The sequence below is a fragment of the Arthrobacter sp. BPSS-3 genome (assembly GCF_044628475.1).
GTDB lineage: Bacteria > Actinomycetota > Actinomycetes > Actinomycetales > Micrococcaceae > Arthrobacter.
This window is the reverse complement of sequence record NZ_JBIMMV010000002.1, coordinates 344683-455752: the sequence shown is the minus strand read 5'-3', so window position 1 is coordinate 455752 and position 111070 is coordinate 344683. Positions and strand designations below refer to the sequence as shown.

Annotated in this window: 116 protein-coding genes and 1 riboswitch (2 of these 117 running past the window's edge); of the genes, 49 read left to right on the top strand and 67 right to left on the bottom strand. The window is 69.4% G+C overall.

Features of this window, described 5'->3' with window-relative positions; genetic code table 11:
- From ACFVY3_RS05170 to ACFVY3_RS05095, 16 genes are all read right to left on the bottom strand, one after another.
- A protein-coding gene (locus ACFVY3_RS05170; RefSeq protein ID WP_400158974.1) for an aspartate carbamoyltransferase catalytic subunit crosses the window boundary here: on the bottom strand, window positions 1-389 show its 5' portion. It extends 610 nt beyond the left edge of the window; 389 of the gene's 999 nt are visible here — the first part of the coding sequence; it begins with the start codon at window positions 387-389; its stop codon lies beyond the left edge, outside the window.
- On the bottom strand, window positions 386-997 hold the full coding sequence (gene pyrR / locus ACFVY3_RS05165; RefSeq protein WP_364135507.1) for a bifunctional pyr operon transcriptional regulator/uracil phosphoribosyltransferase PyrR: 612 nt from the start codon (window positions 995-997) through the stop codon (window positions 386-388). The genes ACFVY3_RS05170 and pyrR overlap by 4 nt, the downstream gene beginning before the upstream one ends.
- A gap of 234 nt (window positions 998-1231) precedes the next feature.
- Window positions 1232-1642, bottom strand: a complete 411-nt coding sequence (gene nusB / locus ACFVY3_RS05160; protein ID WP_290257744.1) for a transcription antitermination factor NusB — start codon at window positions 1640-1642, stop codon at window positions 1232-1234.
- On the bottom strand, window positions 1642-2205 hold the full coding sequence (efp, locus tag ACFVY3_RS05155) for an elongation factor P (protein WP_400158973.1): 564 nt from the start codon (window positions 2203-2205) through the stop codon (window positions 1642-1644). Before efp ends, nusB begins: the two co-directional genes overlap by 1 nt.
- A gap of 147 nt (window positions 2206-2352) precedes the next feature.
- A complete protein-coding gene (locus tag ACFVY3_RS05150) occupies window positions 2353-2871 on the bottom strand; it encodes a tetratricopeptide repeat protein (RefSeq protein ID WP_290257743.1) in 519 nt (172 codons plus the stop codon).
- On the bottom strand, window positions 2871-3962 hold the full coding sequence (gene aroB / locus ACFVY3_RS05145; protein WP_400158972.1) for a 3-dehydroquinate synthase: 1092 nt from the start codon (window positions 3960-3962) through the stop codon (window positions 2871-2873). The genes ACFVY3_RS05150 and aroB overlap by 1 nt, the downstream gene beginning before the upstream one ends.
- Window positions 3959-4555, bottom strand: a complete 597-nt coding sequence (locus tag ACFVY3_RS05140) for a shikimate kinase (protein WP_400158971.1) — start codon at window positions 4553-4555, stop codon at window positions 3959-3961. The genes aroB and ACFVY3_RS05140 overlap by 4 nt, the downstream gene beginning before the upstream one ends.
- On the bottom strand, window positions 4555-5754 hold the full coding sequence (aroC, locus tag ACFVY3_RS05135) for a chorismate synthase (RefSeq protein WP_400158970.1): 1200 nt from the start codon (window positions 5752-5754) through the stop codon (window positions 4555-4557). The genes ACFVY3_RS05140 and aroC overlap by 1 nt, the downstream gene beginning before the upstream one ends.
- Window positions 5755-5780: 26 nt before the next feature.
- A complete protein-coding gene (locus tag ACFVY3_RS05130) occupies window positions 5781-6641 on the bottom strand; it encodes a shikimate dehydrogenase family protein (protein ID WP_400158969.1) in 861 nt (286 codons plus the stop codon).
- On the bottom strand, window positions 6638-8398 hold the full coding sequence (gene mltG / locus ACFVY3_RS05125) for an endolytic transglycosylase MltG (protein ID WP_400158968.1): 1761 nt from the start codon (window positions 8396-8398) through the stop codon (window positions 6638-6640). The genes ACFVY3_RS05130 and mltG overlap by 4 nt, the downstream gene beginning before the upstream one ends.
- Window positions 8379-8993 (bottom strand): Holliday junction resolvase RuvX, encoded by a 615-nt coding sequence (gene ruvX / locus ACFVY3_RS05120; RefSeq protein ID WP_400158967.1) that lies wholly within the window; start codon window positions 8991-8993, stop codon window positions 8379-8381. The genes mltG and ruvX overlap by 20 nt, the downstream gene beginning before the upstream one ends.
- Before the next feature lie 9 nt (window positions 8994-9002).
- Entirely contained in the window at window positions 9003-11681 is a 2679-nt protein-coding gene (gene alaS, locus ACFVY3_RS05115; RefSeq protein WP_400158966.1) for an alanine--tRNA ligase, read from the bottom strand.
- 87 nt (window positions 11682-11768) lie between these two features.
- Window positions 11769-12014 (bottom strand): DUF6167 family protein, encoded by a 246-nt coding sequence (locus tag ACFVY3_RS05110; RefSeq protein WP_400158965.1) that lies wholly within the window; start codon window positions 12012-12014, stop codon window positions 11769-11771.
- A 30-nt stretch (window positions 12015-12044) separates the two neighbouring features.
- Window positions 12045-12419: a DUF948 domain-containing protein gene (locus ACFVY3_RS05105; RefSeq protein WP_290257735.1), complete on the bottom strand. Its 375-nt coding sequence runs from the start codon at window positions 12417-12419 to the stop codon at window positions 12045-12047.
- A gap of 142 nt (window positions 12420-12561) precedes the next feature.
- On the bottom strand, window positions 12562-13188 hold the full coding sequence (gene rpsD, locus ACFVY3_RS05100; protein WP_290257734.1) for a 30S ribosomal protein S4: 627 nt from the start codon (window positions 13186-13188) through the stop codon (window positions 12562-12564).
- Between the two features lie 188 nt (window positions 13189-13376).
- Window positions 13377-14843, bottom strand: coding sequence for a replication-associated recombination protein A (locus tag ACFVY3_RS05095; protein WP_400158964.1), 1467 nt, complete (start codon window positions 14841-14843; stop codon window positions 13377-13379).
- A 92-nt stretch (window positions 14844-14935) separates the two neighbouring features.
- Between ACFVY3_RS05095 and ACFVY3_RS05090 the strand changes: the two genes are divergently transcribed.
- Entirely contained in the window at window positions 14936-15583 is a 648-nt protein-coding gene (locus tag ACFVY3_RS05090) for an acVLRF1 family peptidyl-tRNA hydrolase (RefSeq protein WP_400158963.1), read from the top strand.
- Between the two features lie 20 nt (window positions 15584-15603).
- On the opposite strand, the gene ACFVY3_RS05085 is transcribed toward ACFVY3_RS05090, so the two are convergent.
- From ACFVY3_RS05085 to aspS, 3 genes are all read right to left on the bottom strand, one after another.
- Window positions 15604-17193: a DUF222 domain-containing protein gene (locus tag ACFVY3_RS05085; RefSeq protein ID WP_400158962.1), complete on the bottom strand. Its 1590-nt coding sequence runs from the start codon at window positions 17191-17193 to the stop codon at window positions 15604-15606.
- 151 nt (window positions 17194-17344) lie between these two features.
- On the bottom strand, window positions 17345-18160 hold the full coding sequence (locus tag ACFVY3_RS05080) for a GNAT family N-acetyltransferase (RefSeq protein ID WP_400158961.1): 816 nt from the start codon (window positions 18158-18160) through the stop codon (window positions 17345-17347).
- A 104-nt stretch (window positions 18161-18264) separates the two neighbouring features.
- Window positions 18265-20061 (bottom strand): aspartate--tRNA ligase, encoded by a 1797-nt coding sequence (gene aspS, locus ACFVY3_RS05075; protein ID WP_400158960.1) that lies wholly within the window; start codon window positions 20059-20061, stop codon window positions 18265-18267.
- 96 nt (window positions 20062-20157) lie between these two features.
- On the opposite strand from aspS, the gene ACFVY3_RS05070 reads away from it, so the two are divergent.
- Window positions 20158-21441, top strand: coding sequence for an APC family permease (locus tag ACFVY3_RS05070; RefSeq protein ID WP_400158959.1), 1284 nt, complete (start codon window positions 20158-20160; stop codon window positions 21439-21441).
- 26 nt (window positions 21442-21467) lie between these two features.
- Here ACFVY3_RS05070 and hisS read toward each other — a convergent pair whose 3' ends face one another.
- Entirely contained in the window at window positions 21468-22820 is a 1353-nt protein-coding gene (hisS, locus tag ACFVY3_RS05065) for a histidine--tRNA ligase (RefSeq protein WP_364135471.1), read from the bottom strand.
- A gap of 150 nt (window positions 22821-22970) precedes the next feature.
- On the opposite strand from hisS, the gene ACFVY3_RS05060 reads away from it, so the two are divergent.
- The 3 genes from ACFVY3_RS05060 (at window position 22971) to ACFVY3_RS05050 (ending at window position 26037) form a co-directional block, all read left to right on the top strand.
- Window positions 22971-23771: a peptidylprolyl isomerase gene (locus ACFVY3_RS05060; protein WP_400158958.1), complete on the top strand. Its 801-nt coding sequence runs from the start codon at window positions 22971-22973 to the stop codon at window positions 23769-23771.
- Window positions 23772-23831: 60 nt separating this feature from the next.
- Window positions 23832-25319 carry a DUF349 domain-containing protein gene (locus ACFVY3_RS05055; protein WP_400158957.1) on the top strand — a complete coding sequence of 496 codons (1488 nt, stop codon included), beginning with the start codon at window positions 23832-23834 and terminating at the stop codon, window positions 25317-25319.
- A gap of 109 nt (window positions 25320-25428) precedes the next feature.
- A complete protein-coding gene (locus ACFVY3_RS05050; RefSeq protein ID WP_400158956.1) occupies window positions 25429-26037 on the top strand; it encodes a type IV toxin-antitoxin system AbiEi family antitoxin in 609 nt (202 codons plus the stop codon).
- Window positions 26038-26059: 22 nt separating this feature from the next.
- Here ACFVY3_RS05050 and ACFVY3_RS05045 read toward each other — a convergent pair whose 3' ends face one another.
- The 9 genes from ACFVY3_RS05045 to pdxT form a co-directional block, all read right to left on the bottom strand.
- Entirely contained in the window at window positions 26060-28453 is a 2394-nt protein-coding gene (locus ACFVY3_RS05045) for a RelA/SpoT family protein (RefSeq protein ID WP_377970353.1), read from the bottom strand.
- A 142-nt stretch (window positions 28454-28595) separates the two neighbouring features.
- The gene (gene secF, locus ACFVY3_RS05040) at window positions 28596-29603 is read right to left on the bottom strand and encodes a protein translocase subunit SecF (protein WP_400158955.1); all 1008 of its coding nucleotides are present in this window, start codon (window positions 29601-29603) and stop codon (window positions 28596-28598) included.
- On the bottom strand, window positions 29604-31379 hold the full coding sequence (gene secD / locus ACFVY3_RS05035; protein WP_290257723.1) for a protein translocase subunit SecD: 1776 nt from the start codon (window positions 31377-31379) through the stop codon (window positions 29604-29606).
- A gap of 106 nt (window positions 31380-31485) precedes the next feature.
- Complete coding sequence (gene yajC / locus ACFVY3_RS05030) at window positions 31486-31914, bottom strand: preprotein translocase subunit YajC (protein ID WP_290257722.1); 429 nt, start codon at window positions 31912-31914, stop codon at window positions 31486-31488.
- Window positions 31915-32125: 211 nt separating this feature from the next.
- Window positions 32126-33202: a Holliday junction branch migration DNA helicase RuvB gene (gene ruvB, locus ACFVY3_RS05025; RefSeq protein WP_290257721.1), complete on the bottom strand. Its 1077-nt coding sequence runs from the start codon at window positions 33200-33202 to the stop codon at window positions 32126-32128.
- Window positions 33195-33839 (bottom strand): Holliday junction branch migration protein RuvA, encoded by a 645-nt coding sequence (gene ruvA / locus ACFVY3_RS05020; protein WP_290257720.1) that lies wholly within the window; start codon window positions 33837-33839, stop codon window positions 33195-33197. The genes ruvB and ruvA overlap by 8 nt, the downstream gene beginning before the upstream one ends.
- A gap of 67 nt (window positions 33840-33906) precedes the next feature.
- Window positions 33907-34515 (bottom strand): crossover junction endodeoxyribonuclease RuvC, encoded by a 609-nt coding sequence (gene ruvC, locus ACFVY3_RS05015; protein WP_400158954.1) that lies wholly within the window; start codon window positions 34513-34515, stop codon window positions 33907-33909.
- Window positions 34512-35267, bottom strand: a complete 756-nt coding sequence (locus ACFVY3_RS05010; RefSeq protein WP_290257718.1) for a YebC/PmpR family DNA-binding transcriptional regulator — start codon at window positions 35265-35267, stop codon at window positions 34512-34514. Before ACFVY3_RS05010 ends, ruvC begins: the two co-directional genes overlap by 4 nt.
- Before the next feature lie 3 nt (window positions 35268-35270).
- The gene (gene pdxT, locus ACFVY3_RS05005; RefSeq protein WP_290257717.1) at window positions 35271-35972 is read right to left on the bottom strand and encodes a pyridoxal 5'-phosphate synthase glutaminase subunit PdxT; all 702 of its coding nucleotides are present in this window, start codon (window positions 35970-35972) and stop codon (window positions 35271-35273) included.
- A 92-nt stretch (window positions 35973-36064) separates the two neighbouring features.
- Here pdxT and ACFVY3_RS05000 point away from each other — a divergent pair, with 92 nt between their 5' ends.
- The 3 genes from ACFVY3_RS05000 to ACFVY3_RS04990 all read left to right on the top strand — a co-directional run bounded on the left by ACFVY3_RS05000 (window position 36065) and on the right by ACFVY3_RS04990 (window position 38648).
- Window positions 36065-37369, top strand: a complete 1305-nt coding sequence (locus ACFVY3_RS05000; protein WP_400158953.1) for a MurT ligase domain-containing protein — start codon at window positions 36065-36067, stop codon at window positions 37367-37369.
- An 83-nt stretch (window positions 37370-37452) separates the two neighbouring features.
- On the top strand, window positions 37453-38160 hold the full coding sequence (locus ACFVY3_RS04995) for a type 1 glutamine amidotransferase (RefSeq protein ID WP_400159061.1): 708 nt from the start codon (window positions 37453-37455) through the stop codon (window positions 38158-38160).
- A 20-nt stretch (window positions 38161-38180) separates the two neighbouring features.
- Entirely contained in the window at window positions 38181-38648 is a 468-nt protein-coding gene (locus ACFVY3_RS04990) for a GNAT family N-acetyltransferase (protein WP_400158952.1), read from the top strand.
- 8 nt (window positions 38649-38656) lie between these two features.
- Here the strand turns inward: ACFVY3_RS04990 and ACFVY3_RS04985 are convergent, their stop codons facing one another.
- The 3 genes from ACFVY3_RS04985 to ACFVY3_RS04975 are packed head-to-tail and all read right to left on the bottom strand — an operon-like array spanning window position 38657 to window position 41333.
- Entirely contained in the window at window positions 38657-39154 is a 498-nt protein-coding gene (locus ACFVY3_RS04985; RefSeq protein WP_400158951.1) for an AAA family ATPase, read from the bottom strand.
- On the bottom strand, window positions 39151-40053 hold the full coding sequence (locus ACFVY3_RS04980; RefSeq protein ID WP_400158950.1) for an alpha/beta fold hydrolase: 903 nt from the start codon (window positions 40051-40053) through the stop codon (window positions 39151-39153). Before ACFVY3_RS04980 ends, ACFVY3_RS04985 begins: the two co-directional genes overlap by 4 nt.
- A gap of 2 nt (window positions 40054-40055) precedes the next feature.
- Window positions 40056-41333: a CapA family protein gene (locus tag ACFVY3_RS04975; RefSeq protein ID WP_400158949.1), complete on the bottom strand. Its 1278-nt coding sequence runs from the start codon at window positions 41331-41333 to the stop codon at window positions 40056-40058.
- An 81-nt stretch (window positions 41334-41414) separates the two neighbouring features.
- Here ACFVY3_RS04975 and ACFVY3_RS04970 point away from each other — a divergent pair, with 81 nt between their 5' ends.
- Entirely contained in the window at window positions 41415-43427 is a 2013-nt protein-coding gene (locus tag ACFVY3_RS04970) for a M3 family metallopeptidase (protein WP_400158948.1), read from the top strand.
- Window positions 43428-43634: 207 nt separating this feature from the next.
- Here ACFVY3_RS04970 and pdxS read toward each other — a convergent pair whose 3' ends face one another.
- The 6 genes from pdxS to ACFVY3_RS04940 form a co-directional block, all read right to left on the bottom strand.
- Window positions 43635-44561, bottom strand: coding sequence for a pyridoxal 5'-phosphate synthase lyase subunit PdxS (pdxS, locus tag ACFVY3_RS04965; protein ID WP_290257711.1), 927 nt, complete (start codon window positions 44559-44561; stop codon window positions 43635-43637).
- Between the two features lie 215 nt (window positions 44562-44776).
- A complete protein-coding gene (pgsA, locus tag ACFVY3_RS04960; protein ID WP_400158947.1) occupies window positions 44777-45415 on the bottom strand; it encodes a phosphatidylinositol phosphate synthase in 639 nt (212 codons plus the stop codon).
- Window positions 45405-46025: an HIT family protein gene (locus ACFVY3_RS04955; protein WP_400158946.1), complete on the bottom strand. Its 621-nt coding sequence runs from the start codon at window positions 46023-46025 to the stop codon at window positions 45405-45407. The genes pgsA and ACFVY3_RS04955 overlap by 11 nt, the downstream gene beginning before the upstream one ends.
- A 14-nt stretch (window positions 46026-46039) precedes the next feature.
- Window positions 46040-48046, bottom strand: coding sequence for a threonine--tRNA ligase (gene thrS / locus ACFVY3_RS04950; protein ID WP_400158945.1), 2007 nt, complete (start codon window positions 48044-48046; stop codon window positions 46040-46042).
- A 140-nt stretch (window positions 48047-48186) separates the two neighbouring features.
- On the bottom strand, window positions 48187-51738 hold the full coding sequence (locus tag ACFVY3_RS04945; RefSeq protein ID WP_400158944.1) for a DNA polymerase III subunit alpha: 3552 nt from the start codon (window positions 51736-51738) through the stop codon (window positions 48187-48189).
- Window positions 51735-52064: a DUF6504 family protein gene (locus ACFVY3_RS04940; protein WP_364135418.1), complete on the bottom strand. Its 330-nt coding sequence runs from the start codon at window positions 52062-52064 to the stop codon at window positions 51735-51737. The genes ACFVY3_RS04945 and ACFVY3_RS04940 overlap by 4 nt, the downstream gene beginning before the upstream one ends.
- Window positions 52065-52275: 211 nt before the next feature.
- On the opposite strand from ACFVY3_RS04940, the gene ACFVY3_RS04935 reads away from it, so the two are divergent.
- Complete coding sequence (locus tag ACFVY3_RS04935; RefSeq protein ID WP_377970331.1) at window positions 52276-52662, top strand: hypothetical protein; 387 nt, start codon at window positions 52276-52278, stop codon at window positions 52660-52662.
- Here the strand turns inward: ACFVY3_RS04935 and ACFVY3_RS04930 are convergent, their stop codons facing one another.
- Window positions 52663-52989: a chorismate mutase gene (locus ACFVY3_RS04930; protein WP_377970329.1), complete on the bottom strand. Its 327-nt coding sequence runs from the start codon at window positions 52987-52989 to the stop codon at window positions 52663-52665.
- Between the two features lie 14 nt (window positions 52990-53003).
- Here ACFVY3_RS04930 and ACFVY3_RS04925 point away from each other — a divergent pair, with 14 nt between their 5' ends.
- Entirely contained in the window at window positions 53004-53426 is a 423-nt protein-coding gene (locus tag ACFVY3_RS04925; RefSeq protein WP_400158943.1) for a VOC family protein, read from the top strand.
- 7 nt (window positions 53427-53433) lie between these two features.
- Here ACFVY3_RS04925 and ACFVY3_RS04920 read toward each other — a convergent pair whose 3' ends face one another.
- The gene (locus ACFVY3_RS04920) at window positions 53434-54192 is read right to left on the bottom strand and encodes an SOS response-associated peptidase (protein WP_377970326.1); all 759 of its coding nucleotides are present in this window, start codon (window positions 54190-54192) and stop codon (window positions 53434-53436) included.
- 166 nt (window positions 54193-54358) lie between these two features.
- On the opposite strand from ACFVY3_RS04920, the gene ACFVY3_RS04915 reads away from it, so the two are divergent.
- The 4 genes from ACFVY3_RS04915 (at window position 54359) to ACFVY3_RS04900 (ending at window position 57051) form a co-directional block, all read left to right on the top strand.
- Window positions 54359-54616: a mycoredoxin gene (locus tag ACFVY3_RS04915; RefSeq protein ID WP_290257701.1), complete on the top strand. Its 258-nt coding sequence runs from the start codon at window positions 54359-54361 to the stop codon at window positions 54614-54616.
- Window positions 54617-54736: 120 nt separating this feature from the next.
- Complete coding sequence (locus ACFVY3_RS04910; RefSeq protein WP_400158942.1) at window positions 54737-55822, top strand: S-(hydroxymethyl)mycothiol dehydrogenase; 1086 nt, start codon at window positions 54737-54739, stop codon at window positions 55820-55822.
- Window positions 55819-56463, top strand: coding sequence for an MBL fold metallo-hydrolase (locus ACFVY3_RS04905; protein ID WP_400158941.1), 645 nt, complete (start codon window positions 55819-55821; stop codon window positions 56461-56463). The genes ACFVY3_RS04910 and ACFVY3_RS04905 overlap by 4 nt, the downstream gene beginning before the upstream one ends.
- Window positions 56464-56547: 84 nt before the next feature.
- Window positions 56548-57051 (top strand): DinB family protein, encoded by a 504-nt coding sequence (locus tag ACFVY3_RS04900; RefSeq protein WP_400158940.1) that lies wholly within the window; start codon window positions 56548-56550, stop codon window positions 57049-57051.
- 28 nt (window positions 57052-57079) lie between these two features.
- On the opposite strand, the gene ACFVY3_RS04895 is transcribed toward ACFVY3_RS04900, so the two are convergent.
- A complete protein-coding gene (locus tag ACFVY3_RS04895; RefSeq protein WP_400158939.1) occupies window positions 57080-57826 on the bottom strand; it encodes a biotin/lipoate A/B protein ligase family protein in 747 nt (248 codons plus the stop codon).
- 16 nt (window positions 57827-57842) lie between these two features.
- On the opposite strand from ACFVY3_RS04895, the gene ACFVY3_RS04890 reads away from it, so the two are divergent.
- Window positions 57843-58226, top strand: coding sequence for a DUF2177 family protein (locus ACFVY3_RS04890; RefSeq protein ID WP_290257696.1), 384 nt, complete (start codon window positions 57843-57845; stop codon window positions 58224-58226).
- Here ACFVY3_RS04890 and ACFVY3_RS04885 read toward each other — a convergent pair.
- Window positions 58223-59026: a thioesterase family protein gene (locus tag ACFVY3_RS04885; RefSeq protein WP_290257695.1), complete on the bottom strand. Its 804-nt coding sequence runs from the start codon at window positions 59024-59026 to the stop codon at window positions 58223-58225. The two genes, ACFVY3_RS04890 and ACFVY3_RS04885, sit on opposite strands and share 4 nt — an antisense overlap.
- 125 nt (window positions 59027-59151) lie before the next feature.
- On the opposite strand from ACFVY3_RS04885, the gene ACFVY3_RS04880 reads away from it, so the two are divergent.
- The gene (locus tag ACFVY3_RS04880) at window positions 59152-59832 is read left to right on the top strand and encodes an endonuclease/exonuclease/phosphatase family protein (RefSeq protein ID WP_290257888.1); all 681 of its coding nucleotides are present in this window, start codon (window positions 59152-59154) and stop codon (window positions 59830-59832) included.
- Window positions 59833-59889: 57 nt separating this feature from the next.
- Here the strand turns inward: ACFVY3_RS04880 and ACFVY3_RS04875 are convergent, their stop codons facing one another.
- Window positions 59890-60414 carry a hemerythrin domain-containing protein gene (locus ACFVY3_RS04875; RefSeq protein WP_400158938.1) on the bottom strand — a complete coding sequence of 175 codons (525 nt, stop codon included), beginning with the start codon at window positions 60412-60414 and terminating at the stop codon, window positions 59890-59892.
- Window positions 60415-60845: 431 nt separating this feature from the next.
- Between ACFVY3_RS04875 and ACFVY3_RS04870 the strand changes: the two genes are divergently transcribed.
- Both ACFVY3_RS04870 and ACFVY3_RS04865 read left to right on the top strand, forming a co-directional pair.
- The gene (locus tag ACFVY3_RS04870; protein WP_400158937.1) at window positions 60846-62114 is read left to right on the top strand and encodes an alkaline phosphatase family protein; all 1269 of its coding nucleotides are present in this window, start codon (window positions 60846-60848) and stop codon (window positions 62112-62114) included.
- Window positions 62111-63325, top strand: coding sequence for an alkaline phosphatase family protein (locus ACFVY3_RS04865; RefSeq protein WP_400158936.1), 1215 nt, complete (start codon window positions 62111-62113; stop codon window positions 63323-63325). The genes ACFVY3_RS04870 and ACFVY3_RS04865 overlap by 4 nt, the downstream gene beginning before the upstream one ends.
- A gap of 56 nt (window positions 63326-63381) precedes the next feature.
- Here ACFVY3_RS04865 and ACFVY3_RS04860 read toward each other — a convergent pair whose 3' ends face one another.
- Window positions 63382-64056 carry a DUF1345 domain-containing protein gene (locus ACFVY3_RS04860; RefSeq protein WP_400158935.1) on the bottom strand — a complete coding sequence of 225 codons (675 nt, stop codon included), beginning with the start codon at window positions 64054-64056 and terminating at the stop codon, window positions 63382-63384.
- 145 nt (window positions 64057-64201) lie between these two features.
- Here ACFVY3_RS04860 and ACFVY3_RS04855 point away from each other — a divergent pair, with 145 nt between their 5' ends.
- The 5 genes from ACFVY3_RS04855 (at window position 64202) to ACFVY3_RS04835 (ending at window position 68965) form a co-directional block, all read left to right on the top strand.
- Window positions 64202-65602, top strand: a complete 1401-nt coding sequence (locus ACFVY3_RS04855; RefSeq protein WP_400158934.1) for a glutamate decarboxylase — start codon at window positions 64202-64204, stop codon at window positions 65600-65602.
- 86 nt (window positions 65603-65688) lie between these two features.
- Window positions 65689-66468 (top strand): phosphatase PAP2 family protein, encoded by a 780-nt coding sequence (locus ACFVY3_RS04850; RefSeq protein WP_400158933.1) that lies wholly within the window; start codon window positions 65689-65691, stop codon window positions 66466-66468.
- Window positions 66469-66480: 12 nt separating this feature from the next.
- Window positions 66481-67263 carry a DedA family protein gene (locus tag ACFVY3_RS04845; protein ID WP_400158932.1) on the top strand — a complete coding sequence of 261 codons (783 nt, stop codon included), beginning with the start codon at window positions 66481-66483 and terminating at the stop codon, window positions 67261-67263.
- Between the two features lie 4 nt (window positions 67264-67267).
- Window positions 67268-67930 carry a response regulator transcription factor gene (locus ACFVY3_RS04840; protein WP_400158931.1) on the top strand — a complete coding sequence of 221 codons (663 nt, stop codon included), beginning with the start codon at window positions 67268-67270 and terminating at the stop codon, window positions 67928-67930.
- Between the two features lie 36 nt (window positions 67931-67966).
- The gene (locus ACFVY3_RS04835) at window positions 67967-68965 is read left to right on the top strand and encodes a sensor histidine kinase (protein WP_400158930.1); all 999 of its coding nucleotides are present in this window, start codon (window positions 67967-67969) and stop codon (window positions 68963-68965) included.
- 57 nt (window positions 68966-69022) lie between these two features.
- On the opposite strand, the gene ACFVY3_RS04830 is transcribed toward ACFVY3_RS04835, so the two are convergent.
- On the bottom strand, window positions 69023-69421 hold the full coding sequence (locus ACFVY3_RS04830) for a hypothetical protein (protein ID WP_400158929.1): 399 nt from the start codon (window positions 69419-69421) through the stop codon (window positions 69023-69025).
- A 191-nt stretch (window positions 69422-69612) separates the two neighbouring features.
- Here ACFVY3_RS04830 and ACFVY3_RS04825 point away from each other — a divergent pair, with 191 nt between their 5' ends.
- The gene (locus ACFVY3_RS04825) at window positions 69613-70764 is read left to right on the top strand and encodes a cation:proton antiporter (RefSeq protein WP_400158928.1); all 1152 of its coding nucleotides are present in this window, start codon (window positions 69613-69615) and stop codon (window positions 70762-70764) included.
- A 13-nt stretch (window positions 70765-70777) separates the two neighbouring features.
- Here ACFVY3_RS04825 and ACFVY3_RS04820 read toward each other — a convergent pair whose 3' ends face one another.
- On the bottom strand, window positions 70778-72499 hold the full coding sequence (locus tag ACFVY3_RS04820; protein ID WP_400158927.1) for a DUF5671 domain-containing protein: 1722 nt from the start codon (window positions 72497-72499) through the stop codon (window positions 70778-70780).
- Window positions 72496-72951: a hypothetical protein gene (locus ACFVY3_RS04815; protein WP_364135349.1), complete on the bottom strand. Its 456-nt coding sequence runs from the start codon at window positions 72949-72951 to the stop codon at window positions 72496-72498. The genes ACFVY3_RS04820 and ACFVY3_RS04815 overlap by 4 nt, the downstream gene beginning before the upstream one ends.
- 112 nt (window positions 72952-73063) lie before the next feature.
- Here ACFVY3_RS04815 and ACFVY3_RS04810 point away from each other — a divergent pair, with 112 nt between their 5' ends.
- From ACFVY3_RS04810 to ACFVY3_RS04800, 3 genes are all read left to right on the top strand, one after another.
- Complete coding sequence (locus tag ACFVY3_RS04810) at window positions 73064-74620, top strand: DUF5129 domain-containing protein (protein ID WP_400158926.1); 1557 nt, start codon at window positions 73064-73066, stop codon at window positions 74618-74620.
- 84 nt (window positions 74621-74704) lie between these two features.
- Window positions 74705-75082, top strand: a complete 378-nt coding sequence (locus ACFVY3_RS04805; protein WP_290257681.1) for a cupin domain-containing protein — start codon at window positions 74705-74707, stop codon at window positions 75080-75082.
- A 9-nt stretch (window positions 75083-75091) separates the two neighbouring features.
- A complete protein-coding gene (locus ACFVY3_RS04800) occupies window positions 75092-75718 on the top strand; it encodes a dihydrofolate reductase family protein (RefSeq protein ID WP_400158925.1) in 627 nt (208 codons plus the stop codon).
- 54 nt (window positions 75719-75772) lie between these two features.
- Here the strand turns inward: ACFVY3_RS04800 and ACFVY3_RS04795 are convergent, their stop codons facing one another.
- On the bottom strand, window positions 75773-76534 hold the full coding sequence (locus ACFVY3_RS04795; RefSeq protein WP_290257679.1) for an NlpC/P60 family protein: 762 nt from the start codon (window positions 76532-76534) through the stop codon (window positions 75773-75775).
- Between the two features lie 2 nt (window positions 76535-76536).
- Window positions 76537-76731: riboswitch (cyclic di-AMP (ydaO/yuaA leader) on the bottom strand.
- A gap of 133 nt (window positions 76732-76864) precedes the next feature.
- Here ACFVY3_RS04795 and ACFVY3_RS04790 point away from each other — a divergent pair.
- Window positions 76865-77116, top strand: a complete 252-nt coding sequence (locus ACFVY3_RS04790; protein WP_290257678.1) for a hypothetical protein — start codon at window positions 76865-76867, stop codon at window positions 77114-77116.
- Window positions 77117-77144: 28 nt separating this feature from the next.
- On the opposite strand, the gene ACFVY3_RS04785 is transcribed toward ACFVY3_RS04790, so the two are convergent.
- From ACFVY3_RS04785 to arsB, 5 genes are read right to left on the bottom strand one after another with little or no spacing between them, the layout of a single operon-like run.
- Window positions 77145-77795: a DNA alkylation repair protein gene (locus ACFVY3_RS04785; RefSeq protein WP_290257677.1), complete on the bottom strand. Its 651-nt coding sequence runs from the start codon at window positions 77793-77795 to the stop codon at window positions 77145-77147.
- A 40-nt stretch (window positions 77796-77835) separates the two neighbouring features.
- On the bottom strand, window positions 77836-78351 hold the full coding sequence (locus ACFVY3_RS04780) for a GNAT family N-acetyltransferase (protein WP_290257676.1): 516 nt from the start codon (window positions 78349-78351) through the stop codon (window positions 77836-77838).
- Complete coding sequence (locus ACFVY3_RS04775) at window positions 78348-79742, bottom strand: FAD-dependent oxidoreductase (protein WP_400158924.1); 1395 nt, start codon at window positions 79740-79742, stop codon at window positions 78348-78350. The genes ACFVY3_RS04780 and ACFVY3_RS04775 overlap by 4 nt, the downstream gene beginning before the upstream one ends.
- 2 nt (window positions 79743-79744) lie before the next feature.
- The gene (locus ACFVY3_RS04770; RefSeq protein WP_290257674.1) at window positions 79745-80161 is read right to left on the bottom strand and encodes an arsenate reductase ArsC; all 417 of its coding nucleotides are present in this window, start codon (window positions 80159-80161) and stop codon (window positions 79745-79747) included.
- Window positions 80162-80184: 23 nt separating this feature from the next.
- Window positions 80185-81282 (bottom strand): ACR3 family arsenite efflux transporter, encoded by a 1098-nt coding sequence (gene arsB, locus ACFVY3_RS04765; protein ID WP_400158923.1) that lies wholly within the window; start codon window positions 81280-81282, stop codon window positions 80185-80187.
- Between the two features lie 105 nt (window positions 81283-81387).
- Here arsB and ACFVY3_RS04760 point away from each other — a divergent pair, with 105 nt between their 5' ends.
- The 3 genes from ACFVY3_RS04760 to ACFVY3_RS04750 all read left to right on the top strand — a co-directional run bounded on the left by ACFVY3_RS04760 (window position 81388) and on the right by ACFVY3_RS04750 (window position 84325).
- On the top strand, window positions 81388-81738 hold the full coding sequence (locus ACFVY3_RS04760) for a metalloregulator ArsR/SmtB family transcription factor (RefSeq protein ID WP_364135325.1): 351 nt from the start codon (window positions 81388-81390) through the stop codon (window positions 81736-81738).
- A gap of 302 nt (window positions 81739-82040) precedes the next feature.
- Window positions 82041-83240, top strand: a complete 1200-nt coding sequence (locus ACFVY3_RS04755) for an MFS transporter (RefSeq protein WP_400158922.1) — start codon at window positions 82041-82043, stop codon at window positions 83238-83240.
- 50 nt (window positions 83241-83290) lie between these two features.
- Complete coding sequence (locus ACFVY3_RS04750; RefSeq protein ID WP_400158921.1) at window positions 83291-84325, top strand: Gfo/Idh/MocA family protein; 1035 nt, start codon at window positions 83291-83293, stop codon at window positions 84323-84325.
- Window positions 84326-84390: 65 nt separating this feature from the next.
- Here ACFVY3_RS04750 and ACFVY3_RS04745 read toward each other — a convergent pair whose 3' ends face one another.
- The 6 genes from ACFVY3_RS04745 to ACFVY3_RS04720 form a co-directional block, all read right to left on the bottom strand.
- Window positions 84391-85299, bottom strand: a complete 909-nt coding sequence (locus ACFVY3_RS04745) for an anti-sigma factor (RefSeq protein ID WP_400158920.1) — start codon at window positions 85297-85299, stop codon at window positions 84391-84393.
- Window positions 85286-85855: an RNA polymerase sigma factor gene (locus ACFVY3_RS04740; RefSeq protein WP_400158919.1), complete on the bottom strand. Its 570-nt coding sequence runs from the start codon at window positions 85853-85855 to the stop codon at window positions 85286-85288. Before ACFVY3_RS04740 ends, ACFVY3_RS04745 begins: the two co-directional genes overlap by 14 nt.
- Before the next feature lie 128 nt (window positions 85856-85983).
- Window positions 85984-86685: a DUF4397 domain-containing protein gene (locus ACFVY3_RS04735; protein ID WP_400158918.1), complete on the bottom strand. Its 702-nt coding sequence runs from the start codon at window positions 86683-86685 to the stop codon at window positions 85984-85986.
- A gap of 186 nt (window positions 86686-86871) precedes the next feature.
- Window positions 86872-87093, bottom strand: a complete 222-nt coding sequence (locus tag ACFVY3_RS04730; RefSeq protein WP_290257666.1) for a hypothetical protein — start codon at window positions 87091-87093, stop codon at window positions 86872-86874.
- 51 nt (window positions 87094-87144) lie between these two features.
- Window positions 87145-87552: a large conductance mechanosensitive channel protein MscL gene (gene mscL / locus ACFVY3_RS04725; RefSeq protein WP_400158917.1), complete on the bottom strand. Its 408-nt coding sequence runs from the start codon at window positions 87550-87552 to the stop codon at window positions 87145-87147.
- An 81-nt stretch (window positions 87553-87633) separates the two neighbouring features.
- On the bottom strand, window positions 87634-88053 hold the full coding sequence (locus tag ACFVY3_RS04720) for a hypothetical protein (protein ID WP_400158916.1): 420 nt from the start codon (window positions 88051-88053) through the stop codon (window positions 87634-87636).
- A gap of 272 nt (window positions 88054-88325) precedes the next feature.
- Between ACFVY3_RS04720 and ACFVY3_RS04715 the strand changes: the two genes are divergently transcribed.
- Window positions 88326-88724, top strand: a complete 399-nt coding sequence (locus ACFVY3_RS04715; protein WP_400158915.1) for a universal stress protein — start codon at window positions 88326-88328, stop codon at window positions 88722-88724.
- A gap of 9 nt (window positions 88725-88733) precedes the next feature.
- Window positions 88734-89150, top strand: coding sequence for a VOC family protein (locus ACFVY3_RS04710; RefSeq protein ID WP_400158914.1), 417 nt, complete (start codon window positions 88734-88736; stop codon window positions 89148-89150).
- A 33-nt stretch (window positions 89151-89183) separates the two neighbouring features.
- Here ACFVY3_RS04710 and ACFVY3_RS04705 read toward each other — a convergent pair whose 3' ends face one another.
- Together ACFVY3_RS04705 and ACFVY3_RS04700 are read right to left on the bottom strand one after the other, a co-directional pair.
- Window positions 89184-90038 (bottom strand): 3-hydroxyacyl-CoA dehydrogenase, encoded by an 855-nt coding sequence (locus tag ACFVY3_RS04705; RefSeq protein WP_400158913.1) that lies wholly within the window; start codon window positions 90036-90038, stop codon window positions 89184-89186.
- A gap of 23 nt (window positions 90039-90061) precedes the next feature.
- Window positions 90062-90691, bottom strand: a complete 630-nt coding sequence (locus tag ACFVY3_RS04700; RefSeq protein WP_400158912.1) for a TetR/AcrR family transcriptional regulator — start codon at window positions 90689-90691, stop codon at window positions 90062-90064.
- Between the two features lie 69 nt (window positions 90692-90760).
- Between ACFVY3_RS04700 and ACFVY3_RS04695 the strand changes: the two genes are divergently transcribed.
- Complete coding sequence (locus ACFVY3_RS04695; protein WP_400158911.1) at window positions 90761-93199, top strand: alpha/beta fold hydrolase; 2439 nt, start codon at window positions 90761-90763, stop codon at window positions 93197-93199.
- On the opposite strand, the gene ACFVY3_RS04690 is transcribed toward ACFVY3_RS04695, so the two are convergent.
- Window positions 93196-93993, bottom strand: a complete 798-nt coding sequence (locus tag ACFVY3_RS04690) for a dioxygenase (RefSeq protein WP_400158910.1) — start codon at window positions 93991-93993, stop codon at window positions 93196-93198. The two genes, ACFVY3_RS04695 and ACFVY3_RS04690, sit on opposite strands and share 4 nt — an antisense overlap.
- An 88-nt stretch (window positions 93994-94081) precedes the next feature.
- Between ACFVY3_RS04690 and ACFVY3_RS04685 the strand changes: the two genes are divergently transcribed.
- The gene (locus ACFVY3_RS04685) at window positions 94082-95137 is read left to right on the top strand and encodes a DNA polymerase IV (RefSeq protein WP_400159060.1); all 1056 of its coding nucleotides are present in this window, start codon (window positions 94082-94084) and stop codon (window positions 95135-95137) included.
- A gap of 130 nt (window positions 95138-95267) precedes the next feature.
- A complete protein-coding gene (locus ACFVY3_RS04680) occupies window positions 95268-96026 on the top strand; it encodes a polysaccharide deacetylase family protein (protein WP_290257657.1) in 759 nt (252 codons plus the stop codon).
- Here the strand turns inward: ACFVY3_RS04680 and ACFVY3_RS04675 are convergent.
- Window positions 96023-96571 carry an AAA family ATPase gene (locus tag ACFVY3_RS04675; RefSeq protein WP_400158909.1) on the bottom strand — a complete coding sequence of 183 codons (549 nt, stop codon included), beginning with the start codon at window positions 96569-96571 and terminating at the stop codon, window positions 96023-96025. The two genes, ACFVY3_RS04680 and ACFVY3_RS04675, sit on opposite strands and share 4 nt — an antisense overlap.
- Window positions 96572-96574: 3 nt before the next feature.
- Window positions 96575-97123, bottom strand: a complete 549-nt coding sequence (locus ACFVY3_RS04670) for an AAA family ATPase (RefSeq protein ID WP_400158908.1) — start codon at window positions 97121-97123, stop codon at window positions 96575-96577.
- An 81-nt stretch (window positions 97124-97204) separates the two neighbouring features.
- Here ACFVY3_RS04670 and ACFVY3_RS04665 point away from each other — a divergent pair, with 81 nt between their 5' ends.
- Both ACFVY3_RS04665 and ACFVY3_RS04660 read left to right on the top strand, forming a co-directional pair.
- Window positions 97205-97909, top strand: a complete 705-nt coding sequence (locus ACFVY3_RS04665) for a class I SAM-dependent methyltransferase (RefSeq protein WP_400158907.1) — start codon at window positions 97205-97207, stop codon at window positions 97907-97909.
- A gap of 207 nt (window positions 97910-98116) precedes the next feature.
- Entirely contained in the window at window positions 98117-98779 is a 663-nt protein-coding gene (locus ACFVY3_RS04660) for a ScbR family autoregulator-binding transcription factor (protein WP_400158906.1), read from the top strand.
- Window positions 98780-98982: 203 nt separating this feature from the next.
- Here ACFVY3_RS04660 and ACFVY3_RS04655 read toward each other — a convergent pair whose 3' ends face one another.
- Window positions 98983-99201 (bottom strand): three-helix bundle dimerization domain-containing protein, encoded by a 219-nt coding sequence (locus tag ACFVY3_RS04655; RefSeq protein WP_364135274.1) that lies wholly within the window; start codon window positions 99199-99201, stop codon window positions 98983-98985.
- Window positions 99202-99340: 139 nt separating this feature from the next.
- Here ACFVY3_RS04655 and ACFVY3_RS04650 point away from each other — a divergent pair, with 139 nt between their 5' ends.
- From ACFVY3_RS04650 to ACFVY3_RS04605, 10 genes are all read left to right on the top strand, one after another.
- Window positions 99341-99961: a GNAT family N-acetyltransferase gene (locus ACFVY3_RS04650; RefSeq protein ID WP_400158905.1), complete on the top strand. Its 621-nt coding sequence runs from the start codon at window positions 99341-99343 to the stop codon at window positions 99959-99961.
- 108 nt (window positions 99962-100069) lie between these two features.
- On the top strand, window positions 100070-100459 hold the full coding sequence (locus tag ACFVY3_RS04645) for an STAS/SEC14 domain-containing protein (protein ID WP_377970247.1): 390 nt from the start codon (window positions 100070-100072) through the stop codon (window positions 100457-100459).
- Window positions 100456-101994: a putative bifunctional diguanylate cyclase/phosphodiesterase gene (locus ACFVY3_RS04640; RefSeq protein WP_400158904.1), complete on the top strand. Its 1539-nt coding sequence runs from the start codon at window positions 100456-100458 to the stop codon at window positions 101992-101994. Before ACFVY3_RS04645 ends, ACFVY3_RS04640 begins: the two co-directional genes overlap by 4 nt.
- Window positions 101995-102003: 9 nt before the next feature.
- Window positions 102004-102792, top strand: coding sequence for a class I SAM-dependent methyltransferase (locus tag ACFVY3_RS04635; protein WP_400158903.1), 789 nt, complete (start codon window positions 102004-102006; stop codon window positions 102790-102792).
- Window positions 102793-102797: 5 nt separating this feature from the next.
- Window positions 102798-103466: an alpha/beta hydrolase gene (locus tag ACFVY3_RS04630; RefSeq protein ID WP_400158902.1), complete on the top strand. Its 669-nt coding sequence runs from the start codon at window positions 102798-102800 to the stop codon at window positions 103464-103466.
- A 90-nt stretch (window positions 103467-103556) separates the two neighbouring features.
- A complete protein-coding gene (locus tag ACFVY3_RS04625; RefSeq protein ID WP_364135256.1) occupies window positions 103557-104531 on the top strand; it encodes an aldo/keto reductase in 975 nt (324 codons plus the stop codon).
- A gap of 156 nt (window positions 104532-104687) precedes the next feature.
- Entirely contained in the window at window positions 104688-105932 is a 1245-nt protein-coding gene (rlmN, locus tag ACFVY3_RS04620) for a 23S rRNA (adenine(2503)-C(2))-methyltransferase RlmN (protein ID WP_377970239.1), read from the top strand.
- A gap of 29 nt (window positions 105933-105961) precedes the next feature.
- On the top strand, window positions 105962-107026 hold the full coding sequence (locus tag ACFVY3_RS04615; protein WP_400158901.1) for a spore photoproduct lyase family protein: 1065 nt from the start codon (window positions 105962-105964) through the stop codon (window positions 107024-107026).
- A 125-nt stretch (window positions 107027-107151) separates the two neighbouring features.
- Window positions 107152-108642 carry a DUF222 domain-containing protein gene (locus tag ACFVY3_RS04610; RefSeq protein WP_400158900.1) on the top strand — a complete coding sequence of 497 codons (1491 nt, stop codon included), beginning with the start codon at window positions 107152-107154 and terminating at the stop codon, window positions 108640-108642.
- Between the two features lie 89 nt (window positions 108643-108731).
- Window positions 108732-109244 carry a hypothetical protein gene (locus ACFVY3_RS04605; RefSeq protein ID WP_400158899.1) on the top strand — a complete coding sequence of 171 codons (513 nt, stop codon included), beginning with the start codon at window positions 108732-108734 and terminating at the stop codon, window positions 109242-109244.
- Window positions 109245-109341: 97 nt separating this feature from the next.
- On the opposite strand, the gene nrdF is transcribed toward ACFVY3_RS04605, so the two are convergent.
- Together nrdF and nrdE are read right to left on the bottom strand one after the other, a co-directional pair.
- Window positions 109342-110316: a class 1b ribonucleoside-diphosphate reductase subunit beta gene (gene nrdF, locus ACFVY3_RS04600; protein ID WP_290257638.1), complete on the bottom strand. Its 975-nt coding sequence runs from the start codon at window positions 110314-110316 to the stop codon at window positions 109342-109344.
- A 92-nt stretch (window positions 110317-110408) separates the two neighbouring features.
- Window positions 110409-111070, bottom strand: the end of a protein-coding gene (nrdE, locus tag ACFVY3_RS04595; protein ID WP_400159059.1) for a class 1b ribonucleoside-diphosphate reductase subunit alpha. The gene runs 1459 nt beyond the window's last position; the window shows 662 of its 2121 coding nt (coding positions 1460-2121); its start codon lies beyond the right edge, outside the window — the gene reads right to left on this strand; it ends in the stop codon at window positions 110409-110411.

Below are 111070 nucleotides of genomic sequence, written 5' to 3'. Positions count from 1 at the left end.
CCGTCGCCGGCGTTGACGACGCCGGCGTCGATCCAGTCCGTGGCGGCGAGCCGGTGCGGGGCGCCGGAGGCCCAGTGCCGGATGACGACGGCGTCCGCGCCCATCGCGGCGAGGGTCTGGGCGGTGTCCTTGAGGGATTCGCCCTTGGAAACGGAGGAGCCCTTGGCGGCGAAGTTGATCACGTCCGCAGAGAGCCGCTTGGCGGCGGCCTCGAAGGAGATGCGGGTGCGGGTCGAGTCCTCGAAGAAGAGGTTGACCACGGTGCGGCCGCGGAGGGCGGGAAGTTTCTTGACCTCGCGGTCGCCGACGGCGGACATTTCCTCTGCGGTGTCGAGGATGCGGATTGCGTCGGCGCGGCTGAGGTCACCGGTGGAGAGCAGGTGCCTCATGCGGTGGCCTCGACGGCTGCCTCGATGACGACCTCGTTGACGGGCCGGCCGTCCGCGCTGTCGGTTTCCTCGAGCCGGACCCGGACCTTCTCGGCGGAGGAGGTCGGCAGGTTCTTGCCGACGTGGTCGGCGCGGATCGGCAGTTCGCGGTGGCCCCGGTCGATCAGGACGGCCAGGCGGACGATCCGGGGCCGACCCAGGTCCACGAGGGCGTCGAGGGCGGCGCGGATAGTGCGGCCGGAGTAGAGGACGTCGTCGATGAGGACCACGACCTTGTTGTCGATGCCGGTGCGCGGGAGTTGCGTGGGGTACGGGGGCCGCGTGGGCTGGTGCGAGAGGTCGTCACGGAACATGGTGACGTCGAGTTGGCCGACGATGGCGGCGGGATCCACGGAGGGATCGGCGGCGGCGATTTTCGCGGCGAGCCGGACGGCCAGCGGGTAGCCGCGGCGCGGGATGCCCAGCAGGACCAGGTCCTGGGAGCCCTTGTTGGACTCGAGAATTTCGTGGGCTATACGAGTGAGGGCCCGGTCGATGTCGGCCTGGCTGAGCACGACGCGGCTCAGCTGAACCGTCGCCGGTACCGGTGATTCCGGAACAGAAGTCATCGCTCGTCTCCCCTTTCCCCGCCTCACGGGACGGAATTAAAAAAGGAACATTTGCTCTTTCAAATTACCACACGGGCCACGGCGCTTCGGGCCTCCGGGACGCGGTGTGCATCACACGGGCGAGAACAGCCGCAGTGACGCAAAAGGGCCGGTGCCCGCCGTGATGGCGGGCACCGGCCCGGAGTTTTTCGCCGCAGAGTCCCCCGTCATGGGGGCGCTTCGGTGCCGGCCGGATCAGGCCAGCAGCGACGGCTTCAGCTGCTGCAGCCGGCCCAGCAGGCCGTTGATGAAGGACGGGGACTCGTCCGTCGAGAGCGTCTTGGCCAGCGCCACCGCCTCGCTCACCGCGACGCCGTCGGGGACGTCGTCGTTGTAGAGCAGTTCCCAAGTGCCCACGCGCAGGATGATGCGGTCCACGGACGGCATCCGTTCCAGCGACCAGCCCTGCGAGTAGGTTTCCAGGAACTCGTCGATGGCGGCCTGGTGTGAGACCACACCCTCGACGATCTCCAGGGTGTAGGGGTTGATGACCTGATCCGTCTGTTCACGACGGGAGCGCAGCACATCGAATGCGGAGACGGAACGCTGTTCCGCCTCGAAAAGAACATCCAGGGCCCTGCTGCGGGCCTTACCGCGGGCGCTCACTAGTCGCTGACCCGGCCAAGGTAGCTGCCGTCGCGGGTGTCGACCTTAACTTTGGTGTTGTTCTCGACGAACAGCGGCACCTGGATCTCGTAGCCGGTTTCCAGGGTGGCGGGCTTGGTGCCGGCGGAGGAGCGGTCGCCCTGCAGGCCCGGCTCGGTGTAGGTGATTTCCAGCACGACGCTCGGCGGCAGTTCGATGTAGAGCGGGTTGCCCTCGTGGATGGCGATGTTGACCATCTGGTTCTCAAGCATGAAGTTGGTGGCGTCGCCGACGGTGGCGGCCGGCACGGTCAGCTGGTCGAAGTCCGAGGTGTCCATGAAGACGAAGTCGGCGCCGTCCTGGTACAGGTACTGGTAGTCGCGGCGGTCCACGGTGGCGGTCTCGATCTTGAGGCCGGCGTTGAAGGTCTTGTCGACAACCTTGCCGGACATGACGTTACGCATCTTGGTGCGGACGAAGGCGCCGCCCTTGCCGGGCTTGACGTGCTGGAATTCGATGATGTTCCAGAGCTGGCCTTCCAGCTTCAGCACGGTTCCGTTCTTGATGTCGTTGGTCGTTGCCACAGTATCCTCAGGTTTCGTCAATGGCCGGTCTAAGCCGCCAGCCGTGTATGCCATGCGGGCGCGCCCAATGGGCGGCTCCGCGCGTGTTTTTCAAAAATCCAAGATCCATTCTACCGGCTTTACGGATGCAGTGCCGGACGGGGTCCCTCAGGAGGCCAGGTCCAGCACGTCCCGGGCGCGCTGCAGGGCCACGGTTGAGGAGTAGATCAGGGCCGCGTCGGCGGCGCCGGCCACCCGGAGGTCCAGGGCCTTGGCGAAGGACTCGACGGCGGCGGCGGTGTTGCCGGCGGCGAAGTAGGAGCGGCCCAGGTGCTGCCGGACGGAGGCCTCCTCTGGGGTGCCCTGCGCCTCGGCCAGCAGCTGCCGGTAGAGTTCGACGGCGCGGTCGGAGCGGTGCGAGACGCGCAGCACCTCCGCCTCGAACATCCGGAGCCGGAAGGAATCGGGGTCCTTGTACCGGGCCTCGGCGAGCAGCTCGGCCGCCTCCCCGGGGTGGCCCTCGACGAGCCGGACGAAGATCAGGTCGGTGGGGTCCTGCGACGCGGCGAGGGCGTCGGCGCAGGCCTCCTCGTTGACCAGTTCCGGCATGAGCGTGCGCGGGTTGATCCGGATGCCGGGGAACCCGGCGTCCGGCCACTCGCTGGTGCCGCCGTTGTCGCTGATCATCAGGAGGCAATCTCCTGGTAGGCGGCGAAAAGCAGCGAGGTGTCCGGGACATCGAGGATCCCCGGGCGTCCGACGCCGTCGAGCACCACGAAGCGCAGCAGGTCGCCGCGGGACTTCTTGTCCCGGCGCATCCCGTCGAGCAGCGCCTGCCAGCGGTCGCGTCGGTAGGTGGTGGGCAGGCCGAGGCTTTCCAGGATGGCCCGGTGCCGGTCGAAGTCGGCGTCGCTGAGCCGGCCCACGCTGCGGGCCAGTTCCGCGGCGAACATCATGCCCACGGACACGGCGGCGCCGTGCCGCCAGGAGTAGCGCTCGGCGAGTTCGATCGCGTGGCCCAGGGTGTGGCCGTAGTTCAGGATTTCGCGCTGTCCGGTTTCCTTGAGGTCCTCGGAGACCACGCGGGCCTTGACCGTGATGGCGCGTTCGATCAGTTCCCGCAGGACCTCCGAGCGCGGATCGGTGGCGGCCTCGGGGTCCTTCTCGATCAGGTCGAGGATGGCCGGGTCGGCGATGAACCCGCACTTGATCACCTCGGCGAGACCGGAGATGATCTCGTTCTTCGGCAGCGTGTCCAGGGTGTCCAGGTCGGCCAGGACGCCGGCGGGCGGGTGGAACGCGCCCACCAGGTTCTTGCCCTCGGCGGTGTTGATCCCGGTCTTGCCGCCGACGGCGGCGTCCACCATGCCGAGCAGGCTGGTGGGCATGTGAACCACCTTGATGCCGCGCAGCCACGTGGCGGCGACGAAGCCCGCGAGGTCGGTCACCGCTCCCCCGCCGACGGCGACAATCGCGTCCGAGCGGGTGAAGTCGTTCTGGCCGAGCACCTGCCAGCAGAAGGAGGCGACCTCGATGTGCTTGCCTTCTTCGGCGTCGGGGATTTCCGCGGTCAGGGCGGTGAAGCCGGCGGTGCCGAGTTCCTCGCGGACGGCGTCGCCGGTGAGCCGCAGGGCGCGCGGGTGGATGACCAGGACGCGCTTGACCCGCTCCCCCAGCAGCGCCGGGAGGCCGGCGAGCAGGCCGCGGCCGACGACGACGTCGTAGTTCTCCGACGCCGACTGGCCGGTGACGGGGATGGTGGTTGATTCGTTGCTCACAGTTCCACTTTCTTTGTTGCCGCCGGGGCCGCCGCGGCGGTGCCGGCGGGGCGCCGGAGCGCATCTTCAAGTCGGTGTGCCAAGTCCGCGACGCTGCCGTGACGGACGTCGAGGACGATGTCGGCGAGTCGTTCATAGACCGGTTGGCGGGTGGCGAAGAGGGCCCGCCACCGATCCATGGCGTCCCCTGCCAACAGCGGCCGGCCGGAGTTCCGGGCGATCCGGTCCGCCACGGTGCCGGCGTCGCATTCGAGATAGACCACGGTGCAGCCGGCGAGCAGCTGCTGGGTGCCCGAGTCCAGCACGGCGCCGCCGCCGAGGGAAATGACGGTCGGCAATTCGGCGGCGTCTTCCACGGCGCGGGACACGGCCCGGGCCTCCATCTCGCGGAAGGCGCACTCGCCGCGGCTGGCGAAGATGTCCGCGATGGCGCCGTGCTGGCTGACCACCTCGGCGTCGGTGTCGATGAACCGGGCGCCAAGGTGCTGGGCCAGCTGCTGGCCGATCGCGGACTTGCCGACGGCCATCGGCCCGATCAGGACGATCGGGGCCCGGCTGCCGGCCTGCCGGCGCGGCGTTTCACTGGCAGGCACTAGTGGCCGATCGAGTCCAGGGACGCCGGGATGTTGTCCAGGTAGCCCTTGAGGTTGCGGGCGGTCTCGGCAACCGAGTCACCGCCGAACTTTTCGGCCACGGCCTCGGCCAGGACCAGTGCCACCATGGCCTCGGCGACGACGCCGGCGGCCGGGACCGCACAGACGTCGGAGCGCTGGTGGTGGGCCTTGGCGGCCTCGCCCGTGGCGACGTCGACGGTCTTGAGCGCCCGGGGCACGGTGGCGATCGGCTTCATGGCGGCGCGCACGCGCAGCACGTCGCCGATGCTCATGCCGCCCTCGATCCCGCCGGCGCGGTTGGACGTGCGGATGATCCGGCCATCGGAGTCCTTGACGATCTCGTCGTGGGCGGCCGAGCCGCGCCGGGAGGCCGTGAGGAAGCCGTCGCCGACCTCGACGCCCTTGATCGCCTGGATGCCCATCAGTGCGGCGGCGAGGCGGGAGTCCAGCCGGCGGTCCCAGTGGACGTAGCTGCCCAGTCCCGGCGGTAGGCCGTAGGCAAGGACCTCGACGACGCCGCCGAGGGTTTCGCCCTCCTTGTGGGCGGAGTCGACCTCGGCGACCATGGCGTCGGAGGTTTCGCGGTCGAAGCAGCGCAGCGGGTCCGAGTCGAGGGCCAGCACGTCCGAGGGCACCGGAAGGGGCTTGCCCTCCGGGACGGAGACGGTGGCGATGGAGACGGTGTGGGAGACCAGTTCGATGCCGAGCTGGGAGAGGTAGGCGGCGGCCACCGAGCCGAGGGCCACGCGGGTGGCGGTCTCGCGGGCGCTGGCGCGCTCCAGGACGGGGCGGGCCTCGTCGAAGCCGTACTTCTGCATGCCGGTGAAGTCGGCGTGGCCGGGACGGGGCCGGGTCAGCGGGGCGTTGCGGGCCTGGTCCGCGAGGGTCTCCGGGTCCACCGGGTCCGCGGACATGATCTGTTCCCACTTGGGCCATTCGGTGTTGCCCACCTGGATGGCGATGGGGCCGCCCTGGGTCAGGCCGTGGCGGACACCGCCGAGGATGCTGACCTCGTCCTGTTCGAACTTCATCCGCGCGCCACGGCCGTAGCCGAGCCGGCGCCGGGCGAGGGCCTCGACGATCCGGGGACTGCTGAGTTCGACGCCGGCGGGGACGCCTTCAATAATTCCGACCAGTGCCGGGCCATGGGATTCACCGGCGGTCAACCAACGCAACATAGCTTCCATCCTGCCATGTGCGGCACTTAGAACACCCGTCGAGGTGCCCCTACTGCGTCACACATCACATCTATGACTTCGGCGGGCATCGTCCCGTCGACGGCTGCGAAAAGCCGGACCTGTTCGATCGCCTGGTAGAGCAGCATTTCCAGGCCGGGGACCACGGTTCCGCCACCCGCGGTCCACGCCACGGCGATCCGGCTGGGCCACGGGTCGTACGCGGCATCGAGCAGGATGCCAGGCGTCGCGGCGCCGGCGGCGGCGAGGTCCGCTCCGGTTCCGTCCGCGGCGCGCGGCGGCAGGGTGGAGACGACGACGTCGTAGCCGGGGAGTTCACGGGCGGCCGCCGTCAGGGGCCGGAACTGCAGGTCGATGCCGACGCCGGCGGCGGCGGCGCGCACGTCGGCGGCCCGGACCGCGTCGCGGACGAAAACCGTGGCGGAGGCGGTGCCGAGGTCACGGAGGGCGGCGACGGCGGCCGCGGCGGTCCCGCCCCCGCCCAGCACGGCGGCGGACGGCGCATCAGGGGCGCCGGCGTAGCGGAGGGCGTTGACAATTCCGGCGACGTCCGTGTTGTACCCGACGAGGCGGGGACCTGCGGGCCCGGGCTCGAACGCCACGGTGTTGACCACACCGAGGGCCTCCCCCACGCCGCGGACCTCGTCCACGGCCGCGGCCATGGCGGCCTTCAGCGGCATCGTCACCGAGAGCCCCCGCCAACTGTCCTCTGCGCGGACCGTCGAGAGGAACCCGGGCAGGGCGTCGACGGTGACATCGATCGCCTCGTAGCCGATGTCCACGCCGAGCGCCGCGTAGGCGGCCCGGTGCAGGCCCGGGGACTTCGAATGCCCGATGGGGTGGCCGAGGACGGCCGCCCGTCCGGTCACACGCAACGGTTCGGGTTGGCGCTGCACCAGGCGTTGTACTTGGCCACATTGACGTTGTGCTCCGCCAGCGTCTTGGCGAACAGGGTCTCCTTGGTGTCCAGGTTGACCGTCACCCAGTAGAGGTAGTCGTTCGTCTTCGGCTTGGCGGCGGCGTCGATGGCGGTCTTGCCCGGCGAGCCGATCGGACCGGCGGGCAGGCCCTGGTTGGCGTAGGTGTTGTACGGGTTGGACTTGTCCGCCTTCTGCGCCTCATCGATGTGGAAGCTGCGGATGCCCAGGCCGTAGGTGACGGTGGCGTCGGACTGGATCAGGCCGCCGGTCTCCGTGTTGTTCGGCTTGAGGCGGTTGTAGATGGCGCCGGCGACGTCACCGTACTCGGCCTGGCCGCCCTCGGCCTGGACGATGCTGGCGACGGTCAGGACGTCGTACTGCTTGGCCGGGTCGGTGATGCCCTGGGCCTTCAGCTCGTCCAGGGTGCTGCCCACCAGTTTCGTCAGGACGTCCTTGGCGGAGGTGCCCAGCGGGAAGCGGTATTCGCCGGGGAACAGGAAGCCTTCAAGATTCTTGGCCTTCGCGGGAACGCCGAACTGTGCCGGGGAGTCGCTGAGCGCCTTGAGCTCGGGGACCGGCACGCCGGTGCCTTCGGAGATGGCCTGCAGGGATTCGTTGATGCGCATGCCGGCGCTGAGGGCAAAGTACATGACCTTGCCGCTGCCCTTGTTCAGCAGGATGTTGACGGCATCGGTGTTGTTCATTTCCTTGCGCATGCTGAAGGTGCCCGGGGTGAGGGCCCCGCCGGCAGCCACGAAGGCCTTGACAAAGTTGTCCGGGTTGGCGATGACCTGCTTGGCCTGCAGGTCCGCGGCCACGGACTTGGGGCCTGCGCCGGCGGGCACGGTGATGGTGACCTCGCCGGTGCCGGGGCCCGGATAGTCCGCCACGGTGTTGCCGCCGAGCAGCGGCTTGATGAACTGGGCGCCGACGACGATTGCGACGACGAAGACGGCGAGGGTCAGGACCAGGGCCAGGAAGCGGCGGCGGCGCCGGACCTTCTTGGACGGGCCCTTGGCGACGGGGATGCCCGCGGCGCCGATCAGGTCGCGGCCGTGCTCCTCTTCGTCGTGGTGGTCTTCGAGGGGGTGTTCGGCGTAGGCCGCGTCCTCGTGGTGATCGTCGTAGTAGGCGCCGCTCTCGGCGGCGTGGCCGTACTGCAGGGCGTCGGCGCGGCGGAGGGTTTCCTCGCGGGAGAGGCCGCCGGCGTATTCGTGGACGGGCTCGTGGGCCGCGTCTTCGTGCAGCTCGTGGGCCGGCTCGACATGGACGGCCTCTGCGAAGGCGGGAGCCGCGTAGCCGGCGTCGTGGTGCGCCTCTTCGGCGGGCACGGGCTCGACATGGACGGCCTGCTGGGCCGGTTCGTGCACGGGCACCTGGTCGGTGTGCGCGTCGTGGACCGGCGCTTCGTGGACCGACTCCTCCTGCACGGGCTCTGCGTGGACCGGTTCCTCCTGCACGGGCTCGGCGTACGCGGGTTCCTGGTGCACGGGTTCCTGGACCGGTTCGTGCACGGACTCCTGGCGGGACGGCGCTTCGGGGGCGCCCTGCTCCTCCTGGCCCGTGACATAGGCCTGCGGCGGGACGACTTCGTGGTTCTGGGTGGCCAGGAACTTCTCCTGGGCCCGGATTTCCTTGCGCGTCAGCGGGCGGTCTGCGCCGCCAGTGGCAAAACCAGAGGACTCGTCATTGTTGACCGGGCTCACTGTAGCCTTCCATTTCGGGCAGAATGCGTTGTGCAGAATGCGCGTTTAAGTCCGGGGCGGCCTGAGCGCCGCCACCGGTCGGCCCCGGCTGCGGGTCCGCGCTGACGCGGCGACCCACTTCCGTCCCCCTGGCCTTTTGCATATCGATTGCGTGTTGCAGTATCCCTGCGGCCGCAACCTGATCAACCACTTTACGATGGTCGCGGCTGCTCATGCCAGCTTGGTGCAGGTCCCGGTGCGCTGAAACGGTGCTCAGTCGCTCGTCAACCAGCCAGACGGGAATGTCGGCGTCGGCCGCCCGCAGGGTACTGACCAGTAGCTTTGCATAGTCGGAAGCCATTGTCGCGGAGGCGTGCTCTTCCCCCTTCATGGTGCGCGGCAGGCCGACAAAAATTTCGACGACCTCCCGCTCCAGCGCCTCCCGGACCAGGATCTTGACATCCGAGGCCTTCTTGGAGTCGCGCTTGAGCGTCCGGAGCGGGGTGGCGAGGATGCCGTCAGGGTCGCACACTGCCACCCCCACGCGCACGGTGCCGACGTCTACCCCGAGCTTCACGCCCCGGAGGTAGCCGCCGGGCACCATAGCGTCAACCATCCGCGGCCTTTAGCGCTTGGTAATGGCGTCGACGACGGCGGTCAGCGCAGCGCCGACCTTGCTGGCGTCGGTACCGCCGCCCTGGGCGACGTCGTCCTTGCCACCGCCGCCTCCGCCGAGGATGCCGGCGGCCACGCGGACCAGGGCACCGGCTTTGACGCCGGCCTCGCGGGCGGCCTCGTTGGTGGCCACCAGAATCACGGGGCGGTCGTTGCTGACCCCGGCCACCGCGACGGCCGCGGCGTCGGAGCCGAGCCGGGTGCGCAAGTCCAGTGCCAGGCCGCGCAGGTCGTCCGCGCCGCCGATCTGGCCGGCGTCGTGGGCGATGACCTTGACGCCCGAGGCATCCTTGGCGGTACCCACCAGCTGCGCGGCGGCGGCGGTGAGCTGTTCCTTGCGGAGACGCTCGAGTTCCTTCTCGGTGGCCTTGAGCTTGGCGAGGGTGCCGGCGATGCGCTCGGTGAGCAGGCCTGAGGGCACCTTGAGCATGTCGGTGAGCTCGGTGACCAGGGCGCGTTCGGCGGCCAAGTGCCGGAAGGCGTCCATGCCAACGAAGGCCTCGACGCGGCGGTTGCCCGAGCCGACGGACTGCTCACCCAGCAGCGACAGGCTGCCGATGAGTGAGGTGTTGGACACGTGCGTGCCGCCGCAGAGCTCGCGGGACCAGGCGCCGTCGATCTCTACGACCCGGACCTCGTTGCCGTAGTTCTCGCCGAAGAGCGCCATGGCGCCGAGGGCCTTCGCCTCGGCCAGGCCCATGATCTTGGTCTCGACCTGGTAGTTGTTGCGGATCGCGATGTTCGCGACCTCCTCGATCTCCGAGCGGGTGGCCGTGCTCAGGCCCTCGCCCCAGGAGAAGTCGAAGCGGAGGTAACCGGCCTTGTTGAAGGAGCCGCGCTGCAGCGCCTCCGGCCCGAGGATCTGGTGCAGGGCGGCGTGCACGATGTGCGTGCCCGTGTGTGCCTGCTCGGCTGCGTGCCGGCGTTCGCGGTCGACGGCGGCGAGGACGCGGGCGTCGGCGCCGATTTCACCCTCGCGGACGATCGCCTTGTGGACGCTGAGGCCCTTGATGGGGCGTTGCACGTCCAGGACCTCGACGACGAAGCCGTCGCCGGTGATCAGGCCGGTGTCGGCGGCCTGGCCGCCGGCCTCGGCGTAGAACGGGGTCTCGGCCAGGACGAGTTCGATCTCCTCGCCGGTGGCGGCGTGGCCCACCTTGCGGCCGTTGGCGAGGATGCCGCGGACCGTGGACTCGCCGGCGAGCTCGGTGTAGCCGGTGAAGACGGTCTCACCCGCGGTCAGGAGCTCCTGGAAGGCGCTCATGTCCGCGTGGGCGCCCTTCTTGCCCTTGGCGTCGGCCTGGGCGCGCTGGCGCTGTTCCAGCATGAGCTTGCGGAACTCGGGCTCGTCGACCTTGAGGCCGGCCTCCTCGGCCATTTCCAGGGTCAGGTCGATCGGGAAGCCGTAGGTGTCGTGCAGGGTGAAGGCGTCGGCGCCGGAGAGCGGGCGGCCGGCGGACTTGGATTCCTTGACCGCGTCCTCCAGCCGGGCGGTGCCGGAGGCGATGGTGCGCAGGAACGCCTTCTCCTCGGCGTAGGCGATCCGGCTGATCCGGTCGAAGTCGGTCTCCACGATCGGGTAGACGCCCTTCATGGCGTCGCGGGAGGCCGGGAGCAGCTCCGGCAGGCAGGCCTTCTCGACGCCCAGCAGGCGCATGGAGCGGACGGCGCGGCGGATCAGGCGGCGCAGCACGTAACCGCGGCCCTCGTTGGAGGGGGTGACGCCGTCGGCGATCAGCATCAGTGCCGAGCGGATGTGGTCGGCGACGACGCGCATGCGGACGTCGTCGGTGTGGTGCGGGTCCTCGGGGGTCTCGGCGGAGGTGTAGGCCTTGCCGGAGAGCTCTGCGGCCTTGTCGATGACGGGACGGACCTGGTCCGTCTCGTACATGTTCTCGACGCCCTGCAGGATCATCGCGAGGCGCTCCATGCCGAGGCCGGTGTCGATGTTCTTCTTGGGCAGTTCGCCGGTGATGTCGAAGTCCACCTTGGAGCGGACGTTGTCGATCTGGTACTGCATGAAGACGAGGTTCCAGATCTCGATGTACCGGGTCTCGTCGGCCAGCGGGCCGCCCTCGATGCCGTAGGCGGGGCCGCGGTCGTAGTAGATCTCGGAGCAGGGGCCGGCGGGGCCGGGCTGGCCGGTGGACCAGTAGTTGTCCGACTTGCCCATCCGCTGGATTCGCTCGGCCGGGACGCCGGTGTTCTTCAGCCAGAGTTCCTTGGCCTCGTCGTCCTCTTCGTAGACGGTGACCCAAAGGCGCTCCGGCGGCAGGCCGTAGCCGCCGTCGTCGACGCCGGTGGTCAGCAGCTCCCAGGCGAACTTGATGGCGTCTTCCTTGAAGTAGTCGCCGAAGGAGAAGTTGCCGCACATCTGGAAGAAGGTGCCGTGGCGGGCGGTCTTGCCCACCTCTTCGATGTCGCCGGTGCGGATGCACTTCTGGATGCTGGTGGCACGCGAGTAGGGCGGCTCCTCACGGGCGGTGAGGTACGGGATGAACGGGACCATGCCGGCCACCGTGAACAGCAGGGAGGGGTCGCTGGAGACCAGGGAGGCGGAGGGCACGGCGGTGTGTCCCTTGCTGACAAAAAAATCGATCCAGCGCTTGGTGATCTCCTGCGACTTCATAACCTGGTTACTAACCCTTCAATAATTCTTTACAACGTAGGTGGCGACGCACCGGTGGCATCGGGTGGTTCGGGGGTGGCGGGCGGCCTAGCGGCGCAGCGCGTCCCGGGCGGGGGCGGCGACGTCGTCTACTCCCAGCGCTGAACGCAGTTCGCTCTCGCGGTCGCGCATGCCGGTGCGGACGGCGTCGGCGAAGTCGTAGACGCTGTCGGCCAGGCGGCCCACGGCGCGGTTCATGCCTTCGGGGCCCAGCGCGGTCTGCGCCTGGGTGATTTTACGGAAGGCGATGACGCCGACGGCGACGCCGATGCCCATCCAGAGAATCCTGTTCATGTCAGCTTCTTTCAGCGGGAGCGGGCCGGGTCAGCGGCTGCGGCGGCCGGAGGAGGGCTTCTTGCGCGCGGAGAACGCCGAACGCACGCCGTAGCTGAAGGCGGCGACCTTGATCAGCGGCGAACCCACGGTGGCCGCGACCAGGGAGGACAGGGCGGAGAGGTTCGCGGAGGCGTCGGAGACGTTGGCTGCGATCCCGTCCACCTTCTTCAGCTGCTGGTTGGTGGTGGAGACGGTGGCGGTGACTTCATCCATGAGCGGGGTGGCGCCGTCGCTGAGCGAGCGGATGGTGCTGCGCACCTCGTCGAATACTCCCCCGAGCTTCAGGATCGGCACGGCGAGCAGCAGGACCAGGAGTGCAAACACCCCGGCCGCGATCAGGCCGGCAATATCGCCACCAGTCATAGACGTTCATCTCCTTGAAACTCCGTGGATTACTGCGGGGCCGCTCCGCCATAATGTGTGGCCGCGGACTCCCTCAAGTACCTTACCTACAAAGAAGCCCGCGGCGCTTGCCACGGGCTTCTTTGTAGGTCTCGCGTTGGATCTAGCGTGCGTAGAATTCCACGACGAGCTGCTCTTCGCAGGTCACGGGGATTTCGGAGCGCTTCGGGCGGCGAACCAGGCGTGCCTGCAGGGACTCGAGCTTGACGTCCAGGTAGGCGGGAACCATCGGCAGGACATCGCGGTGCGCGCCTGCTGCTGCCACCTGGAACGGAGGCATGGTTTCGCTGCGGCTGTGGACGTGGACCAGCTGGCCCTCGCCGACGCGGAACGACGGGCGGTCAACGCGGACGCCGTCAACCATGATGTGGCGGTGCACAACCATCTGGCGGGCCTGGGCGATCGTGCGGGCGAAGCCGGCACGCAGCACGAGGGCGTCGAGACGCATTTCGAGCAGTTCGATCAGGTTTTCACCGGTCAGGCCCTTGGTGCGGCGTGCTTCTTCGAAGGCACGGGTCATCTGGGCTTCACGGATGCCGTACTGGGCGCGCAGACGCTGCTTTTCACGCAGACGAACGGCGTAGTCGGAGTCCTGCTTCTTGCGGGCACGGCCATGCTCACCGGGGCCGTACGGGCGGCGCTCCATGTACTTGGCGGCCTTGGGGGTCAGAGCAATGCCGAGTGCGCGCGAGAGGCGTGCGGTACGGCGAGCACGAGTGTTGTTAGCCACTTGTGTCCTTCCAATATCTGCGGTGTGTCAGTGTTACTGGCCTCCACGATGGAGAGCATCGGCCAACCGCTGCCTTTTGCTACTGGGCGCAGAGCCAACCCGCGGAGCATCGTGACAGCCGAAACTGCCGCGAGTTCAGAGGATTATGCGTCCGTGCCTTGCCAGACAACGTTCAAGACTATCACGGCTTAGCCGCCGCGGATGATTTTCCTCAGCCGTTCCAGCCGCGTGGAGATGTCCCGTTCGGCGCCGTTGGCGGTGGGCTGGTAGTAGTTGCGGCCCACCAGGTCATCCGGCGGGTACTGCTGGGTGGCGACAGCGTGCGGGGCGTCGTGGGCGTACTTGTACCCCTTGCCGTGGCCCAGCTGCTTGGAGCCCGGGTAGTGCGCGTCGCGCAGGTGCGCGGGGATGCCGTTGCCCATCCCGGCCCGCACATCGGCGATCGCCTGGTTGATGCCGAGGTAGGCGGCGTTGGACTTGGGCGCGGTGGCCAGGTGCACCACGGCCTCGGCCAGGATGATCCGCCCTTCCGGCATGCCGATCAGCTGCACCGCCTGGGCGGCGGCGACGGCGGTCTGCAGGGCGGTGGGGTCGGCCATGCCAACGTCCTCCGCGGCGGAGATCACGATGCGGCGGGCCACGAAACGGGGGTCCTCGCCGGCCTCCAGCATCCGGGCCAGGTAGTGCAGGGATGCGTCCACGTCGGAGCCACGGATGGATTTGATGAAGGCGCTGGCTACGTCGTAGTGCTGGTCCCCGGCGCGGTCGTAGCGGACCGAGGCGACGTCCAGGGCGCGTTCGGTGTGCTTGAGCTCGATACTGACGGGCGTGCCGTCGGCCGGGGCACCGTCGACGTCGTCCGCGTCGCCGAACGCGACGCCGGCGGCCGCCTCCAGCGCGGTCAGGGCACGGCGTGCGTCGCCGCCGGAGAGCCGGACGAGGTGCGCCAGGGCCTCCCCCTCCAGGGACGCCGAGCCGCCCAGGCCGCGGGGGTCCTCGACGGCGCGCAGCAGCAGGCCCTCGATGTCCGCGTCGGTGAGGGGCTTGAGGGTCAGCAGCAGGGAGCGCGAGAGCAACGGCGAAACCACCGAGAAGGACGGGTTCTCCGTGGTAGCAGCCACCAGGACCACCCAGCGGTTCTCGACGCCGGGCAGCAGCGCGTCCTGCTGTGCTTTGTTGAAGCGGTGGATCTCGTCCAGGAACAGCACCGTGGTGGTCTTGTAGAGGTCCCGGGCGGTCAGCGCCTCGTCCATCACGCGGCGGACGTCCTTGACCCCCGCGGTGATGGCGGAGAGCTCAACGAATTTGCGCCCCGGGCCCTTGGCGATCACGTGGGCCAGGGTGGTCTTGCCCGTGCCGGGAGGGCCCCAGAGGATCAGCGAGCTGGGGCCGGCCGGTCCGGTGGCGTTGCTGCCGGCCGCGAGCTGCCGCAGCGGGGAGCCGTGGCCCAGGAGGTGCTGCTGGCCGACGACGTCGTCCAGGGTCCGGGGACGCATGCGGACGGCCAGCGGACTGCGCGGGGCGGCTCGGCCGGAGCCGTGGGACGAGTGGCCGCGCGCGGAGCCGCCGTCGCCGGACTCATCGCCGAAGTCGTCGGCGTCGGGGTCGTTGTTCGCGGACGCCTTGTCCTGCCCTGCACCAAAGAGATCATCCACATAGATAGGCTACTTCTAGTTCCGGACGGTCCCCGCACGGCCGCCGGCCGGCCTTACGCACCCCGCCCGCCCGTTTCCAAGGGAGATCCGCCATGCCCAGCCCCGAGTCCCGCGTGGCCCGTGTCCCCGGGGAACGGCTGGCCGGCTGGGTGGAGCGCTTCGCGGCCAGTCACGGAAGCGTCCAGGAATCCGACACCGACGACGGATTGCTGCTGCGCGCCGCCGACGGTGCCGAGGCGCTCCTGCAGGCACCTTGGCCGGCGGACGGGCGCCCGGGCCGCGGCGACGACGCGCTGACCCGGCTGGCGAGTCTGACAACGCAGCCCCGGCAGCTGGGCCTGGTGCTGGTGCGCCGCGGCGGTTATTCGGTGGCCGTCGTTGCGGAGGGAAGAGTTCTGGCCTCGAAGACCGGCACCCGGCACGTGCAGTCGCGCACGGCCGCCGGCGGCTGGTCGCAGCAGCGCTTCGCCCGGCGCCGGTCCAACCAGGCCGACGCCCTGGTGGAGGCGGTCGCGGCGCACGCGGCCCGGATCTTCGCCGAGCACCGCATCGAGTACCTGGTTCCCGGCGGCGACCGGACCCTGGCGGACCTGGTCCTCGCCGAGCCGGTTTTGAAGCGCTACGCGCCGCTGGCCCGGCTGGCCTTGCTGGACGTCCCGGATCCGCGGGCGGCCGTGCTGAAGAAGGCCGCCGCCGACGCGTGTGCCGTGCGGATCCAGGTCACCGACCCGCCGTCGTAGGCGGGCAGTCGGAGCGGGGGCTATGTCGTTCCGCAGAAGACGCTCAGGGAATCCAACCAAGGGGCATCGTCCGGTTCACCAGGCGGCCACTTGTCCCATTCCGGAAAAGGATCTTCCGGCAACCCGGGCAGCAGAATTACACCGTGTTGTGGCCAGGGTTCCGGCGGAACGCTCGCCCCGGCCTCCCAACCTGCCGCCTGGGAGTTGAGCCACTCCACAGCCACGGGGGCCGGTGGCCACTGGGGTGGTTCCCAGTCCTGGTGTTCGCTGGCGTACGTCCGGCCGGCGGGCGATGTCCACCCCGGCGGGTGGTTCGTCCCGGCGGCAGTCGGTGCCCAGGCGGTGGTGTGCTTCAAGCGATGGTGTTTGCGACAGGGCTGACCCAGGTTTCTGACGCCGGTGCCGCCGCCGTCGGCCCAGGCCAGGAGGTGGTCGGCGTCGTTGTCCAGGGAAGCGTTGCTGCAGCCCGGAAATGGACACTTCCCGTCGCGGAGTCTGAGCCACTGACGCATTGCCTTCGGAACGCGGTAGCTGGTCCGCCCGATCTCCAACGGGGCACCGTCGCGCGGATCGGTCAAGACCCGGCGAAACGAGTCGGCACCGTCGACTATCAGCCGGCGGGCCATCGACGGCGGGATCGGCCCGTGTCCATCGAGAACAGCCGGTTCCTCGGTGACACCGAGGAGGGCCATCACCGGGACGGTGACCAGGACCTGCGCCAGCGGCACCGGAACCTCCCCAGCCGCCGCGGCGCCGATTGCTCCATCCTCGGCAGTTCCGGGGCCGGTACCGCTGCTGAGCAGCCAGGTCGCTGCGATGTCAGCCCGGAGCTGCCCCAACGTCCGTTGCTCGTCCGGCGCCTGGAGGGTGCGGGCGGCAGCGGTGGTCCGCTCCCAGATGCCCGAAGCGGTGTCGGCGGGAAGGTAAGCCGACAGCCAGGCCATGCCGTCCCGGTCCGGGCAATATTCAACCCGCCGGTTCTCGACGCCTTTGGCATGGCGGGTTTCGATGCTGACCGGGTGGTGGCGTTCGCGCCAGCTGCGTGCCTTGGCCCGGAACCGTCCCGGGACGAGTTCTCCGGCTGGACAACCGCGCGCGGGATTGGGTGCATTCGGGTCCAGGAAGTGGGCTTCCAGCTCCGCCGCACCGGCCTGGCTAAGGTTCGCGGTTTCGTCGACCATGATTCGGGCGTGCTGCCAGGAAATAGACCCGGCCTCTAAGGCCCCCAGGGTCAGTGGCAGCGCCGCTGTCAGGGCCCGGGCCTCAGAGATCAGGGCACCGGCGGCTCGCTCGCTGACGGTCAGGACGCAGGCGATCTCGGCAACAGTAGACATCTCTTGGGCCGTGCATTCCTGAGGTGACCGCGCCGGCGGCGCCAGAGCCTCGGCCGCCCGAGTGTAGTCCGCGATCAGCCGCGCCTTCAGCGCCGCCATCCGGGCTTCCCATCGGGCGGATTCGGCCAGGGCGTGCAGACAGTCGTCGGCCAATTTCCGCAGCGGGTCTGCGGAATCGACGCCGCCATCCAAACCCGCCGCCAGCGCGTCGGCGGACCCGGTGAGGGCCGTCAGGGCCTCCCGGGTTTCCTCCACAAACGCTGCTGCGCCTTCCATAACCTCACAATAGGTCGAGGCACTGACATTTAACGGCGGACCGGGACGACTGTTCGTTGGGTGCGAAAGACCGGCGACTGGAGATGAATGCGAGGGCACGGAGTCAGGGCCAAATAACCCCCTGCAGACTGACCGTGGTCAGCGGTTAGTCTCAGCAGCCGGTCGGGGCGCGGCGGGGGCGGTCCTGCCGGTAAAGGTAGCTGCCGGCCAGGGAGAAGCCTGCCCGGGCGTAGAGTTCCCGAGCGGCAGTGTTGGCCGCCGTCACCAGCAGCCAGCACTCCCGTCGGCCCCGGGCCTCCGCCTCGCGCAGGAGGGTCCGCAGCACCCGCCCGGCATAGCCGCTGCGCCGGGCATCCGGCCTGGTGGCCATCCCGTAGATCCCGGCCGCAGTGGCCGCGCCGAAATCGCCGTCGTCGGCAGGCAGCGCCAGTCGTCCGACGGCCGCGGGCTCCCCGTGCTCGTCCCGCACCAGCGCGTACAGCGACGGGCAGCCCTCCAGGATCGCCCGGGCCACCGGCAGGCTCTCCACCCCACCCCGGCCGTCGACGCTCCACCAGAGCCGCAGCCATTCCTCCGAGGCGTGGTCCAGCACCTCCACCTCAGACGCCGAAGCAGCCTCCGCGACTCCGTCGGCCGCACTGACACTATGCTCGCGGGTCAGGATCAGCGTCTCGGACTGCCGGGTGAAGCCCTCGGCGTCCAGGACGGCGTTCAGCGGCGCATACCCTGGTCCCTCAAACACCTGGAAGATCAACGGCAGGCGGCGCTCACGGTACCAGCGCCGCGCCTCGGCCAGGCTCCGGCGCAGCGCCTCCGGGTCCTCCCCCGGCTCACGGGGCCAGACGGAATTGGCCCGCTGGGTCACGCCGGAGGCGGCGCGCAACACCCAGCCGCCGGCCTCGTCCCGTTCGGTGGCCGGCCACGCGGCGTCCATCAGCCGCTCCAGCTGCGGCACAAGCTCCGGCATTCACGGTCTCCTCCCGGCGGCATCGCTGCCAGCCCTCAGTCCACTGAAAAAGCAGCAGCGGCTCCCCGGTGTCCCGGGAAACCGCTGCTGCAAGCACCTAAAAGCTACTTGGCGCCGTCGCTCTTCGGGGCCTCGGCCTTCTTGGCCTCGGGCTTGAAGTCGACCCCGGCCTCCTTGCGCTGCTGCGCCGTGATCGGCGCCGGCGCGGCGGTCAGCGGGTCGTAGCCGTTGCCGGTCTTCGGGAAGGCGATAACGTCGCGGATGGACTCCACGCCGGAGAGCAGAGCCACCACACGGTCCCAGCCGAACGCGATGCCGCCGTGCGGGGGCGCGCCGAACTTGAAGCCCTCGAGCAGGAAGCCGAACTTCTCCTGCGCGTCCTCGTGCGAGAGGCCCATGACCTTGAAGACGCGCTCCTGCACGTCGCCCTGGTGGATACGGATGGAGCCGCCGCCGATTTCGTTGCCGTTGCAGACAATGTCGTAGGCGTAGGCCAGCGCCGTCTCCGGGTCGGTGTCGAAGGTGTCCATGAATTCGGGCTTGGGCGAGGTGAACGCGTGGTGCACGGCGGTCCACTGGCCGCCGCCGACGGCGACGTCACCGGAGGCGACGGCGGCCGCGGCCGGCTCGAACATGGGGGCGTCGACCACCCAGCAGAAGGCCCAGTCGGCCGAGTTGATCAGGCCGGTGCGGTGGCCGATCTCCACGCGGGCCGCGCCGAGCAGGGCCCGGGACGGGGTCTTCTCGCCGGCGGCGAAGAAGATGCAGTCGCCCGGCTTGGCGCCGACGGCGTCGGCCAGGCCGGCGCGCTCGGTCTCGTTGAGGTTCTTGGCCACGGGGCCGGCCAGCTCGCCGTCTTCCTTGAAGAGGACGTAGGCCAGTCCCTTAGCGCCGCGCTGCTTGGCCCATTCCTGCCAGCCGTCCAGGGTGCGGCGCGGCTGGGAGGCCCCGCCGGGCATGACGACGGCGCCGACGTAGGGGGCCTTGAAGACGCCGAAGCTGGTGTCCTTGAAGAACTCGGTCAGTTCGGTGAGCTCCTGGCCGAAGCGCAGGTCCGGCTTGTCCGAGCCGTAGCGGGCCATCGCGTCGTTGTAAGTAATGCGCTGGATGGGCGTCGGGATCTCGACGTCGATCAGCTTCCAGAGCGCCTTTACGATGCCCTCGCCGAGGCTGATGATGTCTTCCTGCTCGACGAAGCTGGCCTCGATGTCCAGCTGGGTGAACTCCGGCTGGCGGTCCGCGCGGAAGTCCTCGTCACGGTAGCAGCGGGCGATCTGGTAGTACTTCTCGAAGCCACCGACCTGCAGCAGCTGCTTGAACAGCTGCGGCGACTGCGGCAGCGCGTACCAGGAGCCGGGCGCCAGGCGGGCGGGGACGACGAAGTCGCGGGCGCCTTCCGGCGTCGAACGGGTCAGCGTCGGAGTTTCGATCTCGACGAAGCCTTCACCGTGCAGCAGTTCGCGGGCCACCCGGTTCGCCTCGGAGCGCAGGCGCAGGTTCCGGGCGGGGCCAGGGCGGCGGAGGTCCAGGTAGCGGTGCTTCAGGCGGGCTTCCTCGCCGACCTCGACGTGCTCGTCGATCTGGAACGGCAGCGGCTCGGAGGTGTTCAGGACGGTGACCGTCTCGGCGATGACCTCGATCTCGCCGGTGGCCAGCGCCGGGTTCTCGTTGCCCTCGGGACGCTTCGAAACGGTGCCCGTGACCTGCAGGACGTACTCGTTGCGCAAGCCGTGGAAGACCTCTTCCTCACGGACGACGACCTGGGCGACGCCGGACGCGTCGCGCAGGTCCACGAATGCGACACCACCGTGGTCACGACGCCGGCCGACCCAGCCGGCGAGGGTTACGGTTTGTCCAATGTGCTCGGAGCGAAGGGATCCGAGGTCGTGTGTGCGCAGCACAGCTCGCCTTTCAGAAGGAAAACAGGGTGGTATTAAATGGGACCGCTACGGGAACGGTCCCGTCCGAGTTTACCCGTTGGAGAGGCCACCCCCGCCATGGCGCAAGCAATCCCCGGACCCGCCCCGCTGCAGCGCCGGCTGGGCGTGGTCGATTCGACGGCGATCGGGCTGGGGTCGATGCTCGGCGCCGGCGTCTTCGTCGTCTTCTCCCCGGCCGCGGCCCTGGCCGGTCCCTGGCTGCTCGTGGCGGTGGCGGTGGCCGGTGTGGTGGCCTACTGCAACGCGGTGGCCTCTGCCCAGCTGGCGGCCCGGTACCCGTCCAGCGGCGGCACCTATGTGTACGGCCGGCAGCGGCTGGGTGAATGGCCGGGCTTCTTGGCCGGCTGGGGGTTCGTGACCGGGAAGACGGCGTCCTGCGCGGCGATGGCCATGACCTTCGGCCACTACGTGGCGCCGGGACTCGCGACGCCGCTGGCGGTGGCCGCCGTCGTCGTCCTGACCGGCGTGAACCTGCTGGGCATCACCCGCACCGCCCTGGTGACCAAGATCCTGCTGGCCGTGGTGCTGGCCACCCTGGCGCTGGTTGCCGTCGCGGCGGCCGCGGGGCCGCACGCCGGCGGCTTCGCGGGCATCGACGCCGGCCGGGACTTCGGGGACGCCTCGGCCTGGGGCGTGCTGCCCGCGGCGGGGCTGATCTTCTTCGCGTTCGCCGGGTACGCCCGGATCGCGACCCTGGGCGAGGAGGTCAAGGATCCCGCCACGACCATTCCGCGCGCCATCCTCGGCGCTCTGGGCGGGGCGTTCGTGATCTACCTCGGCCTCGCCGCGCTGCTGCAGTGGCAGCTTCCGGCCGGGCAGCTGGCCCGCTCGACGGCGCCGCTGCTGGACGCCGTCGCCGTCTCGCCGCTGCACGGCTTCGCGCCGGTGGTGCAGTTCGGCTCCGCCGCGGCGTGCCTGGGCGCGCTGCTTGCCCTGATCACCGGCGTCGGCCGGACCACCCTGGCGATGGCGCGCGAGCGGGACCTGCCGCCGGTGCTGGCGCGCGTGGGCGGCGGCCACGCGGTGCCGTTCGTCGCCGAACTCACGGTCGCGGCGGTGGTGATCGTGCTGCTGCTGACCTCGAACGTGCTGACCGTCGTCGGGTTCTCCAGCTTCGGCGTGCTGGTCTACTACGCGGTGACCAACGCGGCCGCCTTCACGCTTCCCGAGCGGGCGTGGCACGCGCCGCGCTGGCTGAACGTGCTGGGCTTCGCCGGGTGCCTGGTGCTGGCGGCCACCCTTCCGGTGGCGTCCGTGTCCGTCATGGCGGCCCTGCTGGCCGCCGGCGTCGTGGTCCGGCTGCTGGTGCTGCCCCGGCGGCGACGCGGCGCCGGGGCCTAGGCCCCGGCGGCCCTCAGCGTAAGGACCTAGGCGCGGCTGACCGTCACGTGCAGGTCCTCGTCCGCGGGGGTCCACGTGGCGGGGTCGGCGTCGACCTGCTCGCCGCTGCGGATGTCTTTGACCTGGTGCTTGCCGTCCTCGTCGGTGAACCAGACGAACGGGATGCCACGGCGGTCCGCGAACTTGATCTGCTTACCGAATTTCTCGGCCTTCGCGGCGACCTCCGTGGCGATACCGCGGGTGCGCAGCTGGGCGGCGACGTCCTGCGCGGCGCCCCAGCTCTCGTCCGTGTTCAGGGCCACCAGCACGGCGGTGGGCACGGAGCGGGAGGCCTTCGCGAGGTCCTGGCTGAGGATCCGCGAGACCAGGCGGGTGACGCCGATGGAGAGGCCGACGCCGGGGAAGGTCCGGTTGCCCTTGCTGGCGAGGGCGTCGTAGCGGCCGCCGGAGCAGATGGATCCGAGCTGTTCGTGGCCCACCAGGACGGTCTCGACGACCGTGCCGGTGTAGTAGTCCAGGCCGCGGGCGATGCTGAGGTCCGCCACCACCTTGCCGGGCGCGCGCTGTACCGCGGCGGAGATGACCTGTTCGAGTTCGCTCAGGCCCTCCTCGAGGAGGTCATTGCTGACGCCGAGGGCGCGGACCTGCTCGACGAACCCGGTGTCCGGGGTGCGGATCGAGGCCAGGGCAAGGGCGGCGCGGGCCTGCTCGTCGGTGGCGCCGAGTTCCGTCTTCAGCAGTTCGGCGACCTTGTCCGGTCCGATCTTCTCCAGCTTGTCGATGCTGCGCAGCACGCCGGCGGTGTCCGTCAGGCCAATGCCGGTGTAGAAGCCCTCGGCCAGCTTGCGGTTGTTAATCCGGAGCAGGAAGTCGGGGATCGGCAGCGCACTGAGGGCTTCGGCGATGACCAGCGCGATTTCGACGTCGTAGCGGAACGGCAGGGTTCCGTCACCGACGATGTCGATGTCCGCCTGGGTGAACTCGCGGGCCCGGCCTTCCTGCGGACGCTCACCCCGCCAGACCTTCTGGATCTGGTAGCGGCGGAACGGGAAGGCGAGGTAACCGGCGTTCTCCACCACGTAGCGGGCAAAGGGGACGGTCAGGTCGAAGTGCAGGGCCAGCGCGTTGGGATCGGTCTTCGCCGTCGCCGCGGAGGCCGGATCGGCGTCGTCGTCCTGCAGCCGGCTGAGCCCGTAGACCTCCTTGTCGATCTCACCCTTGCGCAGGAGTTGTCCCACGGTTTCCACGGCGCGCGTCTCGATCGAGGAGAAGCCGTGCAGCTCGAAGGTCTTCCGGAGTGTGTCCAGGACATGGAGTTCCACCAACCGCTCCTCGGGAAGCCACTCGGGGAATCCGGACAGGGAGGCGGTGCGTGCCATGGTGGAATTTTCTCCTCTGGTGACGACGGCGGATCCGGCTGCCGCGGCGTCGCCCGCGGACCGGCCAGTCGTGCATAAACTGTGTGCGGCAGTCAGTTTATGCTTTTTCCCGCACGTATCCGTACTTGCGGCCCGACCCCAGGAGGACTTTTGGCGGCGAGTTCACGCAGTGCCCGCGAGGCAAAGCGGCGCGTCCATCAGATGGAGGCCAAGCGCGAGCTGCGCCAGCACCAGGACAAGCGCCGGAAGCGTGACAACATCATCGCCGGCGCCGCCGGTGGCGCCGCGCTGGTGCTGGCCCTGGTCCTGCAGCTGACCGTCTTCGCCAGCAACCCCACCGAGGACGAGTTCAAGGCCGCCGAGGCCGGCCTGAGCACCCCGTCGGCGACGCCGACCCCGGCCGCCAGCAACGGCGAGAACATCCCCAAGCCGGAGACCGCCGCCGGGAAGACCTTCACCGGTGAGCTCAAGCTGAACCGCGGCACCCTGGGCGTGGAACTGGACGGGACCAAGGCCCCGCAGGCCGCCGCCGTGTTCAAGTCCCTGGCGGACCAGAACTTCTACGCCGGCGTCAGCTGCCACCGCCTGACCACGGCCGATTCCTTCGGCGTGCTGCAGTGCGGGTCCAAGACCGGCGACGGCGCCAGCGATCCCGCCTACACGTGGGGCCCCCTGGAGAACACCCCCGCGGACAACAAGTACCCGGCCGGAACCATCGCGGTGGCCCGCACCAGTAACAACGCCTACGGCAACGGGACACAGTTCTTCATCGTCTACAAGGACACCGTGATTCCGGCCGACTCGGCCGGCGGCTACACCGTGGTGGGCAAGGTGACCTCGGGCCTGGATGTGGTCTCCGGGATCGCGGCGGCCGGCATCAAGCCGGGCACCAGCGCCACGGACGGCGCGCCGGTGGAATCAGTCACGATAGACTCGTTCTCTCTGAAGTAACCAGCCGTGCCCCCGGAGCATCGGTCCCGGTATTTCCCTCCAAGCGAAAGACTTCTAGCGGTGACAGACAGTCAGAAATCCGACGAAACAGTGGCAGCAGCTGCCAGCGAGACCGAATCCGGCGCGCCGGTGACGGAACAGGCCCCCGCGGCGGAGGCCGCCTCGGCTCCGGCTCCGGCGGCCGCCCCCCGGCCGGCCCCGCGCCCTGCTCCCTCCCCCGCCGCCTTCGCGGCACGGCCCAAGGCAGCGCCGTCGCCGGCCGCTCCCGCCGTCGCAGCAGCTGCCCCGAGTACCTCGGCCGCCGAGGCCGCCCGATGGGGCCGGGTGGAGGGTGACGGCCACGTCTTCCTCACCATCGATGGCGCCGAGCACCCGGTGGGCCAGTACCCCGGCGTGAGCGACGACGAGGCGCTGGCGTACTTCGCCCGCAAGTACGACGACGTCGTGGCCCAGATCGTCCTGCTGGAACAGCGCGTCGCGTCCAAGGCCCCCGCCGCGGACATGCAGAAGACCGTTACCCACCTGCGCGAGCAGCTGGCCGAGCGGAACATGGTGGGCGACCTGCGCGCCGCCGAGGGCCGCCTGGACACCCTCTCCGGCCAGATCACCGAACTGGAGAAGTCCGAAAAGGCCGAACACGACGCCGTCCGCGCCGCCGAGCTCGCTGCCCGTGAGGCGATCGTCGCCGAGGCCGAGCAGATCTCCGCGCAGGATCCGTCCCAGGTGCAGTGGAAGACCTCCAGCGCCCGGATGAACGAGCTGTTCGAGAACTGGAAGACCGCCCAGAAGAGCGGCGTCCGGCTCGGCCGCAGCAACGAGGACGCCCTGTGGAAGCGGTTCCGCGCCGCGCGCACGGTTTTCGACCGGCACCGCCGCGCCTACTTCTCCCAGCTGGACAGCAACAACTCCGCCGCCAAGGCCGCGAAGGAGAAGCTGATCGTCGAGGCCGAGGCGCTCTCCTCCTCCACCGACTGGGGCTACGCCGCCGGCGAATACCGCCGCCTGATGGACCAGTGGAAGGCCGCCCCGCGCGCCAGCCGCAAGGACGACGACGCGCTCTGGGCCCGCTTCCGCGCCGCCCAGGATGTGTTCTTCACGAACCGCCAGGCCGCCAACGAGGAAATCGACCAGGAATACGGCGCGAACCTCGTGGTGAAGGAGGCGCTCCTGGCCGAGGCAAACGAGCTGCTGCCGATCACTGACCTCGCCGCCGCGAAGAAGGCGCTGCAGTCCATCCGTGACCGCTGGGAGGAAGCCGGCAAGGTTCCCCGCGCCGACATGGGCCGCATCGAGGCCGGTCTCCGCAAGGTCGAGGACGCCGTCCGGCACGCCGAGGACGAGAACTGGAAGCGCTCCAACCCGGAGACGAAGGCCCGCACCAACAGCGCGCTCTCGCAGCTGGAATCGGCCATCGCCGGTCTGAAAGAGGACCTCGCCAAGGCCGAAAAGGCCGGGGACGAGCGGAAGATCAAGGACGCCCGGGAGGCCCTCGAGGCCCGCCAGGCGTGGCTGGAACAGCTGGAGCGCTCCGCGAGCGAACTCTCCTAACACCCCGGGCCCCACGGCCCGAACAGGTGTTGTCCGGGCCCCGGCCCCGTTATCCACATGACGGGACCGGGGCCTGTTCCATGCCCGGGGACCGCGGCACGATGGCTCAATGACCCTCCCGCCGGTCCCCTCCCTCCCCTCGGGGCTCGACCCGCCCGTGCTGTACTCGCCGGGGCCGCTCTTCTCGTGGGCGGAACTGCAGGCCATGGCAGCCGACGGCGTGCTGGCGCGGATCTCCCAGCGCGGCTTCCTGCAGCCCGGGGCCCCGGCCACGCCGCAGCTGCGCGCACGGGCCGCGGCGGCGCTGATTCCGGCCGCCATCCGGCAGCGGGTGGTGGCCGGCCGGATGACGGCGGCCTGGATCTATGGCTGCGCCCGGGAGCCGGACCGGCTGGCGTTGCTGGTGGACGCGAACCGGCGGATCTCCAGCCTCCGAGGCGCCCGGGGCTGCAGCTTCCACGAGACGCGGCTCGGGACCATGGACGTGGTGAGCCTGGGCGGGCTGATGGTCTCCAGCCCGCTGCGCACCGCCGTCGACATCGCCCTGCACGTCCGGCCCGAGCACGCAGTGCCGGCGCTCACCGCGCTGCTGGCCGCGCCGGAACTGCCCGTACGCCTGAACCTGCTGGTGCGGGCGGTCGAGGCCGTACCCCGGCTGCCGTACAAGAACTCGGCCCTCGCGGTGCTGGAGAGGGTGCGGGAGTGCGGCGGTGGATAGCTGCCGGGGCTAACTTCCGAGGCTAGCTGCGGCGGCGGTTGCCGGTGGTCCGGTAGACGTCGAAGACCCCGTCGATCCTGCGAACAGCGCTGAGCACGTGGCTCAGGTACTTCGGATCGCCCATCTCGAAGGCGAACTTGGAGATCGCCACCCGGTCGGTGGAGGTGTGGACGCTGGCGGCGAGGATGTTCACATGGTTCTCGGAGAGCACCCGGGTGACGTCGGAGAGCAGCGACTTGCGGTCCAGTGCCTCGACCTGGATCTCCACGAGGAACACGCTCGACTGGGTGGGTGCCCACTCGACCTCGACGATCCGGTCCGGCTGGTCCATCAGCCCGGAGACGTTGGTGCAGTCGGTGCGGTGGACCGAGACGCCGGAGCCGCGGGTGACGAAGCCCAGGATCGGGTCCGGCGGCACAGGGGTGCAGCAGCGGGCCAGCTTGACCCAGACGTCGTCCACGCCGCGGACCACGACGCCGGAGTCGGAGTACCGGGTCTTGGAGACCTGGGCCGGGATGGAAACCTCGGTGAGGTCGTCCTCGGGGGTGTCGTTGCCGCCCAGGCTCTCGACCAGACGCTCCATCACGGACTGGGCGGAGGTGTGACCGTCGCCCACCCCGGCGTAGAGGCCGGAGATGTCCGTGTATTTGAAGTCCTCGGCGATTGCGGCGAGGGCGTCGTGGGTCATCAGGCGCTGCAGCGGCAGGTTCTGCTTGCGCATCGCCTTGGTGAGCAGGTCCTTGCCGCGGTCGATTGCCTCTTCGCGGCGTTCCTTGCTGAACCACTGGCGGATCTTGTTCCGGGCCCGGGCGCTCTTGACGAAGTGCTGCCAGTCCTGGCTGGGGCCGGCGCCCTCCGCCTTGGAAGTGAAGATTTCCACCCAATCGCCGTGGTTGAGTTCGCTGTTGAGCGGGACGAGTTTGCCGTTGACGCGGGCGCCGATGGTCCGGTGGCCCACCTCGGTGTGCACGGCGTAGGCGAAGTCCACCGGGGTGGATCCGGCCGGCAGGGCCATGACCTCGCCCTTGGGGGTGAAGACGAAGACCTCGCGGGCGTTGATCTCGAAGCGCAAGGAGTCCAGGAACTCGCCCGGGTCAGAGGTTTCCTGCTGCCAGTCCACCAGGGAACGCAGCCAGCCCATGTCGCCGTCGCGCGGGCTTCCGGGGCCGGCGGCGGTGCGGTTGGGCTGGTCCTTGTACTTCCAGTGGGCGGCGACGCCGTACTCGGCGCGGCGGTGCATCTCGTGGGTGCGGATCTGAATTTCCACCGGCTTGCCGCCGGGACCGATCACCGTGGTGTGCAGTGACTGGTACATGTTGAACTTCGGCATCGCGATGTAGTCCTTGAACCGGCCGGGCAGCGGGTTCCAGCGGGAGTGCATCGCGCCGAGGGCGGCGTAGCAGTCGCGGACCGAGTCGACCAGGACGCGGACGCCCATGAGGTCGTTGATGTCGTCGAAGTCCTTGTCGCGGACGATCATCTTCTGGTAGATCGAGTAGTAGTGCTTGGGCCGGCCGGTGATGGTGGCCTTGATCTTGGCCGCGCGCAGGTCCTCGGTGATCTGGTTGCGGATGACCGCCAGGTTCTTCTCGCGTTCGGGGGTGCGCTCCCCCACCATGCGGACGATCTCTTCGTACACCTTCGGGTAGAGCGCGGCGAAGGAGAGGTCCTCGAGTTCCCACTTGATGGTGTTCATGCCGAGGCGGTGGGCCAGCGGCGCGAAGATTTCCAGCGTCTCGCGGGCTTTCTTGGCCGAGGATTCGGCGGAGACGAACCGCCAGGTGCGGGCGTTGTGCAGCCGGTCCGCGAGCTTGATCATGAGGACGCGGATGTCCTTGGCCATGGCCACGACCATCTTGCGGACGGTCTCGGACTGTGCGGCCTCGCCGAAGCTGACCTTGTCCAGCTTGGTGACGCCGTCCACCAGCATGGCCACCTCGGGCCCGAACTCCCCCTTGAGGTCATCCAGCGTGTAGGAGGTGTCCTCCACCGTGTCATGCAGCAGGGCAGCGGCGAGGGTGGTGCCGTTCATGCCGAGTTCGGCCAGGATGGTCGCCACCGCCACGGGGTGGGTGATGTACGGGTCCCCGCTCTTGCGCTTCTGGCCGCGGTGGCAGCGTTCGGCCACCACGAAGGCGCGCTGGATCAGTTCGAAGTCGTCCTTGGGGTTGTTGGCGCGGACGGTGCGCAGCAACGGCTCCAGGATCGGCGAGTAGGCGGGGGTGCCGCGGCCGGTGAGGCGGGCCAGGCGTGAGCGGGTGCGTTCGCGCCGGCCGGGGAAAGTGGGGCGGGTGCCGGTGTTGTCGACGGGCACGGCCGCGTCGGGGCGTCCGGGAGCGGCCACGCCAGTCTGTGAACCCTGGCCGTGGGCCTCTTCCGCCGGTACTGCAGGCGCCGACGTCGAACGTTCTTCCAAGAAAGCAACCTCTTCCAACCCGTTAATTACTCAAGTGTATTCCCGCGGCAAGACAGTTCGATAACCGGCGCGAACGGCCGACGGGCCGGAGAGCGTCCTGGACGTTCTCCGGCCCGTCGGGCGGTGCTGCTGTGGTGGCCTGTCAGGCGGTCGCGGCGGCGGTCTTGGCGGCGTTGTCCGCCCGGCGCTGCTGCACCCGCTTGGCCTGCTTGACCAGCTCCGGCTCACCCTGGCGCAGCCACGCGTACAGCGGGGCGGCGACGAAGATGGTGGCGGCGGTGCCGATCAGGATGCCCACGAAGAGGGCGAGCGACAGGTCGCGCAGGGTGCCGGCGCCGAGGAGCCCGGCACCGATGAAGAGGATCGCGCCGACCGGCAGGATCGCCACCATCATGGTGTTGATGGAGCGGACCAGGGTCTGGTTGACGGCCAGGTTGACCTCTTCGGCGAAGGTCCGCCGGGTGGAGGCCTGCAGGTCCGCGGTGTTCTCTCGGATCTTGTCGAAGACCACCACGGTGTCGTACAGCGAGTAGCTGAGGACCGTGAGGAAGCCGATGATCGCGGACGGGGTGACCTCGAAGTCGCTGAGCGAGTACACGCCGGCGGTGATGAACATCGTGGCCGTCATGCCGGCCAGGGCCGAGAGGGACATCTTCCAGGTCCGGAAGTACAGCGCCATCAGCACCGCGGCGAGGCCGACGAAGACGGCCAGGCCGAGCAGGGCCTGCTGGGTCACGTCCGCACCCCAGGTGGGGCCGACGAAGGTCGAGGTCACCTCGTTGTCCGTCACGCCGTAGGCCTTGGTCAGGCCGTCCTTGATCTTCAGCGTCTCGTCGTCGGTGAGCTTGTCGGTCTGGATCCGCATGGTGTTGCCGGCGACGTTGGCCACCCGCGGCAGGCTGCCGGAGACGACGTCCTGGACCGCCTTCTCTCCGAGGCCCGGGTCGCGGTCCTTGACGTTGGAAACGGTGAACTCGGAACCGCCGCGGAACTCGATGCCGAGGTTGAAGCCGCCCTTGACCACCGGGAGGAGGATCGAGAGCGCGACGGCGGCCGCCGCGATCAGGAACCAGATCTTCTTGGACCCGACGAAGTCGTAGGACCGCTTGCCGGTGTAGAGCTCGTTACCGAATGTAGCGAAGCTGGCCATTTACTTGCCCTCCTTGGACGAGTTCTTGCCGGAACCGGCGAGCTGGCTTTGGCCGGCCTGCTCCTGCCGTTCCGCGAGACGCCGTTCTGCGATCGTCATGCGCCGTTCGGCTTCGGCCGCGGCCTTGGTGTTCTTGGCGCGCACGACGGCGACCGGCTTGTCCTCGGGGGTCCGGATCCGGCCGGCGCCGCGGTACAGCGGCACCGCGCCGAGGCGCTTGGGGTCCAGGCCTGAGAAGGTGTGGCCCTCGCCGAAGAACTTGGTCCGGGCCAGCAGCTGCAGCGTCGGGTGGGTGAACATGAAGACGACGATCAGGTCGGCGATCGCGGTCAGGCCCAGGGTGAAGGCGAAGCCGCGGACGTTGCCGACGGCGACGAAGTACAGCACCAGGGCGGCCAGCAGGTTCACGGCCTTGGAGGCCAGGACGGTCCGCTTGGCGCGCTTCCAGCCGTTCTCCACGGCCGAGACCAGGCCGCGGCCCTCGCGCAGTTCGTCGCGGATGCGTTCGAAGTAGACGATGAAGGAGTCGGCGGTCTGGCCAATGGCCACGATGATGCCGGCCACGCCGGCCAGGGACAGGCGGTAGTTCTCCGTCCAGCCCAGGATCGCGATAGCGAGGTACGTCAGGGCACCGGCGACGACGAGCGAGGCAACGGTGACAAAGCCGAGGGCCCGGTACTGGAACAGCGAGTACACGACCACCAGCAGCAACCCGATGAGGCCGGCGAGCATGCCCATGCGCAGCTGCTCCCCGCCGAGGGTGGCGGAGATCTGTTGCTCGCTCTGGATGTCGAAGCTGATCGGCAGGGCGCCGAAGCGGAGCTGGTCGGACAGGGCCTTGGCGGACTGTTCGGTGAAACCGCCGGTGATCTGCGGACGACCGTCGGTGATGACGGCCTGCGACCGCGGGGCGGAGATGACCTGGTCGTCCAGGACGATCGCGAACTGGGACTTCGGGTCCGAACCGGTGGCGCCGCCGGCGGCGACGTAGAACTGGTTCAGCCGCTCGGTGACGGTCTTGAACTTGGCGGTGCCTTGGTCGTTGAACTGGATGTCGACGGCCCACTCGTTGGTGACGGCGCCCTGGGCGCCGCGCTGGAGCTGGAAGGAGGAGGTCTTGATGTCCGAGCCCTTCACCTCCACCGGGCCGAGGATGTACTTGACCGCGGGCTTGCCGTCCGCGGCGGGCTCGCAGGTGACCAGCGGCTTGGCCGGGTCGGAGCGTTCCTGCTTGTCCTGGGACGGGTTGTCGCAGTCGAGCGCCTCGAACTTCTTGTAGACGTCGGCGGTGACCCAGTTCTCGTCGCTGCTGTTCGCGGGAGCGGCGGTGGGCTTGGGCAGCTTGTCCTCGGGAGTGCGCTGGGCTTCGGGCACGGCCGCGCCGGCGCCGGCCTGGATGACCGGGCGGAAGTTCATGTCCGCGGAGGCCTGGATCAGGGCGCGGGTCTCCTTGGAGGGGGTACCCGGGAGGCTGACGACGACGTTGCGTCCGGACTGGGTGGAGATTTCGGCCTCGGCGACGCCGGAGCCGTCCACGCGCTGGCGGATGATCGCCACGGCCTGGTTGAGCTGGTCTTCGTTGATGCCCGTGTTGCCCTCGACCTTGGGCGCCAGGATCATCTGGGTTCCGCCTTCGAGGTCCAGGGCGAGCTTGGGAGCCCAGCTGGCCTGTCCGGCCATGGTGCCGCCGGCCAGGACTGCGGTCAGGGCGACGAGGATAACGCCAAGCCAGACCAGCACCCTGCGGGCTGAGTTTTTAGGGCCAGTTCGTGCCATTGTCGATCTTTCTATTGTTTACGGAAGAACCGCCGGCGCAGACCTCTCAGGCCCGCACCGGCGGATGCCCGCGCACCGTGGTTCCGCGGGTAGCTCAGGAGGCAGACTAGCTGTCTTTCCTGTTCTCATCGTTCAGGCGGCGCAGGGTTTCCTCCGGCGTTTCGGCGCGCGGGGCCTCAGCGGCGGGGGCTGCACCGGTGACGCCGGCGTCGTGGGTGTCGGCGTTGCCGAGGGTGAGCGAGGAGGCGTCGTCGGGGACCACGGTAGGCTCCTCGGCGGCGGCGACCGGCTCGACGATCTTGGTCACGGCCTGGCGGTGAACCGTGGCGGTGTTGCCCGGGGAGAGTTCCAGGACAACCTTGTTCTCGGCGTCGTCGATGGAGACGATGCGGCCGAACAGGCCGAAGCTGGTCATCACGTCAACGCCGGGTCCGAACTTCGACTGGAGCTCTGCCTGCTGCTGCTGCGTCTTCTTGTTGCGGCGGAACATCATGAAGACGAACACGCCGAGCATGACGAACAGGAGAATTGTCATTGGATCCAAGGGGAAAGTTCCGTTCTGTACTTGCAAGCTGGTTTCACAGCACCGTCAGCTTCGTCCCTGGCCACGCGGCGCACGGCCCGGCAGCAAACCCATGCCGGCCAGCGGCGGCTGGCGGGAGCCGCCCTGCGGAAACGAAGGCCCGAACGTGCCGAGCGTCATACCAGTCTAAAGGGAAAACGGCCCGGGCGAGTGCTATTGCCGGTTACGGATGGGTTGCGGCCGGTTCCCCGCCGGCGCCGTCTTCCTCGAAGAGGTCCAGGGGTTCCTGTCCGAAGACCCCGGCGGGAACCGCGAAGCCCAGATGGGTCCAGGCGGGGGCGAGGGCTATGCGTCCGCGCGGGGTGCGGCCCAGCAGGCCCTCCCGGACCAGATAGGGCTCGGCGACGGTTTCGACGGTCTCGGTTTCCTCGCCGACGGCAATCGCCAGCGTGGACAGGCCCACGGGGCCGCCGCCGAACTTGGTGATCAGCGCTTCCAGGACGGCGCGGTCCAGCCGGTCAAGGCCCCGCTTGTCCACCTCGTACATGTCCAGGGCGGCCGAGGCGCTGCGGGCATCGATCTGCTCCACGCCGTGCACCAGCGCCCAGTCGCGGACCCGGCGCAGCAGCCGGTTGGCGATGCGGGGCGTGCCGCGGGAGCGTCCGGCGATCTCGCTGAATCCGGCCGAGTTGACCTTCAGGTCCAGCAGCCCGGCGGAGCGGCGGAGCACCAGTTCCAGTTCCTCGACGGCGTAGAACTCGAGGTGGCCGGTGAAGCCGAAGCGGTCACGCAGCGGACCGGGCAGCAGGCCGGCGCGGGTGGTGGCACCGACCAGGGTAAACGGCGGCAGTTCCAGCGGAATGGCGGTGGCCCCGGCTCCCTTGCCGACGACGATGTCGACGCGGAAGTCCTCCATGGCCATGTACAGCATCTCCTCGGCGGGCCGGGACATGCGGTGGATCTCATCCAGGAACAGCACCTCGCCCTCGGAGAGCGAGGACAGGATGGCCGCGAGGTCGCCGGCGTGCTGGATAGCGGGGCCGCTGCTGATCCGGAGCGGGGCGTTCATTTCCGCGGCGATGATCATGGACAGGGTGGTCTTGCCCAGGCCGGGAGGGCCGGAGAGCAGCACATGGTCGGCGCTGCGGCCGCGGATCCGGGAGGCCTCAAGGACCAGGGACAGCTGCTTGCGGACCCGGTGCTGGCCGACGAAGTCGTGCAGGTTCTTGGGCCGGAGCGCCGCCTCGATGGCGCGCTCCTCGGGTTCCTCTCCCCCGGCGACGAGGGACGGCTCAGCCACGAGTGCCTACCCGGTTCCCGGCACGGGCGCCATCCTGGCCGAGCCAGCGCAAGGTGGCGCGGAGGATCTCAGCGACGTTGCCGCGCTCGGCCAGTTCCGGGGAGTCGGCCAGGGATTTGTCGATGCTGCTGGTGGCGTCCTTCTCGGACCAGCCGAGGCTGGTCATGGCCGCGACCACCTGCGGCTTCCACACGGCCTCGACCGAGCGGACCGGGGCGGCGGCGTCGGTAGTGCCGTGCGGGACCAGCTTGCCGGCGAGTTCGAGCACGATGCGGCCGGCGACCTTGGGGCCGATGCCGGGGACCTTGGTGAACGCCTTGCCGTCGCCGGAGTGGGCGGCGACACGGATGGCCTCGGGGTCGTGGACGGCGAGGACCGCCAGCGCCAGCCGGGGCCCGACGCCGCTGACGCTGAGCAGGATGTCGAAGACCTCGCGCTCGTCGTCGCTGGCGAAGCCGAAGAGGGTGAGCGAGTCTTCGCGGACGATGAGCGAGGTGAAGACCTTGCCCTCTTCGCCGACGTGGAGCTTGCTGAGGGTCTGCGGAGTGGCGTAGACGCTCATGCCGGCACCGTTGAGGTCGATCACCGCCGAGGAGAGGCCGACGTGCGCAACGGTTCCGCGGAGAAAACTGATCAAGGCCTGGCTCCTGAGTTATCCGAACATATCTACGAATACCGTACCAAGCGGGCGGGGGTTTGGCCCGTTACTTGGCGGCACGGCGCGCTTTGAGCTCCGCGTCCGCCCAGGCGCGCTGCGCCGGGGTGAGCGCCGAGCGGGACGCGGCGGCCGCCGTCGGGATCCGTGCACTGGCGGCGCCGGCCGCGGCGACTCCCCCGCCGGAGCGCCAGGCGTGCGTGATGGCCAGGGCCAGGGCGTCGGCGGCGTCGGCCGGTCGCGGCGGGGCGTCCAGGCGCAGGATCTTGGTGACCAGCTTGGTCACGGCGTCCTTGTTGGAGGTCCCGCTGCCGGTCACGGCCGCCTTGACCTCCGAGGGGGTGTGCAGGGCGACGGGGATGCCTCGCCGGGCCGCGGCGGCGATGACGACGCCGGAGGCCTGGGCCACGCCCATCACGGTGCTGACGTTGAGCTGCGAGAAAACCCGCTCCACGGCCAGGACCTGCGGCTCGTATTTATCCAGCCACTCGTCGATGGCGGTGGCGATCACCAGCAGCCGCTGGTCCAGGCTTTCCTCCGGCGAGGTGCCGACGACGCCGAAGTCCACCATGGTGGCGCGGCGGTTACGTTCGACGTCCACGACGCCGATCCCGCAGCGGGTGAGGCCGGGGTCGACGCCGAGGACGCGAAGGGTCACTCGGCTTCCAGGGCGGCCTGTACTTCGTCGCTGAGGTCGGCGTTGCTGTACACGTTCTGGACGTCGTCGAGGTCCTCGAGGGCGTCGACGAGCTTCATGAACTTCTTGGCCGCCTCGAGGTCCAGCGGGACCTGCATGGAGGGCACGAACTCGGCCTCGTCGGTGTCGTATTCGATCCCGGCTTCCTTGAGCGCGTCGCGGATGGCCTGCAGGTCGGTCGGCTCGGAGTGGATCTCGAAGCTCTCGCCGTTGTCCTTGACCTCCTCGGCGCCGGCGTCGAGGACGGCCATCAGCACGTCGTCCTCGGTCAGGCCGTTCTTGGGCAAAGACACGACGCCCTTGCGGGTGAAGAGGTAGCTGACGGACCCGGGGTCCGCGATGGTGCCGCCGTTGCGGGAGATGGCCAGGCGGACCTCGGAGGCGGCACGGTTCTTGTTGTCCGTGAGGCACTCGATCAGCAGGGCCGAACCCTGCGGGCCGCGGCATTCGTACATGATCTCGGTGTAGTCCACGACCTCGCCGGTGAGGCCGGCGCCGCGCTTGATGGCGCGATCGATGTTGTCGTTGGGGACCGAGGTCTTCTTGGCCTTGGTGACGGCCAGTTCCAGGCCGGGGTTGCCGGCGAGGTCCGGTCCGCCCATCCGGGCGGCAACTTCGATGTTCTTGATCAGCTTGGCGAACGACTTGGCCCGTCGGCTATCGATGATGGCCTTTTTGTGCTTGGTCGTCGCCCATTTGGAGTGGCCTGACATGCTTTACGCTTCTCCTCTGATCATTCGAATAAACAGTTCATGCACGCGCTTTTCCCCTGTCACTTCCGGGTGGAAGGAGGTGGCCAGCAGCTTGCCGGAACGCACTGCAACAATTCTAGCGGCCCCGTCCAGCACGCCAGAGGCTCCGGCGCCGGTGGGTTCCACCCGGGCGAGGACCTCGACGCCGGGTCCCACCCGTTCCACCCACGGGCCGCGGATGAACACGGCGTGCACGGGTGCGACGCCGGTGTCTCCGGCACTGAACTCCAGTCCCTTGAACTCCAGGTCCGTTTCAAAGGATTCCCGCTGCCGGCCGAAGGCGTTCCGCCGGACGGTCATGTCCAGGCCGCCGAAGGTCTGCTGCGGGTTCCCGGCGAGGTCGGTGGCCGGGTCGGTGAGGTCGTCGGCCAGCAGGATCATGCCGGCGCAGGAGCCGTAGACCGGCAGGCCGTCGCGGATCCGTCCGACGAGGGGTTCGCGGAGTTCGAAGGCCCGGGAGAGCTTGTCGATGGTGGTCGATTCGCCGCCGGGAATGATGAGTCCGTCCAGGCCGTCGAGTTCGCCGGGCCGGCGGACGCCGACGCCGGTGGCTCCGGCGGCTTCCACCGCACGCAGGTGCTCGCGGAAGTCGCCCTGGAGCGCCAGGACGCCGATGCGCAGGCCCGAGCCCACGCTGGAGCCGGGCGGGAAGAGTGGGGAGGTCATCCTGCCAGCATAGTGCGGCCGTCCGCCGCGGGCCGCACCGGGCGGGGCCTCCGGGCCGGGTTCTATGCCCCGGCTGGGATATATTACAAGGCATGCTCTACTTCAGCGTCCCGCTCGGCAAGTTCGTCCGCCGGGTCTCCCGGCTCAGGGGTGGAGGCTCCGCCCTTCCCGGCCTGGTGGTCGAGAAAATCGACCCCGGCTTCATGCAGAGGACGCTGGCCACGCTGCCGCTCGGCGTCGCCGTCGTCAGCGGAACTAACGGCAAGACCACCACCACCAAGATGGTCGTGGAACTCCTCGAGAGCCAGGGCCTGAAGGTCTTCACCAACCGCACGGGCAGCAACTTCACCCGCGGCGTTGCCGCCGCGCTGCTTGGTGAGGTGGACTGGCGCGGCAGGCTCGACGCCGACATCGCGGTGCTGGAGCTCGACGAAGCCCACGCGGTGCACTTCGTCAACAAGGTCCCGCCGCGCTACTGCCTGCTGCTGAACGTCCTCCGGGACCAGCTGGACCGGTTCGGCGAGATCGACAAGACCGCGGACCTGTTGCAGCACATTGCCTCGAAGACCACCGGGACCGTCGTGTTGAACCGCGAGGATCCGCGGGTGGCCCGGATCGCCGCCACCCTCGCCACCCCGGCCGTGGGCGGTCCGGAGGTCCGCTACTTCGGGCTGGACGACTCGCTGCTGAGCACCTTCCCCAATGACGACGACATGCGCTCCGCCCCGGGCAGCCCGGTTCCGGACGCCCCCGCGAAGCCGAATGCCGACGTCGTCCTCCGCCGCGTGGGCCCGGCCGACGCCGATTTCGACTACGACGGCGCCACCGTTTCGACGCCGATGAAGCTGCGCGGCGTCTACAACATCTTCAATGCCGCCGCGGCCCTGACCCTGGCCCGCGCCATCTCCGCCGTCCGCGGTACCGCCACGGACCATGCCGGCCTGCTCGCGGCCCTGGGCAACGTCGCGCCGGCGTTCGGCCGCGGCGAGAGCCTGGTGGTGGACGGCCTGCCGCTGGACCTGGTGTTGGTCAAGAACCCGAGCGGTTTCCGGCTGGGGCTCAAGTCCTTCCCGGCCGCGGGCTACGCAACCATGATCGCGATCAACGACAACTACGCCGACGGCCGGGACATGTCCTGGCTCTGGGACGTCGAGTTCGATACCCTCCGCGAGGGCGGCGTGGACCAGCTGACCGGTTCCCGTGCGTACGACATGGCCCTGCGCCTGCAATACGACGACGTCGCCATCGGCGCGGTCGACACGGAGATCGCTCCGGCCCTGGCCGCGTTCATCCGCGGCGCCAAGGACCGGCCGAAGCGGATCTTCTGCACCTATACAGCCATGCTGGCCATCCGCCGCGAGCTGTCCAAAATCACCACAGTGGAGGTGGTCTCGTGACCCCGGAAACCGGTCCGCAGCACGAACTCTCCCACGGCCACGAGCTTCCCCCGGAGGAACCCGCCGCTCCCAGCAAGGGCACCATCCGGGTGCTGCAGCTCTACCCGCGGGACATGAACATTTACGGCGACTGGGGCAACGCCCTGGTCCTGGCGCAGCGGCTGCGCTGGCACGGCTACACGCCCGAACTGCTCGAATACAACGTGGGCGACGACTTCCCCGCGAACGTGGACCTGATCGTCGGTGGCGGCGGCCAGGACAGCGGCCAGCTGGTGATCCAGGACGACCTGCTGTCCCGGGAAACGGTGTTGCGCGAACTCGCCGAGGACGGCACGCCCATGCTGGTCATCTGCGGCCTCTACCAGTTGTTCGGGAAGTTCTTCCGGACCCGGACCGGCTCGGTCATCCCCGGGATCGGCATCCTGGATGTCGAGACGAACGGCACGGACGAGCGGTTGATCGGCAACGTCAGCGTCTCCACCCCCGAGTTCGGGACCGTCCTGGGCTACGAGAACCACAGCGGCCAGACCACCCTGGGTCCCGGCGTCGAACCCCTGGGCACCACCGCCAAGGGCACCGGCAACAACAGCGGCGACGGCCATGAGGGCGCCCGGTACCGGAACATCGTGGCGAGCTACCTCCACGGATCGTTGCTGCCGAAGAACCCGGCGCTGGCCGACTTCCTGATCAAGACCGCGGTGGAACGTAAGTACGGCAGCTTCACGCCGGGCACCCCGGATGACCGGTACGCCGTCCTGGCCCGCGAGCACGCCGCCCGCCGGCCGCGCTAGGGATCGCCCCGGAACCGGCCATGATCAGCTACGCCCCTGACGCGCCGGACCGCGCGGACGTGCGGATCCTGCTCGAGGAACACCTGGCGGACATGTTCGCGACCTCGCCGGCCGAGAGCGTCCACGCGCTCGACGTCAGCGCCCTCGCCGGACCCGCGATCAGCTTCTGGACCGCCCGCGAAGACGGCATCCTCCTTGGCTGCGGCGCCCTCAAGGACCTCGGCGCGGGCGGTGCGGAGATCAAGTCGATGCGGACCGCCCGGGACGCCCGCGGGCGCGGCGTCGCCGGCGGCCTGCTGGGGCGGCTCCTCGCCGAGGCGCGGGAGCGTGGCTTCAACCGGGTCAGCCTGGAAACCGGTTCCCAGGACTACTTCGCGGCGGCACGCAGACTCTACCTGCGGCACGGCTTCGCGGTCTGCCCGCCGTTCGCCGACTACACCGCCGACCCGAACAGCGTGTTCATGACCCTGGAGCTGTCGGAGGGCTAGGCGGGGCCTTACCTTCCCGGGACCCGGTGAATCCGCATCCCCTCGGTTTCCGAGGGCTCCTCGAAAATCCCGGCGAGGTGCCGGACGCCGTCGTCCGTCAAGGCATGCGAGCCCGGTTCTGCTGCCAGCGTCCGACGCCGGGTTTGCTCGATGGCGGTGTCCAGCGGCGTTGCGACGTGGTGCAGCTCGACGCCGAAACCGGCCGACACTGCTTTGCCCCTCCAGAGTGCCCGCCTGGCCCGGCTCCACTGGTTCCAGTCAAGAACCACATCGGTCCCCGCACGCAACACCTGCAGTGCCGTCTCCCAGATCAGGCCCTTGCACGTCTCGGCCCGGCTGCCATAGTCCTCCGAGGCGTAATGCAGGCCTGGATAGAGGCGCAGCATCCATTCGTCCAGGCTGAACCGCACGGCCGGCAGGGATGCTTCAAGCTCTCGGGCCAGGGTTGTCTTACCGGCGCCGTTGAGGCCGCAGAGCAGGTGCACCGTCGGCGGGATGGAGGTCACGCTCCTTCGCCGCGGAGTAGCCGTGCGAATTCGACCGGGCGGCTGGCGGGCCACCAGTGGCCGCCGTCTACCCGGACGACCGTGAGGTCATCGACCCAGCCGTCGAGGTCCTCGGCCAGGTGGGGCGAGAGGTAGGCGTCGCGCAGGGGCACCACCACCTGCACGGGGATGTGCACCCGCCGGGATGCCCCCTGCGGCCGGCCCGTGCGGGCGCCGCGGCCAAAGAGGTTGCTCCGGTAGAGGGCCAGCCCGCGGACTGGGTTGTCCCCCAGTGGCCGGTTCGCGGCCTGCTCGAAGCGGCGGGTGAGCACCAGCCGCCATGCCGCCTCGGGCAGGACGGGCAGCTGGAACGCCAGCAAATACCAGCTGCGGAGCAGCTGCCCGCCGAGCTTTCCCCACTCACGCGGACGCCGGATCCGGGCGTTGATCCAGCGGGAGAAGTGGCCCATGTCGGGCCCGGAGATGCTGGTGTAGCGGCTAATCGCCCCGGTGGCGCGCGGATCCCTGACCACTGCCCAGCCCTGGATGGAGCCCCAGTCGTGGCCCACCAGGTGGACGTTCCCGACGCCGACGGCGGAGAGGACCGCGAAGGCGTCGTCCACCAGCGCGGCCAGCGAGTAGTCGGCCGTCCCGCCGTCCGCCGCGACGCGGGACTCCCCCGCGTTGCGGGTGTCGTAGGCGATCATGTGGTGCGTCCCGGCAAGCTCGGCGATCACGGGCAGGAACACCTGGTGGTCATCGGGATAGCCGTGGATCAGCAACAGGCTCGGCACGCCCGGCCCCGGCTCCCGGCCGTACTCAAAGACAGCCAGTCGCGCGGCGCCCTGCCGGACCTCCCGCCGTCCTCCCTGCGGCGTTCCCCGCTCTGCCGGAGCGAATCCGGCCCCTTCGTCGGTCATGGCTACTTCTCCTTGGTGATCAGCAGTTCGTGGGCGCCGGCCGTCGCCGCTCCCATCGATTCGACCACGGTCTTGGTGCGCTGACGGGTGGCAGCGTCCGCGGCGGGACCGGCGCAGGGGCCCTGCGGTGTGTCGGCGGCCACCGAGCACCAGCGGTACGGGCCTCGGACGATCACCGACGGCGCCCAGCCCAGATCCGAAGCCGTCCACTTACCGGCCGCGTCCTGGCTGAACTGCGCCCGCACCAGCAGGCCCTCATTGTTCACGACGTACGTTGGCGAGAGTTCCGTGATGCCGTTGCCGAGCCCGTAGACGATCCAGCTGCCCTTGTACTGTTCGATGGGCAGCACCGAATGGGTGTGGTGGCCGTAGATCATGGTGAACTGGCCGCTATCCACCAGCGCATGCGCGGCCTCGCGCTGTTCTGCGTTCGGGACGCTGGCGTACTCCTCGCCGGCGTGCATCACGCCCAGCACGATGTCGGCACCCTGGGCGCGGGCCTTCTTCGCCTTGGCGATCATGGCGGCCGGATCGAGCATGTCCACCTGCCAGGCGAAGTCGGGAGTCTGTCCGTTGAGGCCGTAGGCCCCCTCGATGACGGCGATCTTGGCGGCGGCGGTCTGCAGGATGAGCACGCCCTGCGAGTCCGCCTCGGTGCGGTAGGACCCGGTGTGCTGGAGGCCGGCCGCGTCGAGGGCGTCCAGGGTGCGGACCAGGCCGGCGGTGCCCCGGTCGATGGTGTGGTTGCTGGCCGTGGTGCAGGCCTGGTAGCCGACCTGCTGGGCGGCGGTGATGATCTGCGGCGGGACGTTGAAGGACGGGTAGGCGGAGAAGGGGCCGGTGGGGCCGGCCACCGGGGTTTCCTGGTGGCAGATGGCCAGGTCCGCCTTCGCGATGTAGCGGCGCTGGCCCTCCAGCAGCGGGCCGAAGTCCAGGCCCTTGGCCCCGGCGGCCAGGGCGTCGGCGCGGGCCTGGTCCCAGAGCTGGGCGTGGACCAGCATGTCGCCGGTGACCAGCACGGATGTGCAGCGGACGGCGGCGCAGTCGGGGCCCTTCCCGGGTGTCGGGGTGGGAGTCGGCGTCGGGCTGGGCGACGACGACGGCGTGCCCTGCGACTGCCCCGATGCCTGCCCCGTCGCCGTGGCGCCGGCATTCGCGGTCCCTGCGGCGTCCCCGTCCGGGCGGGCCAGCACCCCGCAGGAGCTCAGCGTAGCAGCGATGGCAATCGAGAGCAGGCCGGCCGCAACGCGGGCCGGGCGCGAAAGATGTGGAGTCCCCATGGCCACATCGTACGGGCCGGACCGTCCCAACACGCGCCGCAGACCATTGAGAACCGCCACGAAACATGAAAGTGTCGTTTCATGACTAACCCCCTCCTGAGCCCCAGTACCCTGCCGTACGGACTGCCACCTTTCGCGGAAATCGATGCCGGCCACTACGCCGACGCCGTCGAGGCCGGCCTGGCCGAACACCTCGCGGAGATTCAGGCGATCGTCGACACACCGGAGCCCGCCAGCTTTGAGAACACCGCCGTCGCGATGGAGCGCTCCGGCGCTCTGTTGCAGCGTGCGGCGGCGTCCTTCTTCACGCTGGTGTCCGCGGACGCCACGGACGAGATCCGGGAGCTGGAGACCCGCCTCTCCCCCGCCTTCTCCGCCCACGAGGACGCCATCTACCTCAACCGCGGCCTCTACGAAAGGTTCGCCGCAATTCCCACGGACGGGCTCGACGCCGAATCCGCCCGTCTGGTCGAGGAGTATCTGAAGGCGTTCCGCCAGTCCGGGATCCAGCTCGACGCCGCCGGCCAGGACCGGCTCCGGGCCATCAACGCCGAGCTCTCCACCCTGGGCACCGAATTCGGCCAGCGGGTCAAGGAAGGCATGAAGTCCGCGTCGCTGCTGCTGGACGACGCCACGGACCTGGCCGGGCTGCCGGCCGACGACGTCGCCAGCGCCGCCGAGGCCGCCCGCACCGCCGGGGCCGAAGGCAAGTACCTGCTGACCCTGATCCAGCCCAGCAACCAGCCGGCCATGGCCGCGCTGGAGAACCGCGAGGTCCGCCGCCGGCTCTACGAGGCCTCGATCGGCCGCGGCAGCAACGGCGGGACCCTGGACGTGCGGGACCTGGTCAAGGACATGGTCCGGCTGCGCGCAGAGAAAGCCACCCTGCTGGGCTTCGCCAACTTCGCCGAGCTCAGCGTGGACCAGCAGACCGCCCCCGACTTCGCCGCGGTGCAGGCGATGCTGGGCCGGTTGGCCCCGGCTGCCGTGCGGAACGCCGACGCCGAGGCCGAGGCCCTCGCCGAGGTCGCCGGCCATCCGCTGGAGGCGTGGGACTGGGCGTACTACTCCGCCCGGGTCAAGCGCGAACGCTACTCCGTGGACGAGCAGGCCCTGCGCCCCTACTTTGAGCTGGACCGGGTCCTGAAGGACGGGGTCTTCTTCGCGGCCAACGCCCTCTACGGCATCACGTTCCACGAGCGGACCGACCTGGCCGGCTACCACCCCGATGTCCGGGTCTGGGAGGTCAAGGACGCCGACGGCACGGGCCTGGGCCTCTTCCTCGGCGACTACTACACCCGCGAATCGAAGCGCGGCGGCGCCTGGATGAACTCCCTGGTGGAGCAGTCGGACCTGCTGGGGACCCGTCCCGTGGTGATCAACAACCTGAACATCTCCAAGCCGCCGGCCGGGGAACCCACGCTCCTGACCCTGGACGAACTGCGGACCACCTTCCACGAGTTCGGCCACGCCCTGCACGGGCTCTTCTCCGCCGTGACCTACCCGCGGTTCTCCGGAACCTCGGTGCCGCGCGACTTCGTCGAGTACCCGTCCCAGGTCAACGAGATGTGGATCATGTGGCCGGAGGTGCTGGCCAACTACGCCCGGCACCACGTCTCGGGCGAGCCGCTGCCGCAGGAAACCGTGGACAAGCTTAATGAAGCCGCCCTCTGGGGCGAGGGCTTCGGCACCACCGAGTACCTTGGCGCCGCGCTGCTGGACCTCGCCTGGCACGTCCTGGAGGAGTCCGAGGTCCCCGATGACGTCCTGGAATTCGAGGCGAAGGCCTTGGCCGCCGCCGGCGTCGCGCACAGCCTGATCCCGCCCCGCTACCGGACCGGGTACTTCCAGCACATCTTCGCCGGCGGCTGGTACGCCGCGGGCTACTACTCCTACATCTGGAGCGAGGTGCTCGACGCCGAGACCGTCGAGTGGTTCAAGGAGAACGGCGGCCTGTCCCGGGCCAACGGCGACTTCTTCCGCACCGAACTGCTCTCCCGCGGCAACAGCCGCGACCCGCTGGAGTCCTTCCGGGCCTTCCGCGGCCGGGAAGCCCGGCTGGAACCGCTGCTCAAGCGCCGCGGCCTGGATTAGTTCCCTTAGAACCCATACGACGCCGGCCCGCCACCTTGGAGAGGTGGCGGGCCGGACTCGTTCAATCAAAAGCGCAAGGCGACGGGCGGTGTGACCGGCAGAGTGCGTAAAAGGGGCCCCGCGCCCCGACCAGCAGCTAAGCTGCCAACGAAGCGCGGGGAATAGCACTCAGAGGATCAGCGCCGTCCGGCGCCGGCGGAGCTGTTGTTACCAGCCGCGCTCGGCGAGGCGGTGCGGCTGCGGGATCTCGTCGACGTTGATGCCAACCATGGCCTCGCCCAGGCCGCGGGAGGCCTTGGCGATGACGTCCGGGTCGTCGAAGAAGGTGGTGGCCTTCACGACGGCGGCGGCGCGCTGGGCCGGGTTGCCGGACTTGAAGATTCCGGAGCCGACGAAGACGCCGTCGGCGCCGAGCTGCATCATCATGGCGGCGTCGGCCGGGGTGGCAATGCCGCCGGCGGTGAAGAGGACCACGGGGAGCTTGCCGGCAGCGGCAACTTCCTTGACCAGTTCGTACGGGGCCTGCAGTTCCTTGGCCGCGACGTACAGCTCGTCCTCGGGCAGGGCGGCGAGCTTGGCGATCTCGGAGCGGATCTTGCGCATGTGCCCGGTGGCGTTGGAGACGTCGCCGGTGCCGGCTTCGCCCTTGGAGCGGATCATGGCCGCGCCCTCGTTGATGCGGCGCAGGGCCTCACCGAGGTTGGTGGCGCCACAGACGAAGGGAACCTTGAAGTTCCACTTGTCGATGTGGTTGACATAGTCGGCCGGGGTGAGGACCTCGGACTCGTCGATGTAGTCGACGCCGAGGGACTGCAGGACCTGGGCCTCGACGAAGTGGCCGATGCGGGCCTTCGCCATGACGGGGATGGAGACCGCGTCGATGATCTGGTCGATCATGTCCGGGTCGGACATGCGGGACACGCCGCCCTGGGCGCGGATGTCAGCGGGAACGCGTTCCAGCGCCATCACGGCCACGGCACCGGCGTCTTCGGCAATGCGGGCCTGCTCGACGTTGACGACGTCCATGATGACGCCGCCCTTGAGCATCTCCGCCATGCCGCGCTTGACGCGGCTGCTGCCCGTGACGTTCTGGGCGGACGCGCCGGCTTCGCTGCTTACATCAGGTGTAGACACAAAAACCCCTATGGGTAGATAGATGACCTCGCCCGGCGCGGACGGCACACGGGTACCGTGTGCGTTCACCCCGGATTACCGGAAACCATTGGCCGGTAAGGGTAATACTAGTCCCCCGCTGCGGGCCGGTTGAACTCGGGTTACGCCCCGGAACCGGGCGGGGACAGCGTCGGGGACAGGGTACGCCGGGCTGTGGCCGGTGGGTGCAGCCCGGCTCAGGCGGCGTGGTCGCTGGTGGTGCCGCGGGCTTCCTCCAGCGACTGCCGGCGGACGGCGCCGACCCGCTGGATGATCGTCACGAAACTGGCCAGCGCGAGCAGGCAGAGGGTGACGAGCAGGACCACCGGCGGCAGGCCGATGCCGGTGAGGCCGGTGACCACCAGCACGGAGACGAGCCGTTCGGCACGCTCTGCGATGCCGACGTTGGCGTGGAATCCCAGCGCCTCGGCCTTGGCCCGGGCGTAGGAGACCACCATGCCGAGGACCAGGCAGAGCAGGGCGGCAACGGCGATGGCCGGGTTGGCCCCGCCGGTGAAGAACCAGACGGCGACGCCGGCGAACAGGGCGCCGTCGGCCACCCGGTCCAGCGTGGAGTCCAGGAAGTTGCCCCAGCGGCCGCCGCGTTCCTGCAGCCGTGCCATGATCCCGTCGATGACGTCGGAGAAGATGAATGCGGTGATGAAGATGGTTCCCCACCAGAGCTGGCCCAGCGGGTAGAAGACGAGGGCGCCGACGACGACGCCGGCGGTGCCGACGATCGTCACGGCGTCCGGGGAGACGCCCATCCGGAGCAGCCAGCGGGCCAGCGGGGTGAACAGCGCGGTGAAGAACCCGCGGGCGTGCTTATTCAGCATCCGGTGTTCCCGCCGCCGGTTCCGTGGCCGCGGACGCGGGCCACGCTTCCGAAACCTGCCGGCGGACCTCGCCGAGGGTCTGGGTCATCGCCTTGGTCTGGGCGATGATCGGAAAGAAGTTCCCGTCCCCGCCCCAGCGCGGCACCACATGCTGGTGAAGGTGGCCCGCGACGCCGGCGCCGCCGGTGACGCCCTGGTTCATGCCCAGGTTGAAGCCGGTGGGGTTGGAGACTTTCCGCAGCACGCGCATGGCGGTCTGCGTCAGGTCGGCAAACTCGGCGGTCTCCTCGACCGTCAGATCCGTGTAGTCCGGGATGTGCCGGTACGGGCACACCAGCAGGTGCCCGGGGTTGTATGGGTACAGGTTCAGCACCACGTAGCAGGTCCGGCCGCGGTAGACGATCAGCGATTCCTCGTCCTGGCGTTCCGGTGCCACGCAGAACGGGCAGTCGTCCTGGTTCTTGAACTGGTGCTGGCCGCCCTTGATGTACGCCATGCGGTGCGGAGTCCACAGGCGCTGGAACGAGTCCGGCACGCCGGCCAGGCCAAAGTCATCGGTCACGCCGTCGTCGCCCGGGTAGCCCTGGCCGGCGCCTGTGGATTCCTGCACTTGCTGCTCCCCCGCTAGCTGGTCCGCTCGCGGACGGCGTCCACGATCCGACGGACGGCCTCGGCCACCGGCACGCCGTTGTCCTGGCTGCCGTCCCGGAACCGGAAGGACACGGCCCCGGCCTCGGCGTCGTCGCCGCCGGCGATCAGCACGAACGGGATCTTGTCCTTGCTGGCGGTGCGGATCTTCTTCGGGAACCGGTCCGAGGAGATGTCCACCTCGGCGCGGATGCCCGCGGCCTTGAGCTGGTCGACGACGTCGAACATGTAGTCGTTGAACGCCTCCGCCACCGGGATGCCGACCACCTGGACGGGGGCGAGCCAGGCCGGGAACGCGCCGGCGTAGTGCTCGGTGAGGACGCCCATGAACCGTTCGATCGAGCCGAACAGTGCGCGGTGGATCATGACCGGGCGCTGGCGGGTGCCGTCGGAGGCCTGGAATTCCAGTTCGAAGCGCTCCGGCAGGTTGAAGTCCAGCTGGATGGTGGACATCTGCCAGGTCCGGCCGATGGCGTCACGGGCCTGGACGGAGATCTTCGGGCCGTAGAACGCCGCTCCGCCCGGATCCGGGACCAGTTCGAGGCCGGATTCGGTCGCCACTTCCTCGAGGGTGCGGGTGGCTTCCTCCCAGACCTCGTCGGCGCCGACGAACTTCTCCGGGTCCTTGGTGGAGAGCTCCAGGTAGAAGTCCTGCAGGCCGTAGTCCTTGAGCAGGCCCAGCACGAAGTTCAGGGTCTTGGTCAGTTCGTCCTTCATCTGCTCACGGGTGCAGTAGATGTGGGCGTCGTCCTGGGTCATGCCCCGGACTCGGGTCAGGCCGTGCACCACGCCGGACTTCTCGTAGCGGTAGACCGAGCCGAATTCGAAGAGCCGCAGCGGCAGTTCACGGTAGGAGCGGCCGCGCGAGCGGAAGATCAGGTTGTGCATGGGGCAGTTCATCGGCTTCAGGTAGTAGTCCTGGCCGGGCTTGCGGACGGTGCCGTCCTCGTTCAGTTCCGCGTCGATGTGCATCGGGGGGAACATTCCGTCCCGGTACCAGTCCAGGTGCCCGGAGACCTCGTAGAGGTGGCCCTTGGTGATGTGCGGGGTGTAGACGAACTCGTAGCCGGCGTCGACGTGCCGCTGCCGGGAGTAGTCCTCCATGGCCTTGCGGATGATGCCGCCCTTGGGGTGGAACACAGGCAGGCCGGAGCCCAGCTCGTCCGGGAAGGAGAACAGGTCCAGTTCGGCGCCGAGCTTCCGGTGGTCGCGGCGTTCGGCCTCGGCGATGCGCTCCTGGTAGGCCTTGAGGGCTTCCTTGGTGGGCCAGGCGGTGCCGTAGATGCGCTGGAGCTGCTTGTTCTTCTCGCTGCCGCGCCAGTAGGCCGCGGAGGAGCGGGTCAGGGCGAAGGCGTTGGAGATCAGCTTGGTGTTGGGCAGGTGCGGGCCGCGGCACAGGTCGCACCAGACAGTGGTGCCTTCCTTGCGCTCGACGTTGTCGTAAATGCTCAGTTCGCCGCCGCCGACCTCGACGCTGGAGCCGTCCTCGTCGCTGCCGGCGCCCTTAAGGCCGATCAGTTCGAGCTTGTACGGCTCGTCCTTCATCGCCTCGCGTGCCTCGTCCTCGGTCACCACGCGGCGGACGAACTTCTGGTTCTGGTTGACGATCTTCAGCATCATCTTCTCGAGCTGGCGCAGGTCCTCCGGGGTGAAGGGTTCCTCGACGTCGAAATCGAAGTAGAAGCCGTCGGTGATGTACGGTCCGATGCCCAGCTTGGCGTCGGGGCGCAGCTGCTGCACGGCCTGGGCCATGACGTGGGCGGTGGAGTGGCGCAGCACGTTCAGGCCGTCCGGGGATTCGATGGTGACGCCTTCGACGTCGGCGCCGGCCGGCAGGGGCTGGTCCAGGTCCTTCAGTTCGCCGTTGACACGGGCCACGACGACGTCGCGGCGCTCGAAGAAGAGTTCCGCGCCGGTGGTCCCGGTAGTCACCTGGGTCTCTTCGCCATCGACGAGAAGGGTGATCTGCTGGGCATCTGACACGGGTGTCTCCTATTCACGGTTTTAAGGCTTCGTAGCTTGTGGCGTACGGGGACCACAGCCAGCCTCGTCCATGCTATCGGTATTTCCGGACGCCCAACCAACGCCTGCCACCCCGCCCATCGCCGCTTCCGGACCCGCACTCAACCGCTGAACCCCGTGATCGCGAGGGTCCGCCGGATGCCGTCCAGCGCGCCCGGCGCCATGTCCAGCGGCGGGCCCTCGGGCGCGTCGCCGCCGGTACTGGCGCCTCCGCCCCTGCCCGCGCCGGTACCCATGCCGGTGCCGGCGGCCGGGAAGGGCAGGGTGTCGGTGCGGCTGAGGTCCCAGGCCATGGAGGCGCTGATGCTGATGCCGCGGGGCCCGGTGCGGCGGGTGGTGCCGCGGATCAGCAGCAGCCGGGTGCTGAAGAGCAGCGGCCCGGCCTGCTCCTGGGCCTCGTGGAAGAACACTGAGTCCACGCAACCGGTCCCGTCGTCGATGCTAATGAAGACCACCCGCCGGCCGCCGCGCATCGGCGGGGTCTGGGTGGCCACCCGCACCCCGGCCACCAGCACCTCGGTGCCGTTGCGCAGCTTCAGGAGCTGGTCTGCCGTGGTGACGCCCAGCCGGTCCAGCAGCGGCCGGTGGCTGTCCACCAGGTGGGCGCTGACGTCCACGGCCATCAGGTCCAGCTCAGCCCGGACGGTGTCCACCAGCGTGGGGGCGGGCCGGCCGCCCTTGAGGTTGGTCAGTTCCACGTCGCCCAGCGGCAGGGCCAGCTGGCCCTCGATCACCTCGGCGCCCTTGCGCTGCGTCCTGGTCTGCAGCTGCTGCAGGTGGTGGACCAGGTCCGCCCGGTTGGTGTTGCCGCCGACGGCCCGGTGCAGGGAGTCGAAGGCGCCCAGCTGTGCGAGGCGCTGGATGCTGGGTTTGCTGATCCGGGTCCGGGCGCGCAGGTCCGCGAAGGAGTCGTAGGGCTGGCCGGCGACGATGCGTTTGAGTTCGGCGCCGGAGAGACCGAAGATCCCCTTCAGGCTCAGTCGGATGCCCAGCTTCCCCCGGTCCGGGCCGTCCACGACCGGTTCCACCCGGTATTCGGCCTTGCTGCGGTTGATGTCCAGGGGCAGGATGGGGATGCCCATGCGGCGGGCCTCGGCCACTAGGAGCCGCTTGGGGTACATGCCGGGGTCGTGTTCCCAGATCCCGGCCAGGAATGCCTCCGGGTGGTGGGTTTTCAGCCACGCCGACTGATAGGTGGGCACGGCGAAGGCGGCGCCGTGGGCCTTGCAGAACCCGAAGCTGCCGAAGGCCTTCAGGGTTCCCCAGACTTTGTCAACGACCGCCGGGGAATAATCCCGCCGTTTGGCCTCCCGGCGGAAGAATTCCTCCACCTGGTTCTCCAGCACCTCGTTGCCGAGGGCGCGCCGGAACTCATCGGCGCGGGCCAGGCCGCAGCCGGTCATCACGTCGAAGGTCTTCAGGATCTGTTCGTGGAAGACGGTGACGCCGTGGGTTTCCTGCAGCACCGGTTTGAGGTCCGGGTGCGGGAAAACCTCCGGGGCGAAGCCGTGCCGGTGTTCCAGGAAGGGCCGTACCATGTCCGACTTCATCGGCCCGGGCCGAAAGAGGGAGATGTCGATGATGAGGTCGTTGAACTCCCGGGGGGCCAGCTTTCCGATCAGTTCGCGCTGGCCCGGGGATTCGATCTGGAAGCAGCCCAGGGTGTGGGTGCTGCGGATCAGGTCGAAGGTGGGCTCGTCGTCCAGCGGGACGGCGTTCAGGTCGATGGTGCCGTCATCGGCAATGTAGTCCGGCCCGCTGCCGTCCGGCCCGGGCTGATGGTTTCCGGCGGCCACCACGTCCGCCTTCGAGGGGTGCAGCCGGATAACCTCCCGGACGGCGAAGGCCATGGCGGACTGCATCCGGACGCCCAGGACGTCGAGTTTGAGCATGCCCATGGGGTCCATGTCGTGCTTGTCGAACTGGCTCATCGGCAGGCCCAGGCCGCTGGGCTGGACCGGGGTGCGGTCCAGCAGCGTGGCATCGCCCAGGATGACCCCGCACGGGTGCATGGAGATGTGCCGGGGCAGCCGGTCCAGCCGTTCGGTCAGGTCCACCAGCAGGTCCAGCTGTTGGTTGCCGGTGAAGTCCCGCTGCTCCACCCGCCCGGCGAACTCCTTCAGCTCCGGCTTCTCCACCAGCGCCTCGCGGAAGTTCCGTGCGGAGAACCGCCACAGCTGTTTTGCGATCTCGTCGATGTCGCCGCCCTCCATGCCGAGGGCCAGTCCGGCGTCGCGCACGGCACCCCGGGCGCGGTACCCGTTCTGCATGCTCATCAGGGTCACCCGTTCGGCACCGAACCGGTCGAAGATCTTCCGGTAGACGTTGTGCCGTTCGGCGCTCTCGACGTCGATGTCGATGTCCGGCAGGGTGGCCCGGTCCCGTGAGAGGAAGCGTTCGAAGATCAGGTCGTGCTGCAGCGGGTTCACCTGGCTGACGCCGATCAGGTAGTTGACCAGGCTGGAGGCCCCGGAGCCCCGGGCCGCGGCGCGCACCCCCATGTCCGTGATCATCCGGGACACCTCGGCCACGGTCAGGAAGTAGGAGGCGAACCCGAGGCTGTCGATGATCCGCAGCTCATGCTCCAGCCTGGCCCGCAGCTTCACGGCACTGCTGCCGCTGATGCCGGGAAAGCGGCGGGTGATGCCGGCCTCGCAGCGGGCCGCCAGTTCGGCCAGCGGGTCCCCCTCGATCCCGATCACGGCCGCTTCCGGGACCACCGGCTGCTTCCAGCCCATGTCCGCGGCCGGGTCTATCCGGCAGCGGTCCGCGAGCGCCTCGGTATGCGCCAGCAGGCTCTTGAGGTCGGCCGCGCCGAATCCCGCGGCGTGAATGATTTCCTTGCCCAGCTCCAGCATCTGCGCGGAGCTTTTGAGCCAGGCCTGTCCGTTGGGTTGCAGCAGCGGCTCGCCGGCCAGTTCGGGTAGCGACTTCAGGGTACGGGCGGAGTCCAGCACGTCCGCCGTGGCCGCCCCGTCCTCGGCGACATAGCGCACGGCGTTGCTGAGCACGGCGGGAACGCCGTGTTCGGCGGCCAGCTTGAGCATCCGCACGGCGTGCGCCGTGCTGAGGTGCTCCCCCGGGGCGCTCAGCTGGGAGACCACCTCGGCGGTGACGGTTCCCGCCGGCATGGCGTCGAGCCATTGCTTGAACAGGGTGCGCGGCCGCAGGTAGCGCCGCCCGCCCATGGAGCGGCCGACGTCCGAGTCCGGTCCGATCAGTACCGTCAGCACCGGTTCGAGTGTCTGCGGGTCCAGCGCCCGGGATGCCAGTTCGGCCCGTGTGACCGCAGCGGGGACCGTACCGCCGGCCTTGCCCGTGGTGCGGGCGTGGGCATCGGAGATCAGCCGGCACAGGGCGCGGTATCCAGCCCCGGCGTTTCCCCCGTGGGCCAGGACGACGACGCGGCCGCCCACCTGGGTGCGGAGGTCGCCGTCGTCGTCAAAGACCGCCAGGTCCACCCCCACGATGGGATCCAGCCCCTCGGCCATGCAGGCCTTGAGGTGTTTGATGGTGCCGTAGAGGCCGTCACGGTCGGTGCAGGCGAGCGCCGTCGCCCCGTCGGCTGCGGCCGCCGCGGCCAGTTCCTCCGGCCAGGACACGCCATAGTGGGCGCTGAAGGCGGTGGAGACGTGCAGGTGGGTGAAGCTCATGCCGACGCTGGCCTCCGCTGCCCCGCCAGGGCGTCGTGGAGCCGCAACAGCCGCCAGCGCCCGCTGCGCAGGTGGCGGCTGAGGTCGAGGGTGAGGCTTTGGTCCGGGGCCGAGGCGTCCCGGACCTCGAGCCGCCAGATCTCCGAGTCCACCAGGCCTGGGCCGCTGCCCAGCGGTGCGCGCTGCACTTCAGCCCACCACTCACGCCGTTCGAACCACCGCACCGGCTCGGCGCACAGCTCGTAGCTCCGTCCCGCCCAGACCAGGGACTCGGGCCGGCCCTCCGGGGTGCAGGCCACCTCCACGGATTCGCTGAACATCCCCATGATGCCTCCCGGGCGCAGTGTTTTAGACGAACGGGCTGGACGGCCGCCGGGCAGTTGCGCCGGAAGGTGCAGGTGCCACAGGCGGGAGGCCAGACGGGTTCCCTCTTGAATTATTCGAACATATCTTCGAATAGAACAAGTCTACGACGGGGCCGGGACAAAACCTAGATCAGGGGTGGACGGGGCCAACGTCCGGGGGCAGGATTGGCCTATGAGCTCGCACAACGCACTCCTGAAGCACGTCAGCATCGCCGCCAAGGATTCAACGTTGGTGGCGACCTTCGATATAGACGGCAATATCCCGGCCTCGGGCGCCTATGTGGTGGGGCTGGTCGCGGCGACGCCGGACCATTCGCATCAACGGCGGCTGGAAATCGAATTCCTCAATGGCGAGGCCGTGTCCTTCTTCTGCTTCAGCCATGACGGCACGGAGGAGAACTTCGATATCAAGGGCGTCCAGCATTCCGGGAACACCATCACGGGCAACTTCCCGCTGAGCACGGTACTGGGCCTGCCCAAGGGGCACCTGATGACGGCCTACAGCGACTGCGACGGGCGGGAGTACCAGGCCAACGTCCCCGTGGAGGAATCCCTCTAGCTAGCTGCCGGCCTTGTAGACCTCAAGCTCCAGGCGAATGAAGGCATCGATCATGGCCTTGTAGGTCGCTCCGACGATGTCGGTGTCGATGTCGTTGCGTTCGGCCGTTGCCTTCACGTGTTCCAGGACGCGCTCCACCCGTCCCGGGGCGCGGACCTCGGCGCTGTCGGCCTTGAGCGTCCCGGCGATCCGGATCAACCGCTCCCGGCGTCCGATCAGCGCGACGATCTGCTCGTCAACCTCGTCCACGGCCACCCGCACGGCTGCGAGCTGGTCCTTATCGGCCTGGGCTGCTTTGTCCTCTGCGTGATTTGTCGACATCTGCATGACAGTATCGAACGATGCAACCACGAGTCGACTTCATCTCCCTTGGCGTCCGCAGCGTGGAAGCCTCCCGCCGGTTCTATGTGACGGGCCTGGGTTGGCCCGTCCACCGCGAAGTCCCCGGGGAAGTGCTCTTCCTGCAGATCAACCACGGGCTCATCCTCTCGCTCTGGGACGCGGGCCAGATGCGGGCCGAAGCCGGGACGGACTCCCCCGCCGGAATCCCTCCCATCACCCTGAGCCACAACGTCCACAGCGCCGATGCGGTGGACAGGGTCCTGGGCGAGGCTGCGGCCGCCGGGGCCACCATCGTCGCGCCGCCCAAAACACAGCCGTGGGGCGGCTACACCGGCTACTTCGCGGACCCGGACGGCTTCCGCTGGGAGGTCGCGTTCAACCCGACCTGGACCGTGGACGCGGCCGGCCGGGTCACGGTCTAACCCCGCATCAGGCCTGGAACAGGCTGCCGACCGGTTCGATCAGTTCCGGGGAATCGTTGCGGACGTTCCCGACGGCGGTGCCGACAGCGTCGATCTGCCAGCCCTCGGCGACGTCGTGGGCGTTGGCGCGGACGATGCCGACCAGTTCCGCGGCGTCCTCGGCTCGGGGGTCAAGCCAGGCCTCCATGGTGGCGCGGTCCATCGGCAGCGGCACCCGGTCATGCAGGGCCGTCAGTTCCGCCAGCATCCCGTCGGCGTAACCCTCGGGCGGCGAATCGGTGGTCAGGATCGTCGTCGAGAGCAGCCACCGGCCGGGGTCCCCCTCTTCCTTGGACGGGTCCTTCCACCACTCGTACAGTCCCGCGAACGCCACCGGTGAGCCGTCCTTCGGATGCACGTAGTAGGGCTGCTTCCCCTTGCCCTGGCCCTTCCACTCGTAGTAGCCGTCGGCCGGGACGGCGCAGCGCCGGGACCGCGTGGCCTTCCGGAACGCCGGCTTCTCCAGCACACTCTCGCTGCGGGCGTTGATCATCTTCGACCCGATGCCGGGGTCCTTGGCCCAGGACGGGACCAGTCCCCAGCGGGCGATGTGGAGCTGCCGCGCCGGGTGCTCAGCCCCCTCGACCAGCCGCTCCAGGATGATCGGCACGTCCGCCGTCGGCGCGACGTTCCACGACGGCGGCACGGCGATCTCCTCCTCGAGCCCGGCGTCGAACTCTGCCAGCAGGTCCCCGACGGCCCGGGCCATCACATAGCGTCCACACATGCCCCCAGCATGCCACCGGCCGGCCCGGCCTGCACAGGGTGCCGCATCGGGGCTTGCCCCTGCCGGCACCTCCCTGCGGGAATACCGTCCCGCAGGATACGGTTATTCCAGAGACGTCCGATTGACCGTCCCGGCACGCACCGGCAACCCACCTGAGGAGAATTTCGTGGACTTCACCCCCGAATCCGGCACCATCACCATGTTCTCGACCACGTGGTGCGGCTACTGCAACCGGCTGAAGAAGCAGCTGGACGCGCAGGGCATCGGGTACACCGAGATCAACATCGAGGAAGTCGAAGGCACGGCCGAACTGGTCGAGCAGCTCAACGGCGGCAACCGTACCGTCCCCACCGTGCTGTTCCCGGACGGCACCGCCGCCACCAACCCCTCCGCGGCAGAGGTCAAGAGCCGCCTCGCGGCCTAACCCGCCAGCACCAGAGAACACCCACACCAGACACGACGCGGACTCCGGATTACCCGGGGCCCGCGTCGCGCCGTATCCGGCACCCCCAGGCCGGGCGGCGGCATCGAAAGGAGCTCTCCCATGGTCCACAAGGTCAAGGGCGCAATCGTCCGGTCCAAGAACGCCCCCGTCACCCTGGAAACCATCCTGGTGCCCGATCCCGGCCCCGGCGAGGCACTGGTGGACGTCCTCACCTGCGGCGTCTGCCACACCGACCTGCACTACAAGCAGGGCGCCATCAACGACGACTTCCCGTTCCTGCTGGGCCACGAGGCCACCGGCGTGGTCAGCGCCGTCGGCCCCGACGTCACCTCGGTGGCCCCCGGGGACCGCGTGGTGCTGAACTGGCGCGCCGTCTGCGGCGAATGCCGGGCCTGCCGCCGCGGCGAACCGCAGTACTGCTTCAACACCCACAACGCCGCCCAGAAGATGACCCTGGAAGACGGCACCGAGCTCACCGCCGCCCTGGGCATCGGCGCCTTCGCCGAGAAGACGCTCGTCGCCGCCGGCCAGTGCACCAAGGTGGACCCCGAGGCCGACCCTGCCGCCGTCGGCCTGCTGGGCTGCGGTGTCATGGCGGGCCTCGGCGCCGCGATCAACACCGGCAACGTCGGCCGCGGCGACTCGGTGGCCGTGATCGGCTGCGGCGGGGTGGGCGTGGCGGCCATCGCCGGCGCGGCACTCGCCGGCGCCACCACGGTGATCGCCGTCGACATCGACCCCAACAAGCTCGAACGCGCCAAGGACCTGGGCGCCACCCACACCGTGGATTCCTCCGCCGTGGACCCGGTGGAGGCCATCCGTGAGCTGACCGGCGGTTTCGGCGCCGACGTCGTGATCGACGCCGTGGGCCGTCCCGAGACGTACAAGCAGGCCTTCTACGCCCGCGACCTGGCCGGCACCGTGGTGCTGGTGGGCGTCCCCAGCCCGGAGATGACCCTGGAGCTGCCGCTGCTGGATGTGTTTGGCCGCGGCGGTTCACTGAAGTCCTCCTGGTACGGCGACTGCCTGCCCTCCCGGGACTTCCCGATGCTGATCGACCTGTACCGGCAGGGACGGCTGGACCTGGACGCCTTCGTCACCGAGCGCATCGGCATCGACCAGATCGAGGAAGCCTTCGAGAAGATGCACTCCGGCGCCGTCCTGCGTTCCGTGGTGGAGCTGTGAGCAACGACGTGGACGGCCTGCGGATCGACCGACTGGTCACCTCGGGAACGTTCTCGCTCGACGGCGGCACCTGGGACGTGGAGAACAACGTCTGGATCGTGGGCGACGACGCCGAGTGCGTCGTGATCGACCCGGCGCACGACGCCGCCGCGATCGCCGCCGCCGTCGGCCACCGGAAGGTCACCGCCATCCTGCTCACGCACGGCCATGACGACCACATCGCCGCCGTGGGCGAGTTCCGGAAACTGACCGGTGCCCCCGTGTACCTGCACCGGGACGACTGGACGCTCTGGGACCGGGTGTTCCCGGGCACCGAACCGGACCACGCGATTGCCGACGGTGACTCGTTCGACGTCGCTGGCGCCCGCCTGGTGGCCCTCCACACGCCCGGCCACTCGCCCGGATCGGTCAGCTTCCGGCTCGAAAGCGAGGGCACCGTCTTCACCGGCGACACCCTGTTCCAGGGCGGACCCGGGGCCACCGGCCGGTCCTTCAGCGACTTCCCGACCATCATCGAGTCCATCTCCTCCCGGCTGCTGACCCTGCCGGCGGAGACGGTGGTTCGCACCGGGCACGGGGACCAGACCACCATCGGCGCCGAGGCCCCGCACCTGCAGGAGTGGATCGACCGGGGCCACTGACGCCACGGGAGGAACACCACCCACCAGCCACACCTCTTGGGCCCCGTCCGGATTTCCGGGCGGGGCCCATTAGGCTGTGGGCTCATGAGCACCAATCCCAGCATGGAACCGGACCTCTTCGCCGCGGATCTTCGGACCCAGTTCGAGGCGTTCCTCGACGATCACCGGGCCGATCTGGAGGCCAGCCTCGACGGACTGAGCGAGGAGGAGGCACGGGCGGCCCTGGTGCCATCGCGCACCACGCTGCTGGGGCTGTTGAAGCACGCGGCCTTTGTCGAGAAGGTCTGGTTCGACGAGGCCATCACCTGCCGCAGCCGCGTCGAGATCGGCATCCCGGCCACTCCGGACGAGTCGTTTGTGCTGGACCCTGAGGACACCATCGCCTCGGTGCGGGCCGCCTACCGCGAGGCCTGCGCCGGCTCCCGGGCCCGTACCGCGGCCCTGGGGCCCGACGACCTGGTCCGCGGCAACCGGCGCGGGCCGCTGCCGATGCGGTGGGTGTACCTGCACATGCTGCGCGAACTGGCCCAGCATTGCGGGCACGCGGACATCCTGCGCGAACAAATCCTGGCCGCCCGGGCCCAGTGATGGGCTACAGGGACCGCCAAGGTAATTGCTACGGGGCGGTCAGGGTCCGGAAGTCGCCGTCCTCCAGCGCCGCGTACCGCCCGTAGGCGCCCAGGACCGCCGCCTCGACGGCGTTGACGTCGAGGCCCGGCACCAGGTCATCCGCGGCGCCCGCCGTCGCCGGATCCCAGTCGAGTCCGAGCGCCGCGTAGCTGGCCTCCAGCACGGCCCGGATGGGCGCTGAGTCCGAGACGATCACCGCCGAGCTGAACAGCCAGCCGCCGGAGACCACGCGCTGGGCCGTGCCCACCAGCTTGATCCGGTGCGACGGGGCCCGGCGGTCGGTGCCGTGGACGCTGAATTCGCCCGGGCAGTACTCCCCCGGGATCTCGCCGACGGCTGCGTCCACGCCGGCGTTCCGGAGCGCCTCCGCCAGCAGGCCGCCGAAAAGGGCGAACCGGGCCTTGGCGCCGGCGATCGCGTCGGCGTCGGGCTCCAGGTGGTCAATCACCAGGCTGCCCGGGTGGTACGCGGCGGCGCGTCCCCCGGCCTTCCGCACCAGGGGTTCGAAGCCGAGGTCCCGGCAGGCCCGGGCAGCGGCCTCGAAGCCGGGCAGGTTGGCGTCCCGCTGGCCGAACGCCAGGGTGGGGACGGGCCGGTAGAGCCGCAGCAGCGGCCCCGCCGCCCCGGTCTTGACCCGCCGCAGCAGTTCGAGGGCGAAATCGAGGTCTTCCGCAGCGCCGAGGGAGGAGGGCTGACGGAACACGGTGAGGCTCCGGGGTCCGGCCTGCTGCATGTGGTTATGCTCCCTTATGGTCTTTCTGCAATTCCTGGTGGTGGCCGCCGCGTTTGCCGTCATCGACGCCGTCTGGCTGAAGTCGACGAGCAGGTTCTACCGCCGCCACCTGGGCCACCTGATGGCCGACAAGCCCCATCTAGGCTACGCCGTCGTGTTCTACGTGCTGTACATCGCCGGAATCGTCTTCTTCGCCCTGCGCCCCGCGCTCGACGGCGGCGGCTGGGCGGCCGCGTTCGGCTACGGCGCGGCGCTGGGCGGCTTTGCCTACGCCACCTACGACCTGACGAACGCCGCGACCCTGAAGAAGTGGCCGCTGGTGATCGTGGTGGTGGACATCGCCTGGGGCGTGGTCCTCACCGGCCTGGCCACGACGGTGGGCTGGCTGGTCTTCCACTAGCTCTTGCGCAGCGTCAGGATCTGCTCGGCCCGGCCGAACGGACCCTGCAGGTCGTGCAGCACCGTGGAGGTCAGCCCGATGCCGTCCGTTCCGAAGGACACCTCGTTGTCCAGGCCCAGCCACTGCCCCTCCGGCAGCCGGTACATGTGGATCTGCAGGTCCAGGTTGGGGAACACGTAGCTGCCCTTGCCCGGCGGGACCCGGGCCGCGATGCCGTTGGCGGTGTCCACCAGGCCGATCAGCCGGGCGAGGTCCCCGCTGTCGTTCCGGTCGGTGAGCGGGTGGTCGGTGTGCAGCCAGACGGTGCCGGACCCGGCCCGGTGTCCCTCGGCGATGCGCATGCTCAGCGACGCGATGTACCCGCCGGGCCAGACCTGCGCGGCGTCGTAGGGTTCGCAATCCTCCGGTGCCGGGATCCGCGGGTCCTCGAAGGCGGCGATTGCGGTGGTGTCGGAGGTGATGATCCGCCAGGCCGTGGCCCGGATGGCGACGCGGCCGCCGGCGGTCAGTTCCGCCTGGAGCAGTTCGATGGTCCGGCCCGGGCGCAGCGTGGTGGTGGTGACCTCAAATTCGCCGCCCGGGATCAGTCCCAGGATTTCGTAGCTGATCCGGGCCATCCGCATGTCCGGCCGCGGGTCGTGCCGGGAGAGCGCGTCGGCCATGATGCCGGAGGCCGGAGCCATGTGCTGCTCGTGGACATTCCAGGCGCCCTGGGCGTGGATGGTCGAGCGGTAGCGGCCTCCGCCGAGGACCTCATAGTAGAAGTCACCCTCGGCCAGCTCGGGCATTTCAGCAGTCAACGGTGACCCTTTCGCAGCAACGTAATCGGAGAATTCCACCACCCTATCGCCTCGCCGCGGTGCCGGACTGGGTAGACTCGGGTGCAGGTTTACCCCGACTATGCTGCGAAGAGGTGCTCCCCCTGATCCGAGTTATCAGCTACAACCTCCGCAAACACAAGGCCAGCGGCGAACTTGAGGCGCTGGCCCGCGACTACAAGGTGGACGCCTTGTGCCTGCAGGAGTGCGACACCGAAGACCTTCCCGAAAGCATTGGAAACCTGCAACTGGCCGACGCCACGCGTGGCAACCGGCTGGGCCTGGCGATCTACTACAGCACGGACCGGTTCACCGCCGGCGATACCAAGACCTTCTCGCTGAAGAAGTCCGTGCACGACCGGGTGCTGGCACCGGCGCATGAGCGGCTGATCGGCACGCGGATGGTGGACAACCAGACGAACCACGCCCTGGTCATCGCCTCGTTCCACGCCGCCCCGTTGACGGCGTCGAACTCGCTGCGCCGCAACCAGATCCACGCCGCCCACGGCGAGTTGCTCAGCATGGGCGGCGGGCTGATGACGCTCATGGTGGGCGACTTCAACTACCCGTTCTTCACGAAGTACCTGACGGAGCAGATGAAGGACGCCGGCTACGAGCTCTCGCTCAGCGACCGGCGCACCTACACCCGCTACAAGGTCTTCAAGGGCCACTTCGACTTCGCCACCTCGCAGGGGCTGGTGATCGAGAAGGTGGAGACGCTGCCCCGCGGCGCGTCCGACCACCTTCCCATCCTGATCTCGGCCGAATACGGCCAAAACCCCGAGTAGCAGTCGATAGCGGAACGGCCGGGCCATCCAGGCCCGGCCGTTCCGCTTTTAAACCCGCTACTTCGAGCCCGGCTCGTTCTGCTCCACGTACTCGTCAGGGTCGACGTCCCGGGCCTTGATGCCGCCGGCGTGGGCTGCCTCGAAGGCGTAGAAGGACACGGCCAGCTTGTGCCGCAGGTCCAGGTCCGCGTGCAGCCGGAAGTCGGTGAGGCCCTCGCGTTCCTCCTCGCCCATGTGCTCGCTGTTGGCCTCATTCACCTTCGCGATGGCGGCCCACCACTCGTCGGAGCCGGCGTCGTGCCGCCCCACGTCGGCGATCGCGTCACGGATCTCATTGTGGTCGTGGATGGCGTCGGTGGTCTCGTCCTCCGGTGAGTCCTTGCCGCCCTCGCCCGTGCCCAGCGCCAGCAGCTCCGGATAGAACAGCTCCTCCTCGGCCTTGGCGTGCACTTCCAGCAGGATCTGCAGGCGGTCCCAGACGGCGGCCAGGTCAGCGGGGGCTGCACCGCGCATCTCCTCCAGGATCGCGAACATGCGGCGCTGGTCGTGGTGGTCGTTGAGGATGACGTCGGTGATGTCCATGCGTGCTCCTGCGGGGTTTTCGGCCGTGTCCCGCCCGCGCTGCGGCGGAGGGATCGGCGGCGTGTGCCGGCGGCGGGATGCCGTTGCTCCGATGCTAGTGCAGGCCCCCGGGCGGCGCTGCCCGGCCGGGGAAGTTCCGGTGTTTCAGGCAAACATCGCGTGAACAAAGCACGGACGGACGTGAAAAACAGGCAGTTCCGTAACCTTCCCGTGATCTACTTTTGGGCGTCATCCTGCGGTCCGGGTACTGTCCGGGGCCGGCGGGATGTGGCAGGCCGGAGCCTACGACGGGACCGTCAGGAATCCGGCTGCCTCCGGGGCGGGGACCCCGGGACCGTAACTTTTCCGTCGCTTCCAGCGATTACCCCTGCGCAGGACCGGCTGACGACAGCAGCCAGAATGTCCGGCCCGATAACGAAGGAAATGATCACGTGACTTTTTCCAGACGGAGTTTTCTCGGAGTGGCGGGAGCGACGGCGGCTACCGCCCTCGCCACCACCGGCACGGTCCGTGCCGCGACCGCCGCCGCCCCGAGCCTGCCCGCGCCCGACGCGTCAGGCATCGAGCACATCATCGTGGTGATGATGGAGAACCGCTCCTTCGACCACTTCCTCGGCTGGCTGCCGGGCGCCGACGGCACACAGTCCGGGCTGAGCTTCAGGGACCGTTACGGCATCCCGCACTCGACCTACCACCTGACCGATTTCCAAGGCTGCGGCCACCCGGACCCGGACCACTCCTACGAGGGCGGCCGGATCCAGTTCAACAACGGCAAGAACGACGGCTGGCTCCGGGCCGGCGAGAACGACGAATTCGCCGTCGGCTACTACGACGCCCCGGACCTGGACTTCTGGCGCCAGGCCGGACCCGATTGGACCGTCTGCGACCGCTACTTCGCCGCGACCATGGCCGAGACGTACCCCAACCGCTTCTACCAGCACGCGGCCGCCACGGACCGGATCCACAACTCCACCGTGACCGCCACGCTTCCCACCATCTGGGACCGGCTGGCAGCCGCGGGCGTGGCCGGGAAGTACTACTACGGCGACATCCCCTTCACGGCGCTCTGGGGCACCAAGTACCAGCCCATCTCCCACCCCTACGCGGACTTCCTCACGGACTGCTCGGCCGGGACCCTGCCGGCCGTGTCCTTCGTGGACCCGCGCTTCACCGACGAGGGGTCCGGGACCTCCGGGGACGACCACCCACACGCGGACATCCGCTCCGGTGAGACCTTCCTGGCCGAGGTCTACAACGCGGTCACCTCCGGCCCGGGCTGGGCCAACACCCTGCTGGTGGTCAACTACGACGAATGGGGTGGCTTCTACGACCACGTCGCCCCGGCCACGGCGCCCGACACCGCGGACACGACGGCCCTTCGCGGCTTCCGGGTCCCCTCCCTGGTGGTCTCCCCGCGCGCCCGCCGCCGCTACGTCGCCCACGATGTCTACGACCACACCTCGGTCCTCAAGGCCATCGAGTGGCGTTGGAACCTCCCGGCGCTGACACCCCGCGACCAGGCCGCCCGGAACATCGCCGAGGTACTGGACTTCGGCACCCCCGCCAACCTCGCCGCCCCTAAGTACCTCGTCCCGCCCTTCGTGGCCGGCCCCGCCTGCACCCCGGTGGGACCGCCCCCGGAAGAGGAATGGTCCGGACTGAAACAGAAAGCCCTCGCCGACGGATGGAAACTGCCGTGAACAACACCACCAGCAACGCCAGCACCAGCACGCACTCCGCACCCCGCCGCGGGCGACGGATCCTGAAGCGGTTCGCCGCCGCCTCCGCGCTCGTGCTCGCCGCCGCGGGCATCGGCTACGGCTCGGCGTCAGCCACCGCGGGCGCCGCCGCCGCCGCACCGCAGCAGGCCGGCACCGCCGTCCCCGCCGCGACCCAGACCGGCGGCTACCTGCCCGGGGCCAAGCACCTCTTCGTGATCAACCTCGAGAACAAGGGCTACGACGAGACCTGGGGCCCGGCGTCGGCCGCCCCGTACCTGTCCCAGACGCTCCGCAGCCAGGGCGTGCTGCTGAACCAGTACTTCGGCACCGCCCACAACTCCCAGCCCAACTACGTCGCGCAGATCTCCGGCCAAGGGCCGAACGCCCAGATGCAGTACGACTGCCAGACCTACTCCCCGTTCGTGGGCACCGGTACCGCCAGCCCGGGCCAGGCCGTCGGCGACGGCTGCGTCTTCCCCGCCAGCGTCCCCACCGTCGCCGGTCAGCTCAAGGACGCCGGGAAGACCTGGAAGGGCTACATGGAGGACATGGGCACCCCCTGCCGGCACCCAGCCCTCGGCGCCGTCGACGACACCCAGAAGGCTAGGGTCGGCGACCAGTACGCGGCCCGCCACAACCCGTTCGTCTACTTTGCCGGGATCACCGGTTCACCCGACTGCGCCGCGAACGACGTCGACCTCTCCAACCTGAGCACCGACCTCGCTTCCACCGCCACGACGCCGAACTTGTCGATGATCACCCCCAACCTCTGCCACGACGGCCACGACTCCCCGTGTGTCGACGGACAACCCGGCGGCCTGGCCAGTGCCGACGCCTGGCTCAAGCAGTGGGTCCCGGTCATCACCGGTTCGCCGGCCTTCAAGCAGGACGGTGTCCTGGTCATCACCTTCGACGAATCCGACGGACCCCAGTCCGACGCCAGCGCCTGCTGCGGCGAGGGCCCCGGGCCGAACGCGGCCCTGCCCGGCATCACGGGCATGGGCGGCGGCCGGGTGGGCGCCCTGGTGCTCTCCCCGTTCAGCAAGGGCGGCACCTGGTCCACCACCCCGTACAACCACTACAGCCTGCTGGCCAGCATCGAGGACACCTTCGGCTTGCCCTACCTCGGCTACGCCGGGACCCCGGGCCTGAACCGGTTCGGCCTCGACGTCTACAACGCCGGCGTCTAAGGGCGGTGTCTGAGGCACGGCGTCTAAGGCCGGGGGCTGAAACCCGCGGTGGCCGGTCAGTGGATGAGGCCGGCCACCAGGTTAATGGTGGTGGCGAGCACGATCGTGCCCAGCAGGTAGGACAGGAGGGCCTGTCGCAGGACGGTGGTGCGGATGGCGTCGGTCTTGAGGTCCGTGTCCGAGACCTGGAAGGTCATGCCGACGGTGAAGGCCAGGTACGCGAAGTCCAGGTAGCGGGGCAGCTTGTCCTCGTTGAAGTCGACGCCGGTCTTGTCCCGGTAGTAGATGGAGGCGTACCGGAGGGTGTACAGGGTGTGCACCAGGAACCAGGACAGCGCCACGCTGCCCACGGCCATGGCAATGATGGCCGCCTTGGTGCCGCCCTGGGCGTTGGAGGCATCGAGCAGGATCAGGGCGACGCCGCCGAAGCTCGCCACGGTGGCCACCAGCACCAGACCGTCGGCCAGGCCGCGGCTGGGGTCCTCGCGGCGGGCGTGCGCCGCCGTCGCCTGCGGCTGCAGGCCGCCGATCACCGACCACACCCAGATCAGGTAGGTCAGGGACGCCGCCGCCCAGCCCAGCGCGGGCGCGTAGGCCCAGGACATCAGGGACCCGACGGCGACAGCGGTGGCCGCGCCGACCAGGACCATCACGAGTACCCGGAGCCGGGAGTGGTGGGCGCGGCTGTTGAAATTGTGCCCGCCGTGGCCGTTCGCTACCTCTGCGTTCATGCGCCGATCTTCCCAGTTGAGCCGCCGACGGCGGCGCACGGCGGGGCGTGTCGGCGCCGTTTCCTTCCAAGGCCCCGGCCCGGCGGGTAGCGTGGGCGGGGCAGGCCCCGGCCCCGCCGCGGCTTCCCCCTGCCGAAGGAGTGCCATGCCCAGGTCCCACCGATCCCCCAAGCACGAGCCGGACACCGACGTGGAGCTCAACCCGCTCTTCAGCAGGCCGGGCGAGGCCACCACCTTTCCCAAGTTCCGGCTTCCCGACGGCGAGTCCCTCCCCGCCACGGCGTACCAGGTGGTCCATGACGAGGCGATGCTGGACGGCAATGCCCGCCTGAACCTGGCCACCTTCGTGGGCACCTGGATGGAGACCGAGGCCGCGAAACTCTACGCCGAGACGTTCGACAAGAACATGATCGACAAGGACGAGTACCCGCAGACCGCCCTGATCGAGACCCGCTGCTGGCGGATGCTCGCCGACCTCTGGAACGCCCCGGAACCGGAGTCCGCCGTCGGGACCTCCACCATCGGCTCCTCCGAGGCCTGCATGCTGGGCGGCCTGGCCCTGAAGCGGCGCTGGCAGAACGCCCGCCGGGCCGCGGGCAAACCCACGGACAAGCCCAATCTGGTCCTCAGCTCCGCCGTCCAGGTCTGCTGGGAGAAGTTCTGCAACTACTGGGAGGTCGAGGCCCGCTACGTCCCCGTCTCCGCCGAACACCCGGTCCTGGACGGCTCAGACCTGGCGCAGTACGTGGATGAGAACACCATCGGCGTCGTGGCCATCATGGGCGTCACCTACACCGGCCGCTACGAGGACATCGCCGGGATCTCCGCCGCGCTGGACGCCATCGAGGACAAGTATGGCCACGACGTCCCCATCCACGTCGACGGCGCCTCCGGGGCCATGATCGCCCCGTTCCTGCAGCCGGACACGGTGTGGGACTTCCGGCTCCCCCGGGTCGCCTCGATCAACACGTCCGGCCACAAGTACGGCCTGGTCTACCCCGGCCTCGGCTGGGTGATCTGGCGGGACAAGGACGCCCTGCCGGAGGAGCTGGTATTCCACGTCAGCTACCTCGGCGGGGACATGCCCACGTTCGCGCTGAACTTTTCCCGGCCCGGCGCCCAGGTGCTGCTGCAGTACTACCTCTTCCTCCGCCTCGGCTTCGAGGGCTACGCCTCCGTCCAGTCCGCCTGCCGGGACGTGGCCACCTACCTCTCCGCCGAGATCGGCGCCATGGAGGCGTTCACGCTCTGGAGCGACGGCTCGGACATCCCGGTCTTCGCATGGCAGCTGGCCGACGGCCACACCCGGAACTGGAACCTCCACCACCTGTCGGAGCGGCTGCGGATGAGCGGCTGGATTGTTCCCGCCTACCCCCTCCCGGACGGCCTCGGCGACATCACGGTGCAGCGGGTGGTGGTGCGGAACGGCTTCACGAAGGACCTCGCGGCGAGTTTCCTGGCCGACCTGAAGAAGGAAGTCGAGTATCTGGACTCCCTCGACGCGCCGATGCCGTCCCAGGGGCAGAGCTCGGCCTTCCACCACTGAGGATTCTTAAGCGATTCTTAACCGGTGCCGGGGACACTGGAAGAGGTGCGCCACCGCGCGCCAGCGCCCCCGACACGGAGGATTCCATGACAGGACCCGCCCCACTCGATCGATCAGCCGAGCGCCACGGTTCTTCCGGCACAGGTTCGGCCGGCACCGGTTCATCCGGCACGGCCGCCGGCCGGTTCTGGCCGCTGCCCCGGCAGCGCCACTGGCTGCTGCTGGCGGTACTGCTCTCCGCCGTCGTGATCGCCCTCGGCGTCACGGTGAAGCTGCTGCCCGGCGACACCGCGGCCGAGCTGGGCATCGACCAGAACCTCAGCCAGCACCACATCGCCGTGCTGACCGCCGTCGCCATGGCCATCAACCTGGTCTTCGGCCCCGTGGTGGGGCTCGCCGTCGTCGCCGTCATCGCGCTGGTCATCTGGCTGGTCCGGGGCGACCTGGTCAAGGCGGTGGCCTTCGGGCTCGTCGCCTGCTCCGGCTGGGCGGCGAGCGAGGCGTTCAAGCTCCTGATCGCCCGGCAGCGCCCGGACCAGGGCCTGCTGGTGGACCCGCTCTCCCCCGAGACCGGCTCCAACAGCTTCCCCAGCGGGCACGTGTCCTTTGCCGTGGCGCTGACGTTCGCCCTGTTCTTCCTGGTCCGCGGCACCCGCTGGGCCCGGCCGGTCGCCGTCCTCGGCGCCGTGGTGGCCGTGATCGTGGCCTGGTCCCGGCTCTACGTCGGCGTGCACTACCCCACCGACGTCACCGCCTCGTTCCTGGCCGCCAGCGCCGCCGTCCTGGTGGTCACCGGCCTCTGGAACCGGTTCGGCCCGGCCCTGGCGGAACGGATCCCCGCCGCCCTCCGCTCTCCCCGACGCTAAGGACCCCCGCACGTGCACAGCATCGTCCACGCCGCCACCCTGGCCCCCGGCCTCGTCGCCGGCGCCCCCTCCCTCCTGGACCCCGCGACCATGCTCTCCGGGCTGGGACCGGCGGCCCTCGGCGTCATCGCCGCCATGGTGTTCATCGAATCGGGGGTGCTGTTTCCGTTCCTGCCGGGCGATTCGCTTCTGTTCACCGCGGGGCTCCTGCACCGTGAACTGGAGCTGGGCCTGCCGGTGCTGATCGGGGTGATCACGGCCGCAGCGATCGCCGGCGACCAGGTGGGCTATTTCCTCGGCCGGACCTTCGGCCGCCGGTGGTTCAAGGACGACGCGCGGATCCTGAAGACCGCCCGCCTCACCGCCACCGAGGACTTCTTCCGCCGGCACGGGGGCGCCGCCGTCGTCCTGGCCCGCTTCGTCCCGATGGTCCGCACCTTCGCGCCGCTGACCGCCGGGATCGGCCGCTACGGCTACCGCTCCTTCACCCTCTGGAACATCGTCGGGGCCCTCGCCTGGGCCACCTCGGTGACGCTGCTGGGCACCTGGCTGGGCCACTACGCGATCATTGCGAACAACATTGACATCATCGCCATCGCCATGGTCTTGGTCTCGGTGCTGCCCTGGCTGGTCCAGTTGCTCCGCCGGCGCCGCGGCGGCTCCCGTGGTTCGTCGGGCACAGACGCGTCCGGCACTCCCGCGGACGACGGCGCGACGAGTGACGGCGCGGACGACGGCGGATCCCGGGATCGCGTGTCCGGGGACGGGGTGCGCACCGCGGCGGTGGAAGACTAGCCCCATGCCGATGCCCGCCCTGCTGCTGGTCGAGGACGATCCCGTCCTCGGCCCGCTGATCGCCGAACTCCTGGAACCCGACTACCGGGTGGTCCTTGCCGCCAGCGGACAGGAGGGCCTGCACCGCGGGTTGACCGGGGCCTGGGACGTGATGGTGATCGATCGCGGCCTCCCGGGCCTGGACGGCATCGGCCTGATAGGTGCGCTGCGCGCCAAGGGCATCGCGACGCCGATCCTGATCCTGACGGCGCTCGGGGATCCGGACGAGAAGGTCCGTGGCCTGGACGCCGGAGCCAACGACTACGTCACCAAACCCTTCGATGCCCGCGAACTCGCCGCCCGGCTCCGGGCCCTCACCCGCACGTTCGCCCCGCCGCCGGCCACCGTCGCCATCGGCGGCTGGGAGCTGGATCCCGGGGCGCGCCTGGTCCGCTCGCTTTACGGCCAGACCGTCACCCTCACCGCCAAGGAGGCCGAACTGCTGGGCGCCCTCGCCACCGAACCGGGCCGCGTGTTCACCCGGGACGAGCTGCTGTCCCGGTACTTTTCCCCGACAGACCAGCCGGGCGTGATCGACACCTATGTCCACCACCTCCGCCGGAAGATCTCCAAGTCCGTGGTCCGCACCGTCCACGGGCTCGGCTACCAGATCGGCGACCCCGAATGAGCAGGCTGATGAGCAGGTTTCCGCGGGCGGGTGTCCATGAGTAAGGCAACGGCGGCCGGGCCGAGCCCGGACGAGACCACGCTGCGCCGGGCGGCGCTGAAGGTGGCCGTACGGATCAGCGCCGTCAGTGCCGTGCTGGTGCTGGCGCTCCTGGCGGTGGCCACCGCGTATCTGGTGCACAAGCTGTCCCAGCCCACCCAACTGCCGGCCACCGGCGCCGGAACAACGTACGCCTATGTGGACTCGCGCGACATCCTCGAGGCCATGATCATCGCCGGCGTGGCAGGAATCGCCCTGGCCGGACTGGCGGGGTGGCTCAGCGCCCGCAGCGCCATCCGTCCCCTCGGCGAGGCCCTGGCGCTGCAGCGCCGCTTCGTCCAGGACGCCAGCCACGAACTGCGCACCCCGCTGGCGATCCTGGACACCCGCATCCAACTGGCCCAGCGTGACGCGGAGGGAGATCCGACGGCCCTGCGCAACCTGGCCCGGATCCGCGCGGACACGGCCACACTGACCGGGATCGTGAACGAGCTGTTGCTGGCTGCGACGGCGGCGGCCCCGGACCCCGGCGCTCCCCCGGTGGAGCTGGCCGGCGTCGCCGAGTCCGTCACAGAAAGCCTGCGGCAGTTGGCCGACGGCAAGGGCATCATGCTCGGCTTCGAGGCCGATGGCCGCCCCCGGGCGCGGATCGAGGCCAACGCCCTGCGGCGGGCGGTGCTGGCCCTGGCGGACAACGCGCTGGCGCACACCCCGTCCGGCGGCCGGGTCCTGATTAGGGCCGCGGAGGAGGACGGGTCCGCCGTCATCACCGTCTCCGACACCGGCCCGGGCATCACCGGGGTGGACCAGGACCGTATCTTTGACCGGTTCGTCCACGCCGCCCGGCCCGCCGGGTCCGACGGCGGACGCGGTTTCGGGATCGGGCTGTCGCTGGTGCGCGAGATCGCCATGGCCGCCGGCGGCACGGTTTCGGTGGCGGGAACCGGTCCGGAAGGCACGGTGCTGCGGATCGAGCTGCCGGCCGCGACGGAGTAGGCAGCCACAGCAGGGCTCAAGGGGCCTGACCGGCCCGCCTAACGTGGATGCAGCCGCTTACAGCGCGGCGCTGGTCTCCACGCGGCTCTCCGCCCGGTTCGCCGCCTGGTTCGCCACCTTGTTCTCCGCACAGCCGCACGCCGGGGCGCCGGCGGGTTCCACGTTGGTCCGGGCCAGGAGGGCCTCCACCACTTCCGCCACCACGTCTTCCTTGTCGCGGCGCTTGGCGTCCTCCATCTGCGCCACCTCCACCCGGGCGGCCTGCCACGCGGACCAGTGTCCTGATACCAGCGCCCACAGCGAGAGGGCCGAGACGTAGACCACCGAGTCCAGCCAGCCCATCATCAGCGAGATCGGGATCATCAGGATCCAGATGATCGCCAGCCAGCCGTTCACGCGCCGCATGAAGACAGGGTCGCCCTGGACCATCGCCCAGAGACTCTTGATCGGGCCCACGCATCCTCCTTGGTGACAACTCGGCGGAGCGGACCGCCTCCGGGACCTTATCCACGCAGGCTGGGAGATTGCTGGCAATTTCCCAGCCCGGAAAGCGGAGTGGGAAGCGGGACCGGAACGGCCCGGCGGGACTACTCTCAGTCCATGCTGAGATATCCCGGCGCTGCGGGATCCGGGGAGGACCGGGCCGCGTGAGCTTCCTGACCCTGGCGCTGATCGCCGTCGTCGCACTGGCCGGGCCGCTGCTGGCCCTGCCGGTCCGCTGGCATCTGCCGGTTGTGCTCGGGGAACTGCTTGCAGGCGTCCTGATCGGCCGCACCGGGCTGGCCCTGGTGGACCCGGGTGACCCCACCTTCAGCCTGCTCGCCAACATCGGGTTCGCCCTGATGATGTTCGTCGCCGGTACCCACGTCCCGGTCCGGGACCCGGTGATCCGGCCGGCCCTGGGGCGCGGGGCGGGACGGGCGGTGCTGGCCGCCGCGGCCGCAGCGGCAGCAGGCACCGGCCTGGGCCTGCTCTTCGGCACGGGACACGCCCCGCTCTATGTGGTGCTCCTGGCGTCCTCCTCCGCCGCCCTGGTGCTGCCGATCGTGGACTCGCTGCGGCTCGGCGGACCGCAGGTGGTGGCGATGATGGCGCAGGTGGCCATCGCCGACATCGCCTGCATCGTCGCCCTGCCTCTGGCCTTGGACCCGCCGAACGCGGCCCGCGGCGCCCTGGGCGCCCTCGCCGTGGCAGCGGCCGCCGTCGTCCTCTTCTTCGGCCTGCGCGCCCTGGAGCGCAGGGGCACCCGCCAGCGCGTACACCGGCTCTCCGAGCAGCGGAAGTTCGCCCTGGAACTGCGGATCCAGCTGGCGCTGCTCTTCGCCCTGGCCGGCATCGCGAACCTGGGCCGGGTGTCGGTGATGCTGGCGGGCTTCTCCTTCGGTCTGGTGGTCGCGGCCGTCGGGGAACCGCGGCGCCTGGCCCGCCAGTTGTTCGCCGTCAGCGACGGCTTCCTGGGGCCGGTGTTCTTCGTCTGGCTGGGTGCCACCCTGAACCTGCGCGACCTGGCCGGCCGGCCGGAGATGGTGGCTCTCGGACTGGCGTTGGGGCTGGGGACCGTCGCACTGCACGCAGGGCTCAGGGCGGTGGGCCTGCCGCTGCCGCTGGGGGTCATGTCCGCGGCGCAGCTGGGCATCCCGGTGGCGGCGGCCAGCATCGGCACCCAGCTGAATGTCCTGCTTCCGGGCGAAGATGCGGCCCTGCTGCTGGGGGCGTTGGTCACGATCGGGGCAAGTGCGCTGGCCGGGTCCCGGGCCGCGGGGACGTTTGGCCCGCCGCCCGGGGCCGATACCCGGTAGGCGTCCGACGCCGTCAGTCGCGGAGGGCGATGACCTGGGCGGAGTCCGGGGTGTCGGCGATGACCAGCACCCGCGGCGCGCTGATCCCGGCGAGCGCGCCGGCGAGCGTCGGCGGGGCTGCAACGTCGGCGACGGCGGGCAGCACCGCACCGGGCGGGGCAGCATCAGGGGCGGCGCCGGACGGGAAGACGCCGGCCCGGCGCCACACGGTGACCGGCGCCCCGGTCTGTTCCTCGAGAATCCGGCGGAGCGGTTCGGGGTCCGCGGCGGTGACCAGGATGATCCTCCCGATGCGGGGACGGGCCGCTGGTGCCTCGGAGTCCTTGAGGGTCCTGTCCTGCCGCCAGACGGAGAAGTGGTAGCCGGAGGCCAGCCCCGCTGCCACCAGCCAGCCCAGCGGGGCGCGGATCCTGTCCACCAAACTGCCGCCGGTGATGTCCGCGAGCGCCAGTTCGAAGAGCCGGTAGCCAATGACCAGCAGGGCCACCAGCGCCACCGCCGCACTGAGCCCGAAGACGGTCACCAAGTAGACCCGCCGGCCGGGCGTCACGCCCTGCGTTCCGTGTTGCTCACGGGGCCGCCACGTGCGCCACCAGACCAGGCCGCCCACGGCGAGCGAACTGATCCCGCCCAACAGCAGGGTCAGCGCACTCCCGCCGCCGGGTCCCGCGCCCGGTGGCGTCTCCGCCAACGGGGACACCGCCAGGGAGAGCGCGGCGTTGAGCACCACGCCGATCCCGGATGCGGCGGCGGCCAGCGCCACCCCTGAGGTGATCAGGGTCCCGGCCCGCCGGACCCGGGGCGAACGGCCGCGCGCCGCCGCCCGGTGGTACCGCCAGACAAGGGCGCCGACGGCGGTGGCGGCGAGCGCTGCGCCGAGGGAAGACAGCAGGCCGGTCAGCGTCTCGGTCCGGTCGAACGCGAGCCGCAGCAGCACCAACAGCACCGTCCCGGCACCCCCGAGCGCCAGCAGTCCGGCGGCGAGGACGCCCGCCAGCAGCAGGGCCACGTCGGCGAAGCCGCCCCTGAGCCTTCGGGCCCCGCCGCGGAACCAGTGCCACCACCACACCAGCGCTCCCCCGGCGGCCCACACCGTGTTCCCCAGGACGGCCCGCCACCACGGGTCCGCGGCGCCGGTCAGTTCCATCGAGCCGCGCAGGGCGACGTCGAACAGCCCGGAGAGGGCCGCCACCGCCGCGCCCGCCCCGATCGCCAGCCCCGCCGTCGTTCCGATGACCCCCGGTACCTGCGCGAGCGCCAGGGGCCCCTTGGCCGGGTGCCGCCACATCCACCGGTGCCACACCCACACCAGGAACCAGGTGACCCCCACCGCGAGCGGCGGACGCCACTGCGGCTGGGGCTCCGTGACCAGCGACGACGCCGCGGCCAGGAGGGAGGTGGTGGAGATCAGCAGCGACAGCGTATAGAGGGCGCTGACATAGAGACCCCACGACGGCGCCGCACGTTCGGTCTCCGCACCCAGGCGGCGCCACACCAGCCACCAGAGCAACGCAGCCAGCGGCCCGCCCACGAGTGCGAACGCCAGGGACAGCGCCAGCCCGGCGATCCCTTCACCGGCCAGGAGCTGCCCGGCGGTCAGTGCGCGTTCCAGCAGGCCGGCGGCCCCGTTGGCGGCGATCACCACCAGGGCCGCCAGCAGGACGTACACCACCAGCCGGCGGACCTTGGCCTGGGCGGTACTTCCGGCGGGAAGCCGGACCGGCGTTGTGGTCATTTGACCGGTGTCCCGCCGGTGCAGGCCTGCAGGCTGTAAGGAAGGTCGTCGATGAACCAGCCAGTGCCGGAGCGCACCAGCACGAATACCCCGTCCTCGGTGAATTCGGAGGGACCGAAGGGGCCTTCCCCGGCGGGGTGGACGATGGAGACCCGCACGGTGGCGGTAGGCCCCCGTTCCGTGGAGCCCACCAGCACCACCCGGGCCGCCTGAACCGTCCCGAAGTAGCCCGTGCACCGGGACTTGGCGTTCCCGGTCAAGTAGCCCTGCGCCGCCGTCAGGTCGCCCTCCACCACGGCCTTGCTGTATTGCTGGACCACGCCGGAGGGAGTGCCCGGGTCCAGCGGACGCGGCTGTCCGCGCAGCAGCACGGCCCCCAGGGCCGCGACGATCAGCAGCACGATGGCCGCGGCGATGCCCACGAGGACCCGGTCCGGCTTCGGCTGGCTCATGCCGACAGTATGCGAGGACCACCCGCACCGGTCATGGTGTCTTTGGACCCTTTCAGCCCGGCCGGTCCGCCGCGAGTCTGGGACAACACGCCTTCTGCAGATGGTGGGACCGATGGGGACCTTTACCGCCGCCAGGTTTGCCGCGTTCCTGGCACTCGCCGCGGCCCTCGCCTTGGCGCTCGTTCAGGGACCCGCCGTGACCGGAGCAGTCGTCGCGGCACCGGCTGCGGCGATCGTCACGGGCACCACCACCGCCGCCGGCCCCACGGGAGAAGTCCGCACAGACCTAGTCCGCGCCGGCACCACGCCCACCGACGTCGTCGTCGTAGACCGGGCGGGCGTCCTGGACCTCGCCACGCTCCTGCCGGCGGTCCGGCGGATCGAGTTCTACCAGCCCACCAAGGTCGCGGTCTACACCTACAACGGCACGGCCTCGGACAACCTGAATGAGGAGGTGTTGCGCTACGCCCGGGCGGAGCACCCGGACTGGATCAGCCCCGACGGTCAGAAGTGGGCGGACGGGCTGTTCATTTTCGCGCTCGACCCGGTGGGCCGCCACGTCGGCACCTACATGGGTGAGGACCGGAAGGTCTCCCCCGGGGCACGGACGGACATCCAGGACGCGTCCAAGGACCTGCTCCGCGACGCGCAGTGGACGGACGGGACCATCGCCGGCATCCGCCGCGGCGCGGAACTGATCAACCAGCCCTGGTACCGCAGCACCGCGTTCCTCATCTCCCTGTGGATCGGCGCGGGACTCGCCGCCGCCGCAGCCGCCGCCGGGCTCCTGGTCCACTGGCGCACCCGGGTGGGGTGCCGCCGGGAGACCGCAAAGGGAGATGCCGCCTACGCCCGGGTGAGCATGGACCTGCCGGTCACCGAACTCAATGCCGGCACCATCCCCGCTGCCTCCCGCTACGGCGGCACGGTGCTGGAAAAGCACCGCAGTTTCCTCGGCCGGTACGACGCCGCGACGGCGCTCTCCAACCGGGTCCATGCCCTCACCCGACGGCAGCAAGGGAAACGCTCGTCCTTGGCGCTGGCCCGGCAGTTCGCGGACGCGGCCGCGGAACTGGACGCCCTGGATGACGTCATCTCCGACGCGAACGCGCTGCTGAACCGGAGCCCGCTCTGGCCCACCGCCTGGGACCGCCAGCTCGCTCCCTTTCGGCGGGATCTGGCCGGCATCGAGGACCTCCTCCGCAAGAGCCACGGCGCCGGCGACTCGGCCACCGCTGCCGCGCTGCGGTCCTTCCGCGACCGCAACCAGGGCGACATGGAGACCTGGACCGCGGACCTCGCGGGCGGCACCCTCGGCCCGGAGGATGCGCTGGACCGGCTCCGGGACGCCCGCACGGAACTGACCGAACTGCTGAACCGGCACGCGGAGACCGTGATCGAGGGTTTCGCCCGCACCGAACGGGAGGCGCGGCTGATGCGCCGGGAGATGGAAGAGGCCCGGTCCGGCACGGGCGGCAGGAAGCGGCCCGGCTACGAGCCCAGCATCCTTGGCACGGTCTACCCGTCCACCTATTTCTTCTCCGTTCCCGCGTTCTCCTCCGGTTTCACCACCGGGGTGACCAGCATCAATTCGGCCCGGGGCGGCACCACGGGGTACGGAGTCAGCGGGGGCAGCTTTTCCGGCTCCGGAAGCTCCTCCGGCTTCTAGGAAATCCTTATCGACAACCCCTGCGCAAGCGAGGATCGTAGGCCTTGTCCGTAGTTACCATTCCCTAAGGAAAGAGGCAGAGCGATGCCTGCTGTCGCTGTTTCCCAATTGCAGGTGAAGTCCCATGACATGCCGGACGAAAAACGCCGCCCGGACAAGACCGAGGTGGATATCGTCACCCTCGACGACTACACCATCGGCCGTTTCACGTTCCAGCCGGGCTGGCGCTGGTCCGACTGCATCAAACCGGTGGTCCACACCGAAATGTGCCAGCTAAGCCACGTCGGCTTCTGTGTTTCCGGCAGACTCACCGTCGAGACCACCGACGGCAACCGGGCGGAAATCGCCGGCGGCCACTCCTACACCATCCCGCCGGGGCACGACGCGTGGGTCGAGGGCGGGGATCCGTTCGTGGGGATCGAATTCGTCAGCGCCGCGGGCTACGCGAAGCCCGGCGGATAGGGCGGATCCTTGCGGAAGATCATCCTGTCCTTCCAGGTCTCCCTCGACGGCTTCATGGAGGGCCCGCACGCGGACCTCAGCTGGCACCGGGTTGATGCCGAACTGCACGAGCACTTCAACGACCAGTTGCGCACCATGGGCGCCTTCCTCGACGGCCGGATCACCTACGAGCTGATGGCCGGGTTCTGGCCCACGGCGGACCAGGACCCGGACTGCCCGCCCGCCGTCGCGGACTTCGCCGCCATCTGGCGGGAGATGACCAAGTACGTCTACTCCCGCACCTTGCCGAAGGCCGGCTGGAACACCACGGTGGTGCGCGACGTCGACGCCGGGCAGGTGCGGGCGCTCAAGGCCGCCCCCGGCGGCGACCTGGCCCTGGGCGGGGCGGAGCTGGCCGATTCCTTCCGCCGGCTCGGGCTGATCGACGAGTACTGGATCTACGTCCACCCCGTGCTGGTGGGCCGGGGAACGCCGCTGTTCAAGGCCGCCGCCGCGCCAACCGACCTGACGCTGCTGGAGACCCGGACGTTCGGCAATGGCGTGGTCCTCCTGCGGTACGCGGCGAATCCCGACGCGACGGACCAGAGCGCAGACGACAAAACCTCAGACAACGAAACCGGCGCCCGGCAGCCGTGAGGGGCTGCCGGGCGCCGGCCCGGTACTGCTGAACGTTGCTGCTGAACGCGCGGGCTAGGCCCCGGCGCGGACGAAGGTCACGCCGCCGGTGGCGGTCAGCCAGGACAGCGGGTGGACGATCGTCTGGTTGGAGCCGTTCATGCCGCCGCTGATCGCCTGGCCGTTGCCGGCGTAGATGGCGACGTGGCCGGACTGGACGATCATGTCGCCCGGCTGCGGGTCGGAGACGACCTTGCCGTAGTTGAGGAACTGCTGCGGGCCGAGGTCGCCCACCGGGATGCCTGCGGCGCCGAGCGCCTTCTCCACCATGGCGGTGCAATCCTGCGTGATGCCGATCTGGCTGTACGCGGCGGAAAGCATGGCGGCGTTGACGCCACCGGCGGGGGCGGCGGCCGGAGCCGGAGCCGGGGCGGCGGCCTGGACGGTCACCTTCGCCACCGGGGCGGCCGGGGCCTGGGCCACGGGGGCCTTGGCAACGGCGGGCGCGGCGGCAGGTGCCGGAGCCGGGGCCTCGACGACGGGCGCCGGGGTGGTGGCCACGGCCGGGCGGTCGAAGCTGATCTGCACGGCGGAGTCGGCGGTCACCGGGGCGGTAACCTTGCCGGCGACGTCGGCGTGCGAGACGGGTGCGGATTCCCGTTCGGCGGGGACGTTGCCGGCGGCGTTGGCCGCCATTCCGCTGGTCAGGACCAGGCCGGAGGCTGCGAGGACGACGGCGGCCTGCCGGCCCACGGTGCCGGTCGCCGCGGCGAAGGCGGCACCCCGACCGGTGGTTGCGGTGGTGCCGGGGCGCGCGTCAGTAGAGCGTGAAGTCATGATGTACCTCTCCCAAAGCCTGCGAGGTGAGCTGTCGGATTCGGATGGGAGACACCCGGCCGCGGGTCCGTCTGGGCGGACACTGCGCGGCTTCACCCCAAGACCCGCCCGTGGGCAGGTCGCGATTGGTTTCCCCGTCTCTGCCAGCTGGTTGCGAGGATGCCCTGGACCGCGGCAGAGTTAGGCAATCGGTCCGGGGGTGCCCGTCTCGGAAACCAACGGGCACCTCTCCACGGTAACGGCTAACCTCCCGAATGTCACATTAAGGTAACGGCGGAGGCGTCCCGGCGGGGCTACGATGATCCCACCATGTCCCGAGCGGAGGATCCGATGAATCCCCATTGTGTCGCGATCTGCCAGCTGAGCGATCAGCCGCAGGAAGACTTCGACGTGAACACCGAGCTGCTGGTTCTCGAGGGGAAGGAGATCCACGTCGCCACTTGGGATGCCGAGCCGCGCGACGGCGGCTTTGACCTGCACGTGCTGAACGACAGGGTGGACGCGCTGGGCTTCATGGTGGTGACGGACTGGGAGTTCCTGGACGGCAAGGCCTACGCCGTCGTCGAGCGCCGCCCCGCCTGAGTCCCGCCGCTTCGCGCACCGGATATCACTAGGCTTCTCCGCCCGCTTCCCGTTCGACGCGCTCGACGGCGGCCCTCACGATCTCCGCCGCCCTGCCGTCCCGGCCGCCGTCCGCCGTGCCGTCCGCAGTGCCGTTGGCCAGGGCCAGAACCGCCCGGCGCCGGAACCGCGCCCAGTCCCCGGCGCCCTTTCGGAGTTCCCGCAGCGGAGCCAGCAGGGCCGCGCGGCGAAGCCAGGGGTCGGGATCGCCCAGCCACCGGTCCAGGACGGCCTCGGCGCGGGCCCGGGCCTGCCCGCCCAGCCCGGCGATGAGCGGCCCCACCACGTCCACCGCCAGCGGGTCCGCGAGGTCGGGCAGGTGCGCGCCGCGGAGGAAGCCCTCGATCCGGGTCAGGTCCGAGTTGTCCAGGTGCCGCAGGGCCGACTGTAGGAGCACGACGGCGGCCAGGCGGCGCTCGAACACGGGCACGGCCCACAGTTCCGAACTGAGCGCGGTGAGACCGTCCCGGTCCAGTTGCCGGTGCCGGCGGAGCGCGTCGCGGACGGTGCCCCGGACGGCGCCAACGGAGGCGCCGTAGACCGAGAGCCCGGGCCCGAAGCGGTCCTGCCCGGCCTCGGCGCGCTGCCAGGAACTCTCACGCTGCAGTGTCGCGTCTATGAAGTCACCGGCCTCGCTCACCGTCCCATTCTTCCGCACCGGCCGTGGGCCCCGTGTCCGGCTAGTGGTCCGGGCTGCGGTACTCCATCAGGACGGTGTCCCGCCACTGCCCGGCGAGCGGCCCATAGGACATCAGGCCAATCCGGCGCCGGGTTCCCACCACGGTGAAGCCCAGGCGTTCGTGCAGGGCCAGGGAGGCGGTGTTCTCCGGGAAGATAGTCGACTGGATGGTCCAGATGCCGGCCTCCCGGCAGCGGCCGATGAGCTCCGCGAGGAGCCGGGCACCGTGGCCGCGGCCCCGCGCGGCGGCGGCGAGGTAGAGCGAGTGTTCCACCACGCCGCGGTAGACGGGGCGTGAGGACACCGGCGAGACGGCTGCCCAGCCGAGCACGGCGCCGTCGTCCTCCAGCACCAGGCGGACGTCCGGACGGCGTCCGGCGTCGAAGCTCTCCCAGGACGGCGGCTCCGCCTCAAAGGTCGCGTGGCCGGTGGCGATGCCTTCGGCCCAGACCGCCCGGACGGCGGGCCAGTCCGCGGCGGTGAGATCCCTGATCCGGAGGCCCGCCCCGGCGCTCATCCGGCGTCCGCTTCACCGCTGCGCCCGTGCAGCAATCCCGTGGGAAAACCGAGGAGGACGGGCTCCGGTGCAGTGCAGCAGCCGCCGCCTGCCCCGGCTGGCGCCGACGTCCCGGCCGTGGCGGGCGCATCGCAGCTGCTGCCGATGTCCGTGGAGCAAACCCCGGTCTCCGGCAGCTCCAGGTGCACGGTGTCCGCCCCCTCCCGGTCGCCGGCCAGCGCCGCGGCCACGGAACGGACCTGTTCGTAGCCGGTGGCGAGCAGGAAGGTCGGGGCGCGGCCATAGGACTTCATGCCCACGATGTAGAAGTCTTCCTCCGGGTGCGCCAGCATCCGCGCCCCGTGCGGTTCCACGGTGCCGCAGGAGTGGAACTCCGGGTCGATCAGCGGCGCGAGCTGCCGCGGCGCCTCCACGCCCGGGTCAAGGTCCAGCCGGAGTTCCCGCAGCACGTCCAGGTCCGGGCGGAAGCCGGTCGCGGGGACCACGACGTCGGCGCTGAGCGTGCGCCCGTCGGTGGCCGTGAGTGTGACCTGGGTGCCGTTCAGGGAGACGGCGGCGATGCCGAACCGCGTGTGCAGCTGCACGGTCCCGTCCTGGACGAGGCCGCGGAGCCGGCTGCCGAGCAGGCCCCTGGCGGCGAGGCCGTCGGCGTCTCCGCCGCCGTAGACCTTGGCGGCGGAGGCGCCGCGGATGGCCCAGAGGATCCGGGTGCCGGGCTCCTGGGCCGCCAGGTCGGCGAGGTGGATCAGGGTGTTGGCGGCGGAGTGCCCGGAACCGACCACGACGGCGGTGCGGCCGGCGAAGGTTTCACGGTCTCGGCCCCGCACGTCCGGCAGCGCCGGGGTGATCCGGGCGGTGGCGGCCGACTCGCCGCGGGCCGGCAGGCCGGAGGTGCCGAGCGGGTTGCGGGTGGACCAGGTGCCGGAGGCGTCGATGACGGCGGCGGCCCGCACCTCGCGGGTGCCGCCCCCGGCCTCCTCGAGCCGGAGCAGGAACGGCGTACCGGCGCGGTTCCGGCTGTGCGTCTTGTCCAGTCCCTCACGGGTGACGGCGGTGACCCGGGCGCCGGTGTGCAGGCGCCCGGCGATGGCGGGCAGCGCGGCCAGCGGCTCCAGGTACCGGTCGATGAGATCCCCGCCGGTGGGCAGACCCGACGGCTTCGGTGCTTCCCAGCCGGCGGCGTCGAGCAACCGCACGGCCGCCGGGTCGGTGTTGTACTGCCACGGCGAGAACAGCCGAATGTGTCGCCACTGCCGGATGGCATCGGCCGGGGCCGCCCCGGCCTCGAAAATCACGGGTTCGAGGCCCCGCTCGAGCAGGTGCGCCGCGGCGGCGAGTCCTACCGGACCGGCGCCGATGATGGCGACGGGAAGGGATCCGGTGACGGCCATGGTCAGTCCTCCTTCAGGGATGCGATGAGTTCCTCGATACGGGCCTTGATCTCGTCGCGGATAGGCCGGACCGACTCCACGCCCTTGCCGGCCGGGTCGGCGAGTTCCCAGTCCTCGTAGCGCTTGCCGGGGAAGATCGGGCAGGTGTCGCCGCAGCCCATGGTGATGACGACGTCGGATTCCTTGACGGCCTCGGTGGTGAGGACCTTGGGGATCTCGGCCGACATGTCGATGCCGAGTTCGGCCATGGCCTCGACGGCGGAGGGGTTGACCTTGTCCGCGGGCGCTGATCCGGCGGAACGGACCTCGATCTCGCCCTTGCCCAGGGTGGTGAGGAAGGCGGCGGCCATCTGGGAGCGTCCGGCGTTGTGGACGCAGACGAACAGGACGGAGGGCTTCTTGGCCGTTTCGGTGCTCATGCGATTCTCCTGAGTGTGCGGGGTTAGGCGGGAAGGGTGCGGGGGGTGAAGTAACGCCGGCGGGCCCAGAGGGCGGCGTAGACAAGTGCCACCAGGACGGGAACTTCGATCAGCGGCCCGACGACGCCGGCGAGCGCTTGCCCGGAGGTGACGCCGAAGGTCCCGATTGCCACGGCGATGGCGAGTTCGAAGTTGTTGCCGGCGGCCGTGAACGCGAGCGTGGTGGTCTTGGCGTATCCCAGACCGAGGCCCTTGCCGATGGCCATGCCGGCGCCGAAGACCACCAGGAAGTAGACCAGGAGCGGCAGGGCAATCCGGAGAACGTCCAGCGGCCGGGAGGTAATGGTGCCGCCCTGAAGGGCGAACAGCAGGGTGATGGTGAAGAGCAGGCCGTACAACGCCCAGGGGCCCAGCTTCGGCAGGACCGCCCCCTCGTACCAGTCGCGGCCCTTGGCTTTTTCGCCGATGGTGCGGGTGAGGAATCCGGCCAGCAGCGGGATTCCGAGGAACACCAGCACCGAGCCGGTGATGGCCCAGAAGGAGAAGCCGGCGCTGGTGGTCGGCAGCCCCAGCCAGGACGGCAGGAGCTGGAGGTAGAACCAGCCCAGGGCGCCGAAGGCGATGACCTGGAAAACGGAGTTGATGGCCACAAGCACGGCCGCCGCCTCCCGGTCGCCGCAGGCGAGGTCGTTCCAGATCATCACCATGGCGATGCAGCGGGCCAGACCCACAATGGTCAGCCCGGTGCGGTATTCGGGAAGGTCCGGAATGAAGATCCAGGCCAGGGCGAACATGAACGCCGGCGCCAGGATCCAGTTGAGCGCCAGGGACGTGACCATGAGCTTCCGGTCGCCGATGACGCGGTGCGCCCGGTCGTAGCGGACCTTCGCCAGCACCGGGTACATCATCACCAGCAGGCCGACGGCGATCGGCAGCGAGACTTCGCCGATCTTCACGGCGTCGAGCGCGGCGTTCAGGCCAGGGATGGCGCTTCCCAGCACCAGGCCCAGAACCATCGCGACGATGATCCATACCGGCAGGAACCTGTCCAGGGTGGAAAGCCTGCCGACGACGGCGACCTCACCTTCACGGGTGGGCGACGGGTCAGTCTGGGTGCTCACGGGGCTCCTGGCGGGTAAAGGGATTCGCGATAGAGATCGAAACTTGTCGATATGAAGTATCGGCGGCTATATCGACGAATGTCAATCTATGGGCATAATGAGGGCATGACGTCGCTGGACATTCTTGATCAGGCCTCCGCCGGGAGCTGCTGCACACCCTCCGCCACCCCGGCCCTTGCGCCGGAGGAGGCCCGGCGCAGGGCGTCCGTCTTCAAGGCGCTCGCCGATCCGAACCGGCTGCGGCTGCTCTCGATCGTCAAGGGCTCCGGCGGGGGCGAAGCCTGTGTCTGCGACCTGACAGAACCCCTTGGCCTGAGCCAGCCCACCGTTTCCCACCACCTGAAAATCCTGGTCGACGCAGGCCTCCTGCACCGTGAGAAGCGGGGCACTTGGGCCTACTATTCTCTTGTCCCGGGGGCGATCGCCGGAACCGCCGGGCTCGTCGAATCCCTCTAGGGACCCACGCCGGGAAACCGGGCTCCGTAAGCGCCGGGTAACCTTGTGCATAATACCCCTAGGGGTATTATTGGAGGGCGGGCATCCATTCGGAGCCCCGGCACCACAACTTTTGAGGAGAACACCATGTGCAGTCCCGTTCGATGCAACACCTGCGGAAAGATCACCTGGGCCGGCTGCGGCGAGCACGTTGACTCCGTGATGGCCAACGTTCCCGCTGAACAGCGCTGCACCTGCAAGTGATCCCCCGGCCGGCACGGGAGCACCCTCCGCGGCAGGCGTCGCAGCGAAAGGTGCTCTCCGTGCTGGTGGGCGGCCAGGTCCTCGGGGGCATCGGCATGGGCGCCACCCTGTCCCTGGGATCGCTGCTCGCGGCCCAGCTGTCCGGGTCCCCGGCCTGGGCCGGCACCGCGGCGACTATGAGCACCCTCGGTGCCGCCGTGGCCGCCATCCCGCTCTCGCGCCTGGCCCTGGCGCGCGGCCGCCGGGTGTCCCTCTCCACCGGCGCCCTGATCGCCTGCCTGGGCGCCGCCACGGCTATCAGCTCCGCGGCGCTCGGCATCTTCCCGTTGCTGTTGCTGGGCCTGATGCTGCTGGGCTCGGGCTCGGCCGTCAACCTTCAGGCCCGGTTCGCGGCCACCGACCTCGCCACCACGGGCGCCCGCGCCCGCGACCTGTCCGTCGTCGTCTGGTCCACCACCGTCGGCGCAGTCCTCGGCCCCAACCTCTTCGGCCCCGGCGAGGCCGTGGGTGCCGCCCTCGGCTTGCCGCCCATGACCGGAGCCTTCGCCTTCTCCGTCGCCGGCCAGCTGGCCGCCGCGGCGGTCTACCTCACCGGGCTCCGGCCCGACCCGCTGCTGCAGTCCCTCCGCGCCGGCGCCCGCACCGACGCTCCGGAGCCGCCGCAGACCGGCCGGCAGATTCTCCGGCAGAACAACCGGGCGCGGTACGCCGTCGCCGTCGTCGCCCTCAGCCATGCCACCATGGTGGCGCTGATGTCCATGACGCCCATCCACCTGCGCGAGCACGGCGCGAGCCTGACCATTGTGGGCTTCACCATCAGCCTGCACATCGCCGGCATGTATGCGCTCTCCCCCGTCTTTGGCTGGTTCGCGGACCGCGTCGGCCGCCTGCCCGTGGTCCTGGCGGGACAGGCGACGCTGCTGGCCTCGCTGCTGATCGCCGGCCTCTACTCCGACTCGCAGGCCGGCGTCACGGTCAGCCTGATCCTGCTGGGCCTGGGCTGGTCCGCCTCCGTGGTGGCCGGCTCCGCGATGGTGGCCGAGTCCGTGGCAGGCCAGGACCGGCCCGCCCTGCAGGGGATCTCGGACCTGAGCATGAACGCCGCCGGCGCCCTGGGCGGTGCGCTGGCCGGGCCCGTGCTGACCGCGGCGGGCTACTCCGGCCTGGGCTTCCTGGCGATGGTGCTGGTAGCGATCGTGCTGGCCTGGACCGGACTGAGGGCCCGCGCGGACCGCACCGCTACCCCGGCGGTGCGGTAGCGTCGTTCCCAGGTCAGCCGCACCCCGCGGCCGCACGCAAGGGAGCTCCGATGCCAGACGCCACCACCCCTCCGCAGCCCTCCGGCCCCGCCGGCAGCGCCCGGCCCGTCCGCTGGGGCATCCTCGGGACCGGCCTCATCGCCGGCCTGCAGACCTCGGACCTGGTCGACCACGGCTTCAGCGTCCAGGCGGTCGGCTCCCGCGCCGCGGACACGGCCCGCGAGTTCGCGGACCGCTTCGGCGTGGCCACGGCGCACTCGAGCTACGAGGCGCTGGCCGCCGACCCCGAGGTCGACGTCGTCTATGTTTCCTCGCCGCACCCGTTCCACTATGAGCACGCGATGATGGCCCTCGATGCCGGCAAGCACGTCCTGGTGGAGAAGCCGTTCGCCATGAACGCCCGGCAGGCCCGGCACGTCACCGAGGCGGCGGCGTCCAAGGGGCTCGTGGTGCTGGAGGCGATGTGGACCCGCTACCTGCCGCACATGGTCCGGATCCGGGAGCTGATCGGCTCCGGCGCGCTCGGAGAGGTCCGGACCCTGCTGGCGGACCACACCCAGAACCTGCCCAAGGACCCGGCCCACCGGCTCAACGACCCCGCCCTCGGCGGCGGCGCCCTGCTGGACCTGGGGATCTACCCGGTGTCCTTTGCCTTCGACGTGCTGGGGGTGCCGGAGCGGATCCAGGCCTCGGCCAGCATGACAGCCACCGCGGTGGACCGGCAGACCGCCATGATCTTTGACTACGCCCGGGGTCAGCAGGCCGTCCTGCACTGCGCCCTGGACACCGCGGGCCCCAACCGCGCCGCGGTCCTGGGCACCGGCGGCCGGATCGAGATCGACCCGGTCTGGTACACCCCCACGGGCTTTAGCCGCTACGACGACGCCGGCGCCCTGGTGGAGCGTTTCGAGGAACCGGTCACGGGGCGCGGCATGCAGTACCAGGCGTGGGAGATGGAGCGCCTGATCGCCGCAGGAGCCACCGGAAACGACATCCTCCCGCCGGAGGAAACCGTGGGCATCATGGCGGCCCTGGACACGGTGCGGGAGCGGATCGGCCTCCGCTACGCCGCCGACGGCGAGTAGGACCGGCCGACCCCCGGACAGGCACCGCCTCGGGGCCGGCTGCCGGAACCACCGGAAGCCGGCGGTCAGCCCCGGAGGGACAGCTTCCCCCGGGCCAGGCTGTCCGCGGAGTGGGCCGGATCGCCGTCGTAGGGTTCGTCGGAGACGTCCAGCACCGGATACGCCGTCAGGTCCAACCCGCCGGGCACCACGAAGGCCTGGCTCCCCTGCCCGAGGACGCCCAGGCTGACCATCCTGGTCAGGTCCGCGGAGCCCAGCCACACCTCGCGGTAGCCCGCGAGCTGCCGCTCCGGGAGGGTGACCACAACCTGCCGCGTACCGTCGGGCAGTTGCTCCACCAAGGCACTGCCGAGCGCGGAGTGTCCGCCCAGCGGCGTCAGGACGGCCTCACCGATCACGGCCGCGGTGGGGCCGGCGCCCGGGGCCGGAGCGGTGGTGGGAGCGGGACCGGCGGCCGGCGGGGTGGACTGGCCGAGGACGCTCGAGGCCGTCCAGGCGCCGGCGGCGCCGAGCAGGATTCCGGCCGCCGCGCCGAGGAGCCAGGGGGCCCGGCGGGGCAGCCGGCCCGCTGTACCAGTCCGGGGCGGATCCCCCGGGGCCGGCGCCTCGGGCCGCCGCCGGCTGGCTGACTTTCGCATCGGCGCCGGAGATGCCGGAGCCGGTGCGGCCAACGGGTCGACCGCCAACGGAGCGGCCGCCGGGGGAGCGGCCGCCGGGGGGTCGGCGGCGAGCGGATCGGCGGCGAGTGCCGGCGCCAGGCCCAGCGTCCCGTGGATCGCGGCCCAGTTGTGCCCGCCCGGCGCGACCAGCTCCGCCCCGGCGGGGTCCACCCTTGCCGCTACGACAGCCCGCCGGAACCCGTCCAGGAGGTCCCGGCATACCCCGCAGCCGTCCAGGTGGAGGGTTTCCTCCGCGGTGACGTCCCGCTCGCCGAGAGCCAGCAGGGCCAGGAGGTCCTCGTCACAATGCGCCATGTTCCACCTCCAGCCGGGAACGAAGCCGCGCCAGGCTGCGGCGTATGTGGCTCTTGACCGTGCCGAGCGGGAGATTCAGCCGGGACGAGATCTGGTCGTGGGTCAGGTCCTCGTAGAAGGCCAGCCGCATGATCCGGGCTTGCGGGTCTCCCAGGCGGTCCAGCTCATCCTCTAGAGTGAGCCGGTCCGCTAGCGCCTCGGGAGTGGGCCTACCGGCGACTTCGTCCGGCACCGACGCCAGCTGCCGGGCAGACTGTTCGAGGTCGCGGCGGTGGGCCCGGGCCGAGAGCGCGTCGGAGATCTTGTTCCGCGTGATCCCGATCAGCCACGCCGGTAACCGGGCGGCCTCGGGGCGGTAGCTGGTCCTGGACTTCCACGCGCGGATGAAAACCTCCTGGGTGACGTCATCGGCGGCCCCGTGTTCGCACAGTGCCCGGAGCGCGAGCGTGTGGATCAGGGGTGCCAGCAGGCGGTAGGCCTCGGCGAGGGCCCACTCCTCCCCCTGCGCGAAGGCATGGTCGATGCCGGCGTCCCATTCGCGAACGGCAGTCTCCACCGTGTGCCCCTTCGAGCGACAGTGAGACCGTGGAACGTCATTATTCCGACTCGGCGGAGGCGCGGCAACGGTCTTAAGGTCCGGGCGGGCCGCTGCATGCGGCCCGCCCGGCGCCTGTCTGGCCGGTCCTAGTCGTCGTGGTTCTGGGACTTGACCACCTGGACCGCCAGGGCCAGGTTGTTGTCCGCGAGGCTGCCCCAGGCGTAGACGATGGTGTTCTCTCCGGCGGTGACTGTCACGGGGGCCGGTCCGATCAGCGCCTCGGTGCTGCCGGCGGCGGCCACGGACGCTTCAACTGTTCCGGCGTCGAGCGTGAGCTTCTTCTGGTCGGGGTTCTCCAGGCCCTCGATCACGGCGGTTCCCCCGGCGAGGACGTCGACGGCGGGTGCGGCGGCCACGTGTCGGACCGTCAGTTTGCCCTTGCCCTCCGGCGCGGGCTTCGTGTCGTTCCGGAACAGCGTGGCGGTGGGTTCGCCGTCGGCGTTCAGGTGTGCCACGGCGGTGTAGTCGCGGCCGGCCTTGAGGTCGACCTTGACCGGACCGATGACGGGGTTGTCGGCGCTGGTGGCGTCCGCTCCCGTGATGGCGATCTTGTGGTCGCCGGCCCTGACGTCCAGCGGACCGGCCAGCGTGCCGGGGGTGAAATTGTCCAGGGTGAGCTTGCCGTCCACCCAGACGTCCACGGTCAGGCCCGGGACGCCGTGGAGGACCGAGAGTTTCGCCGTGCCGGGGTCCGGGCAGTAGCCGCCCGCCTGGGCGGGGGCGGCGAACGCGAGGCTGCCGAGCAGTGCCATGGCACCGACGGCTGCGGAGAGTGATTTCTTGTACATGTGGAGCTCCTCATTGAGGCCCGTGCGGGCGGGTGATGCGCTGACACCCTTACTACCGGCCGAGGGAGCCGCCCGGATGCACCCGCACCAAACTTTTTCCGCACGTGGGCCCCGAACGCAGAGCGGCCCGGCGGATGAGACCGCCGGGCCACGCTGTGAGGATTCGAGGTAGCTCTCGGAGGAGGCTCAGCCAACCTTGCCGGAGAGCGCCACCAGGACGCCCGCCGTGGCGAAGTATTTGTTGCTCCCCAGGTCCTTGAGGGTCTTGATACCCATGCCGGCCAGCAGTTCGTCGTGCTTCTCCGTCAGGCCGGCGAGGGCCGACGGGGGTGCCGCCAAAACCTCATCCAGCGTGGCATTCTCATATGCCTTATCGAGGGCCTTGCCCAATTCGATGGAAACTGCCATGGTCATTTCCTTTCATCGGTGGGGTGGAAAAATTGAGGGGAACTGCGGCGTTCAGGGCCTGCGGTCGGCCTGCAACGCGTCGCGGATTTCGGTGAGCAGGGCGATTTGCGGATCTTCGGCCGCCTCGTCCTTGACGTCGGGGTGAATGCCGAGTCGCCGGTTGCGGCGTTCGATCATCTTGTTCATGGGGACGACGATGATGAAGTAGATTGCGGCCGCCACCAGGACGAAATTCACGATGGCGGTGAGCAGGACGCCGAATTTGATGTCGTTGCCGTTGAGGGTGACGACGGCGAAACTATCGAAATTCGGCGAACCAACGAGCGCCGCGATAAACGGCATCAGGACGCTCTGGACGAGGGCAGTGACCACGGCGCCAAAAGCTGCGCCAATCACGACGGCGACGGCAAGGTCCACGACGTTGCCTTTGAGAATGAAATTCTTGAATCCGGTCAACATGTTTACCAAGCTACTCTCCGGAAATACACCAGCAGATACCTTGGGGTAAATTTCCGGAATTATTTTTGACGGGAACGAAAATCACTGCTTGGCGGCACGGACCCGCTTCCGGTCGAGAATCAGCGACGCCGCGATCCCCAGCATCCAGATGTCCTTGGCCAGGCCGGTGCCCTGCTGGGTGGGGCGGATCCCGTCCGCCTCGGTCATCCCCGGGGTCTTCAGGTACATGGTAACGAGGGAACCGGAGAAGGCGGCCAGGCCCAGGCCCACCAGCCGGCTCGGGATGAACGGGGCCAGCAGCGCCGCGCCGAGGGACATCTCGGCGTAGCTCAGCATCTTCCCGAAGGTCACCGGGTCCATGCTGGCGACGGGGGGAAGCGCCCGCGCGGCCATGGCCTGGACTCCGGCGGCGCTCTCGGCGTCGAGGTTCCGTTTACCCCAGCCCGAGTTGAGGATGAAGGCTCCGGTGGTCAGGCGCAGTGGAAGATGGCTCAGTCTCATGGCGGTCCCCTTGGCTGTGTGGTTGTGGGTGGTGCCGGATACGCAAGAGCCTAGTGACCCCCGGCCCGCCTCCGCCAGACCCCGGTGCGGTTCGCGGGGCCGGGTGCCCCTCCCCTCACGCGCCGTGTTCTGTCAGCATGGGAGCGGCATCGGAGCCCGCGGCACAGGAACCGCGCATTCGGCGGTCTATCCAACGGGCCCATCCAGCAGACCTTTCCAACGAGGAGCGGAGGAACCATGGCAGGAGACGGGAAGTTCAGGATCGTGGTGGGGTGGACGGCTCCCCGCAGTCGCAGGCGGCGCTGGACTGGGCCGTCGAGGAGGCCGGCCTGCGTTCGGGAGAGGTGCTGGCGATCGCCGCCTGGCACTATCCCTACGTCAGCGACGCGCTCGGCCAGGCCTGGGATTACGAGGTCTTCCAGCGCGACGCCGAGACCATCCTGGAATCGGAACTGGCCCGGGCCGGGAACCGGGACGTGGCGTTGACCGGCCGGGCGGTGCAGGGCAACCCGGCGTCGGCCCTCATCGAAGCCTCCCGGGACGCCGACCTCGTGGCCGTCGGATCCCGCGGGCACGGCGGATTCACGGGAATGCTGCTGGGCTCCGTGTCCTCGCAGACGGTCCACCACGCCCACTGCCCGGTACTGGTGATCCGCGAACCCGGCGCCTAGGGTGATCCCATGCCCAGCCGTATCGCAGGAATAGCGCTCGACGCCGCCAACCCCGGACTCCTGGCCGCCTTCTGGTGCGCCGTCCTGGACTGGGAGGTGGTGCCCGAGGACGGTGACGGCGACGAATTGGTAAGCATCGCCGCGCGGGACCGCTCCGGGCCGTGCATGGACATCATCGCCGTCCCGGAGGCCAAGGCGGGCAAGAACCGGCTGCACCTGGACCTGCGCGCCGACGGCAACTCCACCGCCGCGGAACTGCAGCGCCTTCTCGATCTCGGCGCCACCCGTGCCGACGTCGGCCAGGGCCCGGACGTCAGCTGGGTGGTCCTTGCCGACCCGGAGGGCAACGAATTCTGCCTGCTCTCCCGCACGGTGCACGACGTCACGCGGGACGACGAGCAGGCCCGGCAGCAGATGCAGGCCTAGCCGCGTCCGCAACCGGGCACCGCCGGCTACAGCTCAGTACCGGTAGAAGCCCTCGCCCGATGCCACGCCCAGCTTGCCGTGATCGATGTAGTTCTCCTTCAGGTAGCGCGCGAAGGCCTGCGACCCGGCGTCGGGCGCGTTCGAGGAGATGTTGTACGCCGTCGTGAGGCCGACCACGTCGAAGATCTGGAAGGGCCCGCTGGGGGCGCCGGTGGCGATCCGCCACGTCTTGTCGATGGTCTGTGGATCCGCGACGCCCTGCAGCAGCAGGCCCGCGGCGGCGTTCAGCAGCGGCACCAGCAGCGAGTTCAGCACGTACCCGGCCTTCTCCTTCCGGATTTCCACCGGCTCCAGGCCGCTCTCCCGCGCGAAGGCGACGACGGCGTCGAACGACTCGGGGCTGGTCTCCGCGGTGCCCATCACCTCGGCGATGTTCTGCGCCCAGATGTTGTTGGCGTAGTGCAGTGCCAGGAAGCGGTCCGGCCGGCCGGTGGATTCCTTGAGGTCGCTGGGCAGCAGGGTGGAGGAGTTGGTGGCGAAGATGGTCCGCTCCGGGGCCAGGGCCGCGAGGGAGCGGTACACCTCCCGTTTGAGCTCCAGCACCTCGGGCACCGCCTCGATCACCAGGTCTGCGTCGGCCACAGCGTCGCCCAGGTCCGAGGTGAGCCGCAGCCGGGTGAGTGCCTCTTCAGCCTTGCCGTCGGCGGCGCCGGGCACCTGGCTGCGGTAGATCGCGGCGAGCCGGTCGAAGCGAACCCGTGCCGCGCTGAGGGCGTCGTCGTCGACGTCGTAGGCGGTGACGGCGAACCCGTGGAAGGCGGCCTGGTAGGCGATCTGCGAGCCGAGCACGCCGGTGCCTAGGACCGTCAGGTTGTGGATCGGGGCCATGCGGGTACTTCCTTTCCGTCCGGCTACGCGCCGGGGTTGGTGGTGCCGTAGATACTGCGGATCCAGATGGTGGACAGGACATCCAGGGCGCGGGACTCCTCCAGCGCCGGGGTTTCCCGGTTGAGTACGGCGGTGATGACCCGCTCGTTCATCAGGTTGAGGCTGACGGCCAGGTCGTGGGGATCGGCTCCGCCCGGCGCCGCGCCGCGGTCCTGTTCGGCCGCGATGACGTCGCTGGAGAAGTCCACCCAGGACTGCATGGACCGGGACCAGAGCGCGCGGACCTCCTCGTTCCGGGCGCGGGCGGCGATGGCGGCGGTGGCAACGCCGCGGTGGTCGGTGAACACGTCGACGAAGACGCCGATCGAGCGGGTCCAGGCGGCCACCGCGTCCCGGCCGAAGTCCCGCGACAGGGCCCCCACCCGGTGCTCCACTTCGGTGATGACCCGGTCCAGGAGCGCCAGCAGCACCGCGTCCTTGGAGGGGAAGTAGAAGTAGAAGGTGGGCCGGGAGATGCCGGCACCGCGGGCCAGGTCCTCGATCGAGACGTCGTCGAAGGACCGCTCGGCGAGCAGCGCCTCGGCGGTGATGAGGATTGCGTCCTGGCGTTCGTCGCCCGAAATCCGGGCGCTTCGCCTGCCTCGTTCAGCCATGCGCCCATCGTAGCGCCTCGTCTCAACAGACTGTTGACTCTTTCGACACCGAGTCGATAACTTGGCCGTATGAGCGAACACGTGGATGTGTTGATTGTCGGAGCGGGCCTGAGCGGCATCGGATTTGCCAGCCGGTTGAAGCGCGAGCTGCCGGGGAAGAGTTTTGCGGTGCTGGAGTCCCGCGGGGCGGTCGGCGGGACCTGGGACCTCTTCCGGTACCCGGGCATCCGCTCGGACAGCGACATGTACACCCTCGGGTATTCGTTCCGGCCCTGGGAGGGCGCCAAGGCGATCGCGGACGGCGATTCCATCCGCGACTACATCCGGTCCACGGTGGCCGACGAGGGGCTTGAGCCCGCCATCCGGCTCAACACCCGGGCAGTCTCGGCCGACTGGTCCAGCAAAACCGCGCAGTGGACCGTCACCGTGGTCCGGACCGGCGACGGCGAATACCGGCCCGACGAGGCTCAGGACGGTGGGCGGCAGACACTGACGTGCTCGTTCCTCTCGGTCTGCTCCGGCTACTACCGCTACGACGAGGGCTTCAGCCCGGCCATCGAGGGTGCGGAAGACTTCGCCGGCACCATCGTGCACCCGCAGCACTGGCCCGCGGACCTGGACTACACCGGCAAGCAGGTGGTGGTGGTGGGCAGCGGTGCCACGGCCGTGACCCTGGTGCCCTCGATGGCCAAGACGGCCGCCCGGGTCACCATGCTGCAGCGCTCCCCCACCTACATTGCCCCGGTCCCCGCCCGCGACCACCTGGCCGACCGGCTGCGCGGCAAGCTGCCCGCCCAGCTGGCCTACGACGTCGTGCGCGTGAAGAACATCCTGTTCTCGATGTTCACTTACCAGCTGAGCCGGCGGCGCCCGGAGACCATGAAGGCCATCCTGCGGAAGTCGGCGGTGGCAAAGTTGCCGTCCGGCTTCGCGGTGGACACCCACCTGGCGCCCACCTACCAGCCGTGGGACCAGCGGGTCTGCGCCATACCGAACGGCGACCTGTACCGCGCTATCAGCGCCGGCACCGCGGACATCGTCACGGACCGGATCGCGCGGATCACCCCCGAAGGCATCGAACTGGCCTCGGGCGGCTTCCTGCCGGCCGATCTGATCGTCACGGCCACCGGGCTGAACCTGCTGGTGATCGGCGGCATGTCGCTCACCGTCGACGGGGAGCCGGTGGACGTGGGCCGGACGCTGACCTACAAGGGCATGATGCTCGACGGCGTCCCCAACTTTGCGCTGACCATCGGCTACACCAACGCCTCCTGGACCCTGAAGGCGGACCTGGTGGCCGGCTACGTGGTCCGGCTCCTGAAGCACATGGACCGGCGGGACCGGCAGTGGGTGGCTCCGGCCGCACCGGCCGAAGTTTCCCAGGGTGAGCTGACGTCGCTGATCGACCTGAAGGCCGGATACATCTTCCGCGGTTCGGACCTGTTGCCGCGCCAGGGGGCCGGCTCGCCGTGGCGGCTGCACCAGAATTATTTCCGCGACTTCGCCCTGCTGCGCGCCGGCCGGCTGACCGACCGGGTCCGCTTCGGGCGCCGCGGCCAGCGCGTCCGCGCAGGGGCGCCGGCGGCCCCGGCCCCGAAGGACCCGCTGGAACTGCCGGGCACCGGCTACATCCAGGTAGGCGGCACGCGGCTGCGCTACCGGAAGACCGGCAGCGGCAGCCCGGTGCTGCTGCTCCACGGGATCGGACAGAGCCTGGAGGACTGGAACGAACAGCACGAACTGCTGGCCGGACGGCACACCGTGTACAGCGTCGACCTGCCGGGCTTCGCCTACTCGGAGCGGCTGCCCGGCACCGCGACGCTGGCCCGGCTCGCCGGCATCCTGCCCGGCTTCCTTGACGCCGCTGGCGTGCGGGAGCCACTGCCGGTGATGGGCAACTCCCTTGGGGGCGCCGTCGCCATGAAGCTGGCGGCGGACCAGCCGGAGCGAGTCTCTGCCTTGGTGCTGGCCAACAGTGCCGGCTTCGGCAAGGAGGTCACCCTGGTGCTGCGGCTGCTGGCGGTGCGGCCCGTGGCCGCGCTGCTGATGCGCCCGGCGGAAGCGGCCTCGCTGCGGACGGTGCAGTCGCTGTTTTACGACAAGTCGCTGGTGACGCGGGACCGGGTGGCGCACGCCCTGGCCCTGTCCCGGCGCGCCTCGCACCGGAAGACTCTGCTGGATGTCGCCCGCGACCTCGGGACCATCGCCGGCGTCCGCGCGGAGTGGCGGAGCGTGCTGCTCGCCGCCCTGGCGCACCGGAACGTTCCGGCGCTGGTGGTCTGGGGCGACCACGACCACATCCTGCCCTTCAACCACCTCGAGGCGGCGCTCGCGGCCCTCCCGGGGGCGGAGTCGCACGTCTTCGCCAACACCGGCCACATGCCCCAGATCGAGCGCCCGGACGAGTTCGCCGCCGTGGTTGAGGACTTCCTCGACCGGCGCACCAGCCCCGCAACCCAGTCCCCCGCCACGCAGGCAGGGGCCGAACTGCAGCCGGACCCGGCCTAGGTCAGGGTCCAGGACCGCTTCGACAGTCCGAACCAGAAGCCGTCGATCGCCGTCTTCGCGTTGAGGTCACCGGATTCGTAGGCGGCACCGAGCGCCACGTACAGCGGTGCCCAGTGCTCGCTGCGCGGGTGCGCCTCCCGGGCCGCCGGGGCCTTGTGCAGGAAGTCCAGGATGGAGTCGACGTCGCCGCGGGCCATGGCTTCCTCGGCCCAGTGGTCGAACTCGCGCGAGACCGAGGGCGGCCTGCTGTCGGGGCCGCCCGCGGGGTTGAACCAGCGCAGGTTGTGGGTGGTGAACCCGGATCCGACAATCAGGGTGCCACGGTCGCGCAGCGGGGCCAGGGACCGGCCCAGAGTGAACAGGCCTTCCGGGTCCAGGGTGGGCATGGACATCTGCACTACCGGGACGTCAGCCTCGGGGAACATCTCCTTCAGCGGCACATACGCGCCGTGGTCCAGGCCGCGGCTCTCGTCCCGCTCCACGTGGTGGCCGTGGTCCGCCACCAGCCTAGCCACCTCGGCGGCCAGCTCCGGGGCCTGCGGCGCATCGTAGGTGACCTCGTAGTACTTCTGGGCGAAGCCGCCGAAGTCGTAGACCAGGCCCGGGTTGCGGGTGGTGGCGCTGAGCGTGACCGGAGCGTTCTCCCAATGAGCGGAAATCATCAGCACATCCTTGGGCTTCGCGAAGGTGCCGGACCAGTCGCTGAGTTCCCGGGTCCAGGTGGCGTCATCCGCGAGCGGCGGAGCGCCGTGGCTGAGGAAGAGGACGGGTGCGCGGTCAGCTGTGGATGTCATGCCTCGAGTTTATGAGGTTTTAGTTGAAGTTTCAAGTGTTGTTTGAAATGCTTTGCGGCAGACTGGTCGCGTGACCGGAAACCCCTGGGTGCTGCACGTCGACCTGGACCAGTTCATCGCCGCCGTCGAGGTCCTGCGGCGGCCCGAGCTTGCCGGCAGGCCGGTGATCGTCGGCGGCCGCGGCGATCCCGCCGAGCGTGCGGTGGTCTCCACGGCGTCCTACGAGGCCCGGGCCTACGGCGTCGGCTCCGGGATGCCGCTGCGGGTCGCCGCCCGCAAGGTGCCCGACGCCGTCATCCTCCCCGTCGACCGGGACGCCTACCTGGCCGCCTCGGAGACGGTGATGGCGGTGCTGCGGGACCAGCCCGGCGCCACCGTGCAGGTACTCGGCTGGGACGAGGCATTCGTCGGCATTACGACGGCGGACCCGGAAGCCTACGCCCGGGCCATCCAGGCCGCGGTGCTGGAAGAGACCCGGCTGCACTGCAGCGTGGGCATCGGCGACACGCTGGTCCGGGCCAAGGTGGCCACCGGCTTCGGCAAACCGGCGGGCATCTTCCGGCTCACCGCGGAGAACTGGCTGGAGGTCATGGGCACCAGGCCCACCCGGGAGCTGTGGGGCATCGGCGCCAAGGTCTCCGCCCGGCTGGCCGCGCTGGGCATCACCACCGTGTCCGAACTGGCCGCGGCGGACCCGGCCGCCCTGGTCCCGGAGTTCGGGCCAAAGATGGGCCCCTGGTACGCGGAACTTGGCCGCGGCGACGGTTCCGCCACCGTGGACAGCACCCCCTGGGTTGCGCGCGGGCACAGCCGCGAGACCACCTTCCAACAGGACCTCACCAGCCCCGGCCAGGTCGAATCCGCCCTCCGGGAGCTGGTGGCCCAGGTCCTGGGCGACGTCGCCGCCGAGGGCCGGCCCGTCGTCGGACTTGCCCTCAAGGTCCGCTACGCGCCGTTCACCACCAAAACCCTGGCCCGCAAAATTCCGCAGACCTCGGACGGCGCGGACATCCTGGCCCGCACCCTGGCCATCGCCGCGGAAATCGACCCCGGGCGGCCCATCCGGCTGCTCGGGCTGCGGGCCGAGATGACCATGCCCGACGATGCGCGGCAGGGGCACACACCTACCCGCGGAGGCTGGTGAGGACGAACGGCGCAGTACCTGTTTCTTCCCCGGCGCTGCTTGGAAATTACGTGTTTACAGCCCACGGAGGCGGCCGTAGGGTGCTCGGTTAACAAGGGTTTAGACAACCTTGGGAAGGGATCGATGCACCATGCAAACCACCCGAAACACCACAAGAAAGAGCATTCTCATCAAGGCGCTGGTCACCGCGGGTCTGGTGGTGGCGGCACTCCTGGGCGGCCCCGCGGCGGTCGCCCGGGCGGAGGACAAACCCCTGATCGGCCTGACCTTCGACGACGGGCCCTCACCGCAGCGAACGGCCTTCGTCCTCGACGTCCTGAAACAGAAAGGCGTGAAGGCGACCTTCTTCCTGCAGGGCGTGAACGCCCAGCAGTACCCGGACCTGGTCCGACGGATCAAGGCCGAGGGGCACGTGATCGGCAATCACTCCTGGAACCACCCCAATTTCCCGGAGCTGAGCAACGCCCAGCAGAAGGACCAGATCGACAGCACCAACGCCGCCATCTCGGCCGTTACCGGATCCACCCCGAAACTGCTGCGCTTCCCGTTCGGCAACAGCACCACCTATGCGGCCGGCTACCTCAAGACGCTCGGCATGAGCGGCGGGGTCCTCTGGCACTGGGACGTCGGTAATCCCGGCGACTTCGAGTGCCCCGGCGCCACGGGCGTACAGAACTACGTCATGGCAGAGGCCGCCCCCGGAGCGATCATCCTGCTCCACGACGCCGAAGACGTCCTGAACTGCCCGGCGTCGCAGTGGACCTACCTGTCGTCCACCATCGACGCCCTGCGCGCCGAGGGCTACGACTTCGGGGTGGTGGCGCCGTCGTCGTCCGCCAACCCGGTCAACCAGGGTTCGCCCGCCGTCGTCGTGGCACCCGCGGGTTAGCCCGCACCGACCGGTCCGGGCCGCTCCACGGCGGCCCGGATCCGGTCTTCAAGGCCGGCCAGATCCACGGCGGTTTCCGTATCCACCCGGAGGGTCGTCCCCAGCTCCAGCGGGGCGCCGTGCTCCGACCACTCCGCCCAAGTCGCGTCGACCGTCGCCGGGTCCATGGTGTGGATGGCGTGGCGCACCCGCCGTTCATAGCGCGCCCGGGCGGTCTCCGCGCCGACGTCGCACCAAATCTCCATAATGGCGGGGGCGCCGGACAGGGCGGCCCCTCGTTGCGCGTGCTCCAGGTCGCGGGGCCGGTACCACCAGGATTCGACGACGGCGGCGCCCGGCACCGCCGCCGCCAGTTGCCACATGGTGTCGGACGCGATCTGCCCCAGCCGGCCGCCGGAAACGCAGCCGCCGGTGGTGTCCGCGAGCGTCTCCTTGAGTACGTCCTTGGCGATGACGGGGAGTTGCAGCATGCCGCCGAGCTGGCGGCTGAGGGTGGTCTTACCGGACCCCGGCAGCCCGTTGACCAGAATCAGGGAGGCGGCCATGGGTCAGGACCCACCCTTTACGTCGGCGTGCCGGCGGAGCACCCGCTCTGCGATCCGGCGGGCTGCCAGTTCCGGTGAAATCCGGGTTGTGTCGATAACCTCTGCCTCAGCGTGCAGCCAAGCCTCGGCGGCGTCAGCATACGGTTCAACATAAGCCATGCGGAACGACGACGGGCCAAGGACCTTATCCTTCTGGATTCGGTCCCGGAGCGTCTGTTCGTCCGCATGCAGGACGAAGTGCTGAACCGGGATGCCATAGCCGTCCAGTCCGGCGCTGATTTCCCGCCAGTAGCTCTCTACGAGCACCGTCATCGGAATGACCAGCGTGCCGCCGGTGTACTCGAGGAGCCGGCGGGCGGTCTCCACCACCAGCGGCCGCCAGGGATCCCAATGCTGAAAGTTCCCTAGGTCGGGCAGGGCGGGCGCGATGTCCATGAGAACCTCGCCCACTTTCTCCGCGTCGAAGACCCGGGAATTCGGCAAGAGCTCCTGCACCAGAGCACTCGTCGTCGACTTGCCCGCCCCGTGGGTTCCGTTGATCCACACAATCATGGCTGCACTCTAACCCGGGCCCTTTGCTAGGATCGGCCGGACCGTCCGAAGCAGCAGTGACATCCACGAAGGCGAGGATCCATGAAGGCAGCACTCTACGACGGCTTTGCCGCGAGGTACGCCGCGGAGAACGAGTCCAGTCTCCTCAACGCGCACTACGAGCGGCCCGCCATGCTGGACCTGGCCGGCGACGTCCGGGGCAAGCGGATCCTGGATGCCGGCTGCGGGGCCGGCCCGCTGGCGGAGGCGCTGCTGGCCAGGGGCGCTTCGGTGACTGGGATCGATGTCAGCCCGGCCATGATCGACCTCGCGCGGCGGCGTCTGGGACCGGACGCGGACCTCCACGTCGCTGACCTCGCCGAAGTACTGCCGTTCCCGGACAACACCTTCAACGACGTCGTCTGCTCGCTGGCACTCCACTACCTTGAGGACTGGTCGGCACCCCTGGCCGAGCTTCGCCGCGTCCTGGTCCCGGGCGGCCGGCTGATGCTGTCGGTGAACCATCCGACGGTCAGTGTCGTCAACTATCCCGGCGAGGACTACTTCGCCATCCGGGAGTACTCCGAGGATTACGAGTTCGACGGCGAGCCCGCAGTACTCACCTTCTGGCACCGGCCGCTGCACGCCATGTTCGACGCGTTCTCCGTGGCCAGCTACCGAGTGGTCCGGGTCGCCGAACCTGCCCCCTCGCCGACCACACCCACGGAGCTCCTCCCACCCCGCATCGCCGCCGGCGAACGCTCCGCGTTCCTGTCGTTCATCTTCTTCGTCCTCGAAGCAGTCTGACGCGCCGCCCCAGCAGAAAACCGATCCCCCGCTGGGCGTCCCCTAAACGAAGAATGGGCTCCCGGCGCATGGCGGCTGGTGGTGCGCCGTGCGCCCTCGTTCGCCCCGCCTTGTTACGATCGAGGGGTCCGCGGAAACCGCGGGGACCGGCGGCGCGCCCTGCGGCGTCCGGCGCGCAGTGCACGTCCACCAGTCTGAGGTTGATAGATGGTCCTTCAGGATCGCGCAAAAGCTACCCGAGCGGCGGTCATCGCCGGTGCCGCAGCGGTTTTCGAGGAACAGGGCTACGGCAGCACCAGCCTGACCCAGGTGGCGGAGCGGGCCCAGGTGACCAAGGGCGCCATGTACTTCCACTATCCCTCCAAGGAAGCCCTCGCCCGGGCGGTCATTGCCGAACAGCACCGCTTGGCGGAGGCAGAGGGCCAGCGGGTCCTGGCCAAAGGCCTGCCACCCCTCGAGTCGATGATTCTCATCTGCGCCACCTTTGGGCGCCAGTTGCTTGAGGAACCCGTGGTCCGCGCCGGGACGCGCCTTACGTTCGAGGCCACCTCATTCGGGCCACCGGTCCGGGAGCCCTACGTGGACTGGATCGCCACCATTGAAGAGCTGGCCGCCCAGGCCCGGGCCGCGCATCAGCTGCGGGCCTCCGTCGACGCGGAAGCTTTCGCTCATTACCTGGTGGCCTCTTTCACCGGCGTGCAGATGGTCTCCTGCGTCTTGACCGAACGCCAGGATGTCATGCAGCGCATCGAGCGGATGTGGGACATCATGCTGCCCGGAATCCTGCACGAAGACCTGCTGGAACAGGCCAAGAAGCTGTCCGCGCTCATTCCCCAGGCTGTCCTGGAACCCGCCCCGGCAACGGATTAGACAAAAACCGGACGCCCGTCTTGTTTATGGGACTGACGTGCCCTAAGGTTGTGACATATCCATTAGGAACCGCACTTTTGCGGTAGCTGTGTCGGCGCACAAGATTTTGGGGGGCGCCGACACGGCTTTTTCCGTTTCCCCACGTCCGGACTCACTAAGCGGCGGCTTTCGGGCGCCGACAGCGGAACCAAGGATCGGGGCGGCTACTCCCCGTCGTCCGGCCGGCCCGCCTCGCGGTGCAGCCGGGAACGGGCGCTGTTTTCCACCAGGGTAGGGACGTAGATCCTGATCCGGCCCGTGTCCAGGGAGTGGTATTCCTCCCCCACGATGCTCTCGATGCGGTGCCGGGGAGCCTCGGGAAAGCGTGCCGCGAGGCGCTCGGTAACCTGGCTGATGGTCGATTCCTGCTCAGCGTCGCTCATGCTGTCATTGTGAGCCAGCGGATATTCGCCGTCAATCAATCCACTGCCGTTCCGGGCGGCTTCACCCGGCATTCACCTTCCTGCCGCACAGTTTCCTCCAACCCCGCATCCCCGGGGCCGTTGTTGAGGAAAGGTCACCATGGTGCGTCTTCCCCGGCTGCCCGTTCTGGTGACTCACAGCGGCCGGTTTACCCTCTCGCCCTTCGCCCCCGCCGACGTCGACCCCCTGGCCCGCCTGCTGACGCACGACGCGGTGTGGTCGCAGGGCTACGGCGACGGCGGCCCCCGGCCTGCCACCTACGGCCAACTCATCGAATTCATCCACCGGCGCTACGACGGACTGGCGGTCTTCGCCATCCACCACCACAGGATGCCCGGATCGCCGCTGTTCGCCGGCACCACCGGCATCACCGGCGTCTCGGACGGCAGGGTCAGGGTGGGCCGCACCGTGATCGACCCGGCGCTGTGGGGCACGGGCGCCAACCACGAGGCGAAGGTCGCCGTCTTCGATTGGCTGTTCGCGGCCGGAGCCGACGGGATCGAGTGCGATGTGGACCCTCGCAACGTCCGCTCGCTGAAGTCGCTGACCACCCTGGGGTTCGCCGTCGAGGGCTTCCGCAGGATCCCGTCGCCCGCCACGGACTCCGGCTGGCGGGACATGGCCGTCCTCGTCCTCCCCGCGGAAGCCTGGCCCGAAGCCCGGGCGCGGGCGGTGCGGACGATTGCTGCCGCACGGCGGGCCTTGGGCGCTCCCGCCTAGCGCTGCCGGAGGCGAATATTTGCGTGTTTTGCCGGGCGGCGGCCCGCCCCGGGGTACCTTTAGGGAGTTGCCGAACATTTCGGCATCGCTGTTGGAAGGTAAGGGGACATGGCACCGGTTATTGTCGACGGCGGCAAGGGCAGCGTTGAGCTCGACGACGGCGGTTACGTGCACCTGCGCTGGCTGCCCAAGGTGGACATCCAGGTCGAGGACGCCCGTGCCGCGATGGCCACCGTGAACGACGTCTGCCAGGACCAGCCCCATCCCATGCTCGTGGACATGGCCTCGGTCGCGTCGGTGAGCCGGGAGGCTCGGGCCATCTGGTCCATCCCCTGCAGCGCCTCGCGCATCGCGCTGCTGGGCCGGTCGCCCGTGGACCGTGTCCTGGCGAACTTCTTCCTCGGCGTGCACATCCCGCCGTGTCCCACCCGGTTCTTTACCTCCCGTGACGACGCCCTGGCGTGGCTCACTACCGGACAAGCTGGTCCCACGGCGTGAGCCCTGACGGGGAGACCGCCGATCCACGGCTGCAGGAACTCGTCGAAGGAATTGTCCGCCTGGCCGCCGGCGACCTCGAGGCACGGCTCGTTGCCTCCGAGAACGGTGACGAGATCGATGCGGTGATCACCGGCATCAACCTGCTGGCGGAGGAACTCGGCCACATCCACGCAGAACTTGAGGAGCGCGTGGCCGCCCGGACGGCCATGCTGCGCCGGACCCAGGTGGAACTGGAACTTATGGCCAAGACGGATGCCCTGACCGGCCTGGCCAACCGGCACCTGCTCAGCGAACGGATCCGCGACGCCATCGCGGCCACCTCCGACGCCGCCAGGGTCCCCGCCGTGCTGGTGCTGGACCTCGACTCCTTCAAAGCCATCAATGACACCCTCGGCCACAGTGCCGGCGACGCGGTGCTGGTGGAGGTCTCCCGACGCCTGCTCTCGGTGGTCCGGGCCGAGGACACCGTAGCGCGCCTCGGCGGCGACGAGTTCGCCGTCCTCATCGACGGCGCCACGGAGGAAGAGACCCTCGCCATCGCCCAGCGCGCCCGCGACGCGCTGCAGGAAAGCGTGAAGATCGGCTCCGAGACCGTCTGGACCACGGCCAGCATCGGCGTCTGCATCCAACGCGCCGGCTACTCGCCCGAGGACCTTATCCGCGACGCGGACATCGCCATGTACCAGGCCAAGTCCGAGGGCCGGAATAAGGTCCGCCGTTTCCATCCGGACATGCTCGACGCCGTCCTGGAACGGTCGCGGATCACCTCCGAGCTGCGCAGCGCCGCCGCCGGCGGGGAACTCGCCCTGCTGTACCAGCCGGTGGTGGAGCTCGCCACGGGGAGGATCGCCGGCGTCGAGGCCCTGGTCCGGTGGCACCACCCCGTCCACGGCACCATCATGCCGGACCTGTTCATTGGCATCGCCGAGGAGACCGGGCTGATCCTGGAACTGGGCCGATGGGTGCTCCAGGAAGGCATCGCCCAGCTGGGCCGCTGGAAGGCCGAGGCCCCGGATCTGGCCAACTTCGGACTCCATATGAACCTCTCCGCCGCGGAACTCCTGCGCAACGACCTGGTCGACGACGTCCGGGAAACCTTGGCACGCCACGGCGTGGAGCCCCGCCGCCTGGTCCTCGAGATCACCGAGACCGTCCTCATGTCCCGCGGCGCCGGTGAGGAGCAAATCCTGCACCGGCTGCGGGACCTCGGCGTCGGGCTTCAGATCGATGATTTCGGAACCGGGTACTCCTCGATCAGCTACCTGCGCTCCCTCCCGGCGGACACCGTTAAGGTGGACCAGTCCCTGATCCGCAACCTCGAATCGGACCCCCGGCAGCACAAGTTCGTCGCCGCCGTGCTGCAGCTGATCTCGGCCGCCGAGCTGAACGCCATCGTCGAAGGCATCGAAACCGAGGGCCAGGCGTCCCGGCTGCAGGCCATGGGCTGCCAGTACGGCCAGGGCTACCTGTACGGGCGCCCGGTCGACGCCGCGCAGGTGCTCGAACGGCTCCGCGCCGCGGTCCAGCCCCGGTAGAGTAAGCGGATGTCCAAGCTCTGGCAGCAGCTGCTCCTTGTCCCGACGGTGGTGCGCCTGACCTCCAAGGCCCCGCGGGACCCGCACACGGCGTGGGACCGGTATTGGACCGGCGTCCGCGCGACCGGCAGCGACGGCGATGTCCTCTGGGATTCGGATTCCGCTGCGGAACACGCCCAGTACGCCCGTGTCCTGCTGGACGCCTTCGATCCGGCCCTGCCCGTCATCGACGTCGGCTGCGGCAACGGCACGCACACCCGCTGGCTGGCCGGGCTCTTCCCGCAGGTCCTCGGCATCGACGTCTCCCCCGGGGCCGTCGCCCGCGCGGCCCACGAGGCCCGAAACATCCCCAACGCCGACTTCCTGGCCGTCGACGCCACCGGCGAAGGCGCCGGAGCGCAGCTCCTGGACCGGCTCGGTCCGGCGAACGTGTTTGTCCGGGGCGTCTTCCACGTGTTGGATCCCGCGCACCAGGCCGCACTGGCCGCGAACCTTCGCACGCTGGTGGCCGGCCAGGGCCAGGTGTTCCTCGCCGAAACTAACTTCCCCGGATCGAGCCTGGACTACCTCACCGCGCTCGGCGCCAGCCACCACCACGTCCCCCGGCAATTGGAGCGGGCCCTGCAGCACCTCCCCCGGCCGGGACGGTTCGGCGGGAAGGAACGGCAGCGGGCCTTCCCGGCCTCTGAGTGGGAGCTGCGTTCCGAGGGGCCGATCAACATCGAAGTCGTTCCGATGAAGCCGGAGGGGCTCCCCCAGCAGGTTCCCGGCTACTTCGCCCTGCTCAAGGGAGTGTAGGGCCGGTGCCGGCACGTGCCGAGGTGGTCCTGGTTCACGGCCTGTGGCACCAACCCCGGCACTTCGCCAAGCTCGTCGAGGAACTGCGTTCGCGGGGCCTGACGGTCCATGCGCCCCACCTTCATCGCGGCTCGCTCGCCGCCGACACGGACGCCGTCCAATCCGTCGTCGATTCCTGCGCATCCTCGCCGCTGGTCCTGGGGCACTCCTATGGCGGGTCCGTCATCACCGGGCTTGAGCGGATCAGCCACCTCCTCTACGTCGCGGCCTTCGTCCCGGCGACTGGAGAGAGCGGCGCCTCCCTCGGCGGACGGGCGGCCCTCATCAACAGCATCGTCGAGCACCACGACGACGGGACCTCACGCCTGCGGCCGGAGTTAGCCGGAGACCTCCTTTATGCCGACTGCAGTCCCGAAGACCGAGCCAGGGCCACGTCCCTGCTCGTTCCCCAGCGTTCGGGGCACGGCCGCGGTGTCCCGGCACGGACCGCCTGGCTGACGACGCCGAGCACGTACATCGTCTGCCGGCAGGACAAGGCCCTCGACCCCACGCTCCAGTTGCGGATGGCCCGCCGGTGCACCACGTACGAGGCCCTGGATTCGGGCCACTCCCCGTTCCTTAGCCAGCCCGGCGCCGTCGCGGACGCCGTCGTCGCAATCCTCTCCTCCCACTGACTGTGCGTTCCTCGCAATTTGTCAGACTCGTCGCCTAACGTGGGGCGAAGGCCGCACCGGCGGCCGTGGGATTTGCGACGGAAGGCAGACGTGGATTACATCAAACTCGGCAACACCGGCATGGACATCTCACCGCTGGCCCTGGGCTGCATGACGTACGGGGACCCCGAGCGGGGACCGCACCCGTGGACCCTGCCCGAGGAGGAGAGCCGTCCACTGATCCGGCAGGCCGTGGACGCGGGAATCAACTTCTTCGACACGGCGAACGTCTACTCCAACGGCTCCAGCGAGGAGATCGTGGGCCGCGCCCTTGCCGAGTTCACCCGCCGCGAGGACACCGTCATCGCCACGAAGGTCCACGGCGTCATGCGCCCCGGCCCCAACGGGCGCGGACTCTCTCGCAAGGCCATCTTCGCGGAACTGGACGCCAGCCTCACCCGGCTGGGCACCGACTACATCGACCTTTACCAGATCCACCGCTGGGACCCTTCGACGCCGATCGAGGAGACGCTCGAGGCGCTGCACGACGTCGTCAAGGCCGGCAAGGTGCGCTACATCGGCGCGTCCTCGATGGCGGCCTGGCAGTTCAGCAAGGCGCTCTACCTGCAGCAGCTCAACGGCTGGACCCGGTTCGTCACCATGCAGGACCACTACAACCTGGTCTACCGCGAGGAGGAACGCGAGATGTTCCCGCTCTGCGCCGACCAGAAGATCGGGGTGCTGCCCTGGAGCCCGCTGGCCCGCGGCAAGCTCACCCGGGACTGGGACGAGAAGACCAACCGCTCGGAAAAGGATGAGTTCGGCAAGACCCTCTACAGCGCCGAGAGCAGCGACCGGGCCGTTGCCGACGCCGTGCGCACCATCGCCGAGCGCCGCGGCGTGCCCCGCGCCCAGGTTGCCCTTGCGTGGGTACGCGCCAACAGCGTGGTCAGCGCACCGATCGTAGGCGCCAGCAAGGCCCAGCACCTGGAGGACGCCCTCGCCTCGCTGGAGCTGACGCTGACGCCGGAGGAGATGGCGGAGCTGGAGAGCCCGTACGTCCCGCACGAGGTCGCGGGCTACTAGGGACCGTACCCGGTGCACTGGCCGCCGGACGCCAGCGGCCGGACGCCGGATGCAGCAGCGGGCGCGGCCCCTGGGTGCGGCCCGCCGGTGCCGCGCCCGGCCGCCGGGCTGCCCCGCGCTTAGCGTGTGGTAGGACGGCGTGGGACAATAGAAAGGATGACTTCCTCAACTTCCCCCTCCGACGCCCCCGACCGTACCCGCGCGAAGGGCGGCGACGCCGTCGGCAGCGCACGCCCGCAGGTCCGCCCGACGGCGGAAGGCTGGGAGCAGGCGCGCACCTCGGAGGGCCGGCCAGTCCTCCAGTTCGCCTCGCCGCGGGTGAAGCAGCCGCCGGCGCACCTCGCTGACCTCACGCTGGAGGAGCGCGCCGCGAAGCTCAAGGAGATGGGTGCTCCCGCGTTCCGCGCGAAGCAGCTCTCCACGCACTACTTCCAGCACTGGACCACGGATCCGGCGGCGATGAGCGACCTGCCCAAGGCCGGCCGCGAGGAGCTCGTGGCCGAGATGTTCCCGCCGCTGCTGACCGAGGTCCGCCGCCTCCGCACGGACAACGGGGACACCATCAAGTTCCTCTGGCGGTTGTTCGACGGCGCCCTGGTCGAGTCCGTGCTGATGCGCTACCCCGGCCGGATCACGCTCTGCGTGTCCTCGCAGGCCGGCTGCGGCATGAACTGCCCGTTCTGCGCCACCGGCCAGGCGGGGCTGACCCGCAACATGTCCACCGCGGAGATCGTGGACCAAGTGGTCGCCGCGAACCGTGCCATCGCAGCGGGCGAGCTGGGCCCCAAGGAGCACGACGACGAGCGCGTCACCAACATTGTCTTCATGGGCATGGGTGAACCGCTGGCCAACTACAAGCGCGTCATGGCGGCGCTGCACCGCTTCGTGGACCCGTCCCCCGAGGGACTGGGGATGTCGGCCCGCAACATCACCGTCTCCACCGTGGGCCTGGTCCCGGCCATCCGCAAGCTGGCCGACGAGGAAATTCCGGTCACCTTCGCACTGTCACTGCACGCGCCCGACGACGAGCTCCGCGACGAGCTGATCCCGGTGAACAACCGCTGGAAGGTCGACGAGGCCATCGACGCCGCGTACGAGTACTACCGGAAGACCGGCCGGCGCGTCAGCATCGAATACGCGCTGATCAAGGACATGAACGACCACCCGTGGCGCGCCGACCTGCTGGCCAAGAAGCTGAACCAGCGCGGCCGCGGCTGGGTGCACGTCAACCCGATCCCACTGAACCCGACGCCGGGTTCCATCTGGACCGCCTCGGAGAAGCCGGTGGCCCAGGAGTTCATCGCCCGGCTGCGCGCCGCCGGGGTCCCCTGCACCCTCCGTGACACCCGCGGCAAGGAGATCGACGGCGCCTGCGGCCAGCTCGCCGCCGCCGACGAGTAGTCCCTTCGGGCCCGCAGGGGAACGGAATCGTGGAGTTCAACCGCCTGCTACAAATCCGGCGGATCTATGCCCAGCCTGCGGCGCTTGAGCTTCCCCGGGGCAGGGAGATCGTCGCACGATGGCCGGACGCCGACGTCGTCCTTATCGATAGCCACTGGAACATCCCGGAAGTCCACGGGGATGAAACGAACGTGCCCCGCTGGTCCAGGATCAAGACGGAATCGCTGGTCCTCGGCGTCAAGAAATCGCTGACCGTTAAGCCCAACGGCCGCTCGGCGGATTTCATTGCGCCCTCGACGGCGAACGGCTGCGCCATGGCGTGCGCCTACTGCTACGTCCCCCGGCACAAGGGGTACAGCAACCCGGTCACCGTGTTTGCGAACATCCACGACATCGCCCGGACGCTGGAGCGGCATGCCACGCGCCAGGGCATCAAGCTGGAGCCCAACCAGTGCGACCCGGAACTCTGGGTGTACGACATCGGCGAGAACAGCGACTGCTCCGTCGACGCCCTGATCAGCGACAACGTGGAAGAGTTGGTCACGCTTTTCCGGGACCTGCCAAACGCGAAGCTGTCTTTTGCCACAAAATACGTGAACCCGGCGATGCTCGCGTGGGACCATGGCGGCCACACCAGGATCCGGTTCTCTTTGATGCCGGCGGCTCTGGCGAAGTCGATTGACGTCCGAACGTCCCCGGTGGCTGAACGAATGGCCGCCATCAACGACTTCGTTGAAGCCGGCTATGAGGTGCACGTGAACTTCTCCCCCGTCGTCATCACGGACACCTGGCTCGACGATTGGGAGGAACTGCTCCGTCAGCTCGACGCCACCCTGACTGACGCCGCGAAGGCCCAACTTGCGGCGGAAGTGATCTTCCTGACGCACAACGAGGGACTCCATGAGGTCAATCTAGGCTGGCATCCGCAGGCTGAGCAGGCACTTTGGCGCCCGGACCTGCAGGAGTCAAAGGTCTCGTCGAACGGCTTCACGAACGTCCGCTACCGGTCGGGAGCCAAGGCACGCTACGTGCGGCAACTGACCCAGCTCATTGCAGACATCGCGCCCTATTGTCGTATCCGCTACGCGTTCTGAGGGAGGCTTGGAGCTGGTTGGCAGTCCCTGATCTTACGCGCCGGCGTGCTATCTCTCGCCGGTCCCGGACACGGATGGGCCTGCGTCCGGGTTTAAATGTCGGTGCTTCGCCCTAGTGTTGAGTCATGGAGAGCGGAGAGGCTTTCGATTATGGCGTCAATGCAGGCATCAGGGCGGCGGTAGCGGCCCTGAAGAAGTCCGCCGCCGCGCTTGAGCGGCTGCTCTCCTGCCCCGTGGCTGGCCCTGCGCTCGGGCCCGAGGCCGATCCCGCCCGGCTGCTCGCCGACGCCTGCCTGGATGGACTGGCGGAAGTTGCGCGTCTGGAATCCCGTACGGCGGCGCTGAAGGTGCACCTGGCCGGCGAGTACGTTCGGCTCGAGGATGTGCTTGCCGGACCTGCCACAACGCCTCAGGAATGCACCGCACGGGAGATGGGCACCGTCGCGGAAATTGCCGGTGTCCTCACGATCAGTGAACGGTCTGCCGCGGCGCTAATTTCCGAAGCTTTGGCCCTGACGTCGTCGCTTCCCCTGACGCTGGGCGCGCTGCGTGCCGGCGAGGTTTCCTGGCAGCACGCCCGGATCATGGTGGACGAAGCTTCGAGTCTCTCCCCCGCCGGTGCTGCGGCTCTGGAGCAGCATTTTCTCGACCCGGACGCCTCCTCACCGGCTCGCGCCTGTTACGCGGGTGAACTCATCCCCGCACGGTTCAGGGCGAAGGCCAGAACGTGGCGCGAGCGGCACCATCCGGACTGCATCGAGGCCCGGCACACCCGCGGCACGGCCGACCGGCGGGTGGAGTTTCATCCCGACCGCGACGGCATGGCCTGGCTCAACGCCTACTTGCCGGCGGTGGAGGCGGCCGGAATCTTCGATCGGCTCACCTCCGCCTCCCGTGCTTTGCAGGGACCGGACGAGCCGCGGACACTGGCCCAGCTCCGTGCGGACGTGGCCGTTACCCTGTTGCTGGCCGACCGTTCCGATGGCTACGTCGACGGCGACGCCGGCCCTGGTCTTGAAGGGACCGCCTCCGCGTCCACCATTAGCCGGGCGCCGGTCCCGCGGGCGCAGGTGCTGGTCACCGTCCCGGTGCTATCACTACTGGGGCTGACCGATGAGCCTGCAACGCTGGATGGCTTCGGACCGATCCCGCCGTCGACGGCCAGGAGGCTGGTGGCGGACGGGGCGGACTCGTTCTACCGGGTGCTGGTGGATCCCCGGGATGGTGCGCCACTGGAGATCGGCCGCACCAGCTACCGGATCCCCAAGGCAATGCGGCAATGGCTTCGGCTGCGGGACGCCAAGTGCTCCTTCCCAGGTTGTAACAACTCATCCCTCGATACGGATGCAGATCACCTGCTGGCCTGGGCGAAGGGCGGGACCACCGGGATTAGCAACCTCGGCCAGCCCTGCCGGAAGCACCACCGACTCAGACACACCACGGCTTGGCAGCCGACGCCGGCTACGCCTCAGGAGCCGCCGGAATGGGTCTCCCCCACCGGACGCCGCTACCGCAGCGAACAGCAGGATTGGGAACCGCCGCTTTGGCCGGATTCCCTCTCAGCCCTGCCCGGATACTCCGGTGAACCGAGCCTCGAAGACGCTGCCGGCTTCTGAATAGTTTCGGTATTCCCTTCCGTCCGCGACGGGAGCAAGATTCCACTGCGCAGACCTGCGCCTCAACCAGCACTTAGGAGGGCATTCCAATGTCCAGCATCGAATCCTTCAGCGGAATTGGCGTCTACGAGATGCAAAGCGCGGCGGCCAGGGAGGTGCAGCGCATCATGGCCGAGGCCAAAGGCGACCGCCTGAAGGCCGACAAGATCGTGCTCAGCAAACTGCACGAGCTGAACTTCATCACCGAGGCAGAGCTGCCGGTACTGACCCACATCTGCGAGCTCGGCCACAAGGCCACCGGAGGCAAGCACGACGCCGCCAAGGCCTACCACGAGGTCAAAAAGGCGTACGAGGAACTCATGATGAAGGGCAACGCCAGCCCGGTCGCCCTGGCCTACGCCTCCGGCGCCGTCGGATCCTACGTCTCCGACGACGGCGGCGGCGGAGGAACCACGGTGGTCTACAAGAAGTCGGGAAGCAACTGGCAGGGCACGCTGTCCGGCGCGGGCGGAGTGATCGGCGGCTACTTCGGTGGCGCCGGTGGCGCGGCCCTGGGTGCCGCCGTCGGCAGCGTGGTCGGAAAGATCATCGACGAGTGCTGAAGCGACGCGGATATCCCCCGGTACCCCGCCGCCAACACAGAACGGCCCCGCACAGGAGGTGCGGGGCCGTCCTCAAATGCGATGCTGACTGAGGAGACTAGAAATCCCAGTCCTCATCCTCGGTATTGACGGCCTTGCCAATGACGTACGACGAGCCCGACCCGGAGAAGAAGTCGTGGTTCTCGTCGGCGTTCGGCGACAGGGCCGAGAGGATCGCCGGGTTCACGTCGGTGACGGAGGCGGGGAACATGGCCTCGTAGCCGAGGTTCATCAGGGCCTTGTTGGCGTTGTAGTGCAGGAACTTCTTGACATCCTCGGCCAGGCCGACGCCGTCGTAGAGATCGTGGGTGTACTGGACCTCGTTCTCGTACAGCTCGAAGAGCAGCTCGAAGGTGTAGTCCTTGATCTCCTGGCGCTTCTCCTCGGAGACCTTCTCCAGGCCCTTCTGGAACTTGTAGCCGATGTAGTAACCGTGGACGGCCTCATCGCGGATGATCAGGCGGATCAGGTCGGCCGTGTTCGTCAGCTTGGCCCGCGAGGACCAGTACATCGGCAGGTAGAAGCCGGAGTAGAACAGGAAGCTCTCCAGCAGGGTGGAGGCCACCTTGCGCTTCAGCGGGTCGTCGCCCTGGTAGTAGTCCATGACGATCTGGGCCTTCTTCTGAAGGTTCTCGTTCTCGGTGGACCAGCGGAACGCCTCGTCGATCTCCTTGGTGGAGGCCAGCGTGGAGAAGATCGAGGAGTAGCTCTTGGCGTGCACGGACTCCATGAACGCGATGTTCGTGTAGACGGCTTCCTCGTGCGGGGTGACCGCGTCCGGGATCAGCGAGACGGCGCCGACGGTGCCCTGGATGGTGTCCAGCAGGGTCAGGCCGGTGAACACCCGCATGGTGAGCTGCTGCTCGGCCGGCGTCAGGGTGTTCCACGACTGGACGTCGTTGGACAGCGGCACCTTCTCCGGCAGCCAGAAGTTGTTGACCAGGCGGTTCCAGACGTCCACGTCCTTGTCGTCCTGGATGCGGTTCCAGTTGATCGCCTCGACGTGGCTCAGCAGCTTGACCTTCTCGGTCATGTCATCCCCTCAATGTTGGGTTGGTTCTCTAAGTTAAAGCGTACGACGGCGGGCGGGCGCCCGCCGTCGTACTCGCATGCCTCAGTCGGAGGCTAGAGCATGCAGGAGACGCAGCCCTCTACCTCGGTCCCTTCCAGCGCGAGCTGGCGGAGACGGATGTAGTAGATGGTCTTGATGCCCTTCTTCCAGGCGTAAATCTGGGCCTTATTGATGTCACGCGTGGTGGCGGTGTCCTTGAAGAACAGCGTCAGGGACAGGCCCTGGTCCACGTGCTGCGTGGCGGCGGCGTAGGTGTCGATGACCTTCTCGTAGCCGATCTCGTACGCGTCCTCGTAGTACTCCAGGTTGTCGTTCGTCAGGTACGGCGCCGGGTAGTACACGCGGCCCAGCTTGCCTTCCTTGCGGATCTCGATCTTGGACGCCACCGGGTGGATCGAGGAGGTGGAGTTGTTGATGTAGGAGATCGAGCCGGTCGGCGGGACGGCCTGCAGGTTCTGGTTGTAGATGCCGTGCTCCATGACGGAAGCCTTCAGCTCGCGCCAGTCATCCTGGGTGGGGATGTGGATGTTCTGGAACAGCTCGGCAACCTTCGCCGTCTCCGGGACCCACTCGCGGTTGATGTACTTCTCGAAGAACTCGCCGGAGGCGTACTTGGACTTCTCGAAGCCGCCGAAGGTCTGGCCGGTCTGGATGGACAGCTTGTTGGAGGCGCGGACCGCGTGGAACAGCACCGTGTAGAAGTAGATGTTCGTGA

Excerpts from the sequence above, each read along its gene's own strand:
- pyrR (WP_364135507.1), bottom strand. The coding sequence starts at position 997 with ATGACTTCTGTTCCGGAATCACCGGTACCGGCGACGGTTCAGCTGAGC.
- ACFVY3_RS05150 (WP_290257743.1), bottom strand. The coding sequence starts at position 2,871 with ATGATCAGCGACAACGGCGGCACCAGCGAGTGGCCGGACGCCGGGTTC.
- aroC (WP_400158970.1), bottom strand. The coding sequence starts at position 5,754 with ATGTTGCGTTGGTTGACCGCCGGTGAATCCCATGGCCCGGCACTGGTC.
- ruvX (WP_400158967.1), bottom strand. The coding sequence starts at position 8,993 with ATGGTTGACGCTATGGTGCCCGGCGGCTACCTCCGGGGCGTGAAGCTC.
- alaS (WP_400158966.1), bottom strand. The coding sequence starts at position 11,681 with ATGAAGTCGCAGGAGATCACCAAGCGCTGGATCGATTTTTTTGTCAGC.
- ACFVY3_RS05110 (WP_400158965.1), bottom strand. The coding sequence starts at position 12,014 with ATGAACAGGATTCTCTGGATGGGCATCGGCGTCGCCGTCGGCGTCATC.
- ACFVY3_RS05105 (WP_290257735.1), bottom strand. The coding sequence starts at position 12,419 with ATGACTGGTGGCGATATTGCCGGCCTGATCGCGGCCGGGGTGTTTGCA.
- ACFVY3_RS05090 (WP_400158963.1), top strand. The coding sequence starts at position 14,936 with ATGCCCAGCCCCGAGTCCCGCGTGGCCCGTGTCCCCGGGGAACGGCTG.
- ACFVY3_RS05085 (WP_400158962.1), bottom strand. The coding sequence starts at position 17,193 with ATGGAAGGCGCAGCAGCGTTTGTGGAGGAAACCCGGGAGGCCCTGACG.
- ACFVY3_RS05080 (WP_400158961.1), bottom strand. The coding sequence starts at position 18,160 with ATGCCGGAGCTTGTGCCGCAGCTGGAGCGGCTGATGGACGCCGCGTGG.
- ACFVY3_RS05070 (WP_400158959.1), top strand. The coding sequence starts at position 20,158 with ATGGCGCAAGCAATCCCCGGACCCGCCCCGCTGCAGCGCCGGCTGGGC.
- hisS (WP_364135471.1), bottom strand. The coding sequence starts at position 22,820 with ATGGCACGCACCGCCTCCCTGTCCGGATTCCCCGAGTGGCTTCCCGAG.
- ACFVY3_RS05050 (WP_400158956.1), top strand. The coding sequence starts at position 25,429 with ATGACCCTCCCGCCGGTCCCCTCCCTCCCCTCGGGGCTCGACCCGCCC.
- secF (WP_400158955.1), bottom strand. The coding sequence starts at position 29,603 with ATGGCCAGCTTCGCTACATTCGGTAACGAGCTCTACACCGGCAAGCGG.
- secD (WP_290257723.1), bottom strand. The coding sequence starts at position 31,379 with ATGGCACGAACTGGCCCTAAAAACTCAGCCCGCAGGGTGCTGGTCTGG.
- yajC (WP_290257722.1), bottom strand. The coding sequence starts at position 31,914 with ATGACAATTCTCCTGTTCGTCATGCTCGGCGTGTTCGTCTTCATGATG.
- ACFVY3_RS05010 (WP_290257718.1), bottom strand. The coding sequence starts at position 35,267 with ATGTCAGGCCACTCCAAATGGGCGACGACCAAGCACAAAAAGGCCATC.
- pdxT (WP_290257717.1), bottom strand. The coding sequence starts at position 35,972 with ATGACCTCCCCACTCTTCCCGCCCGGCTCCAGCGTGGGCTCGGGCCTG.
- ACFVY3_RS05000 (WP_400158953.1), top strand. The coding sequence starts at position 36,065 with ATGCTCTACTTCAGCGTCCCGCTCGGCAAGTTCGTCCGCCGGGTCTCC.
- ACFVY3_RS04990 (WP_400158952.1), top strand. The coding sequence starts at position 38,181 with ATGATCAGCTACGCCCCTGACGCGCCGGACCGCGCGGACGTGCGGATC.
- ACFVY3_RS04980 (WP_400158950.1), bottom strand. The coding sequence starts at position 40,053 with ATGACCGACGAAGGGGCCGGATTCGCTCCGGCAGAGCGGGGAACGCCG.
- ACFVY3_RS04975 (WP_400158949.1), bottom strand. The coding sequence starts at position 41,333 with ATGGGGACTCCACATCTTTCGCGCCCGGCCCGCGTTGCGGCCGGCCTG.
- ACFVY3_RS04970 (WP_400158948.1), top strand. The coding sequence starts at position 41,415 with ATGACTAACCCCCTCCTGAGCCCCAGTACCCTGCCGTACGGACTGCCA.
- pgsA (WP_400158947.1), bottom strand. The coding sequence starts at position 45,415 with ATGCTGAATAAGCACGCCCGCGGGTTCTTCACCGCGCTGTTCACCCCG.
- ACFVY3_RS04945 (WP_400158944.1), bottom strand. The coding sequence starts at position 51,738 with ATGAGCTTCACCCACCTGCACGTCTCCACCGCCTTCAGCGCCCACTAT.
- ACFVY3_RS04940 (WP_364135418.1), bottom strand. The coding sequence starts at position 52,064 with ATGGGGATGTTCAGCGAATCCGTGGAGGTGGCCTGCACCCCGGAGGGC.
- ACFVY3_RS04935 (WP_377970331.1), top strand. The coding sequence starts at position 52,276 with ATGAGCTCGCACAACGCACTCCTGAAGCACGTCAGCATCGCCGCCAAG.
- ACFVY3_RS04930 (WP_377970329.1), bottom strand. The coding sequence starts at position 52,989 with ATGCAGATGTCGACAAATCACGCAGAGGACAAAGCAGCCCAGGCCGAT.
- ACFVY3_RS04925 (WP_400158943.1), top strand. The coding sequence starts at position 53,004 with ATGCAACCACGAGTCGACTTCATCTCCCTTGGCGTCCGCAGCGTGGAA.
- ACFVY3_RS04920 (WP_377970326.1), bottom strand. The coding sequence starts at position 54,192 with ATGTGTGGACGCTATGTGATGGCCCGGGCCGTCGGGGACCTGCTGGCA.
- ACFVY3_RS04910 (WP_400158942.1), top strand. The coding sequence starts at position 54,737 with ATGGTCCACAAGGTCAAGGGCGCAATCGTCCGGTCCAAGAACGCCCCC.
- ACFVY3_RS04900 (WP_400158940.1), top strand. The coding sequence starts at position 56,548 with ATGAGCACCAATCCCAGCATGGAACCGGACCTCTTCGCCGCGGATCTT.
- ACFVY3_RS04895 (WP_400158939.1), bottom strand. The coding sequence starts at position 57,826 with ATGCAGCAGGCCGGACCCCGGAGCCTCACCGTGTTCCGTCAGCCCTCC.
- ACFVY3_RS04890 (WP_290257696.1), top strand. The coding sequence starts at position 57,843 with ATGGTCTTTCTGCAATTCCTGGTGGTGGCCGCCGCGTTTGCCGTCATC.
- ACFVY3_RS04875 (WP_400158938.1), bottom strand. The coding sequence starts at position 60,414 with ATGGACATCACCGACGTCATCCTCAACGACCACCACGACCAGCGCCGC.
- ACFVY3_RS04860 (WP_400158935.1), bottom strand. The coding sequence starts at position 64,056 with ATGAACGCAGAGGTAGCGAACGGCCACGGCGGGCACAATTTCAACAGC.
- ACFVY3_RS04855 (WP_400158934.1), top strand. The coding sequence starts at position 64,202 with ATGCCCAGGTCCCACCGATCCCCCAAGCACGAGCCGGACACCGACGTG.
- ACFVY3_RS04850 (WP_400158933.1), top strand. The coding sequence starts at position 65,689 with ATGACAGGACCCGCCCCACTCGATCGATCAGCCGAGCGCCACGGTTCT.
- ACFVY3_RS04840 (WP_400158931.1), top strand. The coding sequence starts at position 67,268 with ATGCCGATGCCCGCCCTGCTGCTGGTCGAGGACGATCCCGTCCTCGGC.
- ACFVY3_RS04835 (WP_400158930.1), top strand. The coding sequence starts at position 67,967 with ATGAGTAAGGCAACGGCGGCCGGGCCGAGCCCGGACGAGACCACGCTG.
- ACFVY3_RS04820 (WP_400158927.1), bottom strand. The coding sequence starts at position 72,499 with ATGACCACAACGCCGGTCCGGCTTCCCGCCGGAAGTACCGCCCAGGCC.
- ACFVY3_RS04815 (WP_364135349.1), bottom strand. The coding sequence starts at position 72,951 with ATGAGCCAGCCGAAGCCGGACCGGGTCCTCGTGGGCATCGCCGCGGCC.
- ACFVY3_RS04810 (WP_400158926.1), top strand. The coding sequence starts at position 73,064 with ATGGGGACCTTTACCGCCGCCAGGTTTGCCGCGTTCCTGGCACTCGCC.
- ACFVY3_RS04805 (WP_290257681.1), top strand. The coding sequence starts at position 74,705 with ATGCCTGCTGTCGCTGTTTCCCAATTGCAGGTGAAGTCCCATGACATG.
- ACFVY3_RS04795 (WP_290257679.1), bottom strand. The coding sequence starts at position 76,534 with ATGACTTCACGCTCTACTGACGCGCGCCCCGGCACCACCGCAACCACC.
- ACFVY3_RS04790 (WP_290257678.1), top strand. The coding sequence starts at position 76,865 with ATGAATCCCCATTGTGTCGCGATCTGCCAGCTGAGCGATCAGCCGCAG.
- ACFVY3_RS04780 (WP_290257676.1), bottom strand. The coding sequence starts at position 78,351 with ATGAGCGCCGGGGCGGGCCTCCGGATCAGGGATCTCACCGCCGCGGAC.
- ACFVY3_RS04775 (WP_400158924.1), bottom strand. The coding sequence starts at position 79,742 with ATGGCCGTCACCGGATCCCTTCCCGTCGCCATCATCGGCGCCGGTCCG.
- ACFVY3_RS04770 (WP_290257674.1), bottom strand. The coding sequence starts at position 80,161 with ATGAGCACCGAAACGGCCAAGAAGCCCTCCGTCCTGTTCGTCTGCGTC.
- ACFVY3_RS04760 (WP_364135325.1), top strand. The coding sequence starts at position 81,388 with ATGACGTCGCTGGACATTCTTGATCAGGCCTCCGCCGGGAGCTGCTGC.
- ACFVY3_RS04750 (WP_400158921.1), top strand. The coding sequence starts at position 83,291 with ATGCCAGACGCCACCACCCCTCCGCAGCCCTCCGGCCCCGCCGGCAGC.
- ACFVY3_RS04745 (WP_400158920.1), bottom strand. The coding sequence starts at position 85,299 with ATGGCGCATTGTGACGAGGACCTCCTGGCCCTGCTGGCTCTCGGCGAG.
- ACFVY3_RS04735 (WP_400158918.1), bottom strand. The coding sequence starts at position 86,685 with ATGTACAAGAAATCACTCTCCGCAGCCGTCGGTGCCATGGCACTGCTC.
- ACFVY3_RS04730 (WP_290257666.1), bottom strand. The coding sequence starts at position 87,093 with ATGGCAGTTTCCATCGAATTGGGCAAGGCCCTCGATAAGGCATATGAG.
- mscL (WP_400158917.1), bottom strand. The coding sequence starts at position 87,552 with ATGTTGACCGGATTCAAGAATTTCATTCTCAAAGGCAACGTCGTGGAC.
- ACFVY3_RS04720 (WP_400158916.1), bottom strand. The coding sequence starts at position 88,053 with ATGAGACTGAGCCATCTTCCACTGCGCCTGACCACCGGAGCCTTCATC.
- ACFVY3_RS04710 (WP_400158914.1), top strand. The coding sequence starts at position 88,734 with ATGCCCAGCCGTATCGCAGGAATAGCGCTCGACGCCGCCAACCCCGGA.
- ACFVY3_RS04705 (WP_400158913.1), bottom strand. The coding sequence starts at position 90,038 with ATGGCCCCGATCCACAACCTGACGGTCCTAGGCACCGGCGTGCTCGGC.
- ACFVY3_RS04700 (WP_400158912.1), bottom strand. The coding sequence starts at position 90,691 with ATGGCTGAACGAGGCAGGCGAAGCGCCCGGATTTCGGGCGACGAACGC.
- ACFVY3_RS04695 (WP_400158911.1), top strand. The coding sequence starts at position 90,761 with ATGAGCGAACACGTGGATGTGTTGATTGTCGGAGCGGGCCTGAGCGGC.
- ACFVY3_RS04690 (WP_400158910.1), bottom strand. The coding sequence starts at position 93,993 with ATGACATCCACAGCTGACCGCGCACCCGTCCTCTTCCTCAGCCACGGC.
- ACFVY3_RS04680 (WP_290257657.1), top strand. The coding sequence starts at position 95,268 with ATGCAAACCACCCGAAACACCACAAGAAAGAGCATTCTCATCAAGGCG.
- ACFVY3_RS04675 (WP_400158909.1), bottom strand. The coding sequence starts at position 96,571 with ATGGCCGCCTCCCTGATTCTGGTCAACGGGCTGCCGGGGTCCGGTAAG.
- ACFVY3_RS04670 (WP_400158908.1), bottom strand. The coding sequence starts at position 97,123 with ATGATTGTGTGGATCAACGGAACCCACGGGGCGGGCAAGTCGACGACG.
- ACFVY3_RS04665 (WP_400158907.1), top strand. The coding sequence starts at position 97,205 with ATGAAGGCAGCACTCTACGACGGCTTTGCCGCGAGGTACGCCGCGGAG.
- ACFVY3_RS04660 (WP_400158906.1), top strand. The coding sequence starts at position 98,117 with ATGGTCCTTCAGGATCGCGCAAAAGCTACCCGAGCGGCGGTCATCGCC.
- ACFVY3_RS04655 (WP_364135274.1), bottom strand. The coding sequence starts at position 99,201 with ATGAGCGACGCTGAGCAGGAATCGACCATCAGCCAGGTTACCGAGCGC.
- ACFVY3_RS04650 (WP_400158905.1), top strand. The coding sequence starts at position 99,341 with ATGGTGCGTCTTCCCCGGCTGCCCGTTCTGGTGACTCACAGCGGCCGG.
- ACFVY3_RS04645 (WP_377970247.1), top strand. The coding sequence starts at position 100,070 with ATGGCACCGGTTATTGTCGACGGCGGCAAGGGCAGCGTTGAGCTCGAC.
- ACFVY3_RS04635 (WP_400158903.1), top strand. The coding sequence starts at position 102,004 with ATGTCCAAGCTCTGGCAGCAGCTGCTCCTTGTCCCGACGGTGGTGCGC.
- rlmN (WP_377970239.1), top strand. The coding sequence starts at position 104,688 with ATGACTTCCTCAACTTCCCCCTCCGACGCCCCCGACCGTACCCGCGCG.
- ACFVY3_RS04610 (WP_400158900.1), top strand. The coding sequence starts at position 107,152 with ATGGAGAGCGGAGAGGCTTTCGATTATGGCGTCAATGCAGGCATCAGG.
- ACFVY3_RS04605 (WP_400158899.1), top strand. The coding sequence starts at position 108,732 with ATGTCCAGCATCGAATCCTTCAGCGGAATTGGCGTCTACGAGATGCAA.
- nrdF (WP_290257638.1), bottom strand. The coding sequence starts at position 110,316 with ATGACCGAGAAGGTCAAGCTGCTGAGCCACGTCGAGGCGATCAACTGG.